The 113433-nt window shown below is 58.8% G+C and carries 108 protein-coding genes, 11 tRNA genes, 2 other RNA genes and 1 pseudogene (1 of these 122 only partly in view); 63 read left to right on the top strand and 59 right to left on the bottom strand.

Annotation, left to right across the window (positions count from 1 at the left end; translation table 11 throughout):
• On the bottom strand, window positions 1-98 hold the 5' portion of the coding sequence (gene ygbI / locus ASF13_RS19010; RefSeq protein WP_056240086.1) for a DNA-binding transcriptional repressor YgbI. 664 nt of this gene lie to the left of the window's left edge; the window shows 98 of its 762 coding nt (coding positions 1-98); its start codon is at window positions 96-98; its stop codon lies beyond the left edge, outside the window.
• Between the two features lie 265 nt (window positions 99-363).
• On the opposite strand from ygbI, the gene ltnD reads away from it, so the two are divergent.
• The 8 genes from ltnD to ASF13_RS18970 all read left to right on the top strand — a co-directional run bounded on the left by ltnD (window position 364) and on the right by ASF13_RS18970 (window position 9206).
• Window positions 364-1278: an L-threonate dehydrogenase gene (ltnD, locus tag ASF13_RS19005; RefSeq protein WP_056240083.1), complete on the top strand. Its 915-nt coding sequence runs from the start codon at window positions 364-366 to the stop codon at window positions 1276-1278.
• On the top strand, window positions 1278-2540 hold the full coding sequence (gene otnK / locus ASF13_RS19000) for a 3-oxo-tetronate kinase (RefSeq protein WP_056240078.1): 1263 nt from the start codon (window positions 1278-1280) through the stop codon (window positions 2538-2540). Before ltnD ends, otnK begins: the two co-directional genes overlap by 1 nt.
• Complete coding sequence (locus ASF13_RS18995; protein WP_056240074.1) at window positions 2537-3160, top strand: aldolase; 624 nt, start codon at window positions 2537-2539, stop codon at window positions 3158-3160. The genes otnK and ASF13_RS18995 overlap by 4 nt, the downstream gene beginning before the upstream one ends.
• A 7-nt stretch (window positions 3161-3167) precedes the next feature.
• Window positions 3168-3950 (top strand): HPr family phosphocarrier protein, encoded by a 783-nt coding sequence (locus ASF13_RS18990; protein WP_056240072.1) that lies wholly within the window; start codon window positions 3168-3170, stop codon window positions 3948-3950.
• A 149-nt stretch (window positions 3951-4099) separates the two neighbouring features.
• Window positions 4100-5455 carry a GntP family transporter gene (locus tag ASF13_RS18985; protein ID WP_056240069.1) on the top strand — a complete coding sequence of 452 codons (1356 nt, stop codon included), beginning with the start codon at window positions 4100-4102 and terminating at the stop codon, window positions 5453-5455.
• Window positions 5456-5817: 362 nt separating this feature from the next.
• Window positions 5818-7197, top strand: coding sequence for an aspartate aminotransferase family protein (locus ASF13_RS18980; protein WP_056240065.1), 1380 nt, complete (start codon window positions 5818-5820; stop codon window positions 7195-7197).
• A gap of 60 nt (window positions 7198-7257) precedes the next feature.
• Window positions 7258-8325 carry a GNAT family N-acetyltransferase gene (locus tag ASF13_RS18975; RefSeq protein WP_235515073.1) on the top strand — a complete coding sequence of 356 codons (1068 nt, stop codon included), beginning with the start codon at window positions 7258-7260 and terminating at the stop codon, window positions 8323-8325.
• Entirely contained in the window at window positions 8322-9206 is an 885-nt protein-coding gene (locus ASF13_RS18970) for a hypothetical protein (RefSeq protein WP_156365622.1), read from the top strand. Before ASF13_RS18975 ends, ASF13_RS18970 begins: the two co-directional genes overlap by 4 nt.
• On the opposite strand, the gene ASF13_RS18965 is transcribed toward ASF13_RS18970, so the two are convergent.
• Genes ASF13_RS18965 through ASF13_RS18945 form a run of 5 tightly spaced genes read right to left on the bottom strand, consistent with a single transcriptional unit; the run spans window position 9169 to window position 12739 of the window.
• Window positions 9169-10392 carry a DegT/DnrJ/EryC1/StrS family aminotransferase gene (locus ASF13_RS18965; RefSeq protein ID WP_056240057.1) on the bottom strand — a complete coding sequence of 408 codons (1224 nt, stop codon included), beginning with the start codon at window positions 10390-10392 and terminating at the stop codon, window positions 9169-9171. The two genes, ASF13_RS18970 and ASF13_RS18965, sit on opposite strands and share 38 nt — an antisense overlap.
• A complete protein-coding gene (locus ASF13_RS18960; protein WP_056240053.1) occupies window positions 10392-10808 on the bottom strand; it encodes a multidrug efflux SMR transporter in 417 nt (138 codons plus the stop codon). Before ASF13_RS18960 ends, ASF13_RS18965 begins: the two co-directional genes overlap by 1 nt.
• A complete protein-coding gene (locus ASF13_RS18955) occupies window positions 10805-11164 on the bottom strand; it encodes an EamA family transporter (protein WP_056240050.1) in 360 nt (119 codons plus the stop codon). Before ASF13_RS18955 ends, ASF13_RS18960 begins: the two co-directional genes overlap by 4 nt.
• Window positions 11161-12027: a carboxylesterase gene (locus ASF13_RS18950; RefSeq protein WP_056240047.1), complete on the bottom strand. Its 867-nt coding sequence runs from the start codon at window positions 12025-12027 to the stop codon at window positions 11161-11163. The genes ASF13_RS18955 and ASF13_RS18950 overlap by 4 nt, the downstream gene beginning before the upstream one ends.
• Window positions 12011-12739: an MtnX-like HAD-IB family phosphatase gene (locus tag ASF13_RS18945; RefSeq protein ID WP_056240044.1), complete on the bottom strand. Its 729-nt coding sequence runs from the start codon at window positions 12737-12739 to the stop codon at window positions 12011-12013. Before ASF13_RS18945 ends, ASF13_RS18950 begins: the two co-directional genes overlap by 17 nt.
• A 944-nt stretch (window positions 12740-13683) precedes the next feature.
• On the opposite strand from ASF13_RS18945, the gene pagP reads away from it, so the two are divergent.
• The 5 genes from pagP to tatE all read left to right on the top strand — a co-directional run bounded on the left by pagP (window position 13684) and on the right by tatE (window position 16635).
• Window positions 13684-14253 (top strand): lipid IV(A) palmitoyltransferase PagP, encoded by a 570-nt coding sequence (gene pagP, locus ASF13_RS18940; RefSeq protein WP_056240042.1) that lies wholly within the window; start codon window positions 13684-13686, stop codon window positions 14251-14253.
• A gap of 151 nt (window positions 14254-14404) precedes the next feature.
• Window positions 14405-14614 carry a transcription antiterminator/RNA stability regulator CspE gene (cspE, locus tag ASF13_RS18935; RefSeq protein ID WP_004156612.1) on the top strand — a complete coding sequence of 70 codons (210 nt, stop codon included), beginning with the start codon at window positions 14405-14407 and terminating at the stop codon, window positions 14612-14614.
• A gap of 388 nt (window positions 14615-15002) precedes the next feature.
• Window positions 15003-15434, top strand: coding sequence for a GNAT family N-acetyltransferase (locus ASF13_RS18930; protein WP_056240039.1), 432 nt, complete (start codon window positions 15003-15005; stop codon window positions 15432-15434).
• Complete coding sequence (locus tag ASF13_RS18925) at window positions 15431-16231, top strand: deaminated glutathione amidase (protein ID WP_056240036.1); 801 nt, start codon at window positions 15431-15433, stop codon at window positions 16229-16231. The genes ASF13_RS18930 and ASF13_RS18925 overlap by 4 nt, the downstream gene beginning before the upstream one ends.
• A 200-nt stretch (window positions 16232-16431) precedes the next feature.
• Entirely contained in the window at window positions 16432-16635 is a 204-nt protein-coding gene (gene tatE, locus ASF13_RS18920) for a twin-arginine translocase subunit TatE (protein WP_056240032.1), read from the top strand.
• A gap of 118 nt (window positions 16636-16753) precedes the next feature.
• On the opposite strand, the gene lipA is transcribed toward tatE, so the two are convergent.
• From lipA to leuS, 13 genes are all read right to left on the bottom strand, one after another.
• Window positions 16754-17719, bottom strand: coding sequence for a lipoyl synthase (gene lipA / locus ASF13_RS18915; protein ID WP_056240027.1), 966 nt, complete (start codon window positions 17717-17719; stop codon window positions 16754-16756).
• A 177-nt stretch (window positions 17720-17896) separates the two neighbouring features.
• Window positions 17897-18565, bottom strand: coding sequence for a lipoyl(octanoyl) transferase LipB (gene lipB / locus ASF13_RS18910; RefSeq protein ID WP_056240025.1), 669 nt, complete (start codon window positions 18563-18565; stop codon window positions 17897-17899).
• 84 nt (window positions 18566-18649) lie between these two features.
• Window positions 18650-18913, bottom strand: coding sequence for a DUF493 family protein YbeD (ybeD, locus tag ASF13_RS18905; protein ID WP_048916777.1), 264 nt, complete (start codon window positions 18911-18913; stop codon window positions 18650-18652).
• A gap of 105 nt (window positions 18914-19018) precedes the next feature.
• Complete coding sequence (dacA, locus tag ASF13_RS18900) at window positions 19019-20230, bottom strand: D-alanyl-D-alanine carboxypeptidase DacA (RefSeq protein ID WP_056240021.1); 1212 nt, start codon at window positions 20228-20230, stop codon at window positions 19019-19021.
• A gap of 101 nt (window positions 20231-20331) precedes the next feature.
• Window positions 20332-21507 carry an endolytic peptidoglycan transglycosylase RlpA gene (gene rlpA, locus ASF13_RS18895; protein WP_056240019.1) on the bottom strand — a complete coding sequence of 392 codons (1176 nt, stop codon included), beginning with the start codon at window positions 21505-21507 and terminating at the stop codon, window positions 20332-20334.
• A gap of 12 nt (window positions 21508-21519) precedes the next feature.
• Complete coding sequence (gene mrdB, locus ASF13_RS18890; protein WP_056240017.1) at window positions 21520-22632, bottom strand: peptidoglycan glycosyltransferase MrdB; 1113 nt, start codon at window positions 22630-22632, stop codon at window positions 21520-21522.
• Window positions 22633-22638: 6 nt separating this feature from the next.
• The gene (gene mrdA, locus ASF13_RS18885; protein ID WP_056240015.1) at window positions 22639-24543 is read right to left on the bottom strand and encodes a peptidoglycan DD-transpeptidase MrdA; all 1905 of its coding nucleotides are present in this window, start codon (window positions 24541-24543) and stop codon (window positions 22639-22641) included.
• Between the two features lie 33 nt (window positions 24544-24576).
• Window positions 24577-25047 carry a 23S rRNA (pseudouridine(1915)-N(3))-methyltransferase RlmH gene (rlmH, locus tag ASF13_RS18880; RefSeq protein ID WP_056240011.1) on the bottom strand — a complete coding sequence of 157 codons (471 nt, stop codon included), beginning with the start codon at window positions 25045-25047 and terminating at the stop codon, window positions 24577-24579.
• Between the two features lie 3 nt (window positions 25048-25050).
• Window positions 25051-25368 carry a ribosome silencing factor gene (rsfS, locus tag ASF13_RS18875; protein WP_056240008.1) on the bottom strand — a complete coding sequence of 106 codons (318 nt, stop codon included), beginning with the start codon at window positions 25366-25368 and terminating at the stop codon, window positions 25051-25053.
• 164 nt (window positions 25369-25532) lie between these two features.
• Window positions 25533-26207 carry a nicotinate-nucleotide adenylyltransferase gene (nadD, locus tag ASF13_RS18870; protein ID WP_056240005.1) on the bottom strand — a complete coding sequence of 225 codons (675 nt, stop codon included), beginning with the start codon at window positions 26205-26207 and terminating at the stop codon, window positions 25533-25535.
• Window positions 26200-27231 carry a DNA polymerase III subunit delta gene (gene holA / locus ASF13_RS18865; RefSeq protein ID WP_056240002.1) on the bottom strand — a complete coding sequence of 344 codons (1032 nt, stop codon included), beginning with the start codon at window positions 27229-27231 and terminating at the stop codon, window positions 26200-26202. Before holA ends, nadD begins: the two co-directional genes overlap by 8 nt.
• Window positions 27228-27824: an LPS assembly lipoprotein LptE gene (gene lptE / locus ASF13_RS18860; RefSeq protein ID WP_056240000.1), complete on the bottom strand. Its 597-nt coding sequence runs from the start codon at window positions 27822-27824 to the stop codon at window positions 27228-27230. The genes holA and lptE overlap by 4 nt, the downstream gene beginning before the upstream one ends.
• Before the next feature lie 14 nt (window positions 27825-27838).
• The gene (leuS, locus tag ASF13_RS18855; RefSeq protein ID WP_056239998.1) at window positions 27839-30421 is read right to left on the bottom strand and encodes a leucine--tRNA ligase; all 2583 of its coding nucleotides are present in this window, start codon (window positions 30419-30421) and stop codon (window positions 27839-27841) included.
• Window positions 30422-30638: 217 nt separating this feature from the next.
• Between leuS and ASF13_RS18850 the strand changes: the two genes are divergently transcribed.
• Window positions 30639-31118, top strand: coding sequence for a zinc ribbon-containing protein (locus ASF13_RS18850; RefSeq protein WP_056239993.1), 480 nt, complete (start codon window positions 30639-30641; stop codon window positions 31116-31118).
• Between the two features lie 179 nt (window positions 31119-31297).
• Here the strand turns inward: ASF13_RS18850 and ASF13_RS25405 are convergent, their stop codons facing one another.
• The 10 genes from ASF13_RS25405 to miaB form a co-directional block, all read right to left on the bottom strand.
• On the bottom strand, window positions 31298-31864 hold the full coding sequence (locus ASF13_RS25405) for a pentapeptide repeat-containing protein (RefSeq protein WP_056239992.1): 567 nt from the start codon (window positions 31862-31864) through the stop codon (window positions 31298-31300).
• Window positions 31865-32392: 528 nt separating this feature from the next.
• On the bottom strand, window positions 32393-33118 hold the full coding sequence (locus ASF13_RS18840) for an amino acid ABC transporter ATP-binding protein (protein WP_056239989.1): 726 nt from the start codon (window positions 33116-33118) through the stop codon (window positions 32393-32395).
• Window positions 33119-33796 carry a glutamate/aspartate ABC transporter permease GltK gene (gltK, locus tag ASF13_RS18835; RefSeq protein WP_056239984.1) on the bottom strand — a complete coding sequence of 226 codons (678 nt, stop codon included), beginning with the start codon at window positions 33794-33796 and terminating at the stop codon, window positions 33119-33121. It lies immediately after the preceding gene.
• A complete protein-coding gene (locus ASF13_RS18830) occupies window positions 33796-34527 on the bottom strand; it encodes an amino acid ABC transporter permease (protein ID WP_056239980.1) in 732 nt (243 codons plus the stop codon). Before ASF13_RS18830 ends, gltK begins: the two co-directional genes overlap by 1 nt.
• Before the next feature lie 245 nt (window positions 34528-34772).
• On the bottom strand, window positions 34773-35684 hold the full coding sequence (locus tag ASF13_RS18825; RefSeq protein ID WP_056239978.1) for a glutamate/aspartate ABC transporter substrate-binding protein: 912 nt from the start codon (window positions 35682-35684) through the stop codon (window positions 34773-34775).
• A gap of 736 nt (window positions 35685-36420) precedes the next feature.
• Window positions 36421-37959 (bottom strand): apolipoprotein N-acyltransferase, encoded by a 1539-nt coding sequence (gene lnt, locus ASF13_RS18815; RefSeq protein WP_056239971.1) that lies wholly within the window; start codon window positions 37957-37959, stop codon window positions 36421-36423.
• A 7-nt stretch (window positions 37960-37966) separates the two neighbouring features.
• Window positions 37967-38845: a CNNM family magnesium/cobalt transport protein CorC gene (gene corC, locus ASF13_RS18810; RefSeq protein ID WP_056239969.1), complete on the bottom strand. Its 879-nt coding sequence runs from the start codon at window positions 38843-38845 to the stop codon at window positions 37967-37969.
• 113 nt (window positions 38846-38958) lie between these two features.
• Window positions 38959-39426 carry an rRNA maturation RNase YbeY gene (ybeY, locus tag ASF13_RS18805; RefSeq protein WP_056239967.1) on the bottom strand — a complete coding sequence of 156 codons (468 nt, stop codon included), beginning with the start codon at window positions 39424-39426 and terminating at the stop codon, window positions 38959-38961.
• Window positions 39423-40484 carry a PhoH family protein gene (locus tag ASF13_RS18800; protein WP_056239962.1) on the bottom strand — a complete coding sequence of 354 codons (1062 nt, stop codon included), beginning with the start codon at window positions 40482-40484 and terminating at the stop codon, window positions 39423-39425. Before ASF13_RS18800 ends, ybeY begins: the two co-directional genes overlap by 4 nt.
• 202 nt (window positions 40485-40686) lie before the next feature.
• Window positions 40687-42111, bottom strand: coding sequence for a tRNA (N6-isopentenyl adenosine(37)-C2)-methylthiotransferase MiaB (gene miaB, locus ASF13_RS18795; RefSeq protein WP_056239960.1), 1425 nt, complete (start codon window positions 42109-42111; stop codon window positions 40687-40689).
• A 205-nt stretch (window positions 42112-42316) separates the two neighbouring features.
• Here miaB and ubiF point away from each other — a divergent pair, with 205 nt between their 5' ends.
• Entirely contained in the window at window positions 42317-43495 is a 1179-nt protein-coding gene (ubiF, locus tag ASF13_RS18790) for a 3-demethoxyubiquinol 3-hydroxylase (RefSeq protein ID WP_056239957.1), read from the top strand.
• Window positions 43496-43737: 242 nt separating this feature from the next.
• Here the strand turns inward: ubiF and ASF13_RS18785 are convergent.
• From ASF13_RS18785 to nagB, 11 genes are all read right to left on the bottom strand, one after another.
• A tRNA-Gln gene (locus tag ASF13_RS18785) sits at window positions 43738-43812 on the bottom strand.
• A gap of 68 nt (window positions 43813-43880) precedes the next feature.
• Window positions 43881-43955 (bottom strand) — tRNA-Gln (locus tag ASF13_RS18780).
• 7 nt (window positions 43956-43962) lie between these two features.
• A tRNA-Met gene (locus ASF13_RS18775) sits at window positions 43963-44039 on the bottom strand.
• Window positions 44040-44076: 37 nt separating this feature from the next.
• Window positions 44077-44151: transfer RNA gene (locus ASF13_RS18770), tRNA-Gln, on the bottom strand.
• 51 nt (window positions 44152-44202) lie between these two features.
• Window positions 44203-44277: transfer RNA gene (locus ASF13_RS18765), tRNA-Gln, on the bottom strand.
• A gap of 23 nt (window positions 44278-44300) precedes the next feature.
• A tRNA-Leu gene (locus tag ASF13_RS18760) sits at window positions 44301-44385 on the bottom strand.
• A gap of 11 nt (window positions 44386-44396) precedes the next feature.
• A tRNA-Met gene (locus ASF13_RS18755) sits at window positions 44397-44473 on the bottom strand.
• Window positions 44474-44691: 218 nt separating this feature from the next.
• Entirely contained in the window at window positions 44692-46356 is a 1665-nt protein-coding gene (asnB, locus tag ASF13_RS18750; protein ID WP_056239954.1) for an asparagine synthase B, read from the bottom strand.
• Window positions 46357-46659: 303 nt separating this feature from the next.
• On the bottom strand, window positions 46660-47889 hold the full coding sequence (locus ASF13_RS18745) for an N-acetylglucosamine repressor (RefSeq protein WP_056239951.1): 1230 nt from the start codon (window positions 47887-47889) through the stop codon (window positions 46660-46662).
• 7 nt (window positions 47890-47896) lie between these two features.
• A complete protein-coding gene (nagA, locus tag ASF13_RS18740; protein ID WP_056239947.1) occupies window positions 47897-49045 on the bottom strand; it encodes an N-acetylglucosamine-6-phosphate deacetylase in 1149 nt (382 codons plus the stop codon).
• A 90-nt stretch (window positions 49046-49135) separates the two neighbouring features.
• A complete protein-coding gene (nagB, locus tag ASF13_RS18735; RefSeq protein WP_056239944.1) occupies window positions 49136-49936 on the bottom strand; it encodes a glucosamine-6-phosphate deaminase in 801 nt (266 codons plus the stop codon).
• 336 nt (window positions 49937-50272) lie between these two features.
• Here nagB and nagE point away from each other — a divergent pair, with 336 nt between their 5' ends.
• The 4 genes from nagE (at window position 50273) to ASF13_RS24505 (ending at window position 55942) form a co-directional block, all read left to right on the top strand.
• The gene (gene nagE, locus ASF13_RS18725) at window positions 50273-52225 is read left to right on the top strand and encodes a PTS N-acetyl glucosamine transporter subunit IIABC (RefSeq protein ID WP_056239939.1); all 1953 of its coding nucleotides are present in this window, start codon (window positions 50273-50275) and stop codon (window positions 52223-52225) included.
• Between the two features lie 246 nt (window positions 52226-52471).
• Window positions 52472-54139 carry a glutamine--tRNA ligase gene (gene glnS / locus ASF13_RS18720; protein ID WP_056239936.1) on the top strand — a complete coding sequence of 556 codons (1668 nt, stop codon included), beginning with the start codon at window positions 52472-52474 and terminating at the stop codon, window positions 54137-54139.
• Between the two features lie 338 nt (window positions 54140-54477).
• Window positions 54478-55725, top strand: a complete 1248-nt coding sequence (gene mtr, locus ASF13_RS18715; protein WP_056239934.1) for a tryptophan permease — start codon at window positions 54478-54480, stop codon at window positions 55723-55725.
• A 79-nt stretch (window positions 55726-55804) separates the two neighbouring features.
• Window positions 55805-55942, top strand: a complete 138-nt coding sequence (locus ASF13_RS24505) for a hypothetical protein (protein WP_156365621.1) — start codon at window positions 55805-55807, stop codon at window positions 55940-55942.
• 62 nt (window positions 55943-56004) lie between these two features.
• Here the strand turns inward: ASF13_RS24505 and fur are convergent, their stop codons facing one another.
• The 4 genes from fur to ybfF form a co-directional block, all read right to left on the bottom strand.
• Entirely contained in the window at window positions 56005-56448 is a 444-nt protein-coding gene (fur, locus tag ASF13_RS18710; protein WP_056239931.1) for a ferric iron uptake transcriptional regulator, read from the bottom strand.
• A gap of 391 nt (window positions 56449-56839) precedes the next feature.
• Complete coding sequence (fldA, locus tag ASF13_RS18705) at window positions 56840-57370, bottom strand: flavodoxin FldA (RefSeq protein ID WP_056239928.1); 531 nt, start codon at window positions 57368-57370, stop codon at window positions 56840-56842.
• Between the two features lie 145 nt (window positions 57371-57515).
• Window positions 57516-57797 (bottom strand): LexA regulated protein, encoded by a 282-nt coding sequence (gene ybfE / locus ASF13_RS18700; protein ID WP_056239927.1) that lies wholly within the window; start codon window positions 57795-57797, stop codon window positions 57516-57518.
• A 150-nt stretch (window positions 57798-57947) separates the two neighbouring features.
• Window positions 57948-58712: an esterase gene (gene ybfF / locus ASF13_RS18695; RefSeq protein WP_056239923.1), complete on the bottom strand. Its 765-nt coding sequence runs from the start codon at window positions 58710-58712 to the stop codon at window positions 57948-57950.
• 264 nt (window positions 58713-58976) lie between these two features.
• On the opposite strand from ybfF, the gene seqA reads away from it, so the two are divergent.
• Together seqA and pgm are read left to right on the top strand one after the other, a co-directional pair.
• The gene (gene seqA / locus ASF13_RS18690; RefSeq protein ID WP_056239919.1) at window positions 58977-59525 is read left to right on the top strand and encodes a replication initiation negative regulator SeqA; all 549 of its coding nucleotides are present in this window, start codon (window positions 58977-58979) and stop codon (window positions 59523-59525) included.
• Between the two features lie 24 nt (window positions 59526-59549).
• A complete protein-coding gene (pgm, locus tag ASF13_RS18685; RefSeq protein WP_056239916.1) occupies window positions 59550-61190 on the top strand; it encodes a phosphoglucomutase (alpha-D-glucose-1,6-bisphosphate-dependent) in 1641 nt (546 codons plus the stop codon).
• 55 nt (window positions 61191-61245) lie between these two features.
• On the opposite strand, the gene kdpE is transcribed toward pgm, so the two are convergent.
• Window positions 61246-61926 carry a two-component system response regulator KdpE gene (gene kdpE, locus ASF13_RS18680; RefSeq protein WP_056239913.1) on the bottom strand — a complete coding sequence of 227 codons (681 nt, stop codon included), beginning with the start codon at window positions 61924-61926 and terminating at the stop codon, window positions 61246-61248.
• Between the two features lie 398 nt (window positions 61927-62324).
• On the opposite strand from kdpE, the gene ASF13_RS18675 reads away from it, so the two are divergent.
• The 8 genes from ASF13_RS18675 (at window position 62325) to nei (ending at window position 69054) form a co-directional block, all read left to right on the top strand.
• Window positions 62325-62531: a YbfA family protein gene (locus ASF13_RS18675; RefSeq protein ID WP_056239910.1), complete on the top strand. Its 207-nt coding sequence runs from the start codon at window positions 62325-62327 to the stop codon at window positions 62529-62531.
• A gap of 143 nt (window positions 62532-62674) precedes the next feature.
• Window positions 62675-63631 carry a 2-thiouracil desulfurase family protein gene (locus ASF13_RS18670; RefSeq protein WP_056239908.1) on the top strand — a complete coding sequence of 319 codons (957 nt, stop codon included), beginning with the start codon at window positions 62675-62677 and terminating at the stop codon, window positions 63629-63631.
• A 14-nt stretch (window positions 63632-63645) separates the two neighbouring features.
• Window positions 63646-65076 (top strand): deoxyribodipyrimidine photo-lyase, encoded by a 1431-nt coding sequence (gene phrB, locus ASF13_RS18665; RefSeq protein ID WP_056239904.1) that lies wholly within the window; start codon window positions 63646-63648, stop codon window positions 65074-65076.
• Window positions 65077-65078: 2 nt separating this feature from the next.
• Complete coding sequence (locus tag ASF13_RS18660; RefSeq protein WP_056239901.1) at window positions 65079-65822, top strand: type 2 GTP cyclohydrolase I; 744 nt, start codon at window positions 65079-65081, stop codon at window positions 65820-65822.
• Between the two features lie 113 nt (window positions 65823-65935).
• On the top strand, window positions 65936-66592 hold the full coding sequence (pxpB, locus tag ASF13_RS18655; RefSeq protein ID WP_056239897.1) for a 5-oxoprolinase subunit PxpB: 657 nt from the start codon (window positions 65936-65938) through the stop codon (window positions 66590-66592).
• A complete protein-coding gene (gene pxpC / locus ASF13_RS18650) occupies window positions 66586-67515 on the top strand; it encodes a 5-oxoprolinase subunit PxpC (RefSeq protein WP_056239894.1) in 930 nt (309 codons plus the stop codon). The genes pxpB and pxpC overlap by 7 nt, the downstream gene beginning before the upstream one ends.
• On the top strand, window positions 67505-68245 hold the full coding sequence (gene pxpA / locus ASF13_RS18645) for a 5-oxoprolinase subunit PxpA (protein WP_056239892.1): 741 nt from the start codon (window positions 67505-67507) through the stop codon (window positions 68243-68245). The genes pxpC and pxpA overlap by 11 nt, the downstream gene beginning before the upstream one ends.
• 17 nt (window positions 68246-68262) lie before the next feature.
• A complete protein-coding gene (gene nei, locus ASF13_RS18640; RefSeq protein WP_056239888.1) occupies window positions 68263-69054 on the top strand; it encodes an endonuclease VIII in 792 nt (263 codons plus the stop codon).
• A gap of 73 nt (window positions 69055-69127) precedes the next feature.
• Here the strand turns inward: nei and ASF13_RS18635 are convergent, their stop codons facing one another.
• A complete protein-coding gene (locus ASF13_RS18635; RefSeq protein ID WP_056239885.1) occupies window positions 69128-70411 on the bottom strand; it encodes a citrate synthase in 1284 nt (427 codons plus the stop codon).
• 628 nt (window positions 70412-71039) lie between these two features.
• Here ASF13_RS18635 and sdhC point away from each other — a divergent pair.
• The 25 genes from sdhC (at window position 71040) to ASF13_RS18520 (ending at window position 91424) form a co-directional block, all read left to right on the top strand.
• On the top strand, window positions 71040-71429 hold the full coding sequence (gene sdhC / locus ASF13_RS18630) for a succinate dehydrogenase cytochrome b556 subunit (protein WP_056239882.1): 390 nt from the start codon (window positions 71040-71042) through the stop codon (window positions 71427-71429).
• On the top strand, window positions 71423-71770 hold the full coding sequence (gene sdhD / locus ASF13_RS18625; protein ID WP_056239877.1) for a succinate dehydrogenase membrane anchor subunit: 348 nt from the start codon (window positions 71423-71425) through the stop codon (window positions 71768-71770). Before sdhC ends, sdhD begins: the two co-directional genes overlap by 7 nt.
• Window positions 71770-73536 (top strand): succinate dehydrogenase flavoprotein subunit, encoded by a 1767-nt coding sequence (sdhA, locus tag ASF13_RS18620; RefSeq protein ID WP_056239875.1) that lies wholly within the window; start codon window positions 71770-71772, stop codon window positions 73534-73536. The genes sdhD and sdhA overlap by 1 nt, the downstream gene beginning before the upstream one ends.
• A 15-nt stretch (window positions 73537-73551) precedes the next feature.
• Window positions 73552-74268, top strand: coding sequence for a succinate dehydrogenase iron-sulfur subunit (locus ASF13_RS18615; RefSeq protein ID WP_056239872.1), 717 nt, complete (start codon window positions 73552-73554; stop codon window positions 74266-74268).
• A 348-nt stretch (window positions 74269-74616) separates the two neighbouring features.
• Complete coding sequence (gene sucA, locus ASF13_RS18610; protein ID WP_056239868.1) at window positions 74617-77424, top strand: 2-oxoglutarate dehydrogenase E1 component; 2808 nt, start codon at window positions 74617-74619, stop codon at window positions 77422-77424.
• 14 nt (window positions 77425-77438) lie between these two features.
• Window positions 77439-78653, top strand: coding sequence for a 2-oxoglutarate dehydrogenase complex dihydrolipoyllysine-residue succinyltransferase (gene odhB, locus ASF13_RS18605; protein WP_056239865.1), 1215 nt, complete (start codon window positions 77439-77441; stop codon window positions 78651-78653).
• 90 nt (window positions 78654-78743) lie between these two features.
• Entirely contained in the window at window positions 78744-79910 is a 1167-nt protein-coding gene (gene sucC, locus ASF13_RS18600) for an ADP-forming succinate--CoA ligase subunit beta (RefSeq protein WP_056239861.1), read from the top strand.
• On the top strand, window positions 79910-80782 hold the full coding sequence (gene sucD, locus ASF13_RS18595) for a succinate--CoA ligase subunit alpha (RefSeq protein ID WP_056239857.1): 873 nt from the start codon (window positions 79910-79912) through the stop codon (window positions 80780-80782). The genes sucC and sucD overlap by 1 nt, the downstream gene beginning before the upstream one ends.
• A gap of 614 nt (window positions 80783-81396) precedes the next feature.
• Window positions 81397-82965 carry a cytochrome ubiquinol oxidase subunit I gene (cydA, locus tag ASF13_RS18590; RefSeq protein WP_056239855.1) on the top strand — a complete coding sequence of 523 codons (1569 nt, stop codon included), beginning with the start codon at window positions 81397-81399 and terminating at the stop codon, window positions 82963-82965.
• 15 nt (window positions 82966-82980) lie between these two features.
• Window positions 82981-84120 (top strand): cytochrome d ubiquinol oxidase subunit II, encoded by a 1140-nt coding sequence (gene cydB, locus ASF13_RS18585; protein ID WP_056239850.1) that lies wholly within the window; start codon window positions 82981-82983, stop codon window positions 84118-84120.
• A 14-nt stretch (window positions 84121-84134) separates the two neighbouring features.
• The gene (cydX, locus tag ASF13_RS18580; RefSeq protein ID WP_056239847.1) at window positions 84135-84245 is read left to right on the top strand and encodes a cytochrome bd-I oxidase subunit CydX; all 111 of its coding nucleotides are present in this window, start codon (window positions 84135-84137) and stop codon (window positions 84243-84245) included.
• Window positions 84245-84538, top strand: a complete 294-nt coding sequence (ybgE, locus tag ASF13_RS18575; protein WP_056239844.1) for a cyd operon protein YbgE — start codon at window positions 84245-84247, stop codon at window positions 84536-84538. The genes cydX and ybgE overlap by 1 nt, the downstream gene beginning before the upstream one ends.
• Window positions 84539-84791: 253 nt before the next feature.
• Complete coding sequence (ybgC, locus tag ASF13_RS18570) at window positions 84792-85205, top strand: tol-pal system-associated acyl-CoA thioesterase (RefSeq protein ID WP_056239842.1); 414 nt, start codon at window positions 84792-84794, stop codon at window positions 85203-85205.
• Window positions 85202-85879 (top strand): Tol-Pal system protein TolQ, encoded by a 678-nt coding sequence (gene tolQ, locus ASF13_RS18565; RefSeq protein WP_199177668.1) that lies wholly within the window; start codon window positions 85202-85204, stop codon window positions 85877-85879. The genes ybgC and tolQ overlap by 4 nt, the downstream gene beginning before the upstream one ends.
• Window positions 85880-85893: 14 nt before the next feature.
• Window positions 85894-86322 carry a colicin uptake protein TolR gene (gene tolR, locus ASF13_RS18560; RefSeq protein ID WP_056239837.1) on the top strand — a complete coding sequence of 143 codons (429 nt, stop codon included), beginning with the start codon at window positions 85894-85896 and terminating at the stop codon, window positions 86320-86322.
• Between the two features lie 29 nt (window positions 86323-86351).
• Window positions 86352-87725, top strand: a complete 1374-nt coding sequence (gene tolA, locus ASF13_RS18555) for a cell envelope integrity protein TolA (RefSeq protein ID WP_056239834.1) — start codon at window positions 86352-86354, stop codon at window positions 87723-87725.
• Window positions 87726-87834: 109 nt separating this feature from the next.
• The gene (tolB, locus tag ASF13_RS18550) at window positions 87835-89127 is read left to right on the top strand and encodes a Tol-Pal system beta propeller repeat protein TolB (protein ID WP_056239830.1); all 1293 of its coding nucleotides are present in this window, start codon (window positions 87835-87837) and stop codon (window positions 89125-89127) included.
• 44 nt (window positions 89128-89171) lie between these two features.
• Window positions 89172-89684 (top strand): peptidoglycan-associated lipoprotein Pal, encoded by a 513-nt coding sequence (pal, locus tag ASF13_RS18545; RefSeq protein WP_056239827.1) that lies wholly within the window; start codon window positions 89172-89174, stop codon window positions 89682-89684.
• Window positions 89685-89693: 9 nt separating this feature from the next.
• The gene (cpoB, locus tag ASF13_RS18540) at window positions 89694-90503 is read left to right on the top strand and encodes a cell division protein CpoB (RefSeq protein WP_056239824.1); all 810 of its coding nucleotides are present in this window, start codon (window positions 89694-89696) and stop codon (window positions 90501-90503) included.
• A 164-nt stretch (window positions 90504-90667) separates the two neighbouring features.
• Window positions 90668-90743: transfer RNA gene (locus tag ASF13_RS18535), tRNA-Lys, on the top strand.
• 13 nt (window positions 90744-90756) lie between these two features.
• Window positions 90757-90881, top strand: a non-coding RNA gene (locus tag ASF13_RS23775) — RtT sRNA.
• Window positions 90882-90940: 59 nt separating this feature from the next.
• A tRNA-Lys gene (locus ASF13_RS18530) sits at window positions 90941-91016 on the top strand.
• Between the two features lie 15 nt (window positions 91017-91031).
• A non-coding RNA gene (locus ASF13_RS23770) (RtT sRNA) lies at window positions 91032-91156 on the top strand.
• Window positions 91157-91191: 35 nt separating this feature from the next.
• A tRNA-Lys gene (locus tag ASF13_RS18525) sits at window positions 91192-91267 on the top strand.
• A gap of 81 nt (window positions 91268-91348) precedes the next feature.
• Window positions 91349-91424 (top strand) — tRNA-Lys (locus ASF13_RS18520).
• Window positions 91425-91499: 75 nt separating this feature from the next.
• Here ASF13_RS18520 and ASF13_RS18515 read toward each other — a convergent pair.
• Window positions 91500-92957: an AlkA N-terminal domain-containing protein gene (locus ASF13_RS18515; protein ID WP_056239822.1), complete on the bottom strand. Its 1458-nt coding sequence runs from the start codon at window positions 92955-92957 to the stop codon at window positions 91500-91502.
• A gap of 168 nt (window positions 92958-93125) precedes the next feature.
• Between ASF13_RS18515 and ASF13_RS18510 the strand changes: the two genes are divergently transcribed.
• The 3 genes from ASF13_RS18510 to pnuC all read left to right on the top strand — a co-directional run bounded on the left by ASF13_RS18510 (window position 93126) and on the right by pnuC (window position 95581).
• Complete coding sequence (locus ASF13_RS18510) at window positions 93126-93650, top strand: methylated-DNA--[protein]-cysteine S-methyltransferase (RefSeq protein WP_056239819.1); 525 nt, start codon at window positions 93126-93128, stop codon at window positions 93648-93650.
• 138 nt (window positions 93651-93788) lie between these two features.
• Window positions 93789-94850 (top strand): quinolinate synthase NadA, encoded by a 1062-nt coding sequence (gene nadA / locus ASF13_RS18505; RefSeq protein ID WP_056239816.1) that lies wholly within the window; start codon window positions 93789-93791, stop codon window positions 94848-94850.
• Between the two features lie 29 nt (window positions 94851-94879).
• Entirely contained in the window at window positions 94880-95581 is a 702-nt protein-coding gene (pnuC, locus tag ASF13_RS18500; protein WP_056239813.1) for a nicotinamide riboside transporter PnuC, read from the top strand.
• Window positions 95582-95732: 151 nt separating this feature from the next.
• On the opposite strand, the gene zitB is transcribed toward pnuC, so the two are convergent.
• Both zitB and ASF13_RS18490 read right to left on the bottom strand, forming a co-directional pair.
• Complete coding sequence (zitB, locus tag ASF13_RS18495; RefSeq protein ID WP_056239809.1) at window positions 95733-96689, bottom strand: CDF family zinc transporter ZitB; 957 nt, start codon at window positions 96687-96689, stop codon at window positions 95733-95735.
• Between the two features lie 327 nt (window positions 96690-97016).
• On the bottom strand, window positions 97017-97358 hold the full coding sequence (locus tag ASF13_RS18490; protein WP_056239806.1) for a protein YbgS: 342 nt from the start codon (window positions 97356-97358) through the stop codon (window positions 97017-97019).
• Window positions 97359-97652: 294 nt separating this feature from the next.
• On the opposite strand from ASF13_RS18490, the gene aroG reads away from it, so the two are divergent.
• The gene (gene aroG, locus ASF13_RS18485; RefSeq protein ID WP_056240534.1) at window positions 97653-98705 is read left to right on the top strand and encodes a 3-deoxy-7-phosphoheptulonate synthase AroG; all 1053 of its coding nucleotides are present in this window, start codon (window positions 97653-97655) and stop codon (window positions 98703-98705) included.
• A gap of 228 nt (window positions 98706-98933) precedes the next feature.
• Here aroG and gpmA read toward each other — a convergent pair whose 3' ends face one another.
• The 6 genes from gpmA to modE form a co-directional block, all read right to left on the bottom strand.
• Entirely contained in the window at window positions 98934-99686 is a 753-nt protein-coding gene (gene gpmA / locus ASF13_RS18480; RefSeq protein ID WP_056239804.1) for a 2,3-diphosphoglycerate-dependent phosphoglycerate mutase, read from the bottom strand.
• A 158-nt stretch (window positions 99687-99844) separates the two neighbouring features.
• Complete coding sequence (gene galM / locus ASF13_RS18475) at window positions 99845-100876, bottom strand: galactose-1-epimerase (protein WP_056239801.1); 1032 nt, start codon at window positions 100874-100876, stop codon at window positions 99845-99847.
• Window positions 100870-102015, bottom strand: a complete 1146-nt coding sequence (gene galK / locus ASF13_RS18470) for a galactokinase (protein WP_056239797.1) — start codon at window positions 102013-102015, stop codon at window positions 100870-100872. Before galK ends, galM begins: the two co-directional genes overlap by 7 nt.
• Window positions 102012-103070, bottom strand: coding sequence for a galactose-1-phosphate uridylyltransferase (gene galT, locus ASF13_RS18465; RefSeq protein ID WP_056239794.1), 1059 nt, complete (start codon window positions 103068-103070; stop codon window positions 102012-102014). The genes galK and galT overlap by 4 nt, the downstream gene beginning before the upstream one ends.
• A gap of 600 nt (window positions 103071-103670) precedes the next feature.
• Window positions 103671-105137, bottom strand: coding sequence for a molybdate ABC transporter ATP-binding protein ModF (gene modF / locus ASF13_RS18460; protein ID WP_056239791.1), 1467 nt, complete (start codon window positions 105135-105137; stop codon window positions 103671-103673).
• A gap of 74 nt (window positions 105138-105211) precedes the next feature.
• Window positions 105212-106000: a molybdenum-dependent transcriptional regulator gene (modE, locus tag ASF13_RS18455; RefSeq protein WP_056239789.1), complete on the bottom strand. Its 789-nt coding sequence runs from the start codon at window positions 105998-106000 to the stop codon at window positions 105212-105214.
• Window positions 106001-106154: 154 nt separating this feature from the next.
• On the opposite strand from modE, the gene ASF13_RS23765 reads away from it, so the two are divergent.
• From ASF13_RS23765 to modC, 4 genes are all read left to right on the top strand, one after another.
• Window positions 106155-106310, top strand: coding sequence for an AcrZ family multidrug efflux pump-associated protein (locus tag ASF13_RS23765; protein WP_072166437.1), 156 nt, complete (start codon window positions 106155-106157; stop codon window positions 106308-106310).
• A gap of 312 nt (window positions 106311-106622) precedes the next feature.
• A complete protein-coding gene (gene modA, locus ASF13_RS18450) occupies window positions 106623-107396 on the top strand; it encodes a molybdate ABC transporter substrate-binding protein (RefSeq protein WP_056239786.1) in 774 nt (257 codons plus the stop codon).
• A complete protein-coding gene (gene modB, locus ASF13_RS18445; RefSeq protein WP_056240531.1) occupies window positions 107396-108091 on the top strand; it encodes a molybdate ABC transporter permease subunit in 696 nt (231 codons plus the stop codon). The genes modA and modB overlap by 1 nt, the downstream gene beginning before the upstream one ends.
• Complete coding sequence (gene modC, locus ASF13_RS18440) at window positions 108085-109143, top strand: molybdenum ABC transporter ATP-binding protein ModC (RefSeq protein ID WP_056239781.1); 1059 nt, start codon at window positions 108085-108087, stop codon at window positions 109141-109143. Before modB ends, modC begins: the two co-directional genes overlap by 7 nt.
• 73 nt (window positions 109144-109216) lie before the next feature.
• Here modC and ASF13_RS18435 read toward each other — a convergent pair whose 3' ends face one another.
• Entirely contained in the window at window positions 109217-110035 is an 819-nt protein-coding gene (locus ASF13_RS18435) for a pyridoxal phosphatase (RefSeq protein ID WP_056239778.1), read from the bottom strand.
• A gap of 192 nt (window positions 110036-110227) precedes the next feature.
• On the opposite strand from ASF13_RS18435, the gene pgl reads away from it, so the two are divergent.
• Window positions 110228-111214 carry a 6-phosphogluconolactonase gene (pgl, locus tag ASF13_RS18430; protein ID WP_056239777.1) on the top strand — a complete coding sequence of 329 codons (987 nt, stop codon included), beginning with the start codon at window positions 110228-110230 and terminating at the stop codon, window positions 111212-111214.
• Window positions 111215-111412: 198 nt separating this feature from the next.
• On the opposite strand, the gene ASF13_RS18425 is transcribed toward pgl, so the two are convergent.
• The 3 genes and pseudogenes from ASF13_RS18425 to ASF13_RS24700 form a co-directional block, all read right to left on the bottom strand.
• Complete coding sequence (locus ASF13_RS18425; RefSeq protein ID WP_162237204.1) at window positions 111413-112366, bottom strand: T6SS immunity protein Tli4 family protein; 954 nt, start codon at window positions 112364-112366, stop codon at window positions 111413-111415.
• Window positions 112367-112395: 29 nt separating this feature from the next.
• A complete protein-coding gene (locus tag ASF13_RS25400) occupies window positions 112396-112569 on the bottom strand; it encodes a hypothetical protein (RefSeq protein ID WP_369814405.1) in 174 nt (57 codons plus the stop codon).
• 221 nt (window positions 112570-112790) lie between these two features.
• Window positions 112791-113433, bottom strand: a pseudogene (locus ASF13_RS24700) (hypothetical protein); the annotation flags it as partial.

The following is a 113433-nucleotide window of genomic DNA, read 5'->3' as shown; positions in this document are numbered from 1 at the left end:
TGCGACACGCCCAGTCGCTCGGTCAGTTCGGCAATGCTCACCACGCCGCGTTGTTCAACCAGCGTTAAGATTTGTTGATGGCGCTCTACCGGGATCATCTCGGTTTCATCTCCTGAGCCTGATGTTTTTATCAATTTATCACATTATACCGCGCGCAGGCTGTGAAATTGCGAGCGGCTTTTGATTATCTTATTGTAAGTATTGGATTTTATATTTTTCTCGTCATCCCTGCATTGTTAATTACTGTGAATTAAACGCCACTGCATGTTAATTATTGTGAGTTGCATCACCAAATCTGCCGTTCCCGCCGGTTATACTTCACACAACAAAACAAATCATCACCAAAATTAACATGGAGAACCTATGTCTGACGCAACATCATTATCGGTCTGTGTGGTTGGCCTCGGTTCGATGGGCATGGGGGCGGCGCAGTCCTGCCTGCGCGCCGGGCTGAAAACCTGGGGTGTGGATCTCAATCCGCAGGCGTTGCAGACCCTGCGCGACAGCGGTGCTCAGGCGGCGGAGAGCCGTGCTGACGGTTTTGCCGCTGAGCTGGACGCGGTGCTGCTGCTGGTAGTCAACGCCGCGCAGGTGAATCAGATCCTGTTTGCCGGGGGCGGGCTGGCCGCTCAGCTGAAGCCGGGCTGCGCGGTAATGGTGTCGTCGACCATTTCTGCCGGGGATGCGCAGGCGATCGCGCAGCGGCTGGCAGAGCATCAGCTGATCATGCTGGATGCGCCAGTTTCCGGCGGTGCGGTTAAAGCCGCCAGCGGCGAGATGACGGTAATGGCCTCCGGCAGCGATGACGCCTTTGCTCGCCTGCAGCCGGTGCTGGACGCGGTGGCCGGCAAGGTGTACCGCATCGGCAGCGAGATCGGCCTGGGTTCCACGGTAAAGGTTATTCATCAGTTGCTGGCCGGGGTGCACATTGCCGCCGGTGCCGAAGCGATGGCGCTGGCCGCCCGCGCCGGAATTCCACTCGACACCATGTACGATGTGGTGACCAACGCGGCGGGCAACTCATGGATGTTTGAAAACCGCATGCGCCACGTGGTGGACGGTGACTACTCGCCTAAATCCGCCGTGGACATTTTCGTGAAGGATCTCGGCCTGGTGGCCGAGACGGCCAAAGCGCTGCGCTTCCCACTGCCGCTGGCCTCGACCGCCTTTAACATGTTCACCTCCGCCAGCAATGCCGGCTATGGTCGTGAGGATGACAGCGCGGTGATTAAGATCTTCAGCGGCATTACGCTGCCGGAAAAGCAGGAGGGCCAGTGATGCGTCTGGGGGTGATTGCCGATGATTTTACCGGCGCGACCGATATCGCCAGTTTTCTGGTGCAGAACGGCATGGCGACCGTGCAGGTGAATGGCATACCGGAGAGGGGTGTCGGCAGCGCAGCGCAGGCGATTGTGGTCAGCCTGAAGTCGCGCTCCTGCGCGGTGGAGACTGCCGTTGCCGACGCGTTGCAGGCGCTGCGCTGGCTGCAGCAGCAGGGCTGCGAGCGTTTCTATTTTAAATACTGCTCCACCTTCGACAGCACCGCACGGGGCAATATCGGCCCGGTGACCGATGCGCTGCTGGCCGAACTGGGCGAGGCGCTGACGGTGATCTCGCCGGCGCTGCCGGTTAACGGCCGCACGGTGTATCAGGGGCACCTGTTTGTGATGGACCAGCTGCTGTCGGACTCCGGCATGCGTCACCACCCGGTGACCCCGATGACTGACAGCAGCCTGCTGCGGCTGATCGAGGCCCAGGCCAGCGGTAAGGCCGGGCTGGTCGCCGCGCAGACCCTCGATCGCGGCGCGGAGGCGGTGCGCGAGGCGCTGACGGCGCTGGCCGGGCAGGGGGTGCGCTATGTGGTGCTGGACGCCCTTAGCGAGCAGCATCTGCTGACCCAGGGGGAGGCGCTGCGCGAGATGACGCTGGTCACCGGCGGTTCCGGCCTGGCGATTGGCCTTGCCCGTCAGTGGGCCAGCCACGAGCATAACAGCGCGGCGGCGCAGGCCGCCGGCGCGCCGGTGGCGGGAAAAACGGTGGCGATCTCCGGCTCCTGCTCGGCGATGACCAACCGTCAGGTGGCGTGCTACCGCCAGCAGGCCGCCGCGCAGGCGATCGACGTGGCCCGCGCCATTGCCGGGGGCGACGCTTACGCCATTGAGCTGTGCGACTGGGTGGCCGCGCATCAGCAGGACCCGCTGGCGCCGCTGCTGTATGCCACCGCCGAGCCGGCGCTGTTACAGCGCATTCAGCAGCAGTATGGCGCTGAAGCCAGCAGCGAGGCGGTGGAGCAGCTGTTTGCCCGCGTGGTGCGTGAGCTGCAGCAGCGTGGCTGGCAGCGCTTTATCGTTGCCGGCGGTGAAACGTCCGGCGTGGTGGCGCAGACGCTGGGGGTGGAGGCGTTCCATATTGGGCCGACCATCTCCCCCGGGGTGCCGTGGGTGCGTGCCACCGAACGCCCGCTGTCGCTGGCGTTGAAATCCGGTAACTTTGGCGATGAGAACTTCTTTGCCCGCGCACAGACGGAGTTTGTCTCATGACCGAACAGCAGGCACGTGAAGAGATGGTGCGCCTGGGGGCGTCGTTTTTCCAGCGCGGCTACGCCACCGGCTCGGCCGGCAACCTGTCGATGCGCCTGGAAGACGGCACCCTGCTGGCGACGCCGACCGGCTCCTGTCTCGGTGAGCTGGTGGCGGATCGGCTGTCACAAGTGACCGCCGACGGCGAGTGGATCGGCGGCGATAAGCCGTCGAAAGAGATTAGCTTCCACCGCGCCATCTATCTGAATAATCCGGCCTGCGGTGCTATTGTACACCTGCACTGCCTGTACCTGACCGCGCTCTCCTGCCTGGAAGGGCTGGATACGCAGAACTGTATTCGCCCCTTTACCCCCTACGTGGTGATGCGGGTGGGTGACGTGCCGGTGGTGCCTTACTACCGTCCGGGAGATCCCCGCCTGGGCGAAGACCTTGCCCGGCTGGCGCCGCACTACAGGGCGTTTTTGCTGGCCAATCATGGCCCGGTGGTGGTCGGTAAAACGCTGCGTGAGGCGGCGGATAACACCGAAGAGCTGGAAGAGACCGCCCGGCTGATCTTTACCCTGGGCGATCGCCCGATTCGCTATCTGTCCGATAGCGAAGTGGCTGAATTACGGAGCTGAACCAACCATGCCAAAGTTTGCCGCCAACCTGTCGACCCTGTTCACCGAACTGCCGTTCCTGGAACGCTTTGACGCCGCCGCCGCCGCCGGATTTCGCGGGGTGGAGTTTCTGTTTCCCTACGACTATCAGCCTGAGCAACTGAAGCAGGCGCTCACCCGCAACCGGCTGGAGCTGGTGCTGTTTAATACCGCGCCTGGCGACAGCGCGGCGGGGGAGTGGGGGCTGGCGGCGATCCCGGGCCGCGAAGCCGATGCCCGACGCGATATCGACCGCGCGCTGGAGTATGCGCTGGCGCTGGAGTGCCGCCAGGTGCATCTGATGGCATCGGTGGTGCCGCATGCTGCCGATCGCGAGCAGTGGTCTGAGACCTTTATCAGCAACGCGCGCTACGCGGCGGAGCGTTTTGCCCCGCACGGTATCCGCGTGCTGCTGGAGGCGCTGAACCCGCTAACCAAACCTGATTACCTTTATGCCAGCCAGTATCAGACGCTGGAGATGGTTAAACGCATCGATCGTCCAGGGGTGTTTACCCAGCTGGATCTGTTCCACGCGCAGCGGGTGGACGGCAACCTCAGCCACCTGATCCGCGAGTATGCCGGCCAGTATCAGCATATTCAGATCGCCTCAGCGCCGGACCGGCACGAGCCGGACGAGGGCGAGCTGAACTATCCGTGGCTGTTCGATCTGCTGGATAGCAGCGGCTATCAGGGCTGGATTGGCTGCGAATACTTCCCGCGCACCACGACCCTGGCCGGGCTCGGCTGGCTGGACCCTTACCGCCCGCTGTAATCTGACCTGATTGCCCGTTTTATTGTTCAGTGGCCTGCTCCGGCAGGCCGCTCAGGAATTCTGTTGCCCGTATCCGGCCACCCGCCGGGGAAAATAAAGAGGGTGCCAACGGCACCGCATAAATAATAAGCCCTCAGAAGGTAAAGAAAATGTCTACCGCCCTGTTGTTAACCATCGCTGTGGCCAGCGTGCTGCTGCTGCTGGTGATGGTGATTAAAGCCAAGGTTCATCCGTTTGTTGCTCTGCTGGTGGTCAGCCTGCTGGTCGCCCTCGCTACCGGCATGCCGGTGGATAATATTATGAAGGTGATCGTAGACGGCATGGGGCACCTGCTGGGAGCCATCACCATTATCATCGTGCTCGGGGCGATGCTCGGCGCGATTATCGAGTCGTCCGGCGGGGCGGAGTCGCTGGCCCAGCGCTTTACCCGTTCGCTGGGAGTGAAGCGTACCGTGGCTGCGTTGACCATTGCCGCCTTTATTCTCGGCATTCCGGTATTTTTTGAGGTCGGCTTTATTATCGTCATCCCGCTGATCTACGGCTTCACCAAGGTGGCGCGCGTGTCGCCGCTGAAGTATGGCCTGCCGATGGCCGGCGTGATGCTGACGGTGCACGTGGCGCTGCCAACCCATCCGGGGGCCGCCGCCGCCACCGGCCTGCTGCACAGCGATATCGGCTGGGTGATGCTGCTGGGCATTCTGGTGTCGATTCCGGTCGGCGTGGTCGGCTATTTTGTGGCGAAGGCGATGAACCGCCGTCAGTATCACCTGTCGCTGGACGTGCTGGAGCAGATGCAGCTGGCGAAGCCGGAAAGCGCGACGCCGACCGACGGTCAGCGGCCACCGGGGGCCTGGCTGATCTCCGGGCTGATCGTGGTGCCGATCGTATTGATCGTGCTGGGTACCCTGGCGCATACGGTGCTGCCGGCGGGCAGTGCCCTGCGCCAGCTGCTGTCTCTGGTCGGCACGCCGGCAATTGCCCTGCTGATTGCGCTGGCGCTCTCCGCCTGGCTGCTGGGCCTGCGCCGCGGCTGGAGTAAAGACCGCCTGAGCGAGCTGCTGGAGCGGGCAATCCCGGGATCGGCCGGGGTGATTTTGGTGGCCGGGGCCGGCGGTGCCTTTGGTAAGGTACTGGTGGAGTCCGGCGTCGGTAAGGCGCTGGCGCTGTCGCTGGAGACCATCAACCTGCCGCTGATCCCCGCCGCCTTTATTCTGTCGCTGGCGCTGCGCGCGTCGCAGGGCTCTGCCACGGTGGCGATCCTGACCACCAGCGGGCTGCTGGCGCAGGCGGTCAGCGGGCAGAGTGAGATCCAGCTGGTGCTGGTGACGCTGTCGGCCTGTTTCGGCGGGCTGGGGTTGTCCCACGTTAACGATGCCGGTTTCTGGGTGGTGACCCGCTACCTCGGGCTGTCGGTGGCGGACGGGCTGAAAACCTGGACGGTGCTGACGACCGCGATGGGCGTAACCGGGTTTGTACTGGTCTGGCTGATCTCCCTGCTGGTGTAGGAGGACGCGCGAAATGAGGATCTTCTTCTATACTTAACTCACTGACCCCAATACCGAAGTAATAAAGGTAACGGGTATTTGACTGACTGAGAGGGCATGGAATGAAAATTATTCTCTGGATTATCGCGATTATCTTTATTGTTGGCTTACTGACCCTGACCGGCGTCTTTAAACTGCTGTTCTGACCCGTTCGCGGGCGGCCCTGGCACTTTGCCCGCCCGCCCGCGGCACCCCCTCTGTAGCAAAACACGATACGTGCGCTGACGTTAAACCGCCGTTCAACGCGGCGCTGGCGGCGGATGTCATCTCCCTGCGGCTGGATATACTCCCGATACTTCAATGGTGAAGTGTAAGGAGTGACCATGGACTGTCGTAATGAACGTCTGCTACTGGATGAAGCCCGCTACTGTTCGCATGGTGACACGGTTCACTATGTTAACCCGCCTAAGGTGTTTGACCGCTGCGAAGGCAGCTACCTTTACGATGCCGAGGGTACGCCCTATCTCGATTTACAGATGTGGTACTCGGCGGTAAATTTTGGTTATGCCAACCCCCGTCTTAATAACGCGCTGAAGCGGCAAATCGATCGCCTGCCGCAGCTGGCCAGCCAGTATCTGCACCCGAGTAAAGTCGAACTCTCGAAAGTAATTGCCCAGGATATGCAGCAAAAGTTTGGCCTGCCCGGTCGCGTGCATTTTAACGTTGGCGGCGCGCAGTCAATTGACGACTCGCTGAAGCTGGTGCGCAATTTTTGTCAGGGGAAAAGCCGCATGTTTGCGTTTGAAGGCGGCTACCACGGCCGCACCCTGGGCGCCTCCGCTATCACCTCCAGCTATCGCTATCGCCGTCGTTTTGGCCACTTTGGCGAACGGGCGCAGTTCATCCCTTTTCCCTATCCCTTCCGTCGCCAGAAAGGCATGACCGCAGAAGAGTACGCCGACAAGCTGGTGGCCGATTTTGCCCGTCTGTTTGAAAACGAATATCACGGCGTCTGGGACCCGAAAGCCGGGCAGTCTGAATTTGCCGCGTTTTATATTGAACCGGTGCAGGGGACCGGCGGCTATGTTATACCACCGCGTAATTTTTATCCGGCGCTGAAGAGGGTGCTGGACCGCTATGGCATTTTACTGGTGGTGGATGAGATCCAGATGGGATTCTACCGCACCGGCAAACTGTGGTCGGTTGAGCATTTTGGCATCACGCCTGACGTGCTGGTGTTTGGCAAGGCGCTGACTAACGGGCTTAACCCGCTGGCCGGCATCTGGGCGCGGGAAGAGATGATCAATCCGCAGACCTTCCCGCCGGGCTCCACCCACTCCACCTTTGCCTCTAATCCTCTCGGCACCGCCGTCGGGCTGGAGGTGATGCAGATGCTGGCGGAGAAAGATTACGGGCGGCAGGTGGCAGAAAGCGGCGCTTACTTCCTTGAGGGGCTGCGGTCATTGCAGCTGCAGCACCGGGAGATCGGCGACGTGGATGGACTCGGACTGGCGCTGCGTGCGGAGCTCTGTACCGCTGACGGCATCACCCCTGACCGGGGCCTGCTGGATAAAATGGTCGACATCGGCCTGTCGGGCACGCTGGATGACGCCGGTGAAAAATGCGGCCTGGTGCTGGACGTAGGGGGCTACTACAAAAATGTGATTACCTTTGCGCCATCGCTGGAGATTAGCCGCAGCGACATCGATCGGGCAATCAGGCTGCTTGACCAGCTGCTGGTACGTGCGAAGCGGGAACGCTGAGCCTGTTGATTACCCCGGGTGCCGTCAGGCACCCCGTTAGCGGACACTTCCCCTTTGAACGTGCTGCCTCCCCGTTACCGTAATCAGCTGGAGCCGTCGGAGCTATTGAACGGCTTTGTTCAGCACCCGCCGCCGGGCTTCGACGCGCAGCGTGCTGACAATGGACTGATAGGTTTTACCACCCGGCTCGATCTGTTGACCACGGCGGCCCCCTCGCTGCTCGCCCGGCTGCGCCGCTGGCCGGGTTATCACCGCTGGAAACAGCTGTTATGGCTGGAAGCCTGCTTTATCGGCGCCACTACCAGTGAGTATGCGTGCCTGCCGCAGCAGCCTGAACCCGTCGAGCTGCTTGACTGGATCGCGGACCACTGCAGCCAGCAGCCGTTAACCATTATTAAAGATCTGCCCTGCGCCTCGCCGCTGCTCACGCAGGAGGAGAATGACTACAGCGACCGCCTGAGCGCGTTAGCGCAGCAGCGCGGATTTATCAGCGTGGCGGGCCAGGCGCTGGCGTGGGTGGCGATTGATTTTACCAGCATCGATCACTATCTGATGCGGCTGTCGCACAGTCGCCGCCGCCATATCCGCCGTAAGCTGCGTAGCCGCCACCACCTGCGCATTGAACGGCTGCCCTGTGGTGACGCGCGATTCAACGACGCCTGCTGGCAGGCCCAACTCTATCAGTGTTATCTGGCCGTCTGGCAACAGAGTGATATCCACTTTGACCGGCTCAGCCCGGCTTTCTTTAACCATCTGCTGCAGGATGCGCAGAGTGACGGAATGGTGTTTTGCTACTGGCATCAGCAGCAACTGGTGGGATTTAACCTCTGCTACCGCTATCAGGGCCGGCTGGTCGATAAGTACATCGGCTTTGACTACGCGCTGGCGCTGAAATTTAACCTGTACGTGGTGAGCTGGATGGTTAATCTGGAGTATGCGCTGGCGGAGGGGCTGCAGGCCTATATCGCCGGCTGGACCGACCCGCAGGTGAAGGCCAGCCTCGGGGCACAATTCACCTGGACCCGGCACCTCGTCAGGGCGCGTCATCCGCTGCTGCGCGGGGCGCTGCGCTGTTTTCGTCACCACCTGGCGCACGACAGCCGGGTGCAGCAGGGGGGGGGCCTGTGATGAACTCCCGGCCACCGGCAATCCTCGATTTTGATGGTTCGGTCAGCGGCATTGAGCGGGCAACCGTTCTACCCCTGCAGCCGTGGCAGGAGACGATCCGCTTCGGCTGCCGCTGGCGGGACTTTCAGCGGCTGGCGTCGCTGCTGGCGGTTCGGCTTCCCGCGGATCCCGGCTGCGTGTTTACCGGTAGCGGCGATTACCACCACCTCAGCTACCTGCTGCTGCAGCGGGTGACCCAGCCGCTGCAGCTGATCGTCTGCGATAACCACCCGGATACCATGCGCTATCCGCTGGGGATTCACTGCGGCTCCTGGGTGTACTGGGCCAGCCGCCTGCCGCAGGTCAGAGCGATCCACGTGCTGGGGATCTGCTCGCACGACATCAGCTGGCGTCACCGCTGGGAGATCCATGCCGGTCCGCAGCTGCGCCGCAAGCTGACCTACTGGAGCCTCGACGTCAGTACCCGCTGGCTGAACTGGCCGGGACGGCGGCCCGATCCGCACTGTTTTCACGATGCGGATACGCTGATGGCGAGGTTTCTGTCACAGCTGGCACCGTTGCCGGTTTATCTGTCGCTGGATAAAGACGTGCTCAGCCCGCAGGTGGTGACCACCAACTGGGATCAGGGGCGTTTCCTGCCGCAACATCTGCTGCGACTGATCCGCGCCTGCCGCGGACGGCTGCTCGGTGCGGATATCACCGGCGAGGCCTCCGTTTATCGCTTTCAGCGCCGTTTTAAACGCTGGCTCAGCGCGCTGGACGGCCAGCCGCTGGCCGACCCGGCGCAGCTGGAAGCGTGGCAGCATCAGCACCGGCAGATCAACCGGCTGCTGCTGGCCGAGATTACCCCGACGCTGGCAGCACCTGGCCCAGCGCGCTAAGGATACGGGCAAAGTCGGCGTCGCTGAGCCACGGGCTGTTGCTGAGGGTCAGCGAGCAGGCGGCAAAGCGATCCGCGTTGGGGGTCTGACTGCGCAGGGAGAGCAGCGGCAGGACGTCAGGGTAGTGGCGCAGCGTGCTGATAAACAGCCGGCTCACCCCCAGCCCGGCACACCACAGCCGTTCCAGCGCCGCGTCGCGGCTGGCGCGGTCGGGCATCAACAGCAGCATAAACGGCCAGACGCCGTCATGGCGATCCTGAATCACGGTCACGCCCGGCAGCCGTGCCAGTAGGGCAACCCTGGCCTGCGCCCGCTCACGGCCCTGCAGCAGCCACGCGGGCAGGCGCCGCAGCGCCGCCGCCGCCGCCCGCTGGCGGTAGCGCCCCAGCCGGTACAGCGGGATCGCCGCTGCGGTGAAGTTCTCGCCCACCGCGCTCAGCCAGTCGCCGCGCGCCAGCGCCCGCCGCAGCGGGCGGCCATACACCCACTCAAGACGGTCCGGGTGATAGAACAGCCGGTAGCCCCACAGCGTGGCAATGCGGCCCAGCTCTGCCAGCGGGCGGTGCGGCAGGTCGCTGGCGATCTGCCGGGCCAGCGCGGCGTGCAGCGTCGGCAGGCGGCTGAACAGGATGCCCCCTTCGGCGGTGGTCAGCCCTTTCCCCATCGCCAGGCTGAAAAACGCGATCTCGCCGATCAGCCCGACGCTCTGCCCCCCGCGGCGCGCGCCCAGCGCCTGGGCGCAGTCTTCAATCAGCACCGCGCCGCAGCGGGCGGAGAGCCGTGCGGCGGTCGCGGCGTCGGCCACGCGACCTGCCAGGTGGGTGACCACCACCGCCAGGGTACGCGTGGTGCAGAGCTGGCTCAGCTGGCGTGGGTCAAAATCAATGCGCCCCGGCAGCAGATCGCAGGGGACGATCTTCAGCGGCGGGCAGTGCCAGGCGGCCAGCGCCACCAGCGGGCAGGTAAACGCCGGCACGATCACCTCATCCCGCTGCGGTTGCTGCTGCTGCAGGGTGCGCAGCGCCACGATCAGCGCGGCGGTGCCGGAGCAGGTCAACAGCGGTGCGGGAATACCAAACTCGGCCGCCAGGGCGGCGGCAAAGTCCGGCCGGCCAGCCAGCAGATCGCGCCAGCGCAGCGGCAACCCGGCGGTCGGCGGCAGTTCGCGGCGCGCGGCGCAGCGCATCAGTGTGACGACTTCACGTAGGGGGATTGCGGCTGCCCCGCGCCGGCCAGCGCCGCTTCGCCTTTCGCCAGGCAGGCGACGCCGGCGAGGATCAGCCCCGCGCCGGCCAGGTTAACCTGCGTCAGCGGTTCACCGAACAGCCAGGCGGAGGCCAGCATGACGCTGAGTATCTCAAGGTGCGAAGCGGCAAACGCCGGGCCGACCGGGGCGGATTTCAGCAGCGACAGCCAGGTGAAAAATGCGCCAAGGTAGCCCGCGATTGCGCCATAGATCCAACCGTGGCCGAACACCCGCCACAGCCAGGCAGCATCTGCGCCGAGCGGCTGGGCATGCAGGGCAGCAAACTTAAAGCTGACCTGAGCCAGGGTGTCAAACAGCAGCAGGATCAGAAAGCCACTCCAGGCGAGGCGCTTCATCCCTGCACGCCCACCAGCGCCACGCCCAGCGAGATCAGCAGCATTCCCGCCAGCCGCCAGCCGGTCAGGCGCTCGTGGAACAGCAGACGCCCCGCCAGCATGATCAGCACGATGCTCAGCGAACCCAGCATCACACCTTTCGCGAGAGGCACCCGGGTCAGGAAGGCCAGCCACAGCACAAACTCCAGCAGGTAACAGGCGATGCCCAGCCACAGCCAGCCCCTGGAGGGCAGCTGTCGCCAGTACTGCCAGCCGGTGTGCTCTGAGCCGGTTTGCGCCGCCGCTTTAAACGCCAGCTGCCCGCCGCAGTCCACGGTTACGTTCAACAGCCACAGGGCCAGCGTCAGCGTGTTCATCCTGCTCCCCCGGCCTGAGAAATCCACCTGCAGTCGGGCTGTAAAGGCGGCGCTGACTGCTGGCGAACGAAATCTGTTGAGCGGCGGAACACTTCGCTGCGGTCATTATCGATGGTAATCATATGATAGCTGTTTGCCAGCAGCACCAGTTCTGCCGGGCCGCTGACCCGGTCGCGCACCCACTCGGCGTTGCGTCGGTGAGAGATATCATCTTCCGCCGCATGCAGGATCAGGCAGGGGGAGGTCACCCGGTACAGGTGACGACGCAGGTGGCGCGACAGGCGGCTCATCTCATTCAGGGCCGGCCAGGGGTTGCCGGGCAGGCCAGCCGCCACGCTGTCACCGCTGAACATCTTCGCGGCAATCTTCCTGCGCAGCACCTCATTTCGGATGCCGTAAGGTGGGGTTTCATAGAAAATCCGTTTACGGCCAAGCCTGAGCCAGCCGGTGAACGGCAGCAGCCAGCGCGACGCCAGACGCGACAGCACGGGAATGCTCCAGCCGTCGTAGCGCAGCGTAATGCTGTACACCAGCACGCCGCTGACCCGCTGTGGGTAGTCGGCGGCATAATTCAGCGCCAGCACCGCGCCCATCGACAGCCCGCCGATAAACAGCCTGTCGACCCGGGCTGAGAGCGCCTCAGCACCCGTAATGACGCTTTGATACCAGTCCCGCCAGCCGCTGTTGACCAGGTCTTCCGGCGTGCCACAGTGGCCGGCCAGCTGAGGGACATAGACGGTATAACCCGCCTGGTTAAACGCGCGCGCCACGCCACGCATCTCCTGCGGGGTACCGGTTAGGCCGTGAACCAGCAGCACGCCCACCGGTCCGCCGGGCAGCCAGTAATCATGCTTTGCGGTCATGTTGCCTCCGCGGGCCCTGGGCTGCATGCTGCGCCTGTAACCGGGCCAGCGCGGCCGGTAGCTGAGGGAAGCGGTCAAAAGGGGTGAACGGCAGCGATGCGCGCCGGCACTCGGCGATAAGGCGGGCGCGGGCAAAGACGTGATCGGCCCGCGAGGCGACGCAGAAGTCGGAAAGGCCATCACCGATCACCAGCAGCCTTTGCGGTGCCAGCCGTTGCGTGAACTGACATTTGCAGTTACCGCTGGCCTGCAGGCATTGGGGATGGCGATGCGGAAAGTCAATGCGCCAGCGGCGCTCTGCGGTCTGCACCAGCCGGTTGGCAAATACCGGCAGCGCGGGTAGCCGCTGATGCTGCAGAATATGGTGAATGGCGATGTCCAGCCCGTCGCTGACGATGGCGATAGGGATCGCACTGGCCTGCGCCTGACGGACAAAACCGGCAAATCCTGCATCGACGGTGATGCGTTCGAGGCAGGCCTCCAGCTGCGAACGCGACATGTCCAGCAGCGCGATTTGTTCGCTCAGACACTGTGCAGAACCTATCTCACCGCGCATCCAGCGCTGTTCTGCATCCTGCCAGCCTGGCTGGCCGAAATTTTCCAGTAAGGTATCGGTGACGTCTTCAACGCCGATGGTGCCGTCAAAGTCACATAATATAGTCCACTCTGCCGGGCGGTCGGGGGAAGTACTGCCTGGTCCACACGCATGCATATAACAGGTTCCGTTGATTCACCGGAAAAGATCCGCGTGAATCTTTATCCGAGAGGTTATTTACCTCTCTCACGTTATAAGCTCGGGTCTCAATGGTGAATCAACAACGGCAGAGGAGTGTCCGCCGGAGTGGCGGTTGACATTTATTGCACGTTTTACGACATGTGTTAAAAACAAGCGTGTGAATCAATAACAGGCTGTGCTGGCGATCGCTCAGGAAGATTCAGGAAAGGGCGGCGGCGGGGATGGATTTTCACGGCTGGATGAAGCGCCCACGGTGGGCGTAGCCGGGCTGGCGGCAGTATCGTGGACATTAAGGCGCTTATGACAAAATGCACAGAGGGCACCATGATGGGGGCCCCATTCGTCCCCGGATGTTGTGTAGAAAAATTTAGCGCTGCCGCATCTGCCACACCTGAACATCACCACTCTCCTCTGTCCTTGCATCCTCTTGGATAAGAAATATCTTAACAAAAAACGTGCGGAGATCTATCAGAAATATTTATTATACAAAATAGAGGATTTTATTTTAAATTGTTGTTTTGTATTGTGTTTTTTGTTTTCTTTGCGCATTTCTTCTTTTTAATGATAAATAATTTGTTTTAAAACGCTGTTTTAATGATCTGTGTCAATTTTTCTGGAGTCATTTGGTTGGTTTTTTCTGGTAACTTCTATTATCTGAAGTGATGCTGTCTTTTCCTCTCCTTATCGCCCATATCGCTCATGTTTTTACTAAGATTGAGAGAAATCCTAATATTCAAAAATACTAATATATATCAATAGCTTATGTTTAAATTCTCCCGGATATTTGTATCAGCCATCGGTTGTTTATTCATGGAGTATTTAAATTAAAACGTTATAATTGTGCAGCTATTACAACGCATAGTAAAAGATTTTAGCTGGATAATCTGGCGTTATCTGGCAATTTGAAGCCGGGAATTGAGATGAGAATACACAGCACACTTATTTTTACCTGCCTGCTGGCGAATATGAGCGCAGCCAGCGTTCAGGCTTCCACCCTGAGCGAGGGTATTTCCTCCTCGTGGAATACCTTTACCGGCAATATCAGTAAGACCTGGAATGAGCCGCAGGGCGTCGATCTCTATATACCTGCCATTACCTGGCACAACCGCTGGACGTACGATAAAGAAAAAACCGATCGCTACAACGAACGTCCCTGGGGCGCGGGGGGCGGTATCTCCCGTTATGATGAGCAGGGGAACTGGAACGGTCTTTATCTGATGGCCTTTAAGGACTCCTACAACAAGTGGGAGCCGATTGGCGGTTACGGCTGGGAGAAAACCTGGCGTCCGCTTAACGATCCTGACTTCCATCTGGGCCTCGGTTATACCGCCGGGTTTACCGCACGCGATAACTGGAAATATATTCCGGTTCCGTTAGTCTTACCGCTGGCATCGGTGGGTTACGGCAGGGCAACCTTTCAGATGACCTATATTCCAGGTACTTACAATAATGGGAATGTCTATTTTGCCTGGTTACGCTGGCAGTTTTAACCTCACCGGGATGAGACAAAACTGACTCAGAGTAAAAAAAAAGCGATTTTTATCACTTTTTCGTAGCTGGCTACTGGACAAACGCCTCGGCAATTGCTGTACTAACCCTGACACAGATTAGTGTCCATTTTTCATGTAAAGGTAATATTAGATGTCTAAGATCAAAGGTAGCGTTAAGTGGTTTAATGAGTCCAAAGGATTCGGTTTCATTACTCCTGAAGATGGTAGCAAAGATGTGTTCGTACACTTCTCTGCCATCCAGAGCAATGGTTTCAAAACTCTGGCTGAAGGTCAGCGCGTAGAGTTCGAAATCACCAACGGTGCCAAAGGCCCATCTGCTGCTAACGTTGCCGCTATTTAAGTTATCAGACAGAATTCTAAAAACCCGCCGAATGGCGGGTTTTTTTTGCGCTAAAAACATCAGACGGCGTTCAGCGGCCAAAAAACTGCACCAGCCAGGCTGCTGCCGCTGCGCCGGCAATCAGTACGGTCAGGCCTTCGTTAAAGCTTCGGGGAACAGCGTTCATCATCGTTATCCTGGAAAGTGTCGTGGCTGCCAGTGTGGCGAAAGAAGATTAAGAAAAGATTAAACCCTGCGCAGTACGGGCCACAGCACGCCACCTTTACATTACTCAGTTTTTGTAACATCACTCTGTGATCGCTGCGCTTGCGCGCCACCCGAAACGAAGGCTATAAACAGAGGGTCATTTTTTAACGTGCCCGACCCGCGCACCTCTGTGGAGATTTGGATGAAAATTCGTCTGGCTGAATCGAAAGATGCTTTTGCCCTGAGTGCGCTGTTGGCGGAACTGGGCTATGAAGGGACCGCCCCGTTTATTGAACGCCGGCTGGCGCAGCTGATAGCGGATGATACTGAACGCCTGCTGATGGCCGAGCATGACAACACCGTACTTGGCTTTCTCTCCCTGCACTTTATACCGCAGCTGGCGCTGGCGGGTGATTTCGCCCGCATCAGCTACTTCTGTATCGCCGAAGGTGAGCGCAGTAAAGGGGCCGGGCAGGAGCTGTTGCAGTATGCGGAGCAGCTGGCGCAGGAGCGTGGCTGTGACCGCATGGAGGTGCACTGCCATCAGCGGCGTGAAAAGGCCAATGCCTTTTATGAACGCGAGGGCTACACTGAATCTCCGCGATACCATATTAAGGAGTTGACCCCACCATGAAAGTTGCCCTGGGACAGTTCGCGGTCAGCCGCGAGTGGCAGGAGAATGCCGCCACCTGTGGCGAGCTGATGGCGCAGGCGCAGAGGCAGGGTGCCCGCCTGCTGGTGCTGCCGGAGGCGGTGCTGGCCCGTGATATCACCGATCCGCAGCTGGTGATCCGCGCCGCGCAGCCGCTGGATGGCCCGTTCCTCAGCCAGCTGCTGGCGGCCAGCCGCGGCGACGACCTGACCACCGTTATGACCCTGCACGTGCCGGCCGGCGAGGGGCGGGCGCTTAACGTGCTGGTGGCTATCCGGCGCGGTGAGATCGTTGCCCGCTATGACAAACTGCATCTGTACGATGCCTTTGCCGTGCAGGAGTCGCTTAACGTGGATGCGGGCAATGTGGTGCCGCCGCTGCTTGAGGTTGATGGCATGAAGATCGGGCTGATGACCTGCTACGACCTGCGCTTCCCCGAGCTGGCACGACGGCTGGCGCTGGACGGTGCCGAGGTGCTGGTGTTGCCCGCCGCCTGGGTTAAGGGGCCACACAAAGAGCGGCACTGGGAGGTGCTGGCGGTGGCGCGGGCGCTTGAGAATACCTGTTATCTGCTGGCGGTGGGCGAATGCGGCCCGAAGAATATCGGCAGCAGCCTGGTGGTCGACCCGCTGGGGGTAATTACCGCACGCGCCGGCGAAGCGCCGATCCTGTTGCTGGCTGAGGTCGATCCTGAACGGATCCGCAGCGTACGTCGCGAGCTGCCGGTGCTGACCAATCGCCGTTTTGTCCGACCAGAACTACGGCAAAAGGCTGTCTGACGGCGCTGTGGTTCAGTGTCCCCGTTCCCTGTATGAACCGCGCCATCCCGGCAATCCGCAGCGGTTCTCACCTCTGATCCCGCCCTGCGGCTGATATTCTGTTACAGTTTGACGTTAGTAATCGCCTGCTAACTGCGCGTTAATAAGCCGGTTAACGGGCAGGTCGCGTTCGCGGCCAGATTCACTGAAAGAAGGTCTATATGGAAGGTATCAGTCTTGCCAAGCTGCTGATCGTGGGTGCGCTTATCGTGCTGCTGTTCGGCACCAAAAAACTGCGCACGCTGGGCGGCGATTTAGGTTCAGCAATTAAAGGATTCAAAAATGCGATGAGCGATGACGATGCGGCCGCGAAGAAAACCGCCGCTGAAGAGCAGCCCGCATCCCGGTTGAACCACAAAGAGTAACCCCGCCGCCAGCTAATAAAAAACGGATGACCCACGTCAACCTGAGGTGCCAGCCACCAGGGCGGCACCGGGTTAATCAATGGGGCATCCGTTTCTTTTCCGCAACCGTACCCTGTGGTTACTTAACTTCCAGACCTTTTGCCTGCATGTCAGCATGGTAAGACGAGCGCACGAACGGGCCACAGGCCGCATGGGTGAAGCCCATATCCATCGCCGCGGCTTTCATCTCATCGAACTCAGCCGGGCTGACGTAACGCTGTACCGGCAGGTGGTGGCGGCTCGGTGACAGATACTGGCCGAGGGTCAGCATGGTGACGCCGTGGCGACGCAGGTCGCGCATCACTTCGACGATTTCCGCATTGGTTTCACCTAAGCCCACCATCAGGCCCGATTTGGTCGGCACCTCTGGGTGCGCCTCTTTAAAGCGTTCCAGCAGCTTCAGCGACCAGTCATAGTTAGCGCCCGGGCGAACCTGACGGTAGACGCGCGGCACGTTTTCGAGGTTGTGGTTGAAGACGTCCGGCGGGGTGGCGTTGAGGATTTCCAGCGCGCGATCCATACGTCCGCGGAAGTCAGGCACCAGCGTTTCGATTTTGATGGCCGGGCTTTTCTCACGGATGGCGGTAATGCAGTCGGCAAAGTGCTGGGCACCGCCGTCACGCAGGTCGTCGCGGTCAACCGAGGTGATTACCACGTAGCGCAACGCCATATCAGCAATGGTCTGCGCCAGTTTACCCGGCTCACTGGCATCAGGCATGTTCGGCCGGCCGTGGGCCACGTCACAGAACGGGCAGCGACGGGTGCAGATGGCACCGAGGATCATAAAGGTGGCCGTACCGTGGTTAAAACACTCAGCAAGGTTAGGGCAGGAGGCCTCTTCGCAAACGGAATGCAGACCATTTTTGCGCATGGCGGCTTTGATGCCCTGAATACGGCTGGAGTCGGCGGGGAGTTTGATTCTCATCCATTCCGGCTTACGTAAGATCTCAGTCCGTTCGGTGACCACGGTTTTCACCGGGATCAGGGCCATTTTGTCTGCGTCGCGGTATTTAACGCCGCGTTCCATCACAATCGGTTTACTCATAATCTTGCTGATTCCAGGTTGGATGACGGCGAGCCACTCGGTAAAGAGGTTTAAACGCCCGCATAACACTCAATGAGTTTATTGATTTAAACTTTTTTTGAAAAGCGCAAAAAATTATATCATTTCCCTCTGCCAGAAACAGCCAGTTAGCGGCAGAAAGCGTTACAGAATTGTAAATCAGAGCGCACAGTTTAGCGATAAACTGGCATCATTTCGCCACTGCACGTCACCGGCTGACAGCAGGCGGGCAAAATTCTCTACCAGCAGGGGTTGCAGATCGGCAGTCGTGATTCCGTGATGCCAGGCACTTACCTGAGTCATTTCCATCCCGGCATAACCGCAGGGGTTAATGCGCAGGAACGGCGCCAGATCCATCGCCACGTTGAGCGCCAGACCGTGGAATGAACAGCCCTGCCGAATGCGCAGGCCCAGCGAGCAGATCTTTTTGCCGTCAGCGTAGACCCCGGGCGCGTCGGCGCGGGCTGCGGCGCTAATGCCGAGGCCGGCAAGGGTATCGACCACCGTCTGTTCAATACAGCTGACCAGCTGGCGCACGCCCAGCTTACGGCGCTTCAGATTGACCAGCACGTACATCACCTGTTGTCCGGGACCATGATAGGTCACCTGGCCGCCGCGATCGCTCTGCATTACCGGGATATCACCGGGAACCAGCAGGTGTTCGGTTTTCCCCGCCTGGCCCTGGGTGAATACGGGGTGATGCTCGACCAGCCAGATTTCATCCGGCGTATCGTCAGACCGGCGTTCGGTAAACTGATGCATAGCAAGGGAGACGGGTGCCCAGGGCTGCAGGCCCAGCTGGCGGACAATCAGAGTATCGTAAGGCAAAACGGACAATCCGGTAGGGAGTGAGGCGTGCAGTATAGCGCTGGTGGTGGGCAAGAACCAGCTTGCCCACACCACTGTCGGGGGTTACAGCACCATGCGGACAATTTCAATCTTGCCCAGCTCTTCATACAGCGTTTCCACCTGCTCGATGTGCGTGGCGGTAATGGTGATCGACACCGAGTGGTAGTTGCCTTTACTGCTTGGCTTAACGTCCGGAGAGTAATCGCCCGGTGCATGACGCTGCACCACTTCAACCACCTGGTCGACCAGCTCCGGCTGTGCCAGGCCCATCACTTTATAGGTAAAAGAGGTGGGGAATTCGAGCAGTTCTTTAAGATTGGTTTTCATAGGGGCTCCGGTATCACAAACAAGGACTCCCGCCGTAGCGGGAGTTTTACAGATACTAACAATATGGGGTGACCCGCGCCCAATTTCAAGCGCGAGAGGCGGGCATCAGGCGAACCAGTGGTGGAACGTCAGCTTGATGTAATCGATGATGCGGCCAAAGAAGCCGCCTTCCGGCATATCGTTGAGTACCACCAGCGGATGCTGTTCGATGGTTTTACCATCGAGCTGGAAGTTGATGCTGCCCACTACCTGGTTTTTCTGCAGCGGTGCGTGCAGTTCGGTGTTGGTCAGGGTATAGCTGGCCTTCAGGTCTTTCATCCTGCCGCGCGGGATGGTCAGGAAGGCATCTTTTTCCACGCCAAGCTGCACGCGGTCACTGTTGCCGAACCACACCGGTTCAGAGGCGAACTCTTTGCCGGCCTTCAGCGGTGCCACGGTTTCAAAGAAGCGGAAGCCCCAGGTCAGCAGTTTTTTGCTTTCGGTTTCACGGCCTTTGTAGGTGTGGCCGCCCATCACGGCGGAGATCAGACGCATCTGGCCTTCGGTGGCGGAGGCCACCAGGTTGTAACCGGCGGCGTCGGTGTGGCCGGTTTTGATGCCGTCAACGTTCAGGCTGGTATCCCACAGCAGGCCGTTACGGTTCATCTGGCGGATATTGTTAAAGGTGAACTCTTTTTCATGATAGACGGCGTACTCATCCGGCACGTCGCGGATCAGTGCACGGCCAATCAGCGCCATATCACGCGCCGAGCTGTACTGGCCCTCGGCGTCGAGGCCGTGTACCGTCTGGAAATGCGTGTTCTGCAGGCCCAGCGCCTTGACGTAGTTGTTCATCAGGCCGACGAAGGCGTCCTGGCTGCCGGCGACGTAGTCGGCCATCGCCACACAGGCGTCGTTGCCCGACTGCAGCACGATGCCGCGCGTCAGCTGGGAAACCGGCACGCGATCGCCGGGCTTAAGAAACATCAGCGATGAACCGCGGAACACCGGATTGCCGGTCGCCCAGGCATCTTTACCGACGGTGACGATGTCATCGTTGTGAATTTTACCCGCTTTAATCGCCTGGCCGATGACGTAGCTGGTCATCATCTTGGTCAGGCTGGCCGGATCGCGGCGTGCGTCAGCGTTCTTCTCAGCCAGCACCTTGCCTGAGTTGTAATCGATAAGCACATAGGCTTCAGCATCGATTTCCGGTACGCCGGGGATCATGGTTTTAATGTTAACGTCGTCCGCGTAGGCCACCACGTTAAGGCTGAGTGCGATCAGCGAGGCCACGGTCAGGCGTTTGATCAGTCGGGAAGGGGTCAGAGTGCTCATGTTAAGAACGACTACATCCTGGGCTAAGTTAAAAAAAGTGACTCACTATAGCAAAATCATGCCGCGACAACCCGCCCTAAATCGGGCGGATCGTGACAGCATTACATTGCGTTCGGTGCGACGGTGATAAAGGATTGCTGCTGCGCTTCGGAGGCCAGACGCTGCTGCAGCGCGGCCGCCTGCTGGCGGGTGCTGAAGCGGCCCAGCTGAACACGATAAACGTTACCGCGGGCGTCGACCGAGCCGGGAACGCCAAACTGTTTGCCGAGGCTGCTGGCCAGCTGACGTGCGCGGTTGGCGTCATTGAGCGCACCGACCTGAACCACGAAGTTACCGCCGGTGGCTGCCGGGGCAGAGGTGGAGGCCGCAGCAGAAGCCCCTGCCGTCGCCGCTACTGCCGGGGCGGCGACAACCGGCTCACTGCCCTCCAGCACGCCGTTGCGCAGCGGCTGCGGCGCACCGAGGAAGCCACCGCTGTTAACCGGCGCACCCAGCGATTCGCTGCTGTTCAGGGTGCTGTTGTCCACCGGACGCACGTTGTCGTTGCTGAGCGCAGGCTGCGCGCTGGCCGCTGGCGCAGGCTGGTAAGCCGGCGTGGCAGCGGGCTGGCCGGTCAGTGAGGGTGCTTCGCTGTAACCGCCACTGGCGGCTGCGCCAGCGCCCAGCGGGGTCAGGCCGCCGCTGATGTCAGGGCGAGCAGGCAGGGCATAACTCTGTTTGGCGACCGTGGTGCCGACGGTGCCGGGGCCGAAGAGGGTCCCGTCCGGCGCAACGCTGATGTAGTCCAGCTTCACCCGCGAGTTATTGGAGATATTCAGACGGTCACCGGCGGCACGGGTCAAATCGATAATCCGCCCCGGCGTGTAGGGGCCGCGGTCGTTAACGCGAACCACGATCATCCGGCCATTCGCCAGGTTGGTGACGCGCACGTAGCTCGGCAGCGGCAGGGTAGGGTGCGCGGCGGCCATTGCGTTGGCGTCAAACGCTTCGCCGCTGGCGGTGCGGCTGCCGTTGGCCTCTTCACCGTACCAGGCGGCAAGGCCGGTTTCGCTGAAGTTTGCCGGATCTTTGATCACCTTGTACTTTTTGCCGTTGACCTGGTAGTCCTGCAGCGTGCCCGGATTGAAGGGTTCGTAGTGCGGTTCTGCGCCGCCAATCTCCACCACCGGGCCGTTATAGGCCTGCTGCTGGGTAACCGGTGCCTGTTGCTGGGTGTCGTTAGTACAGGCTGCCAGCATTGCTGACGCCAGGGCAATCCAAAGCCAGTCCTTACGCATCTCTCTGCCTCTTTAAACGCTTTTCGACAATAGTTTACGATGGGTGTGAATCGACATGATGATGCCAAATCCTGCCATCAGTACAATCAGAGCAGAGCCGCCGTAGCTGACCAGCGGCAACGGAACCCCTACCACCGGCAGAATGCCGCTGACCATGCCAATATTAACAAAAACATAGACAAAGAAGATCAACATTAATCCACCGGCCATCACCCGGCCAAAAGTCGTCTGCGCGCGTGCGGCCATCATCAGCCCGCGCATGATCAGCAGCAGGTAGAGTGCCAGCAGAATGATAAAGCCGACCAGACCCAGCTCTTCCGCCAGTACGGCGAAAATAAAGTCGGTATGGCGTTCAGGCAGAAACTCCAGCTGGGACTGGGTGCCGTGCAGCCAGCCTTTGCCGCGCAGGCCGCCGGAGCCAATGGCGATCTTCGACTGAATAATATGATAGCCGGCCCCGAGCGGATCGCTTTCCGGATCCAGCAGCATCATCACGCGGTCGCGCTGGTAGTCGTGCATCAGGAAGAACCACAGGATCGGAATAAAGGCGGCGACCAGCACCACGGCGACAGCGATCAGCTTCCAGCTCATTCCGGAGAGGAACAGCACAAACAGGCCGGACGCGGCGATCAGGATCGAGGTGCCCAGGTCTGGCTGCGCCGCCACCAGCAGCGTAGGCAGGAAGATCAGCACCAGCGCGATGGCGGTATTCTTCAGCGTCGGCGGGCAGACGTCACGGTTGATAAAGCGTGCCACCATCAGCGGCACGGCAATTTTGGCAATTTCGGAGGGCTGGAAACGCACAAAGCCGAGATCCAGCCAGCGCTGCGCCCCTTTACTGATCTGGCCGAAGGCGTCGACGGCGATCAGCAAAATGACGCAGACGATGTAGAGATAGGGCGCCCAGCCTTCATAGACTCGCGGCGGGATCTGCGCCATCACCAGCATCACGATGGTGCCCATGGCGATCTGGCCGATTTTACGCTCCATCATGCCGGGATCCTGGCCGCTGGCGCTCCACATCACCAGCGCGCTGTAGACCAGCAGCGCCACGATAATCAGGCAAAATAGCGGATCGATATGGATACGGGTCCAGATCGAGCGTTTCTGGTGGCTGTCGTTCATATCCGGTTATTCACCTTCGTAGCCCGGCGGCACAGGCGCGGCGTCGGGCAGGTTAGTATTGTTATCGCCAAGAATGATGTGGTCGAGGACCTGGCGCATAATGGTGCCGACCGCCGGCCCCGCGCCGCCGTTTTCGAGGATCATCGCCACGGCAACCCGCGGGTTCTCGTAGGGCGCATAGGCGGTCATCAGCTTATGGTCTCGCAGACGCTCAGAGATTTTGTGTGCGTTATAGGTCTCATTGGCTTTCAGGCCAAAGACCTGGGCCGTACCGGATTTGGCGGCGATTTTATAGGGCGCATTTTCAAAACTCTTGCGTCCGGTGCCGTTTGGCCGGTTAGCCACGCCGTACATGCCGTCTTTGGCGATCTCCCAGTAACCGTTATGAATATCGGCAATCGGTGCGCTGACCGGCTGACGCCACGGCACCTTAACGCTGCCCTGCATGGTGTCCATCATCAGGTGCGGCGTTTTCACCATACCGTCATTAATCAGCGTCATCAGCGCTTTGTTCATCTGCACCGGGGTGGCGGTCCAGTAGCCCTGGCCGATGCCGACCGGGATGGTGTCGCCCTGATACCACGGCTTTTTAAAGCGCTTCATTTTCCATTCGCGGGTCGGCATATTGCCCGGCGTCTCCTCGATCAGGTCAATGCCCGACAGGTGGCCGTAACCAAACTTGCTCATCCACTCGCTCAGGCGGTCGATACCCATATCATAGGCCACCTGGTAGAAGAAGGTATCCGCCGACTCTTCCAGCGATTTGGTGATGTTCAGGCGGCCGTGCCCCCAGTGTTTCCAGTCGCGGAAGCGCTTCTCCGAACCCGGTAGCTGCCACCAGCCCGGGTCAAACAGGCTGGTATTGCGGGTGATCACCCCCGCGGTCAGCGCCGAGACGGCAATATAGGGTTTGACGGTGGAGGCCGGCGGATAGGCCCCCTGGGTGGCGCGGTTGATCAGCGGCCGGTTCTCGTCATTCAGCAGACGGTTGTAATCCTTTGATGAAATGCCGTCGACAAACAGATTCGGGTCGTAGCTCGGCATGGAGACCATCGCCAGCACTTCGCCGTTGCGCGGATCGGTGACCACCACCGCCGCGCGGCTGCCGGCCAGCAGCGTTTCAATGTACTGTTGCAGCTTAAGGTCAATGGTCAGATGGATATCACGCCCGGCCTGCGGCGACTGCTCATGCAGCTGGCGGATCACCCGGCCACGGTTGTTGACTTCGACCTCTTCATAGCCGGTCTTACCGTGCAGCACGTCTTCGTAATAGCGTTCGATGCCCAGCTTGCCGATATCATGGGTGGCCGCGTAGTTAGGCCATTTACCCTCTTTATCCAGCCGTTCAACGTCACGGTCGTTGATTTTCGACACGTAACCCAGCACGTGGGTCAGGGCGGAGCCATAAGGGTAGTAACGGCGCTGATAGCCTTTGACCTCAACGCCGGGGAAGCGGTACTGGTTGACGGCAAAGCGGGCCACCTGCACATCGTTAAGGCCGGTTTTTACCGCGATCGAGGTGAAACGGCGCGAACGCTTGCGTTCTTTCTCAAAGGCGTCGATATCTTCGTCGGTCAGATCGACGATCGGCTTGAGGTCCTGCAGCGTCTGTTTGAGGTTATCGACCTTCTCCGGCACCAGTTCAATCTGGTAAATGGTGCGGTTAAGCGCCAGCGGAATGCCGTTACGATCATAAATAATGCCGCGGCTGGGGGCGACCGGCACCAGCTTGATGCGGTTTTCGTTAGAACGCGTACTGTAATCATCAAAACGGACAATTTGCAGGTGGTACAGGTTAGCCACCAGCACGCCGGACAGGGCCAGGATGCCGAGAAAGGCGACGATGGCCCGGCGAACAAACAGCGTTTGCTCGGCGGTGTAGTCACGAAAAGAGTTGCGTTGTAATTTCATCCGCTGCTTTGTCTGTCCGGTTAGTCCTGGCCGTTATTCACGGTGATAAGGATGATTCGCAGTAATGCTCCATGCACGATACAAACTCTCTGCAACCAGCACGCGTACCAGCGGATGGGGCAGGGTCAGCGCTGAGAGTGACCAGCTTTGCTCCGCCGCGGCCTTGCAGGCGGGTGACAGGCCTTCCGGGCCGCCGATAAACAGGCTGACGTCGCGGCCATCCTGCTTCCAGCGCTCCAGCTGGCTGGCGAGCTGTGGGGTTTCCCACGGCTGGCCGGGAATATCGAGGGTCACGATGCGGTTACCTTTACCAGCGGCAGCCAGCATCAGTTCGCCCTCTTTTTCCAGAATACGTTTAATATCCGCATTCTTACCGCGCTTGCCGGCGGGAACTTCAACCAGCTCGAACGGCATATCTTTCGGAAACCGGCGCAGGTATTCCATAAAACCGGTCTGGACCCAGTCGGGCATTTTGGTGCCAACGGCAACCAGCTGCAGCTTCACGGCTTAACTCCAGAGCTTTTCCAGTTCGTAGAGCTGACGGCTCTCTTCCTGCATAACGTGCAGGATCACTTCACCGAGATCGACGACCACCCAGTCAGCGGCGGCACGGCTGTCGACGCCGAACGGCTTCAGGCCGGCCTGGCGTGCTTCCTGCACCACATTTTCGGCAATCGCCACCACGTGACGGGTAGACGTACCGGTACAGATCACCATGCAGTCGGTGATGCTTGATTTACCCTGAACGTCGATGATCACGATGTCCTGAGCTTTGAGATCGTCAGCTTTATCAACGACGAAGTCTTGGAGTGCTTTACCTTGCAAAAGGTTCCCCCTTGGGATTTTGAGTACGCAGGGTTATCGCACAGTTGTCACCGAAGTGAAAAACGATAACCGTAACATGATGTATCGGCTCTTTACCTGCGCGCGACCTGATGACGCTGGCACGGCGGCGGAAAAAGCGGTGAACCGGGCAGCAGCCCGAAAAATTAGCGGCGCAGTGTATCACGCGTAGCGGGATTCCGATACAGACCCTCGCGATCGATATAGTCGCTGACCGCCTGAGGGAGCAGATCCTGGTCTGAACGGCCCTGATGGCGGCGCTGGCGGATCTCCGTGGCGGAAATGGCAATCTGTGGCGTGTCGGCGAGAAAGACCCGGCCGGCCGGGCGGTTGTGCAGTTCTGCCGCATCAGCGGCGAGGTGTTGATCCAGCCAGCGCTGCATTTCCGCATCCGGCATGCGGGTAGCGTAGCCGGGGCGCTGGCACACCAGCAGGTGGCACACCGACAGCAGTGCCTCCCAGCGGTACCACTTATGTAAGCTTAGCAGTGAATCCTGGCCAACGATAAACGCCAGCGGCTGCCGCGCGCCGCGCTCGGCGCGCAGCTCGGTCAGGGTATCAAGGGTATACGACGGGGTGCTGCGCTGCATTTCGCGCAGGTCGAGATCGAACAGCGGGTTGCCGGCAATCGCCAGACTGACCATCGCCACGCGCTGTGCCGGGCTGGCCTCGGGCTGTGGACGGTGCGGCGGCACGTTGTTTGGCAGCAGTGTGACTTTACTCAGCCCGACCTGGGCGGCCAGCGCCTCGACCGGCCGCAGGTGGCCGTAGTGGATCGGGTCAAAGGTGCCGCCGAACAGCGCGTGCAGGGCTTCAGACATCGTCAAATCCTGCCGGAAACGCCGGATTGCACAGCAGCAGCGACAGCGTTTCCAGCTCGCTCCACACCGAACGGCCGTAATCCTGCTTGAGGGTCAGTTCGATACGTGCCAGCAGCCGCACCGCCTCGCGCAGCCGTGCGCCAGACAGCCGTTCCAGCGCGCTGCTGAACAGCGTCCGGCGGTTTTGCCAGACGCGCTGCTGATCGAACAGCGTGCGCAGCGGCGTCTGCGCCTGCTGGCGCTGCAGGTTGACCAGCAGCAGCAGATCGCGCTGCAGGGTGCGCAGCAGGATCACCGGTTCGCTCTCTTCCGAGCGCATCTGATGCAGGATGTGCAGCGAACGTTTGCCCTTGCCGGCCAGCAGCGCATCAACCCAGTGAAACGGAGTGAAATGGGCTGCGTCGTTTACCGCCTGTTCAACCCGCGGCAGGGTCAGCTTGCCGTCGGGCCACAGCAACGACAGCCGCTCCAGCGCCTGCGCCAGCGCCAGCAGATTGCCTTCATAGCAGTAACAGAGCAGCTGGTTGGCCGCGTCGTCCAGCTGCAGCTGCAGTTTTTTTGCACGGGTGCTGACCCAGCGCGGCAACTGCGCCTGTTCCGGCGTCTGGCAGGGCACCAGCACGCCGTTCTGGCTTAGCGCCTTGTACCAGGCGCTGTTCTCCTGGGCTTTGGTGAGTTTACCGGTGCGCAGCACCAGCAAAATATCCGGGTGCAGCAGGGTTCCGAGGGTCAGTAACTGCTCGCTCATCGCGGCAGTGGGGCCGTTATCCGGCAGAATAAGCAGCAGCGTCTGGCGGCTGGCAAACAGGCTTAACGACTGGCAGAGTGAAAAAATATCATCCCAGTCGGTGCCCGCTTCCAGCGTCACGCTGAAGTGTTCGGTAAAGCCCTGCTGCTGCGCGGCGGCCCGGATCGCATCCTGGGCTTCCTGCAGCAGCAGCGGCTCGCTACCGTGCAATAAGTAGCAGGCGCGCAGCCCCTCACGGAGCTGCGCGCCTAGCTGTTCAGGGTAAATCCTGATCATCGGCTGTAAGAACTGTCCGTTACGGCGTTGGCCGCCGGCAGTTTGTCCATCGCCGAAGGGACGTGATCCTGCGTATTGATCGCCGCGTCATTTTCCGCCGCATGCACCGTCAGCAACTTGCGCACCAGCTGCTGGGCAGCCAGAGTACGCATCTCACCGACGATAATCTGCTGCTCGGAATCTTTTGCCAGCGCGGCCAGCGGGTTATCGAAGAATGAGCGATAGACCGTGGTGCTGATCGGGTAGATGCCTTTATTCGGCACCAGTACCTGAGCGTTTACCACCATCATCATCGAGTACTCTGCGGTTTTCCCGTCCTGGAAAACCGAGGCAGAATCACGGCTGATGCTTTCGGCCTGCAGACGCAGTGATGGCACATCGGTCCGCGCGTCTGAGTCGTCAACCACCTTCACGTTATTCAGGCGCAGTTGTTCACGTACCGAACGCGCCAGCGGCCCGTAAGGGTCAGACGTGTCCAGCCGCAGCGTTTTCATTTCCGGCGGCACCGAGGTGGTGCCACGCAGGTGATAACCACAGCCGGCGGTGACCAGCACCGCCAGCGTGAACAGCAGAGAGACTATCGGATGTCGCACAATTCCTCCTGACATCAACCCACAACCAGGTTCAGCAGCTTGCCCTGGACGTAAATGACTTTGCGAACGGTCACGCCGTCGAGATACTTGGCGACCAGATGCTCCTGTGCCGCCCGCGCCTGTACGGCTTCCTGCGTGGCATCGGCCGCGACGGTAATTTTGCCGCGCACCTTGCCATTCACCTGTACCACCACCAGCACCGACTCTTCGACCATCGCCGCTTCATCAGCCTGTGGCCATGCAGCGTTATCGATCTCACCAGCACCGCCCAGCGCCTGCCACAGGGCAAAGCTGGCGTGCGGGGTAAACGGATACAGCATCCGCACCACCGCCAGCAGCGCTTCCTGCATCAGCGCGCGATCCTGTTCGCTCTCCTGCGGCGCGCGCAGGAGCTTGTTCATCAGTTCCATAATCGCCGCGATCGCGGTGTTAAAGGTCTGACGGCGGCCGATATCATCGGACACTTTGCTGATGGTTTTATGCAGATCGCGACGCAGCGCCTGCTGGTCTTCAGTAAGCGTAGCAACATCCAGCGGTTGGGTAGCCCCTTTCTCAGTATGTTCGAACACCAGACGCCAGACGCGCTTCATAAAGCGGTTCGCGCCTTCCACACCGGACTCCTGCCACTCGAGGGTCATATCGGCCGGTGAAGCAAACATCATAAACAGACGCACGGTATCCGCGCCGTAACGTTCAACCATCACCTGCGGGTCGATGCCGTTGTTTTTCGACTTCGACATTTTGCTCATGCCGGCGTAGACCAGCTCGTGGCCTTCTGCGTCGCTGGCTTTGGTAATGCGGCCTTTCTCGTCGCGCTCAACGGTGACGTCAACCGGAGAGACCCAGTTACGTTCGCCGCTGGTGCCGGTGTAGTAGAAGGCGTCAGCCAGGACCATGCCCTGGCACAGCAGGCGTTTGGCCGGCTCGTCAGAGGTCACCAGGCCGGCGTCGCGCAGCAACTTATGGAAGAAGCGGAAGTAGAGCAGGTGCATAATCGCATGCTCAATGCCGCCGACGTACTGATCGACCGGCAGCCAGTAGTTCGCCGCCGCAGGATCCAGCATGCCTTTATCAAAGTCCGGACAGGTGTAGCGGGCGTAGTACCAGGAGGACTCCATAAAGGTGTCGAAGGTATCGGTCTCACGCAGCGCCGGCTGGCCGTTAACGGTGGTCTTCGCCCACTCCGGGTCAGCTTTGATCGGGCTGCTGATGCCGTCCATCACCACGTCTTCCGGCAGGATCACCGGCAGCTGGTCTTCCGGCGTTGGCATCACGGTGCCGTCTTCCAGGGTTACCATCGGAATCGGTGCGCCCCAGTAGCGCTGACGGGAAACGCCCCAGTCGCGCAGGCGGTAGTTCACCTTGCGCTCGCCAACGCCTTTCTCTGCCAGTTTACTGGCGATGGCGTTGAAGCCCTCTTCGAACGAGAGGCCGTCGAATTCGCCTGAGTTAAACAGTACGCCTTTCTCGGTCATCGCGGCTTCGCTCAGATCCGGGGCAGTGCCGTCGGCGGCCAGGATCACCGGCTTGATCAGCAGATCGTATTTGGTGGCGAACTCCCAGTCGCGCTGGTCGTGGCCAGGCACGGCCATTACCGCACCGGTGCCGTACTCCATCAGCACGAAGTTAGCTACCCAGACAGGCACGGCTTCGCCGGTCAGCGGATGCACCGCCGACAGGCCGGTGGCCATGCCTTTTTTCTCCATAGTAGCCATTTCTGCTTCGGCAACTTTGGTGTTACGGCACTCGGCGATAAAATCGGCCAGCGCCGGGTTAGACGCAGCAGCCTGCGCCGCCAGCGGGTGACCCGCCGCTACCGCCAGGTAGGTGACGCCCATAAAGGTGTCCGGGCGGGTGGTGTAGACGCGCAGCGTCTCTTCGCTGTCGGTGACGTTAAACTCGATTTCCACCCCTTCAGAGCGGCCAATCCAGTTGCGCTGCATGGTCTTAACCTGCTCAGGCCAGCTCTCCAGCGTATCCAGGTCGTTCAGCAGTTCGTCGGCGTAGTCGGTGATTTTGATAAACCACTGCGGGATCTCTTTACGCTCAACCTTGGTGTCGCAGCGCCAGCAGCAGCCGTCGATCACCTGCTCGTTGGCCAGCACGGTCAGATCGTGCGGGCACCAGTTCACCGCAGAGGTCTTTTTGTAGACCAGGCCTTTCTCATACAGCTTAGTGAAGAACCACTGTTCCCAGCGGTAGTACTCCGGCTGACAGGTGGCCAGCTCGCGGCTCCAGTCATAGCCAAAGCCCAGCAGCTTCAGCTGGTTCTTCATGTAGTCGATGTTGGCGTAGGTCCACGGGGCCGGCGCGGTGTTGTTCTTCACCGCCGCGCCTTCTGCCGGCAGGCCGAAGGCATCCCAGCCGATTGGCTGCAGTACGTTTTTACCCAGCATGCGCTGGTAACGGGAAATCACGTCGCCGATGGTGTAGTTACGCACGTGGCCCATATGCAGGCGGCCGGAAGGGTAGGGCAGCATCGAGAGGCAGTAGTACTTCTCTTTACCTTCGTCTTCGGTCACTTTAAACGTTTGCTGCTCATCCCAGTGCTGCTGTACATGGGATTCTATCTCTTCCGGGCGATATTGCTCTTGCATGGTGGCCAGTAGTCCTTTGTAGAAACTTTTTTCGTGTTCATTCAGATCCGCATAGCATAGCTGATCCCGCCCCGCCCCAACAACACTAAGCGGACCAACGGGCGGCATTTCTCTACAGGCTGGAAGCCGGGCTGCAAAATCGGTGGTGAAAATAAGGCAAAAGGCAGGTAGCGACTAAACTGAGAGGAAACGCCATCGTTATCAATAAGGAGAGTCTATGAACAAGGTTGCTCAGTACTACCGTGAGCTGGTGTCGTCGCTGACCACGCGCCTTGAGCGTGGTGAACGCGATATTGATGCGCTGGTGGAGAGCGCCCGCCAGCGCATGCAGAACCGCGGCGAACTGACTCGCCACGAAATTGATGATGTGACGCGCGCGGTGCGCCGCGACCTGGAGGAGTTCGCCCGCAGCTACGAGGAAGAACAACCGCTTAGCGACAGCGTATTTATGCGGGTGATCAGCCAGAGCCTGTGGAAAGAACTTGCGGACATTACCGATAAGAGCCAGCTGGAGTGGCGCGAGGTGTTTCAGGATCTCAACCACCACGGCGTTTACCAGAGCGGAGAAGTGGTCGGCCTCGGCAATCTGGTGTGTGAGCAGTGTCAGTTTACCCGCGCGATCTACACGCCGGAAACCCTGACCCGCTGCCCGGAGTGCGGCCACGATCAGTTTGTGCGTCAGCCGTTTTCACCGTAATGACGGATCAAGGGTAACGCGGAGCCAGGCTGGCCTGGTTCCGGTGCGGACAGTACAGCATTTTCGGCAGAAACGCTGTTGCCCTGTCAGAATTTGATGGATACGTTCACTGAATCTGAGTTGCGATGTTTAGCGTGCGCACAACCCTACGCAAATGGAGCAAAAATTCTTACTAAAAATCATCCGGCAATGAAGATTTTCATCCTTTTCAGAATCTTATTCGCTGCGTCCTGAGGCAACGTAATACCCACTACGGTGTTTATTTCGTGATTGATGTCAAGCCCTTCTGTTTCAGAGAAGTCACAGTAGCTCAGGTTTACGCGACGAAACTCAGAATACGAAAAATGAGAGTTCGTAAAATTGCTTTTCTTTAGATTACAATCTGCGAAAGAGCACTCTCTGAAAGAGCAGTTACTGAAGGTGCTTTTCTGTAAATCCATATTGAAAAAATCAACGAGGTTAAGCCTGCAGTTGTAAAAAGAAACCGAGTGAGGAAATGATATGTTATCAAATGAAGTTCCCTGAATGAAACAGTTGCGAAAGATAACATCATTTATTCTAAGAAATGAGTGGCTTATCTGTTTAAATGAGCAATCATTAAAACTGCAGTTCTCAAACTCATTGTTACGTAAGAGGAGGTTTTCAAATGTACAATCTGTAAAGTTACATCTCACAAACGTCCGGTTTTGACTCAACACCTCCCTGGCTCGCAGGCCTGTGTAAGTTTTTTGCAAATGCTCAGTCATTATTTCCTCCTGGTTATCACCTCGTTGATGAAAGCATCTTCCTGACTCAGGCTGTTTTCCTCTTTCTAAGGCCCGGCCAATCAAAAATGTAGATGAGATTAAATATTAGTCACGCGGCATTGGGCTTGATTATGGTTTTAGTTTTACATGAAAGTATATTATCGATGTTTTACCCGCCTGTTAGTACACCTAAGGGTGCTTTTTTCGCTGTTAGTGCTTATTACGTATCGACGTTTGATGTTGATTGAAAATTACATTTTTCAGGAGTTTGAATTGTTATTTCTGATGCGGTTACCTGTATCAGGCATTATCAGCCTGTTATGAAGAAACCTCACGCTGTAAAAACATAAAAATGAGTGAGGAAATAGTGTGATGGGTGATTAACCAGCAGCGGCATCGTTCAACGATGCTGCTGCTGGAATGTTGATGCGATAAGTCATGATGATAATTTCAGGCTTATCAAACGGCTGCATAATCGCTGCTAACAAGATGATTTATGATTTCATCATGTTAAGCTCATCCTTCGGCTTAATGCAGGATTTTCGCCAGGAAATCTTTCGCCCGTTCGGACTGCGGGTTGTTAAAGAACTCATCTTTCGGTGAGTCCTCAACGATTTTACCCTCGTCCATAAAGATCACCCGGTTGGCCACCTTGCGGGCAAAGCCCATTTCGTGGGTTACCACCATCATGGTCATGCCTTCGTTGGCCAGTTCGACCATTACGTCGAGCACCTCGTTGATCATCTCCGGATCGAGCGCCGAGGTCGGCTCATCAAACAGGATAGCGATCGGATCCATGCACAGCGCGCGGGCAATCGCCACGCGCTGCTGCTGGCCGCCAGAGAGCTGGCCGGGGAATTTGTTGGCGTGCGCGGCAAGGCCAACGCGCTCCAGCAGCTTCAGCCCCTTCTGCTTTGCCTCTTCTTTATTACGCTTTAATACCTTGACCTGCGCCAGCGTCAGGTTGTCGACGATGGATATATGCGGGAACAGCTCAAAGTGCTGAAACACCATGCCGACCCGCGAGCGCAGCTTCGCCAGATTGGTGCGCTTGTCGTTGACGGCGGTGCCGTCGACTTCAATGGTGCCCTGCTGCACCGGCTCCAGGCCGTTAACGGTTTTGATCAGGGTGGATTTGCCGGAGCCGGACGGGCCGCACACCACCACCACTTCGCCTTTTTTCACTTCGGTCGAGCAGTCGGTCAGCACCTGAAATTGACCATACCACTTAGAAACATTTTTCAGGGAAATCATTTATGCCGTCCTTTTTTTCTTTAAATGGCTGACCAGCAGCGAAGCGCTAAGGCTGATAACAAAGTAGATTGCGCCGGCAAACAGCACCATTTCGATCTCTGTACCGTTATTGATGCCGATGGTGTCGGCGGTACGGAAGAAGTCCGCCAGGCTGAGCACGTAGACCAGCGAGGTATCCTGGAACAGCACGATGCCCTGGGTGAGCAGCAGCGGCACCATGGCGCGGAACGCCTGCGGCAGGATCACCAGCTGCATCGACTGCCACTGGGTCATGCCCAGCGCCAGCGCGGCGTTACCCTGACCGCGGGCGATGCTGAGGATGCCGGCACGAATAATTTCGGAGTAGTAGGCGGCTTCAAACAGCGAGAAGGCCACCATCGCCGAGATCAGACGAATATCGGTCTTCGGCGACAGCCCCAGCACCTGCTGCAGGAAGCTTGGCACCACCAGATAGAACCACAGCAGCACCATCACCAGCGGCACCGAGCGGAACAGGTTGACGTACAGGCGGGCGAACCAGCTGATCGGTTTAAAGCTGGAAAGGCGCATCACCGCCAGCAGGGTGCCCCAGACGATACCGAAAATCACCGCGGTGACGGTAATCTTCAGGGTAACGAGCATCCCGTCCCACAGGTAAGGCAGGTTGGGTACGATAGTACTCCAGTCAAATTGATACATTATTTGCCCCCCGGCAGACGAACTTTGCGTTCGACCAGACTCATCAACAGCATGATCACCGCGTTAATCGCGATATAGGCGAGCGTGATGGCGGTAAATGACTCATAGGCGTGGGCCGAATAGTCCAGCAGCTTGTTGGCCTGGGCCGCCATATCCACCAGACCGATGGTCGAGGCGATGGCGGAGTTTTTCACCAGGTTCAGCATCTCGGAGGTCATCGGCGGCACGATCACCCGGTAGGCGTTAGGCAGCAGCACGTAGCGGTAGGTTTGCGGCAGCGTCAGCCCCATCGCCAGCCCGGCATTTTTCTGGCCGTAGGGCAGCGACTGGATCGCGGCACGTACCTGCTCGCAGACGCGGGCGGCGGTAAACAGACCAAGACAGAGCACCGAACAGGTAAAGAACTGAATATTCGGGTCGAGTTCGGATTTAAACCACATGCCCAGCCCTTGCGGCAGCAGCTCCGGCACCACCAGGTACCAGATAAAGAACTGCACGATCAGCGGGACGTTTCGGAACAGCTCAACGTAGCAGGTGCCGATAGCGGCCAGCAGGCGGTTAGGCACGGTGCGCAGGATGCCGAACAGTGAACCGACCAGCAGCGCGATAATCCAGGCACATACGGAGACGGCAATGGTGACCTGAAAACCAGACCACAGCCAGCCGAGATAGGTGGTGTTGCCGAAGGGGGCCTGTTGCAGGAAGATCCCCCAGTTCCAATCGATAGACATAAAAGACTCCGGTAAAAAAAGGGTAGCGACCGCTACCCTGAAGATTGATGAAAGGCCCTTGCGTAACCACCGGGGAACGACCGGTGACTACCTTCGCCCGACCGTATGGCGTCCGCCATATCAGCCGGGCTGGGTCTGTCCGGGCCTGTGTTCAGCAATCGTAGGGCAGCAGTGCCGCCCTTTTAGCCTGGCTGATGACCCTCTGCGTAACGCAACAGGAACACCGTGCAGGCGTGTTGTCATTATTAATTCATTGCCTTGTCGTTAGGGGCTTTAAACAGTGCCTTCATGTCGTCGGACAGTTCGAAGTCCATCGTCATGTTTTTCGGTGGGATAGGCTGCTTGAACCAGCGATCGAACCACTTAGCGGCTTCACCGGAGGTCTGCTCCTGGGCGATGGTGGTATCCAGCAGTTTTTTGAAGTCCGCATCGTCTTTACGCAGCATACAGCCGTAGGCTTCATGCGACTGTGGCGTACCGAGGATCTCCCAGTCTGACGGCTTTTTGGCTTTCGCACGTTCACCCGCCAGCAGGGCGTCATCCATCATAAATGCCACGGCGCGGCCGCTCTCCAGGGTACGGAACGAGTCACCGTGGTCTTTGGCGCTGATGATGCGCATATTCAGCTTCTGCTCATCGTTCATCTTGTTCAGCAGAATCTCAGAGGTGGTACCTGAAGTGACCACCACCGTTTTGCCTTTCAGGTCGGCGAAATCTTTAACCGGGCCGCCTTTCTTCACCAGCAGACGGGTGCCGACCACAAAGATGCTGTTAGAGAAGGACGCCTGCTTCTGGCGCTCCAGGTTGTTAGTGGTGGAGCCACATTCGAAATCGTAGGTGCCGTTCTGCAGCAGTGGAATACGGTTCTGCGAGGTGATCGGCAGGAATTTAACCTGCAGGTCCGGTTTGTTCAGCTGCTTCTTGATCGCGGCAACGATAGCGTCAGAGTAAGCCTGTGAATAGCCGACGACGTTACGCTGGTTATCGTAGTAAGAGAACGGGACGGAGGATTCACGGTGGCCGACAACGACAACGCCGTTTTTGGCAATTTTGTCCAGCGTGGCACCCTGGGCAGCCGGTGCAGCATCCTCTGCGTAAGCAACGCCTGAGGTGACGCCAGCCAGTGCAAGGCAAAGTGCCAGTTTCCGTAATGTCATGTTCCTGCTCCTGTGTGGTTTTTGGCGCCTGTAGCGCCGACGTGATGTGTGTGTTTCTGCTGTTTATCTGTTTTTATTCCAGCGTTAACGCGCGCTGTTCCTCCATAACATAGCCGAATGTTAACGGCTTGATATGAATTCTTTGTGTATTTGCGAGGCATGCCGCACCACTCGGGGGCGAAAAAAGATCGACTGCTCAAAAATGGTGCATCACCTGCACTCTGATGAGGCAAAAAGTCTTTCACCGCAGGCGGATGCCAGGCCAGCGTGCGTTTCTACAGAAATATTTTGCAATCATCGTGCCAACGGCGGTTTTTTAACAGAAATGCAGCATAAGCTGCCCGGCAGGCAGGCAGGCAGGCAGGCAGGCAGGCAGGCAGGCAGGCAGGCAGGCAGGCAGGAGGCAGGCAGGCAGGCAGGCAGGCAGGCAGGCAGGCAGGCAGGCAGGCAGGCAGGCAGGCAGGCAGGCAGGCAGGCAGGCAGGCAAGACAGGCAAGACAGGCAAGGCAAGGCAAGGCAGATTCGGCGGTAGCGTGGGGGAGGGCGATATCCTTGAGAGTGCCGCTCCGGTGTTATTTACGGAATCCGGTGTTATTTACGGAATAATGACGTCTGTCGTGAGAAGAGAGGTGGCCGTCGTGCGGCGTTTATGAGCAGGAGATCGCGCGCGTATTTCGGCAATCAGCAAAACAGCCGGCGGACAATCCCTTGCCCCCGGCGATGCAGCGGATACAGATTACATCCGGCGGCGCGAGCGCCACGCCATCAGCGAGCCGGCGGCGGCCAGCAGCAGCGACAGCAACCAGACTCCCCCGTTGCCGATACGGGCATACGGCGTCAGCCCGCTGGTGGGGGTGACCTTAGCCGCCAGCACGCCGGCTTCAAACTGCGGGATGGTCTGCGCAATGTTGCCGCTGGCGTCGACCACCGCCGTTACGCCGTTATTGGTGCTGCGCAGCAGCGGGCGGCCCAGCTCCAGTGCACGCATCTGCGCCATCTGCAGATGCTGCCACGGGCCGATCGAGTGGCCGAACCAGGCATCGTTCGAGATGGTCAGCAGGAAGTTGGTGTCCGGGCGGAAGTTATCGCGCACCTGCTGACCGAGCACGATCTCATAACAGATCGCGGCGGTCAGGTTGTAACCGGCCACCTGCAGCTGTGGCTGCACGTAGCTGCCGCGGCTGAACGAGGACATCGGCAGGTCGAAGAACGGTGCCAGCGGGCGCAGCAGCGACTCCAGCGGCACGAACTCGCCAAACGGCACCAGATGGTTCTTCTGGTAACGGTTGCCGCTGAAGTAGTTATACGGCTGCGGGCCACCGAGCACGATAATCGAGTTGTAGTCGTGGTAGCGGTTCGCTTCCAGCCGCGAATCGACGATGCCGGTGATCAGGCTGCTGCCGGCGGCGCGCAGCTGCGCATCCACCGTCTTCAGGAACGGCTGCTGATTGGTCTCCAGATCCGGGATGGCGGATTCCGGCCAGATAATGATTGGTGCTTTGCCCAGGTACGGGCGGCTGAGCGTGGCGTAAGTGTTCAGGGTGGTGACCAGATGGTTCGGGTCCCACTTCAGCGACTGGGCGATATTGCCCTGCACCAGCGCAACCTCCACCGCCCGTTCCGGCAGCGGCGTAAACCAGTTTACCAGCCGCAGCGGCCAGGGCAGCGCCAGCAGCGCCAGCGCGGCGACGGCAGCCGCCGCACGGCGGTGGATCGCGGCGTAAACCGCCAGCCCGGCAATCACCATCAGCAGCAGGGTGATCCCCTCTACGCCGACCAGCGGAGCCAGCCCTTTTAGCGGGCCGTTAATCTGGCTGTAACCAAACTGCAGCCACGGGAAACCGGTCAGGATCCAGCCGCGCAGGAACTCGGTGATTTGCCACAGCACCGGTGCCGCCACCGCCAGGCGCAGCAGCGAGGCGCGCGGCAGCAGGCGGTTGAGCAGTGCGGTAAACAGCATTGGGTAGAGCGACAGGTAAGCGGCCAGCAGCACCACCAGGAAGATATTCACCGGTCCCGGCATGCCGCCAAAAGTGGCGATGCTGACGTAGACCCAGTTAATGCCGCTGCCGAACAGGCCAAAGCCCCAGGCAAAACCGATGGCGCAGGCCTGACGGGTGGTGCGGTGCAGCGTCAGCGCCTGCAGCCCGAGCAGCGAAACCAGCGCCGCGGGCCAGAAATCATAAGGTGAAAAAGAGAGGGTGCCAGCGGCACCCGTTAAAAGCGCCAGCAGCAGGCGAACCCGCTGGCGCTGAAGTAAGGAGGCAATTGCCATACGGTGATTACTCTTCCAGAGTGGGTTGCGGCGAGTTGTCCGGGATCCTGACGTGAATCTGAATGATGCGGCGGCTGTCGGCCATCGCAATCTTAAACTGGTAGCCGTCAATGGTAATGCTTTCACCGCGCGCCGGCAGATGGCCGAAGCCCTGCATCACCAGGCCGCCAATGGTGTCGACCTCTTCATCGCTGAAGTGGGTGCCGAACGCCTCGTTGAAATCTTCGATCGGCGTCAGGGCACGCAGGGTGTAGGCGTGACGGCTAAGCTGACGGATATCACTCTCTTCCTGGTCGTCGTATTCATCTTCAATTTCGCCAACGATCAGTTCAAGAATATCTTCAATGGTCACCACGCCGGAGACGCCGCCAAACTCGTCAATGACGATCGCCATGTGGTAACGCTGTGAGCGGAACTCTTTCAGCATGCGGTCAACGCGCTTGCTTTCAGGCACCACTACGGCCGGGCGGAGCACTTTCTCAATACTGAACGGTTCAGAACTGCTGCTCATAAACGGCAGCAGGTCTTTGGCCATCAGGATGCCTTCAACGTGGTCTTTGTCCTCGCTGATCACCGGGAAGCGGGAGTGGGCGGAGTCGATAATCACCGCCAGGCACTCTTCCAGCGTCTGGTTACGCCGCAGCGTGATCATCTGCGAACGCGGGATCATGATATCGCGTACGCGCTGGCCGGCGATATCCATCACCCCCTCCAGCATGTCGCGGGTATCGGGGTCGATCAGCTCGTTCTGCTCGGAATCGCGAATCAGCTCCAGCAGGTCATCACGGTTTTTCGGTTCGCCGTGGAACAGCTGGTTGAGGATCAGTGAAAAGAAGCCCTTTTTACTGGCGGGACTGTCGTTGTTCTGTGAATGGTCATCGCTCATGGCGTTTTTGAGTTTTTCTCTCTCTTAAGAAATCGGCTGCCCCGGCGGGGCAGGCGGATGGCACAGGCCCGGGTGCGGCAGAGGCCTCGCCCGGGGGGGTAGCGTGCCGCTACTTATTCTTTCTCCGAAATGTACGGATCGGCATAGCCAAGAGCAAGCATTATCTCGGTCTCCAGCGATTCCATCTCTTCGGCTTCGTCATCTTCAATATGATCATAACCCAGCAGGTGCAGGCTGCCGTGGATCACCATGTGCGCCCAGTGGGCCTCCAGCGCTTTTTCCTGATCGGCGGCTTCCTGCTCCACCACCTGACGGCAGATGATCAGGTCGCCCAGCAGCGGCAGCTCAATACCCGGCGGCGCCTCGAACGGGAACGACAGCACGTTGGTCGGCTTATCTTTAGCGCGGTAGGTGTGATTGAGCTCGCGGCTCTCTGCTTCATCGACCAGACGTACGGTGACTTCGCTCTCCGGTTGAAACTGCGGCAGCACCGCCTCCAGCCAGCGTTGAAAATCGGCTTCCGCCGGCAGGCCCTGCTCGCTGGCGCAGGCAATTTGCAGATCAAGAATAACAGAACTCATTTGCTCTCCTGTGAAGCCTGTTGCAGTGCCAGCGCTTCACGTTTACGTTCTTCGGCCTGAGCATCGCGCCGTTTCTGATCGGCGGCTTCCCAGGCTTCATAGGCGACCACAATGCGTGCCACCACCGGGTGGCGCACCACATCTTCACTGTGGAAGAAATTAAAACTCAGTTCAGGCACCCCGGAGAGCACCTCAATCGCGTGGCGCAGACCGGACTTCAGGTTGCGCGGCAGGTCAATCTGGGTGACGTCACCGGTGATCACCGCTTTGGAGTTAAAGCCGATGCGGGTCAGGAACATCTTCATCTGTTCGATGGTGGTGTTCTGGCTCTCATCGAGGATGATAAAGGCGTCGTTCAGCGTGCGGCCGCGCATATAGGCCAGCGGGGCGACTTCGATCACGTTACGTTCGATCAGCTTCTCAACGCGTTCAAAGCCGAGCATCTCAAACAGCGCGTCATACAGCGGGCGCAGGTAAGGATCGACCTTCTGACTGAGGTCGCCGGGCAGAAAGCCGAGCTTTTCACCTGCCTCAACGGCCGGGCGGGTCAGCAGGATGCGGCGGATCTCCTGGCGCTCCAGCGCGTCGACCGCCGCCGCCACCGCCAGGTAGGTTTTACCGGTACCGGCCGGGCCGATGCCGAAGGTGATGTCGTGGTCGAGAATATTGGCCACGTACTGCGCCTGGTTAGGCGTGCGCGGTTTAATCACTCCGCGTTTGGTCTTGATATGGATCGCCTTGCCGAACTCCGGCACGCTGTCGGCGGTCTGTTCCAGCACGCCGCTCTCTTTGATCGCCAGGTGGATTTGCTCCGGGTCGATATCCGGGATATGGCCGCGCACCGGGGCGGTATCCACGTAGAGATCGCGCAGAATATCGACGGCTGCATGCACGCAGAGGGCACGGCCGGTCAGTTTGAAGGCGTTATCACGACGGACAATTTCAATCCCCAGCCGGCGCTCCAGCTGCTTGATATTGTCATCAAAGGGGCCACACAGGCTGAGCAGCCGGGTGTTATCAAACGGTTCTACGCTAATTTCACGTGTTTCAATATTCAAACTAATCCTTTGGGTCACTCAGGGCCGGGTTGAGAAATTGAGGGCAGCTTACCCGCTGCACGCCACTGTCATAGTGAATTATTTATGGCACGGCGCGAAGGTGCAAGCCTCAACCGGGATATTTGGGCAGAGTGTTCAGAAAGCAAGCGCAACCCGATGAAAACTCGCGGCAAACTGCGAGGCTTGCCGCAAAAGGCGGGGCTCAGGGCTGGTGAAGGCCCACGCCGAGCTCGTTTTCCTTACGTGTACGGGCAATCACCGCGGCCGGCGTTTCGCTAAGCCGCAGCCCCATCTGTTCCTCACCGCGCAGGAAGATGCCGCGCAGCGAGTTGGCGTATACGTCGACAATCTCCACGTCGACAAACTTACCGATGTGCTCCGGGCTGCCTTCAAAGTTGACCACGCGGTTATTCTCGGTGCGACCGGAAAGCTCCATCACGTTTTTACGCGAGATGCCCTCGACCAGAATTCGCTGCACGCTGCCGAGCATCCGTCGGTTCCAGGCCAGCACCTGCTGATTGAGGCGGTCCTGCAGGATATACAGGCGCTGCTTCTTCTCGTCGTCAGAGACGTCGTCCGGCAGGTCGGCCGCTGGGGTGCCGGGGCGGGATGAGTAGATAAAGCTGTAGCTGGTATCGAAGTTGATCTCGCCGACCAGCTTCATGGTCTGCTCGAAATCGGCCTGGGTCTCGCCCGGGAAGCCGATAATAAAGTCCGAACTGATCTGAATATCCGGGCGGACCGCCCGCAGTTTGCGGATGATGGCCTTATACTCCAGCGCGGTGTGGGCGCGTTTCATCAGCGTCAGAATGCGGTCCGCGCCGCTCTGCAGCGGCAGGTGCAGGAAGCTGACCAGCTCCGGCGTATCGCCATAGACCGCGATGATATCGTCGCTGAACTCGATCGGGTGGCTGGTGGTGAAGCGAATGCGGTCGATGCCGTCGATCGCCGCCACCAGCCGCAGCAGTTCGGCAAACGAGCAGATGCCGCCGTCGAAGGTGGCACCGCGGTACGCATTTACGTTCTGCCCGAGCAGATTGACTTCACGCACGCCCTGCGCCGCCAGCTGCGCAATTTCAAATAAAACGTCGTCCGACGGGCGGCTGACCTCTTCGCCACGGGTGTAGGGCACCACGCAGAAGGTGCAGTATTTGTTACAGCCTTCCATGATCGACACGAAGGCGCTCGGGCCATCGGCGCGCGGCTCCGGCAGGCGATCAAACTTCTCGATCTCCGGAAAACTGACGTCGACTACCGGGCTGTTGCTGCCGCGTACGCGGTTGATCATCTCCGGCAGGCGGTGCAGCGTTTGCGGGCCAAAGACGATATCCACGCAGCTGGCGCGCTGGCGCAGCTTGTCACCCTCCTGCGAGGCCACGCAGCCGCCGACGCCGATAATCAGGTCGGGGCGCGCTTCTTTCAGCTTGCGCCAGCGGCCAAGCAGCGCAAAAACTTTTTCCTGGGCCTTTTCGCGAATAGAACAGGTGTTAAGCAGCAGCACGTCGGCGTCTTCCGCCTCGTCGGTCAGGGTGTAACCGTGGGTGCTGTTTAACAGGTCAGCCATTTTGGATGAGTCATACTCATTCATCTGACAGCCCCAGGTTTTGATATGCAGTTTTTTTGTCATCGACTTGCCATATGTCATGCAGAAAGAGAGGCCGGGCGCGTAGGATACGTTCACAGCCAGGCAAAACCGCCGTACGGTATGCCGTATGTGAAGGAATTTCCGGTACAATTAAGGGATATCCCCTAAGGTTGGTCAGGATAACAGAATTACCCCTGCAAAGTGTAGAGGTACCGCACGGCGGATGCTCCCGGTTGAAGGAAAAACAATGACAGAGAATAAGCATAAGGTGGACGTTGCCATCGTCGGTGGTGGCATGGTCGGCGCGGCGCTGGCCAGCGGGCTGGCGCAACAGGGCTTTAGCGTGGCGGTGCTGGAACAGCGTGAACCCACCGCGTTTGACGCCGCCAGCAACCCGGACGTGCGCATTTCCGCCATTGGCGCGGCGTCGGTGGCGCTGCTCAGGCAGCTCGGCGTCTGGCCGGACGTGCTGGCCATGCGCACGGTTCCCTACCGTCAGCTGGAGACCTGGGAGTGGCAGAGCGCAAAAGTGGCGTTTGATGCTGCCTCGCTGGGGCTGCCTGAGCTGGGCTATATGGTCGAGAACAGCGTGCTGCAGCGCGCCCTGTGGCAGCGCCTGCAGCAGCAGCCGGTGCAACTGCTGTGCCCGGCGCAGCTGCAGGATCTGCAGCCGGTTAACGGCGGCTGGCGCTTAACGCTGGCGGATGGTGAGGCGCTGGACGCGCGGCTGGTGGTGGGGGCCGACGGGGCCAATTCACAGGTGCGGCAGCTGGCGGGGATTGGCGTGCACGGCTGGAACTATGCTCAGTCCTGCATGCTGATCAGCGTACGCGGCGAGCAGGACGCCGGTGATACCACCTGGCAGCAGTTTACCCCGCAGGGGCCGCGTGCCTTCCTGCCGCTGTTTGACCGCTGGGCGTCGCTGGTGTGGTACGACAGCCCGGCGCGTATCCGCCAGCTGCAGGCGATGCCGCTGGCACAGCTGCAAAAAGAGATTCAGGCGCACTTCCCGCCGCGCCTCGGGCCGGTGGAGGTGGCAGGCCGCGGGGCCTTCCCGCTGGTGCGTCGCCACGCCTCACGCTATGTGCTGCCGGGGCTGGCGCTGGTTGGCGATGCGGCGCATACCATCAACCCGCTGGCCGGGCAGGGGGTTAACCTCGGTTACCGCGACGTGGATGCGCTGACTGGGGTGTTATGTGACTCACGCTCGCGGGCGGAGGACTGGGCGTCCGAAGCGGTGCTGCAGCGTTACCAGCGCAAACGGCGGCTGGACAACCAGCTGATGCAGAGCGGCATGGATCTGTTCTACTTTGCCTTCAGCACCCCGGCCGGGCCGTTAAAGGTGCTGCGCAACCTTGGGCTGCTGGCCGCCGAGAACTCTGGCGTGCTGAAACGTCAGGCGCTGCGTTACGCGCTGGGCCTGTAGCGCCCGGCAGAGGCTTGTGGCGTTCCGCTGCAGGTCGCTACAGGCTCCTGATCGTGCATAAGCCGGCGCAAGCCGGTTTTTTTGTGCTGCAGCGGCAGAGGATCCCCGGCAGGAAGGATTCAGTGGGCAGTGCAGAATGTCGGAACGGTAGCTGGCAGATCTGGGCAGGAGGTGCGGGTGAGCCAGAGGCTATACAAACGCCAGACGCAAAAAAGCCCGCGTAAGCGGGCTTTTTTACTGATTGGCTGGGGTGCAGGGATTCGAACCCCGGAATGCTGGTATCAGAAACCAGTGCCTTACCGCTTGGCGACACCCCAATTATCATTGCGACCGGTTAACCCGAGCGACTTGTACTTTGCGACCAAACTAACCAGCCGTCTTGATATGGCTGGGGTGCAGGGATTCGAACCCCGGAATGCTGGTATCAGAAACCAGTGCCTTACCGCTTGGCGACACCCCAATAAATTTGGTGGCTACTACGGGAATCGAACCTGTGACCCCAGCATTATGAGTGCTGTGCTCTAACCAGCTGAGCTAAGTAGCCTAAATTTACTGCGTTACTGCTTTTACTCCCTGCTGACTGGCTGGGATACCTGGATTCGAACCAGGGAATGCCGGTATCAAAAACCGGTGCCTTACCGCTTGGCGATATCCCAATGTCCGCATCACAGTCTCGTGATCAGTCAAACAGATACTTCTAAAAAAACTGGCTGGGGTACCTGGATTCGAACCAGGGAATGCCGGTATCAAAAACCGGTGCCTTACCGCTTGGCGATACCCCATCCGTGCAAGCCAACTATGGAAATGGTGCGGGAGGCGAGACTTGAACTCGCACACCTTGCGGCGCCAGAACCTAAATCTGGTGCGTCTACCAATTTCGCCACTCCCGCAAAAAAAAAGATGGTGGCTACTACGGGAATCGAACCTGTGACCCCAGCATTATGAGTGCTGTGCTCTAACCAGCTGAGCTAAGTAGCCTTCTTTTTTTGCGTAACCTTCATCGGCGTTGCGGGGCGCATTATGCGGAGTTGGCCCAAAAGCGTCAACACCTTTTTTGCCGTTTTTTGTCATAAACGTGTTGTTTGGCTGGCCTGTAACCAGTCTGGCGATTTAATCGGCGAAAACAGCGGGTATCATAAGCAAACGCAAAAAAAAACGGGCCGTCAGGCCCGTTGGTTAGTACAACATCATCTTGATTAATAAGCTGACTGGTGTACGCCGACGGCGCGGCCAGACGGGTCGTCCATGTTCCTGAACGCTTCATCCCACTCTATCGCTTTCGCCGAAGAACAGGCAACTGACGGGCCGCCAGGCACGCACTCGGCCGCGCTTGGCACCGGGAACAGTTCTTCGAAGATTTCACGGTACAGGTAGCCCTCTTTTGAGGTTGGCGTGTTGTACGCGAAACGGAAGTGGGCGGTCTGCAACTGCTGGTCGCTGACCTGCGCCGCGGCCACTTCTTTCAGGGTATCGATCCAGCTGTAGCCTACGCCGTCAGAGAACTGCTCTTTCTGACGCCAGGCGACGCTGGCCGGCAGGTAGGATTCGAAGCACTCGCGCAGGATGTGTTTTTCCATCTTGCCGTTGCTGCCGCACAGTTTGTCAGCCGGGTTGATGCGCATCGCCACGTCGAGGAACTTCTTGTCCAGGAAGGGTACGCGGGCTTCCACGCCCCAGGCAGACATCGCCTTGTTGGCACGGGCGCAGTCGAACATATGCAGCGCCTGCAGCTTACGCACGTTCTCCTCGTGGAATTCACGGGCGTTCGGCGCTTTATGGAAGTACAGGTAGCCACCGAACACTTCATCGGCACCCTCACCGGACAGCACCATCTTGATGCCCATCGCCTTAATCTTGCGGGACATCAGGTACATCGGCGTTGACGCACGGATGGTGGTCACATCATAGGTTTCGATGTGGTAGATCACATCGCGGATCGCATCGAGGCCTTCCTGCACGGTGAAGTGAATTTCATGGTGCACGGTGCCCAGGTGCTCTGCCACGGCTTTTGCCGCTTTAAGGTCCGGGGAACCTTCCAGGCCCACCGCGAAGGAGTGCAGCTGTGGCCACCAGGCCTCGCTCTTGTCATGGTCTTCCACGCGCTTCGCCGCATACTTTTTAGTGATGGCGGAGATGATCGAAGAGTCGAGACCGCCGGACAGCAGCACGCCGTAAGGCACGTCTGACATCAGGTGGCTTTTTACCGACTCTTCCAGCGCGGCTTTCAGGCCTGCTGCATCGGTGGTGTTGTTCTCTACCGCCGCATAGTCAAACCAGTCACGCTGCCAGTACTGGCGGATTTCGCCGTCGGTGCTGGAAAGGTAGCTGCCCGCCGGGAACTCTTTAATGGTACGGCAAACCGGCACCAGCGCTTTCATTTCAGAGGCGACAAACAGGTTGCCGTGCTCGTCGTTACCGGTGTACAGCGGGATAATACCGATATGGTCGCGGCCAATCAGGTACGTCTGCTTTTCGGTGTCATACAGGATAAAGGCGAACATGCCCTGCAGCTCGTCCAGGAAGTCGACGCCTTTTTCCTGGTACAGCGCCAGGATCACTTCACAGTCAGAGTCGGTCTGGAACTCATAACGATCGCTCAGCTCTGCACGCAGCGCCTGATGGTTGTAGATCTCACCGTTTACCGCCAGGACATGGGTACGGGCTGCGTTGTACAGCGGCTGTGCACCGTTGTTGACGTCGACGATCGACAGACGCTCGTGGGCGAGGATCGCGTGGTCATCGGCGTAGACGCCGGACCAGTCCGGGCCACGGTGGCGCATCAGACGGGAAAGCTCCAGCGCTTTCTTACGCAGTTCAGTGGGGTCAGTTTTCAGATCCAGTACACCAAAAATAGAACACATATACAGCTCCCTAACGACATACCTTGCGGTGGTGATGTTGTAAACATTATTGGTTTGCAGCGACGTGTATCGCCTGATGTATAAGAAAATGCGCTAACAGAGCAGGGGATGCAAGTGATTTAAGGTTTAGCTGGGAAATTGCAGGCTGGTGCGGTGGATTTATTGATGAATTGATATTTTTATAGGTTTTTTATTGTTGATTCACTAATAAATCAATAAAACGGGACAAAAACCGACCACCCGGCGATAAAAAATGCCCGCAAGGGGCGGGCATTCTAAAGGCCATGAGGGGCTAACGCGGGATTAACGCGGTTCCGCCTCCAGCAGGCGCTGCAGCAGAATGCCGTTGAGCATCGCTCGCTTGACCAGCGCAAATGCGCCAATGGCCGAACGGTGGTCGATCTCGGATCGGACGATCGGCAGATTTTTGCGGAAGTCTTTCAGCGCCTGGGTATTGATGCAGCCTTCGATCGCCGGCAGCAGCACCTTCTGCGCTTCGGTTATTTCACCGGCTACCACCACCTTCTGCGGGTTAAACAGGTTAATGGCGATGGCGATAGCTTTGCCGAGGTGACGGCCGACGTGCTCGATCACTTCGGTGGCCAGCGCGTCACCCTGGCTGGCTGCCCGACAGATCGGCTGGATCTGGCAGTCATCCAGCGTCAGGCTGCTGGGATAGCCCTGGGTCAGGAGGTGGCGCACGCGATTTTCAATCGCGCCGTTAGCGGCGATGGTCTCCAGACAGCCGAAGTTACCGCAGTGACAGCGTTCGCCCAGCGGGTCAACCTGGATATGTCCCAGTTCGCCAACGTTACCGTTGCTGCCGAGAAAAATATGGCCGTTGGCAATAATGCCGGCACCCGTTCCGCGATGCACGCGCACCAGGATGGAGTCGGCGCAATCGCGGGATGCGCCAAAATAGTGCTCTGCCAGCGCCAGGCTGCGAATATCGTGGCCGACAAAGCTGGTGACGTTAAAGCGTTTTTCCAGGCTGGCCACCAGCGGCCACGGGCCGACGTTGATGTGCGGCATATAGCGAATGATGCCGTTGTTCGGGTCGACGAGGCCGGGCAGGGTGACGGAGATGGCGATCAGCTCGCGCAGCTTGCGCTGATGCTGCTCGCAGAAGTCGGCGATGGCGGTAAACAGGGCGTTTTCCAGCGTCTCCTGGGTGCGCTGCGGCAGCGGGTGGTGCGCCTCTGCCAGGCTCTTACCGCTGAGGTCAAACAGGGTCAGGGTGGCGTCGTTACGGCCGAGGCGCACGCCGATGGTGTTAAAGCCGCGCGGTTCGGTGACGATGGAGATGGCGCGGCGACCGCCGGTGGAGGCCTGCTGATCCACCTCTTTAATCAGCCCGCGCTCGATCAGCTGACGGGTGATTTTGGTGACGCTGGCGGGCGCGAGCTGGCTGATTTCGGCAATCTGAATCCGTGAGATTGGCCCCTGCTGATCGATAAGCCGATAGACGGCCGCACTGTTTAATTGTTTAACAAGGTCAACATTTCCTATCTGTGCCAGGCCGCCAGTGCTCATTAACGCTCTACTCGCTATAGACCTCGTGACCATTCACGATGGTACGGGTGATTTTATAATCGCGGGTGAACACGGTCAGGTTGGCCACTTTTCCGGCCTCAATTGAACCCAACTGTGCATCCACCCCCATTGCCCGGGCCGGGTAGAGTGACGCCATACGCAGCGACTCATCCAGTGAGATGCCGACGTGTTCAACGCTGTTCGCCACGGCTTCAATCATAGTTAAGGCCGACCCGCTCAGCGTGCCATTTTCATCCACGCACAACCCGTCGCGATAGTATATTGTTTTACCGGCAAAAATGAACCGATCAATACAGGCACCCGCCGGCGCGGTGGCATCGGTCACCAGCACCAGCTTGTCGCCTTTGATGCGTTTGGCGTTGCGGATGTTGGCATAATTGACGTGCAGGCCGTCGGCAATAATGCCGCACCAGACATCAGGTGAGTCGAACAGCGCGCCGATCAGCCCCGGCTCCCGGCCGGTGGTGGCGGGCATGGCGTTATACAGATGGGTAGCAAAGCTCACCCCGGCGCGAATACCTTCTCGCGCCTCGTCACAGGTGGCGTGCGAGTGCCCGGCGGAGATTACGATGCCGGCGTCACGCAGGCGGCGGATCACTGCCGGTGCCACCTTCTCCGGTGCCAGGGTAATTTTGCTAATCACATCCGCGTTATCGCAGAGGAAATCCACCAGCTGCGGGGAGGGGGCGCGGATCAGCGCCGGATCGTGGGTGCCCTTTTTCAGCGGGTTTAACCACGGCCCCTCAAGATGCAGGCCCAGCGCCTGGCCGTGATTCTGCGCCAGATACGCCCGCATCACTTCAACGGCGCGGATCATCAGCTCATCGCTGCTGGTAATCAGGGTCGGCAGAAAGCTGGTGCAGCCGGATTTTTCATTGGCCCGCTGCATAATGTTCAGTGTTTCAACGCTGATAGCCGCCAGGTCATCATTAAACTGTACGCCACCGCAGCCGTTCAGCTGCAGATCGATGAAACCCGGCGCAATCAGCGCGCCGCCAACGTCACGGGTTTCGACTCCCTCGGGCAGGGCATCCACGGCGCAGACGCGTTCAATCAGGCCGTCAGCGATCACTACCGCGTGGTTGTCGAGAATTTCGTGGCCGGTATAAATGCGGCCGTGGGTTAAAGCGTACATGATGTTCTCCTGGCTTAGCATAATCGACTGCGCCGGGCCGGTAGTGGCCCGGCGCAGTCCGCGCTGTGAGCGGGCGTTACGCCCAGATTCTCACAGGTCGGTAATATTGGCCGCTTCCATTTCGCGGAAATATTTAACCGTTTTGACTTTTAATTCCATGGTGGCGGGTTCATCACACACCACCACGGCCTTAGGATGCAGCTGCAGGCAGCTGATGGTCCACATATGGTTGACGTTACCCTCAACGGCGGCCTGCAGCGCCTGCGCCTTCACATGGCCGGTCACCAGAATCATCACCTCTTCCGCATCCAGTAACGTACCGACGCCAACGGTCAGCGCATATTTCGGCACCTGCTCGACATCGCCGCCGAAGAAGCGTGAGTTGGCGATACGCGTATCCTGGGTCAGCGTTTTGATGCGCGTGCGTGAAGCCAGTGAAGAGGCCGGTTCGTTGAAGGCGATATGTCCGTCGTTGCCGACGCCGCCCATAAACAGGTTGATTTTACCGTAAGCGCGGATTTTCTCCTCATACTGGCGGCATTCTGCGTCAATATCCGCGGCATTGCCATTGAGGAGGTTGATGTTTTCAGTTGAAATATCAACATGATCGAAAAAGTTCCGGTACATAAAGCTGTGGTAGCTCTCCGGGTGTTCCTTTGGCAGGCCGACGTATTCGTCCATGTTGAAGGTTACCACATGTTTAAAACTAACCTGGCCCGCTTTGTGCATCTCAATCAGGTGCTTGTAGGCTTCCAGCGGAGTACCGCCGGTCGGCAGGCCCAGGACAAACGGGCGGTCGGCGGTCGGGTTGAAGGCGTTGATCCGGCTAACGATATGGCGCGCCGCCCACTTACCGGTCTGTGATGACGTTGCCAGGGGAATCAGTCTCATGAGGAACCTCGTAATAAGCGTAATTGAAAACAGGGTAAACGAAGCTTTGTCCAGCTTAGCCTAAGCCCGCGCTGCCTGGGAGGGCGGCCGGTAAAAGAGGCATTTTCACGTTTAGATTTTTTTAATCATAAAATAAGTTGGCTTCACTGACCAGATAAAAGCGCTGTTTATGATTATTTTTGGTGATTTTAGTCACAATATAGTGCATATAATTTGCGGAGCGAATTAATTTTTTTTTACACTTCGTCATACGGTGTTTGATGTCATAATGACGACGAATAGCCAATAAAAAACGGTACATCTGACGCCTGAACGGCTCATCAAGGGGGTAGCAGGGTGAATATTTTAGGGTTCTTTCAACGCTTAGGGCGCTCATTGCAGCTGCCAATAGCCGTACTGCCGGTCGCGGCGCTGATGCTGCGCTTCGGTCAGCCCGACTTGCTTAACATGGCGTTTATTGCCCAGGCGGGCGGGGCGATTTTTGATAACCTCGCGCTGATCTTCGCAATCGGGGTGGCGTCGACCTGGTCGAAAGACAACGCCGGTGCCGCGGCACTCGCCGGTGCGGTGGGCTACTTTATTCTGACCAAGGCGATGGTAACCATTAACCCGGCAATCAACATGGGCGTGCTGGCGGGGATCATCACCGGTCTGATCGCCGGTATGACCTACAACCGCTGGTCGGATATCAAGCTGCCTGACTTCCTGAGCTTCTTCGGCGGCAAGCGCTTTGTACCGATTGCCACCGGCTTCTTCTGTCTGGTGCTCTCTGCGGTGTTTGGTTACGTCTGGCCTCCGGTGCAGAACGCCATTCACGCCGGTGGTGAGTGGATTGTGGCGGAAGGCGCGCTGGGCGCCGGTATCTTCGGTTTCGTTAACCGTCTGCTGATCCCAACCGGCCTGCATCAGGTGCTGAACACCATTGCCTGGTTCCAGATCGGTGAGTTCACCAACGCCGCCGGCACCGTGTTCCACGGCGACATCAACCGCTTCTACGCCGGTGATGGCACGGCGGGGATGTTTATGGCGGGCTTCTTCCCGATCATGATGTTTGGTCTGCCGGGTGCGGCGCTGGCCATGTACCTGGCCGCGCCGAAAGCGCGCCGTCCGATGGTCGGCGGCATGCTGATCTCCGTGGCGGTGACCGCGTTCCTGACCGGTGTTACTGAACCGCTGGAATTCCTGTTTATGTTCCTGGCTCCGGTGCTCTATCTGATCCACGCGCTGTTAACCGGGATCAGCCTGTTTGTGGCGACGCTGCTGGGCGTGCATGCCGGCTTCTCTTTCTCCGCAGGCGCCATTGACTATGTGCTGATGTACAAACTGCCTGCGGCCAGCCACAACGTCTGGGTGCTGCTGGTGATGGGCGCGATCGCTTTTGTGGTTTACTTCGTGCTGTTCAGCGCGGTCATTCGCCTGTTTAACCTGAAAACGCCGGGCCGTGAAGATCAGACAGATACTGTCGCTCCTGAAGCCAACAGCAATACCGAAGAGGGGCTGGATCAGCTTTCCCGTCAGTACATTGTGGCGGTCGGCGGTTCCGATAACCTGAACGTGATTGATGCCTGTATTACCCGCCTGCGCCTGTCGGTGAAAGATTCAGCCCGCGTGGATGATGCGGCCTGTAAGCGTCTGGGCGCCTCAGGGATTGTGAAACTGAACAAACAGACCATTCAGGTGATCGTCGGCGCGAAAGCCGAATCGCTTGCCGAAGGGATGAAAAAACTGATCGCTAAGGGCCCGATCGCGGCGGCCAGCGCAGCGTCAGCGACAACAGCCCCTGTCGCCCCGGCGGCTCCGCTGCAGGCGGTGCCGAACCCGGCCAAAGGCGTTATCGCCACGCTGGTGGCCCCGGTCAGCGGTAGCGTGGTGGCTATCGAGCAGGTGCCGGACGAAGCCTTTGCCAGCAAAGCGGTGGGCGAAGGTCTGGCGATCAAACCGACCAGCAGCACCGTAGTCGCACCAGCTAACGGCACGCTGGTCAAAATCTTCAACACCAACCACGCTTTCTGCCTGGAAACCGAAAACGGAGCCGAAATCGTCGTGCACATGGGGCTGGATACCGTGGCGCTGGAAGGCAAAGGCTTCACCCGCCTGGCGGAAGAGGGCAGCGTGGTGACGGCCGGTCAGCCGGTACTGGAGATGGACCTGGCCTGGCTCGAGGCCAACGCCCGCTCGATGGTAAGCCCGGTGGTGGTCAGCAATAGTGAAGAGTACAGTGCGGTAACGCTGCTGGCCGGTGACAGCGTGGTGGCAGGCGAGACCCGCATCCTCGAGATCCGCGGCTAACCATAACGATTATCAGTGCGCAGGGCGGGAGCGATCCCGCCCTTTTTTATCTGCGTTTTTAGCCCGGCAATCCGCCCGTCTGCAGGCCTTTTCCACCGCTACGCCTCATTTTTACCCGCTTTACGCTGCTGCGCCCCTTTTTTATCCGTTTCCCGCAACTAACGGTTGTTTCAGCCGCTCGCTTTGTGGATCATACTCCGTTAATTCATAGTGGATTTATGCTAAGCATTAACTGAGGAAATTGAGATGAGTGAGGCTGAAGCCCGCCCAACTAACTTTATTCGTCAGATCATCGACGAAGATCTGGCGACCGGCAAGCACCACAGCGTGCAGACCCGCTTTCCGCCTGAGCCAAACGGCTACCTGCACATCGGTCACGCCAAGTCGATCTGCCTGAATTTTGGTATCGCGCAAGATTACCAGGGGCAGTGCAACCTGCGTTTCGACGATACCAACCCGGTGAAAGAAGATCTGGAGTTTGTTGAGTCGATCAAACGTGACGTGCAATGGCTGGGCTTTGCGTGGAGCGGTGAGGTGCGTTACTCATCTGACTATTTTGAACAGCTGCATAACTACGCCGTTGAACTGATCAATAAAGGCCTCGCCTACGTGGATGAGCTCACGCCTGAGCAGATCCGTGAATACCGTGGCAGCCTGACCGCACCGGGTAAAAACAGCCCGTACCGCGATCGCAGCGTGGAGGAGAACCTGGCGCTGTTTGCGAAGATGCGCAGCGGTGGTTTCGCCGAAGGGACCGCCTGCCTGCGAGCCAAAATCGATATGGCCTCCAGCTTTATCGTGCTGCGCGACCCGGTGCTGTACCGCATCAAGTTTGCCGAACATCACCAGACGGGCAACACCTGGTGCATCTACCCGATGTACGACTTCACCCACTGCATCTCCGATGCGCTGGAGGGCATTACCCACTCGCTCTGTACGCTGGAGTTCCAGGACAACCGCCGCCTGTATGACTGGGTGCTGGACAACATCACCATTCCGGTGCATCCGCGTCAGTACGAATTCTCACGCCTGAACCTCGAATACGCCATCATGTCCAAGCGCAAGCTGAGCCTGCTGGTGAGCGAGAAGGTGGTGGAAGGCTGGGATGACCCGCGTATGCTGACCGTTTCCGGCCTGCGCCGCCGCGGCTACAGCGCCGAGTCGATCCGCGAGTTCTGCCGCCGCATCGGCGTGACCAAACAGGACAATATCGTCGAGATGGCCGCGCTGGAGTCCTGCATCCGCGACGACCTGAACGAAAACGCTCCGCGCGCGATGGCGGTGCTGGATCCGGTTAAGGTGGTCATTGAGAACCTGCCTGCGCATCACGATGAAACTATCGTCATGCCAAACCATCCTAACAAGCCGGAGATGGGCACGCGTGACGTGCCGTTCAGCCGCGAGATCTGGATCGACCGTGCCGACTTCCGCGAAGAGGCGAATAAGCAGTACAAGCGTCTGGTGCTGGGGAAAGAGGTGCGTCTGCGCAACGCCTACGTGATCCGTGCGGAGCGCGTGGCGAAAGACGAAGACGGCAATATCACCTGCCTGTTCTGTACCTGTGATGTGGATACTCTGAGCAAAGATCCTGCCGATGGCCGTAAGGTTAAAGGCGTGATCCACTGGGTGTCTGCGGTGCATGCGCTGCCGGCAGAATTCCGTCTGTACGATCGCCTGTTCAGCGTGCCTAACCCGGCCGCCGCCGACGACTTCCTGACCACTATCAATCCGGACTCGCTGATTATCCGTAACGGCTTTGTCGAACCGGGGCTGCAGCAGGCAGAGGCATCCGCGCCATATCAGTTCGAGCGTGAAGGCTACTTCTGCGCCGACAGCGTTTACTCCAGCGCCAGCCAGCTGGTGTTTAACCGCACCGTTGGCCTGCGTGATACCTGGGCGAAAAGCGGCGAATAACGTCGCTTTTACGCGGTAATGATAAAAGGAGCGAGCAATCGCTCCTTTTTTTTGCTTAGCGATCGCAGCCGTCAGAATAGCCTGACTGTCTGACTGTCTGCCACCTGTCACCTGCCACCTCGATTTTCCACCTGCTCTCCGCCGCAGTGGTACGTCCGTCTGTCTCTTTACGTTTCTGTAAATAAGAGTTTCCGATCGGAAGCTCTGCCATTTGCAGCTTAGTGGGTTAGTGTACTAGTTCGTGAGTATTTAACTCTGTAGACTGTGCCGCTTTAGCGTCGTTGCGCCAGATGTTGTCAGGCCTTTCAACGGCGCGGATTGTTTATCAGGGAGTTATTATGGTTTCACCCGTTTCTGCCACGCCGCTGCCCGCCACGCTGTGGGGCACGCTGATCATTAGCGGCACCATTATCGGTGCCGGGATGTTCTCACTGCCGGTGGTGATGGCCGGTGCCTGGTTTAGCTGGTCGACCGCGCTGCTGCTGGTGAGCTGGCTGTGTATGCTGCTCTCCGGGCTGCTGTTTCTGGAGGCCAGCCAGCACTATCCGGCCGGGGCCAGCTTTGACACCATCACCCGCGATTTACTCGGCAGGGGCTGGAACCAGATTAACGGCCTGTCGGTGGCCTTCGTGCTGGGCATTCTTACCTACGCCTATATCTCTGCCAGCGGAGCGATTATCCAGCGTACGCTGGGGCTGCTGGATATCCCGCTCTCCGCGCGCAGCGCCGGGCTGCTGTTTACCCTGCTGGTGGCGCTGTTTATCTGGCTCGGCACCGGCGTGGTCAGCCGCATGACGCTGATTGTTCTCGGGGCTAAGCTTGTCACTTTCCTGACCATTTTTGGCGGCCTGCTGTGGCACGTACAGCCCGCCACGCTGCTGGACAGCGCGGCTGAAGGCGGCCACTATCTGCCTTACCTGTGGATGGTGGTGCCGTTTTGCCTCGCCTCGTTTGGCTATCATGGCAACATTGCCGGGCTGAACCGCTACTACGGCCACCATGCTCAGCGCGTCGGCCGCTGCCTGATTTACGGCACGCTGCTGGCGCTGGCGATCTACTTTATCTGGATCCTCGGCACCATGGGGAACATTCCCCGCCAGGATTTCCGTGCGATAGCCGCGCAGGGCGGCAATATTGATGTGCTGGTCGCGGCGCTGTCCGGCGTGCTGCACAGGCCTTACCTCAACCTGCTGCTGAATATCTTCTCCAACTTCGCGGTCGCCAGTTCGTTTCTCGGCGTCAGCCTCGGCTTTTTTGACTACCTGGCCGATCGGTTTAACATCGATGGCACGCACGGCGGGCGGCTGAAAACCGCACTGCTGACCTTCAGCCTGCCGCTGGCGGCGGCGATGCTGTGGCCGGACGGTTTCCTGGTGGCGATCGGCTACGCCGGTCTGGCCGCCACCATCTGGGCGGTCATCACTCCGGCCCTGCTGGCCTGGAAGGCGCGGCAGCGCTTTGCCCCGCCTGCCTGGCGGGTAAGGGGCGGAGCCATTCCGCTGGCGCTGGTGCTGGCTTTCGGCGCGCTTAACGTGGTGGTCTCGCTGCTCTCTTACGGCAACTGGCTGCCGGTGTGGAGCGGCTAACACCCCGTTCATCTGCGGGGATGATGCATCTGGCGGCATTGAGCAGCGCCAATCGGCGCTGCTCCACGGTACGTAACCGGTGGTGGTGTTTCATCAGGGTGTCGGCAACGGGAATAGCTGGCAGCTGTGGCAGCCGCAGCATCCGCCGGCGGTGAGCGGCAGCGTGCAGATCCGTAGCGTCAGCGGAAAGCGGTTCAGCCAGGTTGAGAGTCTGTAATCGGAGATGTGCAGTAGGGGAAGAGAACCGGTGGCAGGCCACCGGTTTTACAACAGGGGGGATTACTTGTCGTGCAGAGTTTCGTCTTCGCGGCAGTCGCCGAGAGCGCAATGGCCGTACAGGTACAGGCTATGGTTGCTCAGTTTGATACCGTGACGCGTGGCGATATCACGCTGACGGGTTTCAATCGATTCATCACTAAACTCAATCACTTTGCCGCAGTCCAGGCAGATCAGGTGGTCATGATGCTGCTGCTGGGTCAGTTCGAAGACAGATTTACCGCCCTCGAAATTATGACGGGTCACGATGCCCGCATCGTCGAACTGGTTAAGTACGCGATATACGGTCGCCAGACCAATCTCTTCGCCCATATCAATCAGGCGCTTATACAAGTCTTCCGCACTGACGTGATGGCCCTCAGGTTCCTGAAGCACTTCCAGAATTTTCAGTCGTGGAAGCGTGACTTTCAGGCCGGCCTTCTTTAATGCGGTGTTGTTGTCAGTCATGCGGATATTGTCCTGTTACTTAGCTGGTCACTTAGAGGCTGAAAGCCCTGAACATCGGTTGACGCTAAAGTTAGATGCGTCCCAGTATAGAACTGATACTTTAAAATGAAAACCGTCAGGGGGAAGTAAGCCACTACCGGATGTAAGGGATTGTACCATGACATCCGGTGTAGCCCGAACCCAAAATTAATTCGTTAACATTTCGGCCTTCCTCTGCCTGAGGCGCTGATTGCGACAATCGTCACAGCAAGGCGGCAGGGGGAGGAGAAAGCAGGTAACCGATGGGGTTATTGTACAGTTTTGGTGGTTAAAATTTCAAATATCTATCGATTACTTCTATAGGAAAAACCACTGGCCGGGTGTGAGGCAGCCCTCACTCCGGCCGACTGGCTTAAGCTTCGATGATCTCTTTTAACTGAAGTTCATCAAAAATTTGTTTTACCCACTTCTCAACGCGATCGTTGGTCAGCTCAGGCTGGCGATCTTCATCAATGGCGAGGCCGAGGAAGTGGTTATCATCGGCGAGACCTTTAGAGGCTTCAAAATGGTAGCCTTCGGTTGGCCAGAAGCCAACCAGCACCGCGCCGTTTGGCTCGATAATGTCGCGCAGGGTACCCATCGCGTCGCAGAAGTACTCTGAGTAGTCTTCCTGATCGCCACAGCCAAACAGGGCAACAAGTTTACCATTGAAATCAACCTCTTCCAGCGTCGGGAAGAAGTCGTCCCAGTCACACTGGGCTTCACCATAATACCAGGTTGGAATGCCCAGCAGCAGAATATCGAAGGCTTCCAGGTCTTCTTTGCTGCTTTTGGCAATATCACGAACCTCTGCAACGTCTTTACCCAGTTGCTTCTGGATCATCTTTGCAATGTTTTCCGTATTGCCCGTATCGCTGCCAAAGAAAATGCCTACGATTGCCATGAGTTTGATAACCTCTTGAATCTTAATGGTATGGTGACTGCAAAATGGTTTGCATATAGCGCTAATAATAGCAGACTGCACTCAACGGATAAATGCGAAATGCCGCTGGTTTTGTCGCTTTGTGCGTAGCACTGCGGCCAGCGGCTCAGGATGGCAGGTGCTGTAACTGAGCCAGCAGCATCTCTTCAATCAGCTCGCTGCGGCTCATATTGCGCGCTTCCGCCAGCTGATTCAGCGCGTCAACCGCCTCGCTGTTCATTTTCAACTCAACGCGCTTAAGTCCGCGAACCTTGTCGCGCTTGAGCTGGTTGCGTTTGTTGATCCGCAGTTGCTCATCACGCGTAAGCGGATTGGTTTTCGGTCGTCCCGGGCGACGTTCGTCTGCAAACAGATCGATCGTGGTGCGGTCCGTGTTTTCTTTTGCCATAGGTCGGTGATTACTGAAAAGGCTGGGTTCTGATGAATTGGGCCGTCATGCCGCCTGAAAAACCATCAGCGGCAAAATTTTTGCGCGCCATCATACCCCACGCAAACTCATGACGACAATGATTTAACAACCCGGCTGAAGCATTTGTTTTTACAGCGCAAAAAAACGACGAATTGTGCGTAAAACCGCATCAGGCTTCTCGGCATGCACCCAGTGACCGGCCCCGGCCACCACGTGTGCCCGCGCCTGCGGGAACTGCGCCAGGATGGCTCCCCGGTAGTCATCACGGATATACGGCGACAGCTCACCGCGAATAAACAGTGCCGGATGGGGCCACGCTGGCTGCGGCTGCCAGCCGATAATTTGCCCGTAGCAGGCTTCGATCGCCGGCACGTTAAAACGCCACTCACCGTTGTGAAACGATTTTAGCAGGAACTGAATCACGCCCTCTTCCGCCAGCCGTTCCCGCATCAGGGTAGCCGCTTCCATGCGCGAGGTGATGCCAGCGGCAGTCACCGCCTTTAGCGCGGCAATGATCTCGTCGTGGTGGCGGGTCGGGTAAGCCACCGGCGCGATATCGATCACCACAATTTCTGCGACCCGCTCAGGTGCCAGTGCGGTCAGCGCCATGGTGATTTTTCCGCCCATCGAGTGGCCAATGGCGCTGAAACGGTCGATGCCCAGATCGTCCAGTGAATCGAGAACATCCTGCGCCATCTGCCGATAGTCCATCTCGCTGGCGCGCGGCGACAGGCCGTGGTTGCGTACGTCAAACTGAACGATCTGGCGGTGGCTCTTCAGCTCACGTGCCAGGATCCCGAGATTATCCAGACTGCCAAACAGGCCGTGGATCAGCACCAGCGGGCAGTCACCGCTGGCGGATTGTTCAGATTGCAGGCGGACATTCAAATTCATGGCAAAGTTCTTACAGGTGGACGGAAGGCTTAGGGTATCATGGATCCCACAATTTCTGTCGCGTGCGGCACAGACTGCAAAGAGCATTTTTTGCGGTAAAGTCTGAGTTTTACCGCGAAGTGGCGTTGTGGCTACACCCTGGCAGAATTTAACTTTATAATCCTGATGTTAGAACGGCAAAAAATGGGCATTCCCGCCACCGCGCTGGCAATAGCCGCTACATTGATTGTGTTCTGATACAAGCCATTACCGTACTGGATAAAGATGAAAACGATCGAAGTCGACGAAGAGCTGTACCGCTATATCGCCAGCCACACTCAGCATATTGGTGAAAGCGCATCGGACATTTTACGCCGCATGCTGAAGTTTACCGCCGGTCAGAGCGCCCCTGCGGCGGCTGCCCCGGCACAGATTTCAGCCGTCGCTACTCAGCCTGCTATCGCTGTCGCTGAGGCACGGCCACAGGATCGCGTGCGCGCGGTGCGTGAACTGCTGCTGTCCGATGAGTACGCCGAGCAGAAGAAAGCGGTAAACCGTTTTATGCTGATTCTGTCGACGTTATACGGTCTGGATGCTCAGGCATTCGGCGCAGCAACGGAGTCGCTGCACGGCCGCACGCGCGTCTATTTCGCCGGCAATCAGCAAACCCTGGTTCAGAACGGCACCCATACCAAGCCGCAGCACATTCCCGGCACGCCGTACTGGGTGATCACCAATACCAATACCGAGCGCAAACGCAGCATGGTGGAACACATCATGCAGTCCATGCAGTTCCCTGCGGAACTGACCGACAAAGTTTGCGGAACCCTCTAACTGAAGCGTCAGGGAGAAGCGCCAATGGCCAGACACCCCCGTGCCGGACAACCCGCCCGGCAGAGCGATTTGATAAACGTTGCACAATTAACCTCACAGTATTATGTGCTGCAGCCTGAAGTGGGCAACGCAGAGCACGCGGTGAAGTTTGGTACTTCCGGCCACCGCGGCAGCGCGGGGCGTCACAGCTTTAACGAGACTCATATCCTGGCGATTGCCCAGGCGATTGCCGAAGAGCGTAAGAAAAATGGCATCACGGGTCCGTGCTACGTGGGGAAAGATACCCATGCGCTGTCTGAACCGGCGCTGATCTCGGTACTGGAAGTGCTGACGGCCAACGGCGTGGATGTAATAGTGCAGCTGGATAACGGCTATACGCCTACGCCCGCCATCTCCAACGCGATTCTCGAACACAATAAAACGGCGACCGCGCAGGCCGACGGCATTGTAATTACCCCGTCGCACAACCCACCGGAAGATGGCGGCATCAAGTACAACCCGCCAAACGGCGGTCCGGCCGATACCAACGTCACCAAAGTGGTTGAAGACAGGGCTAACGCGCTGATCAAAGCCGGACTGAAAGAGGTGCGCCGCATCAGCCTCGATCAGGCGTGGGCCAGCGGCCATCTGCAGGAGAAAGACCTGATCCAACCGTACGTTGAAGGTCTGGCACAGATCGTCGATATTGCGGCGATTCAGAAGGCCGGCCTGAAGATCGGCGTCGACCCGCTTGGCGGTTCCGGTATCGCTTACTGGCAGCGCATTGCGGAGCATTACAATCTGGATCTGACCATCGTTAACGATGCCGTCGACCAGACTTTCCGCTTTATGCACCTCGATCATGACGGCATTATCCGCATGGACTGCTCGTCCGAGTCGGCGATGGCCGGCCTGCTGGCGCTGCGTGATAAGTTCGATCTGGCCTTCGCCAACGATCCGGATTACGACCGTCACGGCATTGTGACCCCGGCCGGCCTGATGAACCCGAACCACTACCTGGCGGTAGCGATTCAGTACCTGTTCCAGCATCGCCCGCAGTGGGGCAAAGAGGTAGCGATTGGCAAAACGCTGGTCTCCAGCGCGATGATTGATCGGGTGGTGGCGGACATTGGCCGCAGGCTGGTGGAAGTGCCGGTCGGCTTTAAATGGTTTGTTGATGGCCTGTTCGACGGCAGCTTCGGTTTCGGCGGTGAAGAGAGCGCGGGGGCTTCATTCCTGCGCTTCGACGGCACACCGTGGTCCACCGATAAAGACGGCATCATCATGTGCCTGCTGGCTGCAGAGATCACTGCGGTAACCGGTAAGAATCCACAGCAGCACTACGATGAGCTGGCGGCCCGCTTCGGCGCGCCAAGCTATAACCGTATCCAGGCACCGGCAACGTCAGCACAGAAAGCCGCGCTGTCTAAGCTCTCGCCGGAAATGGTCAGCGCCTCGACGCTGGCCGGTGATCCGATCACCGCCCGCCTGACCGCCGCGCCGGGCAACGGTGCCTCGATCGGTGGTCTGAAGGTGATGACGGAAAACGGCTGGTTTGCCGCGCGTCCGTCCGGTACCGAAGACGCCTATAAGATCTACTGCGAAAGTTTCCTCGGCGCTGAGCATCGTGAGCAGATCGAGAAAGAAGCGGTTGAGATCGTCAGTGCGGTGCTGAAAAACGCCTGATCGTCGGCACTCTGAAAAGGCAGCTCAGCGATGAGCTGCCTTTTTTTTGCCAGAATCAGGGCAGGAACCGGTAGCCAACGCCGGTTTCGGTCAGCAGATGCGCGGGGCGCGCCGGATCCTGCTCCAGCTTTTGCCGCAGGTGGCCCATATAGATGCGCAGGTAGTGGCTGTGCTCAACGGCGTTTGGCCCCCAGACCTGCACCAGCAGCTGGCGCTGGGTCATCACCTTGCCGGGATGGTTCAGCAGGCTGACCAGCAGACGAAACTCAATCGGGGTCAGGTGCAGTTCGCTGCCGGCGCGGGTGACGCGGCGGGCGGCAATATCCACCGCGATATCGGCGAAGGTCACCACCGGCGTTACGCTGTTTTCTCCGGCCGGACGATGGCGTAGCGCCACCCGCACCCGGGCCAGAAGCTCACCGACGCTGAAGGGCTTGGTCAGGAAATCATCGGCACCGGCATCCAGCGCGGCGATCTTATCCTGCTCGTCGCTGCGGGCGGAGAGCACGATTACCGGCAGGCTGCTCCACTGGCGGACCTCACGAATAAATTCCCCGCCGTCGCCGTCCGGCAGCCCCAGGTCGAGGATCGCCAGCGCCGGTTTACGGGTGGCGGCCTCAATCAGCCCGCGGCTCAGCGTGTCGGCATCCACCACGTGGAAGCCTTCTCCCTCCAGCGCTTTGCGTAAAAAGCGGCGGATCTCTTTTTCATCTTCGACGATCAGGATAGTGGTCACAGCACCTCACGACAGGCTGAAAGGCGGTATATACCGCCCGTATTGCGCTTAATCTAGCAAAAAGAGCGGATGGCGTCTGTGTTGCCAGGCAGTAGTCGCCAGCAGATGAGGTCTGCACGCCTGAAAATCCATCGGCGCGATCTAACGCCCGCTTTCACCAAAAGGCACCGCGGCACAGCTGCGTCACCACTGAACCTGACCGTTGGTGCAGCGGGGGGCAGTCTTGAGTCGAAAATGCGAAACTTAAATTTAACCTTCGTGTAACAAAATTACAGCCACAACGGTTAAATTCCGTTCTTTACACGTTAAAGTGGTCGGATCAGTAGTAAAATTACATCAGACGCGATACACTTTTGCTCAGATAACCATCAATCTTAAATTCCCTTAACGGAGGACGTATGAGTCACTATCATCACTATTCATCAACGCGGGTCTGTGTACGTCGCTGCGCCGCACTGCTTATTGGCGTGCTGGCGCTGCCGGTGATGCTGTTCCGCTCCGACCGCGCGCGTTTCTACAGCTACCTGCACCGTTTCTGGCTGAAGACCAGCGATCAGCCGGTCTGGCTGAGCCAGGCAGAAGCGGCAGGCATCGATTTCTATTAAGCCTGCCGTTTCCTGTCATACCGATCCCGCCGCCGGCGGGATTTTTTTTGCCCGTAGTCCGGTGAGGCGGTAAGAAACAGGTGAGCGCACGACAATTCTGCGCTACACTTAAATCTGTACAAGAATTTTGAGGTTGTATAACTATGAGCGAAAAAATTCCTGTTGGCATCAGCGCCTGCCTGCTGGGTGAAAAAGTCCGCTTTGATGGCGGCCACAAGCGCAACGAATTTGCCACCGAGCAGCTGGCACCCTTTCTGCGCTTTGAACCAGTGTGCCCGGAGATGGCTATCGGCCTGCCCACCCCTCGCCCGGCGTTGCGCCTGACCGGGGAGCCGGGCGGCGAAACGGCGCTAAGCTTCAGCAACGGCCAGGCCGCGCCGGTAACACAACAGATGCAGCATTTTTCAGCTGAGAAAGTCAGCCAGCTGCAGCACCTCTGCGGCTATATCGTCTGCGCAAAATCCCCCAGCTGCGGCATGGAGCGGGTGCGCGTCTATCAGCCTGATAACAACAACAACCGTAAAGCCGGTACCGGCATCTTCACCCGCGAACTGATGGCGCAGATGCCGTGGCTGCCGGTGGAGGAGGACGGCCGCCTGCACGATCCGTTGCTGCGCGAGAATTTCGTGACGCGCGTCTATGCGTTACATGAATTTAATCAGCTGTGGCAGAGCGGTCTGACCCGCGCCGGGCTGATGGCGTTCCATACCCGCTACAAACTGCTGTTGCTGGCGCATTCGCAGCCGCTGTACCGGGAAATTGGGCCGTTTGTGGCGGCGATGGGCCAGTGGGACTCGCTGGACGCCTTTGCCGTGGCCTATCGTCAGCGGCTGATGGATCTGCTGAAAACCGAAGCCACGCGCAGCAACCATACCAACGTGCTGATGCACGTTCAGGGCTACTTCCGCCGCCAGCTGAAGTCATCCCAGCGTCAGGAGCTGGCCGGGCTGATCGACTGTTACCGCCGCGGGGTGCAGCCGCTGCTGGCGCCGATTACCCTGCTTAAACACTACATGAATGAGTATCCGCACCCGTGGCTGACCGAACAGCGCTACTTCGCGCCTTACCCTGACCAGCTGTGCCTGCGCTACGGACACTAAATTAAGGATGTTTTATGCTGACCCATCTGGTCTGGCTGCGTAACGACCTGCGCATTCACGACAACTCTGCCCTTTATGCTGCCTGCCGCTCAGAGGGCGCGCGGGTGCTGGCGCTGTTTATCGCCACGCCTGGCCAGTGGCAGTCCCATGATATGGCCCCGAAACAGGCGGAATACATCTGGCAGAACCTGCAGTCCTTGCAGCAATCGCTGGCGGAGAAGGGCATCCCGCTGTTTCTGCAGCAGTGCGACGATTTCGACGCTTCCGTGACGCTACTGCAGGATTTCTGCCGCGAACACCGTGTGGACCGCCTGTTCTATAACTATCAGTACGAGGTAAATGAGCGTCAGCGCGATGCCGCCGTCGAACGCACGCTGTTTGACGACGAAGTGATGGTGCAGGGCTTTGACGACAGCCTGCTGCTGCCGCCGGGCAGCGTGCTGACCGGCAGCCGCGAGATGTATAAGGTGTTTACCCCGTTCAGCAAAGCCTTCGTTAAACGCCTGAAAGAGGGCCTGCCGGAGTGCGTGCCCGCGCCCGCCGTGCGCCCGGATGGACCGCTGTCCACGCCTGATGCGCTGCAGCCGTTTGATTACCCGCGTGAGGCGTTCGACGATCGATTGTTCCCGGTGGGGGAGAAAGCGGCGATTGCCCGGCTGCGGGAGTTCTGCCAGCAGCCGGTCACCGAGTACCCGGATAAACGCGATCTGCCGGCGCTGGACGGCACCAGCCGCCTGTCCGCGTGCCTGGCGACGGGGGTGCTGTCGCCGCGTCAGTGTCTGCATCGTCTGCTGAAGCAGCATCCGCACGGGCTGGACGATACCCGGGTGTTTGTCTGGCTGAATGAGCTGATCTGGCGCGAGTTTTACCGCCACCTGATGGTGGCCTTCCCGGCGCTATGCCGTCATCAGCCGTTCATTAAATGGACGCGCAACGTGCGCTGGCGCGAGGATGCCGCACTGCTGCAGGCCTGGCAGCAGGGAAAAACAGGCTACCCGATCGTTGACGCCGCCATGCGTCAGCTTAATGCGCTGGGCTGGATGCACAACCGGCTGCGGATGATCACCGCCAGTTTCCTGGTCAAAGACCTGCTGATCGACTGGCGCCAGGGCGAGCGCTACTTTATCTCGCAGCTGATCGACGGCGACCTCGCGGCCAACAACGGCGGCTGGCAGTGGGCGGCGTCCACCGGGACCGACTCGGCCCCCTATTTCCGCATCTTTAACCCGACCACCCAGGGCGAACGCTTTGACCTGAACGGTGAGTTTATCCGCCGCTGGGTGCCGGAGCTGAGCCGGGTGCCGGAAAAATATATCCATCAGCCTCACGAGTGGGCAAAGAAAAATCAGCAAAAACTCGATTATCCTGCGCCGATCGTGGAACATAAACAGGCACGCCAGCAGACGCTGGACGCCTTTGAGGCCGCACGCAAACAGATGGATTGATTATGCTGAATACTGAACTCGAAACGCTGGTAAACCAGTTCCTGAACGCTTCCGCTTTTGACGACTACGGCCCGAACGGTCTGCAGGTGGAAGGGCGCGCTGAGATTAAAAAGGTGGTGACCGGCGTGACCGCCTGCCAGGCGCTGCTCGATGAAGCGGTGCGGCTGCAGGCCGATGCGGTGCTGGTGCACCACGGTTATTTCTGGAAAAACGAGCCGTCGGTGATCAAGGGCATGAAGCGCCGCCGGCTGAAAACCCTGCTGGCTAACGACATCAATATGTTTGGCTGGCACCTGCCGCTGGATGCGCATCCGCAGCTTGGCAATAACGCGCTGCTGGCAAAGATGTTTGGCATTGAGGTTAAGGGAGAAGTGAAGCTGCTGTTACCCTGGGGCGAGCTGACCACGCCGCTGAGCGGCGAACAGTTTGGGCAGCGCATCGCTGAGGTGCTGGGCAGAACGCCGCTGCACTGCGGCGATAATGCACCGGCGCTGATCAAACGCGTGGCCTGGTGCAGCGGCGGCGGTCAGGGCTTTATCGATGCGGCGGCGGCCTTCGGCGTGGATGCCTTTATCAGCGGTGAAGCCTCTGAGCAGACCATCCACAGCGCCCGTGAACAGGGTATCCACTTCTTCGCCGCCGGGCACCACGCCACCGAACGCTGCGGCATTCAGGCACTCGGTGAGTGGCTGGCCGGGCAATACGGGCTGGACGTGACCTTTATTGATATCAACAATCCGGTCTGATCGGTTCCATCCTCGCGGTCTGCCGGGTGCCTTGCAAGGGCGCCCGGCAGATTGACACTGGCGCGGAGTCTTCGCCACCTCGCTCTGAATGACCCCTTTTGCGGAGGTTACCTGTGCAACACGCGCGATATTATCTGTTAGGAGAACGTACGGCGGTGCTGGAGCTGGAGCCGCCGTTTTCACTCACCGCGCAGCAGCGGGTCTGGAGCCTGGCGCAGCAGCTGCAGCCGCTCCCGCAGGTGCTGGACGTGGTGCCGGGCATGAATAACCTTAGCGTGATCCTGCGCGAAGCGCCGCATAACGCCGCGGAGGTGCTGGCGTGGCTGCAGCAGGCGTGGCAGCAGAGCGGGTCGCAGGAGGCGGAATTCCGCCGCGTCGACATCCCGGTGATTTACGGCGGCAGCGGCGGAGCCGATCTGCAGCACGTGGCGCGCCATCACGGCCTGAACGCTCGCCAGGTGGTGGAGATGCATGCCGCCGCTGAGTACGTAGTGTGCTTTATCGGCTTCCAGCCGGGGTTTCCCTACCTGGCCGGGCTGGACCCGCGCCTGCACACCCCACGCCGCGACACTCCAAGGGTGCGGGTGCCCGCCGGGTCGGTCGCCATCGGCGGCAGCCAGACCGGCATCTATCCCCTTGAATCCCCCGGCGGCTGGCAGCTGATTGGCCATACCGCTACCGCGCTGTTTCTGCCCGATCGCCAGCCGCCGGTGCTGCTGCGCCCGGGCGATCGGCTGCGTTTTGTACCGCAAAAGGAGGGCGTATGTTAACCCTGATCCGCGCCGGTCTGAGCAGCTCGCTGCAGGATGCCGGCCGTCCCGGCTGGCGGCAGTACGGCATCAGCCTCGGTGGGGCGCTGGATCGGCCAGCGATGCACACCGCCAATCTGCTGGTGGGCAACGCGCCCGACAGCGCGGTGGTGGAAATCACCCTGGGCCAGTTCTGCGTTGAGTTTGGTCGCGACGGCTGGTTTGCCTTAACCGGGACAGGGTGCCATGCGCGGCTTGACGGGCGTGAGGTGTGGACCGGCTGGCGCACCGCGGTCAGAAAGGGCCAGCGGCTGACGCTGGGCCTGCCCAGCCGCGGCATGCGCAGCTATCTGGCCGTTGACGGCGGCTTTGCGCTGGAGCCGATGCTGGGCTCTTCCGGCACCGATCTGCAGGCCGGTTTCGGCGGTTTTTCCGGGCGCAGGCTGGCCGACGGTGACCGTCTGCCGCTGCAGCCTGCGCGGCGCTTCAAACGCCCGGTCGGCGTGCGTCAGCTGCTGTGGGGCAACCGGGTGCGGGCGCTGCCCGGACCGGAGTATCAGGAGTTCAGCGAGGAGAGTCAGCATGCGTTCTGGCGCTCCGCCTGGCGGCTCGATCCGCAAAGCAACCGCATGGGTTACCGGCTGCAGGGGAACCGCCTGGAGCGGGAGAATAGCCGCGATCTGCTCTCCCACGGGCTGGTTCCCGGCGTGGTGCAGGTGCCGCCGGCCGGGCAACCGATCGTGCTGCTGGGCGATGCGCAAACCACCGGTGGTTACCCGCGTATCGCCTGTGTGATTGAAGCCGACCTTTACCATTTAGCCCAGCTGCGGCTGGGTGAGCCGCTGCATTTTGTTGCCTGTACGCTGGAAGAGGCACGACAGGCCAGAGATGCACAGCAGCGCGCGCTGGAGCAAATGGCCTGGGGTCTGAACCATGAAGATTGATCTGAACGCCGATCTTGGCGAAGGAGCGGGCAGCGACGCGCAACTGCTGCAGCTGGTCTCATCGGCCAATATCGCCTGCGGCTTTCACGCCGGTGATGCCGACACCATGCTGCAGTCGGTGCGGCTGGCGCTGGCGGCGGGAGTCGCGATTGGCGCACATCCTTCGTTCCCCGATCGTGAGAACTTTGGCCGCAGTGCTATGCAGCTGCCGCCGGAGACGGTGTATGCCCAGATGCTGTATCAGGTCGGTGCGCTGCAGGCGATGGTGCGCAGCGAGGGCGGCCGACTGGTTCACGTGAAGCCGCACGGCATGCTTTACAACCAGGCGGCGGGCGATGCCGCGCTGGCAGACGCCATTGCCCTGGCTGTGCGGGCAGCCGATCCGGCGCTAATGCTGGTCGGGCTGGCCAACAGCGAACTGATCCGCGCCGGCCAGCGCCACGGCCTGAAAACGCGTCAGGAGGTGTTTGCCGATCGTGGCTACCGGGCAGACGGCACGCTGGTGCCGCGCGGCCAGCCGGGGGCGCTGGTGGAGAGCAATGCCCAGGCGATTACGCAGACGCTGAGCATGGTGCAGCAGGGGCGGGTACGGTGCCTCAGCGGCGAGTGGGTTAACGTACGGGCAGAGACGGTTTGCCTGCACGGCGACGGGGCGCATGCGCTTGAGTTTGCCCACCGGCTGCGTGAGGCATTCCGTCAGCAGCAGATCCGCGTCAGCGCAGCAGATTAACTTACGGAGGCAGGACGATGCCTGAAGGACCGGAGATCCGCCGCGCGGCGGACCAGCTGGAAAAAGCGGTGCGCGGCAAAGAGCTGACCGACGTCTGGTTCGCCTTTCCCGCGCTGCAGACCTATCAACAGGCGCTGATCGGCGAGCGGGTGACCGCGCTGGAAACCCGCGGCAAAGCGCTGCTCACCCACTTCTCTAACGGCCTGACGCTCTACAGCCATAACCAGTTGTACGGCGTCTGGCGGGTAGTCGCTACCGGTAGTGAACCGCAGACTCAACGCCAGCTGCGGGTGCGGCTGGCGACGGCGGACAAAACGCTGCTGCTCTACAGCGCCTCGGATATCCAGCTGCTGAACGCCGACGGGCTGGCCAGCCATCCGTTTCTGCAGCGGGTGGGGCCGGACGTGCTGGATATGACGCTGACCGAGACGCAGGTGCGCGAGCGGCTGCTGTCCAAACGCTTTCGCGGGCGGCAGTTCAGCGGACTGTTGTTGGATCAGGCGTTTCTTGCCGGACTGGGAAACTATCTGCGCGCCGAGATCCTCTGGCAGGCGAGGCTGGCACCGCAGCATAAGGCACAAACGCTGAACGATGCGCAGCTGACGGACCTGTGCCACGCGCTGCTGGCGATACCCAGGCTCTCTTACCACACGCGCGGGCAGGCCGACGAGCGGCACCATCACGGCGCGCTGTTCCGCTTTAACGTATTTCACCGGGCCGGGAAGCCCTGCCCGCGCTGTGGCACCATGATCGAGAAAAGCACGCTGGCATCGCGGCCGTTCTACCGTTGCCCTGTTTGTCAGCCATAAAAAAATGGCCGGAGGATCTCCGGCCATTTCGTTGACGTTGCTCAGCCAGAGCGGGGGAGGCCCCGCTCTGCGATTACTTCTTCAGCTGTGAGGTAAAATCACGCTGTTCGTAACCGGTGTAGAGCTGACGCGGACGGGCGATCTTAACGCCTTCGTCATGCATCTCTTTCCAGTGGGCGATCCAGCCAACGGTACGCGCCATGGCGAAGATCACCGTAAACATGGATGACGGGATGCCCATCGCCTTAAGGATGATGCCGGAGTAGAAGTCGACGTTTGGATACAGCTTACGCTCGATGAAGTACGGGTCATTAAGCGCAATGTGTTCCAGCTCCATCGCCACTTCCAGCAGGTCATCTTTCATGCCCAGCTCGTTGAGCACTTCATGGCAGGTCTCACGCATTACGGTGGCACGCGGGTCGTAGTTTTTGTAAACGCGGTGACCGAAGCCCATCAGACGGAACGAATCGTTTTTGTCTTTGGCGCGGCGCAGGAACTCAGGAATGTGCTCTACGGTGCTGATCTCTTCCAGCATGCGCAGGCAGGCTTCGTTGGCACCGCCGTGTGCAGGCCCCCACAGTGACGCGATACCGGCCGCGATGCAGGCAAACGGGTTAGCACCGGATGAACCGGCGGTACGTACGGTTGAGGTCGACGCGTTCTGCTCGTGATCGGCGTGCAGGATTAAGATCCGGTCCATCGCACGTTCCAGCACCGGGTTCACCACGTAGTCTTCGCACGGTGTGGAGAACATCATATGCAGGAAGTTGCCGGCATAGGAGAGATCGTTACGCGGATAAGCAAACGGCTGGCCGATTGAATATTTGTAACACATCGCTGCCATGGTCGGCATTTTCGACAGCAGGCGGAACGCGGCGATTTCGCGGTGACGCTCAATGTTTACGTCCATCGCATCGTGATAGAACGCCGCCAGTGCACCGGTCACGCCGCACATCACCGCCATCGGGTGCGAGTCACGTCGGAAGCCGCGGAACAGATGGTGGATCTGCTCATGCAACATGGTGTGGCGGGTCACGGTGACTTTGAATTCGTTGAACTGTTCCGGGGTAGGGGCTTCACCGTTCAGCAGGATGTAGCATACTTCCAGATAGTTGGAGTGCAGGGCCAGCTGGTCGATCGGGAAACCACGGTGCAGCAGAATGCCTTCATCACCGTCGATAAAGGTGATTTTGGATTCGCACGACGCGGTAGAGGTGAAGCCAGGGTCAAAAGTGAAATACCCTTTAGAGCCCAGAGCTCGTACGTCGATCTCTTCCGGGCCCAGCGTACCTTTCAGTACGTTCAGCTCAATAGGGGCTTCGCCGTCGAGGGTTAGCGTCGCTTTTTTATCAGCCATTTATAGTCTCCTTAGCGCCTTATACAGGGATCATTTACCACCGGGAAAACCACAACCTCCCAGCCTTATTGCCAGGCGCTATAAGGATATCAACTCTGTGGCATCTTATAATGTGCAGGGTACAGAGTGACGGGCGCGTTGGCCTGGGTGGCACATTCCTGATGCGTATCATGGTTTAAGACCCGGTTTGGCCATATCCTACATCATAACCAAAACCCGATACTTTATAGATAATCATCATCAATGTTACATAACTTGTGCTTAGGGGAAAGTGTATCCCCATAACTTTTGTGCATCATAGTCCTTTTGAGGCATCGTTTGTAACAAAGTTGTTGAAGTATTGTCAAATCAGATAATTAAATTTGTGTAGAATGTAAAATCCGTGAGGGTGATCACTGTTCCACTTTAAATTCCCCAAAGTGTTTGTAGGGGAATTGTAATAAGAATGTGATCCCCCTATACTGCGGCCAGGTCTCCGGAAAACCCTGCTGTAGGAGCCACCCAGCGTTTCATGCGCGCTATTATCTGACACTGGACGTTTGTAGTTTTAGTGCCTGCGCAAAGTTTCACGTGTGACGCTGTCTGAGCCCCCCTTCAGGACCGGAGGAAGCAAAATAAGAAAGGCTGTGTGGGCAAAACCGTGAAAAAACAAAGACCTGTCAACTTGGATCTCTCTACGATCCGGTTTCCCGTAACTGCAATAGCGTCCATTCTCCACCGCGTATCCGGGGTGATCACCTTTGTGTCGATCGGGATATTGCTCTGGTTACTGGGTCTCTCGCTCTCTTCTCCCGAAGGTTTCGATCAGGCATCCGCCGTGATGACCAGCTTCTTCGCCAAATTCATTATGTGGGGCATTCTCACTGCGCTCGCTTATCACATTGTGGTCGGTATTCGCCACATGCTGATGGATTTCGGCTACCTGGAAGAAACCTTAGAGGCGGGTAAACGTTCCGCGCATATTGCTTTCGCTATCACTGTCGTGCTGTCTGTTCTTGCAGGAGTCCTCGTATGGTAAGTAACGCTTCTGCACTGGGTCGCAACGGAATCCATGACTGGCTGCTGCTGCGCGCTGCCGCCATGGTAATGACCCTTTATGTGCTTTATATCCTCGGCTTCCTGATCATGTCAGGGCCACTGACTTATGACATCTGGCATGGCTTCTTTGCCTCCCCGGTAACCAAAGTTTTCACGTTGCTGACGCTGTTGTGCATTCTGGTTCATGGCTGGATTGGCATGTGGCAGGTACTGACCGACTACATTAAACCGCTGGCGCTGCGTATGGTGCTGCAGCTGGTGATTGTGGTCGCGCTGTTCGTCTATGCAATTTACGGAACTGTTGTCGTGTGGGGTGCGTAATGAAGTTGCCAGTAAGAGAATTTGATGCCGTGGTGATCGGCGCGGGTGGTGCAGGTATGCGCGCCGCCTTACAGATCTCCCAGTCGGGCCAGAGCTGTGCCCTGCTGTCTAAAGTATTTCCAACCCGTTCCCATACCGTGTCTGCGCAGGGCGGTATCACCGTTGCGCTGGGTAACACCCATGAAGATGACTGGGAATGGCACATGTACGACACCGTTAAAGGCTCCGACTATATCGGTGACCAGGACGCGATTGAATATATGTGTAAAACCGGTCCGGAAGCGATTCTGGAACTGGAACATATGGGTCTGCCGTTCTCCCGCCTGGACGATGGCCGTATCTATCAGCGCCCGTTTGGTGGCCAGTCGAAAAACTTCGGCGGCGAGCAGGCGGCACGCACCGCGGCGGCGGCAGACCGTACCGGTCACGCCCTGCTGCACACCCTCTACCAGCAGAACCTGAAAAACCACACCACTATCTTCTCTGAATGGTATGCGCTGGATCTGGTGAAGAATGCTGACGGTGCGGTGGTCGGTTGCACCGCGATGAATATCGAAGACGGTGAAGTGGTTTACTTCAAGGCCAAGGCAACGGTGCTGGCCACCGGCGGTGCCGGACGCATCTACCAGTCCACCACCAACGCCCATATCTGTACCGGTGACGGCGTCGGTATGGCGCTGCGCGCCGGCGTGCCGTTGCAGGATATGGAAATGTGGCAGTTCCACCCGACCGGCATCGCCGGCGCGGGCGTGCTGGTGACCGAAGGCTGCCGTGGGGAAGGCGGTTACCTGCTGAACAAACACGGCGAGCGCTTTATGGAGCGTTACGCACCGAATGCCAAAGATCTCGCCGGTCGTGACGTGGTCGCGCGTTCCATCATGATCGAAATCCGCGAAGGCCGCGGCTGCGATGGCCCGTGGGGCCCGCACGCCAAGCTGAAACTGGACCACCTCGGTAAGGATGTGCTGGAAGCTCGCCTGCCGGGCATCCTTGAACTGTCGCGCACCTTTGCCCACGTCGACCCGGTCAAAGAGCCGATTCCGGTGATCCCAACCTGCCACTATATGATGGGCGGTATTCCTACCCGCGTCAGCGGCCAGGCACTGACGGTCAACGAGCAGGGTGAAGACGTGCTGATCCCGGGCCTGTTTGCGGTCGGTGAGATCGCCTGCGTTTCGGTGCACGGTGCTAACCGTCTTGGCGGCAACTCGCTGCTGGACCTGGTGGTATTTGGCCGCGCGGCAGGCCTGCATCTGGCGGAATCGATCGCCGAGCAGGGAACCCTGCGTGACGCCACCGAAGATGAAGTTAACGCTGCGATGGCGCGCTACAACCGCTGGGACAACAACACCACCGGTGAAGACCCGGCCGAGCTGCGTAAAGCGCTGCAGTCTTGCATGCAGAACAACTTCTCGGTGTTCCGTGAAGGTGATGCGATGGCGAAAGGGCTGGAGGAGCTGAAAGTGCTGCGTGAACGTCTGCACAACGCCCGCCTGGACGATCGTTCCAGTGACTTCAACACCCAGCGTGTGGAGTGCCTGGAGCTGGATAACCTGATGGAAACGGCTTATGCCACCGCGCTGTCGGCCAACTTCCGCACCGAAAGCCGTGGCGCGCACAGCCGCTTCGATTACCCTGAGCGTGACGATGCGAACTGGTTATGCCATACCCTGTATCTGCCGCAAAACGACAGCATGACGCGCCGTGAAGTGAACATGCAACCGAAACTGCGTGCGGCCTTCCCGCCGAAAGCGCGTACCTACTAGTTTGCGGAGAGAGACATGAAACTCGAATTTTCCATCTATCGCTACAACCCGGATGTCGATGATGCGCCGCGCATGCAGGATTATACGCTGGAGTCGGAAGACGGCCGTGACATGATGCTGCTGGACGCGCTGATGCGTCTGAAAGAGCAGGATCCGACGCTGGCCTTCCGTCGCTCCTGCCGTGAAGGCGTCTGTGGCTCAGACGGCATCAACATGAATGGTAAAAATGGCCTCGCCTGCATTACCCCGGTGTCCGCGCTGGGGAACGGCAAGCAGAAAATTGTTATCCGCCCGCTGCCCGGCCTGCCGGTGATCCGCGATTTGGTGGTGGACATGGGGCAATTCTATGCTCAGTATGAGAAGATTAAGCCTTACCTGTTGAATAATGGGAAAAATCCACCGTCCAGGGAGCATTTACAGGCCCCTGAGCAGCGTGAAAAACTGGATGGCCTGTACGAGTGTATACTTTGTGCCTGTTGTTCAACCTCGTGCCCGTCGTTCTGGTGGAACCCCGACAAGTTCGTCGGTCCGGCTGGCCTGCTGGCGGCGTACCGTTTCCTGATTGACAGCCGTGATACCGAAACGGATGCCCGTCTGGATAATCTGAACGATGCTTTCAGCGTATTCCGCTGTCACAGCATTATGAACTGTGTGAGCGTGTGTCCGAAAGGGCTCAACCCGACCAAAGCCATCGGCCATATCAAGTCGATGCTGCTGCAACGGGGCGCATAACGGCAAAAATATGCACAAAATCATTCAGGGTGCATCAAGGCGGCAAACGAGTGAATCCCCGGGAGCATAGGCCGCTATGTGACTGGGGTGAATGAGAGCAGCCAACGCAGAGGCAGCGTGAAGGATGACGTGCATATCCGGGAACCTCAGGTTCCCGGTGTTTTAACAGGCGATCTTTGGAAGGTGTTTTGGGCTGATTTGCCGCCTGAGACGTCTCGCAAAGGTTCCCTTACGGGCCGCTGCTCGTATCGAAGAACCGTATATGGTAAGCCGTTAACGCGGCACGGGACTTGCAAAGGTTCCTTCAATAACCACGGCGAAAAAAAGCATAATGCTTAAGGGATCACAATGCAGAACAGCGCGATGAAACCCTGGCTGGACTCATCCTGGCTGGCCGGCGCGAACCAGTCCTACATAGAGCAGCTCTATGAGGACTTCCTGACCGATCCTGACTCTGTTGACGATGCCTGGAAATCGCTTTTCCAGCAGCTTCCGGGGACGGGAGTTAAACCAGAGCAGTTTCATTCCACCACGCGTGAATACTTCCGCCGTCTGGCGAAAGATGCTACGCGCTACACGGCCTCCGTCAGCGATCCGGAAACCAATGCCAAACAGGTAAAGGTCCTGCAGCTGATCAACGCCTTCCGTTTCCGCGGCCATCAGCAGGCCAATCTCGATCCGTTAGGCCTGTGGAAGCAGGATACGGTGCCGGATCTCGATCCGGCCTGGCACGGCCTGACCGATGCCGACCTGCAGGAAAGCTTCAACGTAGGCTCGTTTGCGATCGGCAAAGAGACGCTGAAGCTGGCCGATCTGTACGCCGCGCTGAAACAGACCTACTGCGGCTCGATCGGGGCCGAGTACATGCATATGACCAACACGGAAGAGAAACGCTGGATCCAGCAGCGTATCGAATCGGTGGTGGGGCAGGCTTCCTTCTCCTCTGAAGAGAAGAAGGGCTTCCTGCAACAGCTGACGGCAGCTGAAGGCCTGGAGCGCTATCTGGGCGCGAAATTCCCCGGGGCGAAGCGTTTCTCCCTGGAAGGCGGCGATGCGCTGGTGCCGATGCTCAACGACATGATCCATCATGCCGGCAAGAGCGGTACGCGTGAAGTGGTGCTGGGTATGGCGCACCGCGGCCGTCTGAACGTGCTGATCAACGTGCTGGGCAAAAGGCCCCAGGATCTGTTCGACGAGTTCTCCGGCAAGCATAAAGAACACCTCGGCACCGGTGACGTGAAGTACCATATGGGCTTCTCGTCCGACGTGGAAACCCCCGGCGGCATGGTACACCTGGCGCTGGCGTTTAACCCGTCTCACCTTGAGATCGTCAGCCCGGTAGTGATGGGCTCGGTGCGTGCGCGTCTTGACCGCATGGATGAACCGGGTTCCAACAAAGTGCTGCCGATTACCATCCACGGTGATGCGGCGGTGATCGGCCAGGGCGTGGTGCAGGAAACGCTGAACATGTCGGCGGCCCGCGGTTATGAAGTTGGCGGTACCGTGCGTATCGTGATCAACAACCAGGTTGGTTTCACCACCTCTAACCCGAAAGACGCCCGTTCAAGTCAGTACTGTACCGACATCGGTAAAATGGTGCTGGCTCCGATCTTCCACGTTAACGCGGACGATCCGGAAGCGGTGGCCTTTGTCACCCGCCTGGCGTTGGATTTCCGTAACACCTTTAAACGCGACGTGTTTATCGATCTGGTGTGTTACCGCCGTCATGGTCACAACGAAGCGGATGAGCCTAGCGCCACCCAGCCGGTGATGTACCAGAAGATCAAGAAACACCCGACTCCGCGTAAGATCTACGCGGACAAGCTGGAATCTGAACAGGTTGCCAGCCTGGAAGATGCCACGGAAATGGTCAACCTGTACCGTGACGCGCTGGATGCCGGCGAATGTGTGGTGCCGGCATGGCGTCCGATGAGCCTGCACTCCTTTACCTGGTCACCGTATCTGAATCACGACTGGGATGAAGGCTATCCGGAGAAACTGGACCCGCAGCGTCTGCAGTCGCTGGCGAAACGCATCAGTACGGTGCCGGACGCGGTTGAGATGCAGTCCCGCGTGGCGAAGATCTACAACGATCGCGCTGAAATGGCCGCCGGCAACAAGCCGTTCGACTGGGGCGCAGCAGAAAACCTGGCCTACGCCACGCTGGTTGATGAAGGTATTCCGTGCCGCCTCTCAGGTGAAGACATGGGCCGTGGCACCTTCTTCCACCGTCATGCGGTGATCCATAACCAGTCCAACGGCTCGACTTACACCCCGCTGCAGCACGTGCACAACGGCCAGGGCGTGTTTAAGGTCTGGGACTCCGTGCTGTCGGAAGAAGCGGTACTGGCGTTCGAGTACGGCTATGCAACGGCAGAGCCGCGTACCCTGACCATCTGGGAAGCGCAGTTCGGTGACTTCGCCAACGGTGCGCAGGTGGTGATCGACCAGTTCATCAGCTCCGGCGAGCAGAAGTGGGGCCGTATGTGTGGCCTGGTGATGCTGCTGCCGCACGGCTACGAAGGCCAGGGCCCTGAGCACTCCTCCGCGCGTCTGGAACGCTATCTGCAACTCTGCGCCGAGCAGAATATGCAGGTGTGCGTGCCGTCCACGCCGGCGCAGGTTTACCATATGCTGCGTCGCCAGGCGTTGCGTGGTATGCGCCGTCCGCTGGTGGTGATGTCGCCGAAGTCGCTGCTGCGCCATCCGCTGGCGGTCTCGTCGCTGGAAGAGCTGGCCGACGGAGCCTTCCGTCCGGCGATTGGCGAGATCGACGATCTCGACCCGCAGGGCGTGAAGCGCGTAGTGCTCTGTTCCGGTAAAGTCTATTACGACCTGCTGGAAAAACGCCGTAAAAATGAGCAAAGCAATGTGGCGATTGTGCGTATCGAACAGCTCTATCCGTTCCCGCACAAAGCCGTACAGGAAGCGTTGCAGCCGTATGCCCATGTTCATGATTTTGTCTGGTGTCAGGAAGAGCCGCTGAATCAGGGCGCATGGTACTGCAGCCAGCACCATTTCCGCGAAATCGTGCCATTTGGGGCTTCATTACGTTATGCCGGTCGTCCTGCATCCGCATCGCCGGCCGTGGGTTACATGTCCGTTCACCAGCAGCAGCAGCAAGATCTGGTTAATGACGCGCTGAACGTAGATTAATTAAAGGAAAGAAAATGAGTAGCGTAGATATTCTTGTTCCCGACCTGCCTGAATCCGTTGCTGATGCAACCGTCGCCACCTGGCATAAAAAGCCGGGTGATGCGGTGACCCGTGATGAAGTGCTGGTGGAAATTGAAACTGACAAAGTGATCCTGGAAGTGCCTGCTGCTGCGGACGGCGTGCTGGAAGCCATCCTTGAAGACGAAGGTGCTACCGTCACCTCTCGCCAGTTGCTGGGGCGCCTGAAAGAAGGCAACAGCGGCGGCAAAGAGACCTCGGTTAAAACCGAAAGCAAGGACTCTACGCCAGCCCAGCGTCAGACTGCCTCGCTGGATGAAGAAAGCAACGACGCGCTCAGCCCGGCCATTCGTCGCCTGATCGCCGAGCACAACCTCGATGCGTCTGCCATTAAAGGCACCGGCGTCGGTGGCCGTCTGACCCGTGAAGATGTGGAAAAACATCTGGCACAGGCTCAGGCGAAAGCCCCTGCTGCCAAAGCACCTGAGGCTGCACCGGTGGTGCAGGCAGGCCGCAGCGAGAAGCGTGTACCGATGACCCGCCTGCGTAAGCGCGTGGCCGAACGTCTGCTGCAGGCGAAAAACAGCACCGCGATGCTGACCACCTTCAACGAAGTCAACATGCAGCCGATCATGGCACTGCGTAAGCAGTACGGTGATGCCTTCGAGAAGCGCCACGGCGTGCGCCTGGGCTTTATGTCCTTCTACATCAAAGCGGTGGTAGAAGCGCTGAAGCGTTATCCGGAAGTGAACGCCTCGATCGACGGTGAAGATGTGGTCTACCACAACTACTTCGACGTCAGCATCGCCGTCTCCACGCCGCGCGGCCTGGTGACGCCGGTACTGAAAGACGTTGATGCGCTGAGCATGTCGGACATTGAGAAGAAAATCAAAGAGCTGGCGATCAAAGGCCGTGACGGCAAGCTGACCGTTGACGAGCTGACCGGCGGTAACTTCACCATCACCAACGGTGGCGTATTCGGTTCACTGATGTCGACGCCGATCATCAACCCACCGCAGAGTGCGATCCTTGGTATGCACGCGATCAAAGATCGTCCGATGGCGGTGAATGGTCAGGTGGTGATCCAGCCGATGATGTATCTGGCGCTCTCTTACGACCACCGCCTGATCGACGGACGTGAGTCCGTGGGTTACCTGGTGGCGATTAAAGAGCTGCTGGAAGATCCGGCACGTCTGCTGCTGGACGTTTAAACCTTGCAGAGCACGGCCAGCGCCGTGCTCTGTTCTATGTGTAGCCACAACGGTGGCTAAGTCTTTTCAGACCTGAATGGATAGAACATCATGAACTTACACGAATATCAGGCAAAACAGTTGTTTGCACGGTATGGCTTACCGGCACCAACCGGTTATGCCTGCACCACGCCACGTGAAGCTGAAGAAGCCGCCTCTAAAATTGGCGCCGGCCCGTGGGTTGTGAAATGTCAGGTTCATGCCGGTGGCCGCGGTAAAGCGGGCGGCGTGAAGGTTGTTAACAGCAAAGAAGACATTCGTGCGTTCGCCGAAAACTGGCTGGGCAAAAACCTGGTGACCTATCAGACTGACGCAGGCGGTCAGCCGGTTAATCAGATCCTGGTTGAAGCAGCGACCGATATCGACAAAGAGCTGTACCTGGGTGCCGTAGTGGACCGTGCTACCCGTCGCGTGGTGTTTATGGCCTCTACCGAAGGCGGCGTGGAAATCGAGAAAGTGGCGGAAGAGACTCCGCATCTGATCCACAAAATGGCGCTGGACCCGCTGACCGGTCCACAGCCTTACCAGGGCCGTGAGCTGGCGTTCAAGCTGGGCCTGACCGGTAAGCAGGTTGGCCAGTTCACCAAGATCTTTATGGGTCTGGCGACGCTGTTCCTGGAGCGCGACCTGGCGCTGGTTGAGATCAACCCGCTGGTGATCACTAAGCAGGGCGACCTGGTGTGCCTGGACGGTAAACTGACCGCCGACAGCAACGCCATGTTCCGTCAGCCTGAGCTGCGCGAAATGCGTGACCCAAGCCAGGAAGATGCCCGTGAAGCCCACGCAACGCAGTGGGAACTGAACTACGTGGCGCTGGAAGGCAACATCGGCTGCATGGTTAACGGAGCCGGTCTGGCGATGGGCACCATGGACATCGTGAAGCTGAGCGGTGGCCAGCCGGCCAACTTCCTGGACGTTGGCGGCGGCGCGACCAAAGAGCGCGTAACCGAAGCGTTCAAAATCATCCTGTCTGACGATGCGGTGAAAGCGGTCTTCGTTAACATCTTCGGCGGCATCGTCCGCTGTGACCTGATTGCTGACGGTATCATCGGTGCCGTGGAAGAAGTCGGCGTTAACGTACCGGTTGTGGTGCGTCTGGAAGGTAACAACGCTGAGCTGGGCGCGAAAAAACTGGCAGACAGCGGATTGAATATTATTGCAGCAACCAGCCTGAGTGACGCGGCACAGCGCGTTGTTGCCGCAGCGGAGGGTAAATAATGTCCATTTTGATCGATAAAAACACCAAAGTGATCTGCCAGGGTTTCACCGGCGGTCAGGGTACCTTCCACTCTGAGCAGGCGCTGGCCTACGGTACGCAGCTGGTTGGCGGCGTCACTCCGGGTAAAGGCGGCACCGAGCACCTCGGCCTGCCGGTGTTTAACACCGTGCGCGAAGCGGTAGAAGCCACCGGCGCAACCGCCTCGGTGATCTACGTTCCGGCTCCGTTCTGCAAAGACGGGATCCTGGAAGCGATTGAAGCGGGCATCAAACTGATCATCACCATCACCGAAGGCATCCCGACGCTGGATATGCTGACCGTGAAGGTGAAACTGGATGAAGCCGGCGTGCGCATGATTGGCCCGAACTGTCCGGGTGTGATCACCCCTGGCGAATGTAAGATCGGCATCATGCCTGGCCACATTCACCAGCCGGGCCGTATCGGTATCGTTTCCCGTTCCGGTACCCTGACCTATGAAGCAGTTAAGCAGACCACCGACATCGGCTACGGCCAGTCGACCTGCGTCGGTATCGGCGGTGACCCGATCCCAGGCTCAAACTTCATCGACATCCTGAAACTGTTCCAGGATGACCCGCAGACCGAAGCGATCGTGATGATCGGTGAGATCGGCGGCAGTGCGGAAGAAGAAGCCGCAGCGTTTATCAAAGAGTACGTGACCAAGCCGGTCGTCGGCTATATCGCCGGTGTTACCGCGCCGAAAGGCAAGCGTATGGGCCACGCCGGTGCGATTATCGCCGGTGGTAAAGGCACCGCGGACGAGAAGTTTGCTGCGCTGGAAGCGGCCGGTGTGAAAACCGTGCGCAGCCTGGCGGACATCGGCGACGCGGTGAAAGCCGTACTGCCACAGTAAGCGACACTCTCGCGATATCAGGGCCGCCTTCGGGCGGCCCTTTTTTGTTTCTTCCGGCGGCAGGTAGCGCAAAGCAACGGGCTGACTGGCCTGGTTATTAAAATTTTTAAATTATGGGAATTATCATTTACCGTAATAAGTGGCATGAACGGATGGTGCATTTACCTTTTACTTTATAAACTGACACAATAATTTCACAATTCTCCTCTCTTGCACAGTTACCTCACCAGATTATTATTCTGGATCAAGAAATGCGGATTTATACCTGGGTATTTATCTGGAATTACCGTCTCCGATCGGGTTAAATTGCGCCACATCAATGCCAGGTAGATCTTTGATTCATCGAAATTTGATGTAAGACAAGAAAAGAATATTGTCATCGAAAACCACTTTAATTCTGTGGGAAGATGGGCGTATCATCACTGCGCAACCTCATCACCAGAAATTTTAAATCCGTCTTTGCCCTGGGGCTCAGCTGCGCTGAGGCGTGCTGCATTACGCCTGTCACCAGGGTTCAGGAACGCGGTTTTCGTTATTACCGGGGGCACGAATAAATAATGAGTTGCTGACTCACTTATTTAAGGCTTCTCCCTTTAGCGGAGCAAGGAGTTATCATGTTTGATATTGTCGAACTGTCACGTTTACAGTTTGCATTGACGGCGATGTATCATTTCCTGTTTGTGCCACTGACGCTGGGTATGGCGTTTTTACTGGCCATCATGGAGACGATCTACGTCCTGTCAGGTAAACAAATCTATAAAGATATGACCAAATTCTGGGGCAAGTTATTTGGCATTAACTTTGCGCTGGGCGTGGCCACCGGGCTGACTATGGAGTTCCAGTTCGGCACCAACTGGTCCTATTACTCGCACTACGTTGGCGATATCTTCGGTGCGCCGCTGGCGATCGAAGGCCTGATGGCGTTCTTCCTTGAATCCACCTTTGTTGGCCTGTTCTTCTTTGGCTGGGATCGGCTGGGTAAAGTGCAGCATATGGCGGTCACCTGGCTGGTGGCGCTGGGCTCAAACCTGTCGGCGCTGTGGATTCTGGTGGCCAACGGCTGGATGCAGAACCCGGTGGCCTCTGAGTTCAACTGGGAAACCATGCGCATGGAGATGGTCAGCTTCTCCGAGCTGGTGCTCAACCCGGTCGCACAGGTGAAATTCGTCCACACCGTGGCGGCAGGCTACACCTGCGGCGCGATGTTTATTCTCGGGGTCAGCGCTTACTACCTGCTGCGCGGCCGCGACGTCGCCTTTGCCAAACGCTCGTTTGCGGTGGCCGCCAGCTTCGGTATGGCGGCGATTCTGTCAGTCATCGTGCTGGGGGATGAGTCCGGCTACGAAATCGGTGACGTGCAGAAAACCAAACTGGCCGCCATTGAAGCTGAGTGGGAAACCCAGCCGGCACCCGCGGCCTTTACCCTGTTCGGCATTCCCGACCAGGACAAACAGGAAAATCACTTCGCCATTCAGATCCCGTGGGCGCTGGGGCTGATTGCCACCCGTTCCGTCGATAAACAGGTCACCGGCCTGAAAGAGCTGATGAGCCAGCACGAAGTGCGTATCCGCAACGGGATGAAAGCTTACACCCTGCTGCAGGAACTGCGTGGGGGTAGCCAGGATCCGGCGGTGCGTACGGCCTTTAATGCGGCGAAACAGGATCTCGGTTACGGGCTGCTGCTGAAGCGCTATACGCCAGCAGTTGCGGATGCCAGCGAAGCGCAAATAAAACAGGCGGTACAGGACTCAATACCACGTGTTGCACCGCTTTATTTCTCATTCCGTATTATGGTTGCCAGCGGCATGCTGATGCTGCTGATCATCGGACTCTCCTTCTGGACGGTGATCCGTAACCGCATCGGTCAGTGGCCACTGTTGCTGAAATGCGCGCTGTACGGTATTCCACTGCCGTGGATTGCTATCGAATCTGGCTGGTTTGTTGCCGAATATGGCCGTCAGCCGTGGGCAATTGGTGAAGTATTACCAACGGCTGTCGCTAACTCATCGCTTACCGCCGGGGATTTGCTGTTTTCAATGGGACTAATCTGCGGGCTCTACACGCTGTTCATCGTAGCGGAGATGTACCTGATGTTCAGGTTTGCCCGTCTTGGGCCGAGCAGCCTGAAGACCGGACGCTATCACTATGAACAGCCCGAGCCACGTTTGCAGACCGTACGTTAAGGGAGAAACAAAGCGATGTTAACTTATGAACTGATGCGTTTTATCTGGTGGCTGCTTATCGGCATCCTGTTTATCGGCTTCGCGGTCGCCGACGGCTTCGACATGGGGGTCGGCATGCTGACCCGCATTCTCGGCCGCACCGATACCGAGCGACGAGTGATGATTAACAGCATTGCGCCACACTGGGATGGCAACCAGGTGTGGTTAATCACCGCCGGCGGCGCGCTGTTTGCCGCCTGGCCGATGGTGTACGCCGCAGCGTTCTCCGGATTCTACGTGGCGATGATCCTGGTACTGGCTTCGCTGTTCTTCCGTCCGGTCGGTTTCGATTACCGGTCGAAGATTGAGGATATGCGCTGGCGCGGCATGTGGGACTGGGGCATTTTCATCGGCAGCTTCGTGCCGCCGCTGGTGATCGGCGTGGCGTTCGGCAACCTGCTGCAGGGCGTGCCGTTCCATATCGACAGTGACCTGCGTCTGTTCTATACCGGCAACTTCTTCCAGCTGCTGAATCCGTTTGGCCTGCTGGCCGGCATCGTCAGCCTGACCATGATTCTGGCACAGGGAGCGACCTACCTGCAGATGCGCACCGTTGGCGTACTGCATCAGCGTGCCCGCTGCGCGGCGCAAATTTCCGCGCTGGTGATGATGGTCTGTTTCGCGCTGGCCGGCGTCTGGGTAGTTTATGGTATCGATGGCTACGTGGTGACCTCGGCGCTGGATCACAACGGCGTCTCCAATCCGCTGCTGAAAACGGTGGGCCGCGAGGCCGGTGCCTGGCTGGTTAACTTCCAACGTCATCCGGTGCTGTGGCTGATCCCGTTGCTGGGTGTACTGCTGCCGCTGCTGACTATGCTGTTCTCGCGTCTGGAAAAGGGGGCCTGGGCGTTTCTCTTCTCCTCACTGACGCTGGCCTGCGTGATTCTGACGGCCGGGGTGGCGATGTTCCCGTTTGTGATGCCTTCCAGCACCGTGCCGGGTGCCAGCCTGACGATGTGGGATGCGACCTCGACGCTGCTGACGCTGAAGGTGATGACCGTGGCCGCGATGATCTTCGTGCCGCTGATCCTCATCTATACCAGCTGGTGTTACTGGAAGATGTTCGGCCGGGTGACCAATGAACAGATTGAAAACAACACCCACTCACTCTACTGAATAGGAGCGATATCATGTGGTACTTTGCCTGGATCCTTGGCACGCTGCTGGCCTGTGCCTTCGGAATTATCACCGCGCTGGCGCTGGAACATGTTGAGGCCAGCAACGCAGAAGGCGACCAGTAATGGGGCAGGGGGTAAGCCGTCTGTATCAAATGATGGACAGATGCCCCCTGCGGGCGCTGTCGCTGGCCGCCGCGCTGCTGCTGGCGGGCTGTATCTTCTGGGACCCGGCGCGCTTTGCCGCCAACAGCGGCCATCTGGCTATCTGGCAGGGGCCGTTGCTGATCTGGGCGGTATGCAGTGGAGTGATCCACGGCGTCGGCTTCCGCCCGCGACGCCTGCGCTGGCAGGGGGTATTTTCGCCGCTGCCGGCGTTAATCCTGCTGGTCTGCGGCATCGTTTTCTTCTACCGCTAACACGGTTACCGTCCGCCAATGCCTGGCTGCCCGATCGGCCAGGTATACTGTCGACAATCTAACGGATTTTCGTCTGTTTTTATCTCTGTAATTGTCAATCTTTGTTTGCCAAACGTACTGACTTCCCATAAGTTGTTACCGTTCAATAATTATTTTCGTTCCCCTCTGGCAACCCATTCCCAAGCCCTGTGCTCTTGCGTATAGTAGCAACGTTTTCGGGGTACCAACGTTTAATGCATTACCGGGATGTAGAGTGAGTACAACGCTGTTTCGATGGCCGGTGCGCGTCTATTATGAAGACACAGATGCCGGCGGCGTGGTTTACCACGCCAGCTACGTTGCTTTTTATGAACGGGCACGTACTGAGATGCTGCGTCAGCGCCATTTCAATCAACAGGCACTGCTGGAACAGCAGGTGTCCTTTGTCGTGCGTCGAATGACGGTTGATTACCTTGCTGCCGCACGTCTGGACGATCTGCTCAGCGTGGAGTGCCGGGTGGTTGCCATGAGCCGCACGACCATGACGTTCGCTCAGCGCATTCTGAATGCCGATGGGCGTGTACTCAATGAAGCAGAAGTCCTTATTGCCTGCATCAATCCACATCTAATGAAGCCGATAGCGCTTCCCAAGTCTATTGTCGCGGAGTTCAAGCAGTGGCTGACATGAATGTTCTTGATTTGTTCCTGAAGGCGAGCCTTCTGGTAAAACTGATCATGTTAATTTTAATCGGATTCTCCATCGCCTCCTGGGCGGTGATCATTCAGCGCACCCGTATTCTGAATGCGGCGACCCGGGATGCAGACGCTTTCGAAGATAAGTTCTGGTCGGGTATCGAACTGTCGCGCCTGTACCAGGAGAGCCAGGCGCGCCGCGATGAGCTCGGGGGCTCGGAGCAGATTTTCTATGCCGGCTTCAAAGAGTTTGCCCGGCTGCACCGCGCGAATAACCACGCGCCGGAAGCGGTAGTGGAAGGGGCGACCCGTGCCATGCGCATCTCGATGAACCGTGAGCTGGAAGCGCTGGAAAACCATATTCCGTTCCTCGGCACCGTCGGTTCAATCAGCCCTTATATCGGCCTGTTTGGTACGGTATGGGGGATCATGCACGCTTTTATCGCTCTCGGTGCGGTAAAACAGGCCACCCTGCAGATGGTGGCACCGGGTATTGCCGAAGCGCTGATCGCCACCGCGATTGGTCTGTTTGCGGCGATCCCGGCGGTTATGGCTTATAACCGTCTGACCCTGCGCGTGAACAAGCTGGAGCAGAACTACGACAACTTTATGGAAGAGTTCACGGCTATCCTGCACCGTCAGGCTTTCACCAGCGACGCCAGCAAGTAAGTCGGAGGTTTCACATGGCCAGAACGCGTGGTCGCGGTCGACGCGACATGAAGTCCGAGATCAACATCGTTCCGCTGCTGGACGTACTGCTGGTGCTGCTGCTGATCTTCATGGCAACCGCACCGATCATTACCCAGAGCGTTGAGGTCGATCTCCCGGACGCAACAGATTCTAAAACCGTCTCCACTAATGATAATCCGCCGGTGATTGTTGAAGTTTCCGGCGTCGGGCAGTACAGCCTGGTGGTCGATCACGACCGCATGGAGCAGTTACCGTCTGAGCAGGTCGTCGCCGAAGCACAGCGTCGTATCACTGCCGATCCGAAGACCGTGTTCCTGATCGGCGGTGCGAAAGAGGTGCCCTACGAAGAGATCATCAAGGCGCTTAACTTGCTGCATCAGGCAGGCGTGAAGTCTGTCGGATTAATGACGCAGCCGATTTAATTCATTCGAACCGTTTTTGGGAATCGAGAGTGTCGAAGGCAACCGAGCAAAACGATAAGTTAAAACGTGCGATAACCCTCTCAGTGATCCTGCATGTTGTGCTGATCGCTCTGCTGGTGTGGAGCTCGTTTGACGAAAATCTCGACGCCAGCGGCGGCGGTGGCGGCGGTAGTGATATCAGTGCCGTCATGGTCGATCCTGGTGCGGTGGTAGAACAGTATAATCGCCAGCAGAATCAACAGAGTGACAGCAAACGCGCCGAGCAGCAGCGCCAGAAGCAGGCGAAACAGCAGGCGGAAGAGCTGCAGCAGAAACAGGCGGCAGAACAGCAGCGGCTGAAACAGCTGGAGAAAGAGCGTCTGCAGGCGGCTGAACAGGCCAAAGCGGAAGCGGCCGAGCAGGCAGCCGAGCAGAAACAGGCGCAGGAAGCCGCGAAGCAGGCCCAGCAGGAGCAGAAGCAGGCCGAAGCCGCCGCCGCGAAAGCGAAGGCTGAAGCCAAAGCCGAAGCCGATGCCCAGGCGAAAGCTTCAGCAGACGCCGCTGCAAAAGCCAAAGCCGATGCGAAAGCGCAGGCGGATGCCCAGGCGAAAGCCGCCGCTGATGCACAGAAAAAAGCGCAGGAAGACGCCAAAGCGGCGGCTGCCGATGCGAAGAAAAAAGCGGAAGAACAGGCTAAGCAGGCTGCCGCAGAAGCAGCTAAAGTAAAAGCTGCTGCCGATGCTAAAGCCAAAGCGGCTGCGGATGCGAAAGCGGCGCAGGAAGCGAAAGTCCAGGCGGCGGCGGAAGCCAAGGCACAGGCCGCTGCGGAAGCGAAAGCCGCAGCAGCAGAAGCCAAAGCACAGGCTGCCGCAGAAGCGAAAGAACAAGCTGCGGCAGAGGCTAAAGAGAAGGCTGCCGCCGAGGCGAAAGCGAAAGCCGATGCTGCTGCGAAAGCCAAGGCCGATGCGGCAGCCAAAGCCAAAGCCGATGCCGCCGCGAAGAAGAAAGCGGCAGCTGAGGCGGCGAAAGAGGCCGGTGACGTGGGCGATCTGCTCGGCGACCTGACTTCAGGTAAGAATGCGCCGAAATCAGGTAAAGCGGGCGGGGGTGCCGGTGCCGCACCGGGTGAAGGTAACCAGAAGAAAGCGGGCGCTTCAGGTGCCGCGATCGACAGCTACCTGGGCCAGGTGAAAGGCGCGATTCAGAGCAAGTTTTACGATGCTGATACCTTTGCGGGCAAAACCTGCGATGTGCGTATCAGCCTGGGATCGGATGGTCTGCTGATTTCTGCCAAGTCCGCAGGTGGTGACCCGGCACTCTGTCAGGCAGCCATCAACGCGGCTAATTCGGCAAGAATTCCGAAGCCACCGAGTCCGGAAGTGTGGCAGGCGGTTAAAAACGCGACGCTGGAATTCAAACCGTAAACGTGCGTTTACCAGCGGTGTGTTGAACTCTGAGCAACATGCCGTACTCTTAGGTTTGTTGATACAAGGCTAATTATCGTGGGTGTGATACCCGGATAAGGGAGAAATAATGAAGCAGGCATTTCGTGTAGCGCTGAGTTTTTTACTGCTGTTTGTCGCGGTTGCGCAGGCAGAAGTACGTATTGAGATTACTCAGGGTGTGAATACCGCACGTCCGATCGGCGTGGTGCCGTTCAAATGGGATGGTCCGGGTGCAGCCCCTGAAGATATTGGTGGCATCGTAGCCGCTGACCTGCGCAACAGCGGCAAATTCAACCCGCTGGACCGCTCGCGTCTGCCTCAGCAGCCGACCTCGGCGGCTGAGGTGCAGCCAGCGGCCTGGACCGCACTGGGTATCGACGCGGTCGTAGTCGGTCAGGTGCAGCCTGGCGCGGACGGCAGCTACCTCGTCTCTTACCAGCTGGTTGATACCGCCGGTAATCCGGGCACGGTACTGGCACAGAACCAGTTTAAGGTGACCAAACAGTGGTTACGTTATGCTGCGCACACCGCCAGTGACGAAAGCTTTGAGAAGCTGACCGGTATCAAAGGCGCGTTCCGTACCCGTATCGCTTACGTGGTGCAGACCAACGGCGGCCAGTTCCCGTATGAGCTGCGCGTGTCCGACTACGACGGCTACAACACCTTCGTGGTGCACCGTTCACCTGAGCCGCTGATGTCACCGGCCTGGTCTCCGGATGGCAGTAAAGTGGCCTACGTGACGTTTGAGAGCGGTAAATCAGCGCTGGTGATCCAGACGCTGGCCAACGGTGCTATCCGTCAGGTAGCTTCGTTCCCACGCCACAATGGCGCACCGGCCTTCTCACCGGACGGCAGCAAGCTGGCGTTTGCCCTGTCCAAGACCGGCAGCCTGAACATCTATGTGATGGATATCGGCTCCGGCCAGATCCGTCAGGTTACCGACGGCCGCTACAACAGCACCGAACCGACCTGGTACCCGGACAGCCAGAACCTGGCCTATACCTCTGACCAGGCCGGCCGTCCACAAATCTATAAAGTCAGCGCAGGCGGCGGCACGCCTCAGCGTATTACCTGGGAAGGTTCACAGAACCAGGACGCAGACGTCAGCTCTGATGGTAAATCTTTGGTGATGATTAGCACCAACGGCGGCGCTCAACACGTCGCACGACAGGATCTGGTAACGGGAGCCGTTCAACAATTAACGGACACGTTCCTGGATGAAACGCCAAGTCTGGCACCGAACGGCACCATGGTAATCTACAGCTCCACTCAGGGCATGGGTTCAATTCTGCAGTTAGTGTCAACCGACGGGCGTTTCAAAGCGCGTCTTCCGGCAACCGATGGACAGGTCAAATTTCCTGCCTGGTCGCCGTATCTGTGATGCATAAATAATTATGTATGGCAAACTATAATAGGAATTATGAAATGCAACTGAATAAAGTGCTGAAAGGCTTAATGCTGGCACTGCCAGTGATCGCAGTAGCTGCATGTAGCTCACACAAGAACAACAACAACGACCAGACTAACGGTCTTGGTGACGGTTCTAACAGCGGCCTGAACAGCGGCAACATGTCTTCTGACGAGCAGGCTCGCCTGCAGATGCAGGAACTGCAGAAAAACAACATCGTGTACTTCGGCCTGGACAAATATGAAATCCAGTCTGAATTCGCACAGATGCTGGACGCGCACGCAAACTTCCTGCGTAGCAACCCGTCTTACAAAGTCACTGTAGAAGGCCACGCGGATGAGCGCGGTACCCCTGAGTACAACATCGCCCTGGGCGAACGTCGTGCCAGCGCAGTGAAAATGTACCTGCAGGGTAAAGGCGTTTCTGCTGACCAGATCTCTATCGTTTCTTACGGTAAAGAGAAACCAGCCGTACTGGGCCACGACGAATCAGCGTATGCTAAAAACCGTCGTGCAGTACTGGTTTACTAAGAGAATCACATGATTAGTAGCTGCAGAACTCATCTCCTGAGTCTGTCGTTACTGATTGGCGTAGCGGCCCCCTGGGCCGCTAATGCCCAGGCAACAATCAGTAGCGTTGGCTCCGGCTCGGTCGAAGACCGCGTCACCACCCTTGAGCGTATCTCTAATGCTCAGGCTCAACTCCTCCAGCAGCTTCAGCAGCAGCTTTCCGAAACTCAGACCGATATCGACTCACTGCGCGGTCAGATCCAGGAAAACAACTACCAGCTGAACCAGGTGGTGGAGCGTCAGAAAAGTATTCTTCAGCAGATCGACGGTCTGAGCAGCGGCGGTGCCGCGGCCGGTGGACAGTCGGGAAACGCTGATGCCGCAGCAGCCGGTGCCGGTGCCGCCGCAGGGGATAACAGCACGTCCGGTAGCCAGCCTGCCGCCGCCGCTGCGCCAACCCAGAGCGGTGATGCCAATACCGACTACAACGCAGCGGTTGCGCTGGTGCTGGAGAAAAAACAGTACGATCAGGCAATCTCGGCTTTTCAGGCCTTTGTGAAGAAGTACCCGGATTCAACCTACCAGGCCAATGCTAACTACTGGCTGGGGCAGCTGAATTACAACAAAGGTAAAAAAGACGATGCGGCATTTTATTTTGCCACCGTAGTCAAAAATTACCCTAAATCACCGAAGAGCCCGGAAGCGCTGCTCAAGGTCGGGGTGATCATGCAGGAAAAGGGCGACAAGGCAAAAGCCAAAGCGGTCTACCAGCAGGTGGTAAAACTGTACCCAACCAGTGAAGCCGCAAAACAGGCGCAGAAACGCGCTGCCGGTCTGTAATTGCCGTTGTGTGACCAGTTTTCGTCTGAATTCTGGTCTTAACGCCTGAAAGTCAGGCAGTTGAACGATTTAACCTGAAATAGTGGTTGCGCTGAAAATTCAAATCAGTAATATATGCCGCCGTTGCAGGGGGATAAGTTCAACGCCAAAAGCAACAAAAAAGTGGGTCGTTAGCTCAGTTGGTAGAGCAGTTGACTTTTAATCAATTGGTCGCAGGTTCGAATCCTGCACGACCCACCAATTACAAGCAGTACACGGTGTTTAATCGTGAAGGATGAGAACCGTAAAGGTTCGGGTCGAGCGAAAGCGAGACAACGTTGCCAGTGGCAACGGCCCGAAAGGCGAGGCGTCAGCCGAGTCATCCTGCACGACCCACCACTAAAGCAGTTGAAGTTGTTTGAAGTACGATATGGGTGCCCGTCATCACCCACCATATCGGGTCGTTAGCTCAGTTGGTAGAGCAGTTGACTTTTAATCAATTGGTCGCAGGTTCGAATCCTGCACGACCCACCAATTATGGAAATAGTACACGGTGTTTAACCGTGAAGGATGAGAACCGTAAAGGTTCGGGTCAAGCGAAAGCGAGACAACGTTGCCAGCGGCAACGGCCCGAAGGGCGAGGCGTCAGCCGAGTCATCCTGCACGACCCACCACTTCAGACAGCGTAGTAAAGGCAGTACCGCATTGCGGGTCGTTAGCTCAGTTGGTAGAGCAGTTGACTTTTAATCAATTGGTCGCAGGTTCGAATCCTGCACGACCCACCACTTCCGCTAAGGAAGTCCGCAATACGCAGCAGTAACGATATGGGTGATTAGCTCAGTTGGCCCGTCATCACCCACCATATCGGGTCGTTAGCTCAGTTGGTAGAGCAGTTGACTTTTAATCAATTGGTCGCAGGTTCGAATCCTGCACGACCCACCAAATTCAGAAAAAAGCGCCTGTAAGGCGCTTTTTTCGTTTCCGGATACAACCACTAAAATCGGCCAGGGTGTTGTGTCACCCTTTCCCCAGACTCTTCCAGATATGCATTACCGCATAGCTGCGCCACGGTCGCCACGCCTGAGAGCGCGCCTCCGCCTCTTTGGCCGTCAGCCCACCCAGATTGTTGCGTACCACGATGTCCCCCGCAGGAAAGGCGTCAGGCCAGCGTAGCGCGCGCATAGCAAGATACTGTGCCGTCCAGTCACCTATGCCCGGCAACTGCAGCAGCAGGGCTGTGGTGACGTCTGGCTGGCTGCCGGCATCCAGCTGCAGCTCTCCGCCGGCACAAGCCGCTGCCAGCGCCAGCAGGGTACGGCTGCGTGCGCTGATAATCCCGAGGCTGGCAATTTGATCAACCGTGCAGGTGGCGACGGTAGCGGCCTGTGGCGACAGCCGGGTCAGCTGCGGCAGCGGCGTGTCGATCGCTTCGCCAAACGCGCCGACAAAACGCCCACCGAGCGTGGTCGCCGCCTTCACGGTGATCTGCTGGCCGAGGATCGCCCGTACCGCCATCTCAAAGCCGTCAAATGCCCCCGGCACCCGTAAGCCCGGGTGCGCCTGCACGGCCGCCGCCAGCAGCGGATCCTGGCTCAGATGAGCGGCTATCAGGTCCGGGCGGGCGCTGAGGTCGAACAGATTGCGTAACCGCCGCAGCAGCGCCGGCAGCACCGGCGTCAGGGTATGGCTGAACGCCACGCTTAGCGCGGAGCTCTTCGGCGAGGCGGTCACGCGGATCCAGCCGCGACAGGCCCCCAGACGCACCGTACGGGCGTAACTGTCCGCATCCACGTACTCGACGCCCGCCAGCGCACGCAGCCGCAGGAAGTCGAGCATGGCCGTCCAGTCGTAAGGCGGGCGGTAACTCAACAGCAGCGTGGAGCTGTCGCCTGGCTGACCGCTCTGCGGCTTCGCGATCAGCGCCCGGCGCAGACGGCTGGGGGGCATGCGATACTGGCTGCTAAACGCGGCGTTAAAGCGGCGCAGGCTGCTGAACCCGCTGGCGAAGGCGATTTCGGTGATCGGCAGCGATGTCTCGCTTAACAGCTGCTTGGCTAGCAGCAGGCGGCGGGTCTGGCGCAGCTCCTGCGGGGAGACCCCGAGCTGTTGCTGGACGATACGCCGCAGCTGGCGCAGGCTGAGCTCGAACTGGGCGGCAATCGCCTCCAGCGAATCCACTTGCTCGGCCAGCCCTTCATCGATGCGCTGCATCAGCCGCTCCGCAATCATTGAACCGCGGTCGACCGGGGCATTACCCGGCGCCAGCTCGGGGCGGCAGCGCAGGCAGGGTCGGAAATGGGCTTTCTCGGCGGCTTCCGCGCTGGCAAAAAAGCGGCAGTTCTGCGCCTGTGGTGGCTTTACCGGGCAGACCGGGCGACAGTAGATGCCGGTGGAGGTCACGCCGACGTAGAACACGCCATCAAAACGTGCGTCGCGCGAGGTAAGCGCCAGATACGCGCTGGCCGGATCGATCATAGAAGGTGCCCCGTTAAGCTAAGGTAATCCACGTTAATCCGTTTGCGGTGCTGACACTGGCCGTTTGCGGACATCAAACTTATTTTATTATGCTGTCCGCAAACGGCCAGTGATGGCCGGGTAAAAGCGCATAATCACCGCGACGGCAGGTAAACCAGGAGAACCACGATGACCTACTCTTTCAACCTGATCGACTCCCCGGTCGGCGAACTCAAACTGGTGGCGACAGAGCGCGCGCTGGTGGCGGTGCTGTGGGAAAATGATGACCCGAAACGTACCCGCTTTCTGCCGCAGACTGAAGACCGGCAGCATGCCATTCTGCTGGAGACCGAACGCCAGCTGCGGGAATACTTTGCCGGTGAACGGCGGCACTTTAGTCTGGCGCTGGACTTTGTCGGCACCGACTTTCAGAAACAGGTGTGGGCCGCGCTGCTCACCATCCCCTACGGCGAAACCCGCAGCTATGCGCAGATCGCACAGCAGATCGGCAACCCGAGCGCCGTGCGGGCGGTTGGGGCGGCGAATGGCCGCAATCCGATCTCGATCATCACTCCCTGCCACCGGGTGATCGGTGCTAACGGTAAACTGACCGGTTTCGCCGGTGGCCTTGACACCAAAGCCTTCCTGCTGCGCAGAGAAAGCGGCCAGCTGTGGGCGGAAGAGCCGCTTCAGCTGGCGCTCACAAAATCATAACATTCTGACGAGAAATCCAGCGACACTGGTCTCTTTTTCAGCTATCTTGTTTAGCATATAAAACAAACCAGCCGAATGAGTCACGCAACACGGCTTTTACGGCGAATTCGGTTAAGTTGAAGAAACGAGAGTTGTGATATGAGCCTGATGTTTAACCCTGATGATGCCATTTACCCTTTCCCGCCGAAACCCGCCCGACTCACCGCCGATGAAAAGGTGTTTTACCGTGAGAAAATCAAACGCCTGCTGAAAGAACGCAATGCGGTGCTGGTGGCACATTACTACACAGATCCGGAGATTCAGGCGCTGGCAGAAGAGACCGGTGGCTGCGTTTCGGACTCGCTGGAGATGGCACGCTTTGGCAGCCAGCATTCGGCGTCAACGTTGCTGGTGGCCGGGGTGCGTTTTATGGGGGAAACTGCCAAAATCCTCAGCCCGGAAAAAACCATCCTGATGCCGACGCTACAGGCGGAGTGTTCGCTGGATCTCGGCTGCCCGATTGAAGAATTCAGCGCCTTCTGCGATGCCCATCCGGACCGCACGGTGGTGGTCTACGCCAACACCTCGGCGGCGGTAAAAGCGCGCGCTGACTGGGTGGTCACCTCCAGTATCGCGGTGGAGCTGATCGAGCACCTCGACGGCCTCGGCGAGAAGATCATCTGGGCACCGGACCGCCACCTTGGCCAGTACGTCACCCGCAAAAGCGGCGCGGACGTGCTGTGCTGGCAGGGGGCCTGTATCGTCCACGACGAGTTTAAAACCCAGGCGCTGCGGCAGATGAAGCAGCTTTATCCCGAGGCGGCGGTGCTGGTCCACCCGGAGTCGCCGCAGGCGATTGTCGACCTGGCCGACGCGGTGGGATCGACCAGCCAGCTGATCCAGGCCGCACAGCGGCTGCCGCAGCGGCAGATGATCGTCGCCACCGATCGCGGCATCTTCTATAAAATGCAGCAGGCCTGCCCGGATAAAGAGCTGCTTGAGGCCCCCACCGCGGGGGAAGGGGCGGCCTGCCGCAGCTGTGCCCACTGCCCGTGGATGGCGATGAACGGCCTGAAGGCGATTGCCGATGGGCTGGAACGGGGGGGCGCAGAGCATGAGATCCACGTCGAGGAGGCGCTGCGCCAGGCGGCATTGATCCCGCTGGATCGTATGCTAACCTTTGCAGCACAACTAAAACTTCGGGTAAAAGGCAACGCCTGACTGCCAACGCCCGCTACACAGGTGCCCAAATGGACTTTTTCAGCACGTCAAATATTCTGGTTCACATCCCTCTTGGTGCCGGTGGTTACGATCTGTCGTGGATCGAAGCCATAGGTACGGTTGCCGGCCTGCTCTGCATCTGGCTGGCCAGCCGGGAGAAGATTGCCAACTACGCCTTCGGGCTGCTTAACGTCACCCTGTTTGCGGTGATCTTCTTTCAGATCCAGCTCTATGCCAGCCTGCTGCTGCAGCTGTTCTTCTTCGTGGCCAACATTTACGGCTGGTACGCGTGGAGCCGTCAGACCAGCGATAATCAGCTGGCGCTGAAAATCCGCTGGCTGCCGCTGCCAAAAGCGCTGGGCTGGGGCGCTGCCTGTATCGTGGCCATCGCGCTGATGACGCGCTTTATCGATCCGGTATTTAGTTTCCTGACTCACACGGCGGTGACGCTGATGCAAGGGGTGGGTCTGAATGTCGTGATGCCGCAGCTCCAGCCTGATGCGTCCCCGTTCTGGGATTCGTGCATGATGGTGCTGTCGATTGTGGCGATGATCCTGATGACGCGTAAATACGTTGAAAACTGGCTGCTGTGGCTGGTGGTAAATCTGATTAGCGTGGTGATTTTCGCCCGTCAGGGCGTCTACGCGATGGCGGTCGAATACGTGATCCTGACCCTGATCGCGCTGAACGGTGCCTGGCTCTGGATTAAGAGCGCACGCACCGCGCGTTAAACCGACAGCGCCCTCACCACCCTCACGGTGAACCGGTGCCTCAGCCCGGCCAATGCCGCGAGGGGGGTGAAAGCGGCCCTGCCCCTGCAGTGACCCCCGTTATCTGCGGCAGAGCTGGCCGGCTGTGAAGGGCAGAGGGCGATGCGGTGAATCAGTGATGATGCCCGTGTCCGCCACCACCGCCGGCAATCCACTGCATATCACAGCGTTCGCCCTCGCAGCGCTGATACTCCATCTGCACCGTGGCGTGCTCAATCTGGTAGTGCTGCTGCAGATGGCGGTGAATACGCGCCAGCAGCGCATCGTGGTCGTGCGGCGGGATCACCTGCACGTGCAGGGTAATCACCGGTTTCTCGCCTACCTGCCACAGGTGCACGTGGTGTACGTTACGCACCTCCTGGATCTGAAGCGTCAGCGTGCGCTGCAGTTTCTCCACGTCGATCGTCTGCGGCGCGCCTTCCAGCAGCTCGTGACTGCTCTCACGGATTAAGCGCCAGCCGCTGCGCAGCACCAGCAGAGAGACCAGCACCGACAGAATCGGGTCGGCGGGGGTCCAGCCGGTAAACAGAATAATCAGCGCAGCGGCAATCGCCCCGACCGATCCCAGCAGATCGCCCATTACGTGCAGCGCCGCCGCCCGCACGTTGAGGTTTTTCTCCGCGCTGCCGCGGTGCAGCAGCCAGAACGACAGCAGGTTAGCCAGCAGGCCGCCTGCGGCAATCACCAGCATCGCGCCGCCTGCCACCGGCTGTGGATGAGCAAATCGCTGCACGGCTTCCCAGACGATCAGTACGGTAATCACCAGCAGCGCCAGCGCATTCACAAAGGCGGCCAGCGTAGTCAGACGCAGCAGGCCGAAGGTATGGCGGCTGTTGGGCTTTCGTCGCGCCAGCTGCAGGGCCAGCAGCGCCATCAGCAGGGCCGCTGCGTCGGTAAGCATATGGCCGGCGTCGGCCAGCAGCGCCAGCGAGCCGGAGAGCACGCCGCCGATGATTTCGGCCAGCATATACACGGCGGTAACGATAAAGGCGGCCAGCAGGCGCGAGCGGTTGCCGTCCTCTGCCTGATGTTGATGAGGCGCGCTGTGGTCAGAATGCGAGTGTGCCATGGGGGTCCGGTGGGGTTATCGGGCGATAGCCTAATGATATCAATAAATCTGCACTACCGAGGGTAGAAATGATCGCGTAATGGCTGGCCGTAATATCTGCGAGGAGCCCGGTCAGCACTTGCCAGGTGATGCTCTGCTCACAGGTATGCTGAAGAACGGAAGAACGGAAGAACGGAAGAACGGAAGAACGGAAGAACGGAAGAACGGAAGAACGGAAGAACGGAAGAACGGAAGAACAGGAAGAATATAGAAAATAGCGGGGGTTTAAAGATGAAAAGCGTTGTCTGCCCGGGGAAGCGGCTGCTTCCCCGAACGTTCACTGACGGCTTAGTGAGTCGTACCGTCGGTTTTGTGGTTGGCGTCGTCACCCACTTTATTATTGATGTCCGGACACTTACCGTCTTTACACTCGGTATTTTTGTGAACTTCAGTGGCGCTCATGTCGCTGCCGCTGGTAGTGCCGGTCGCCGGCGTGCCGCTTTCACCGGTGTTAATCTTACTGTTATCCACGCCGTTAGGCTGCAGATGGCTTTTAGCACCCGGAGCAACCGCACCGGCATCGGCCGCTGCGTTGGCAGAGCCATTATTACTGCCGGAATCGGCGGCCATTGCCGCGCCACTGCCCAGGGTCATTGCTGCGGTAAGAAATACGATTGCGAACTTATTCATCGTTATACTCCATTAGTATTGAAGGTGGCCCGATTAAATCTGATAAAAAGATTCGAAAAGGATTTCTGCTGCTGACAAATAAAAACTCTAAAAAATAGACGATTGCCAATCATAAATGATGCAAATGCGTTCATTTAAAGAGCTAACGATTAAAAGTGTAGTAGAGGGGCACAGAAAATCAACGTCACCCAGGCAATGTCGGGGGAAAGACGATTTACAGCCCCCGGCACTCACGATAAATTGGCGGTGATATGCCCGACGTGCAGGAGGGCGATAAAATGAACTGGAATGATTATGACTTATCAGAACGATGACTTAAGAATCAAAGAGATAAAAGAGCTTTTACCCCCGGTTGCGCTGCTGGAAAAATTTCCCGCAACGGACAACGCGGCGCAGACGGTCTCCCTCGCCCGCCAGGCAATTTCCAATATTCTTAAAAAACAGGATGACCGCCTGCTGGTGGTGATTGGCCCGTGTTCGATTCACGACACCGTGGCGGCAAAAGAGTATGCACAGCGTCTGCTGACCCTGCGTCAGGAATTACAGGGTGACCTGGAAGTAGTAATGCGCGTCTACTTTGAAAAACCGCGTACCACCGTCGGCTGGAAAGGCCTGATTAACGACCCGCATATGGATGGCAGCTTCCGGATTAATGATGGGCTGCGCATCGCGCGTAAACTGCTGCTGGATATCAACGACAGCGGCCTGCCGGCGGCAGGCGAGTTCCTCGATATGATCACCCCGCAGTACGTGGCCGATCTGATGAGCTGGGGCGCAATTGGCGCGCGTACCACTGAGTCTCAGGTACACCGCGAACTCTCTTCCGGCCTCTCCTGCCCGGTGGGCTTTAAGAACGGCACCGACGGGACTATCAAGGTGGCGATCGACGCTATCGGTGCCGCCAGCGCGCCGCACTGCTTCCTGTCGGTCACCAAGTGGGGCCACTCGGCGATTGTCGAAACCAGCGGCAACGACGACTGCCACATCATTCTGCGCGGCGGCAAAGAGCCGAACTACAGCGCCCATCACGTCAGTGCGGTGAAGACCGGGCTGGAGAAGGCCGGTTTGCCGACTCAGGTTATGATCGACTTCAGCCACGCTAACAGCAGCAAGCAGTTTAAAAAGCAGCTGGACGTCTCAACCGACGTGGCACAGCAGATTGCGACCGGTGATGACGCCATTATCGGGGTGATGATCGAAAGCCATCTGGTGGAAGGCAACCAGAACCTCGAGAGCGGCGAACCGCTGGTCTACGGCAAAAGCGTCACCGACGGCTGTATCGGCTGGGAAGATACCGGAAGCGTTCTGCGCCAGCTGGCGGCAGCGGTGCGGGCGCGCCGCGGCTGAACCCAGACGGCCGCGAAATGATATCGCGGCTAAGGCTAGCTGGTGCAGAAGGCTATATGCGACCCGGCTTGCGCCAACGGCACGGCTGAAAACGCCGCATTTCCGCCTGGAAAGTGGGTGACAGCGTCTGTCACCGGTGTTGAAGGCAATAAAAACCCGCCATACGGCGGGTTTGCATTTGGAAACGCTTTCAGCCTGTAACCCGCCGTAAGGCGGGCGTTTTTCAGCTTACTTCGCTTTACCCTGGTTAGCCACGGCAGCTGCTTTCGCAGCGATCGCCTCAGCATCACCCAGATAGTAACGTTTAATCGGCTTGAAGTTCTCGTCGAACTCATACACCAGCGGTGATGCGGTCGGGATATTCAGCTCGAGGATCTCGTCTTCGCTCAGGTTATCCAGGTATTTCACCAGCGCACGCAGGGAGTTACCGTGGGCAGCGATCAGCACTTTCTCACCGTTCTTCATGCGTGGCAGGATCGACTCGTTCCAGTACGGCAGCACGCGGTCAATGGTCAGCGCCAGGCTTTCGGTGGTTGGCAGCTGCTCAGCGCTCAGCGCCGCGTAGCGCGGATCGTGGCCAGGGAAACGCTCATCGGCGCGGTCCAGCTCTGGCGGGGTTACCGCAAAGCCGCGACGCCACAGTTTTACCTGCTCGTCACCGTACTTCGCCGCGGTTTCCGCTTTATCCAGACCCTGCAGCGCACCGTAGTGACGCTCGTTCAGGCGCCAGGACTTCTCAACCGGCAGCCACGCCTGGTCAACTTCGTCGAGGATATTCCACAGCGTATGGATGGCACGCTTCAGCACCGAGGTGTAAGCGAAATCGAAGGTGAAACCTTCGTCTTTCAGCAACTGACCCGCGGCTTTCGCTTCCTGACGGCCTGCGTCTGACAGCTCCACGTCATACCAACCGGTGAAACGGTTTTCGTTGTTCCACTGGCTTTCGCCGTGACGCACCAGAACCAGCTTAGTTACTGCCATAGCTTAACTCCTTAATAACACTTACGTTTCAATGATAATGGTAATCGGTAAACTGCCTGGCCGGGCCAGAGGCAATTAACAATGTGCATTACCATAGCGGAAATCGGCGCAGCGCGTAAGCCCGTCACGCGCGCGTTGCACGATTTTCCTGCGTTTTATCAAACTGGCGTCAACCGGTAGCGCGTCTCGGACTGATACGTTTCAGCCGGCTGTAGCCAGCAGTCGGGCTGCGGCCACTCCGGGTGGTTCGGCGAATCCGGCAAGAACTCGCTCTCCAGCGCGATGCCCTGGTGTGCGGCATAGACGTCGTGCTCGCGCGCCGGCGTACCGGCCAGGTAGTTGCCGCTGTACAGCTGCAGCGCCGGGGCGGTGGTAAACACCTCCAGCTGCAGCCTGCCGTCGGCAGACCACAGGGTGGCGGCGGGGCGGGCATCGTCCTGGTTGAGCAGGAAGGCGTGATCGTAGCCTTTTACCGCCTGCTGATCGGCATCCTGCAGGAAATCTTCTGCCAGGGTTTTGGCGGCGCGGAAATCAAAAGAGGTTCCCGCGACCGCTTTCAGCGCCGCGTTGGGGATGCCCTGACTGTCCACCGGCAGATAGCGATCGGCGTTGAGCTGCAGCCGGTGCTGGCGGGCATCGCCGTGATCGGCATCGAGGTTAAAGTAGGCGTGGTTGGTCAGACTGACCGGGCAGGCGCGATCGACGGTAGCCTGATAAGCGATCGACAGCGTATTGTCCTCCTCCAGCCGGTAGCGCAGCGACACCAGCAGCGTGCCGGGGAAGCCCTGGTCGCCGTCCGGCGAGTCCAGCCGGTACTCCACCTCGCTGTCGCTCTGGCAGACGATCTGCCAGCGGCGGTTGTGGAAGCCGTCCGGGCCACCGTGCAGCTGGTGCGGCCCCTGATTGGCGCTCAGCGCAATCGCCTCACCGTTCAGCTCCAGGCGTGCGTTAGCGATGCGGTTGGCGTAACGGCCCACCGTGGCACCCAGGTAGGCCGACTGCTGCAGATAGTCAGACGGCGTAGCGCAGCCAAGCAGCGCCTCGCGCACCGTGCCGTCGCCCATCGGCACGCGGGCCGAGAGCCAGGTGGCACCCCAGTCCATAAAGGTCGCCACCATACCGTTGCCGTTGCGCAGCACGGTGATGCGCCAGGCGGCCCCGTCCGGGGCGTGTGAATCAGGTTTTAGCATAGTCCGGCTCCTGGAGAGGCTTTGCAGACGTAGAAGGTCTCTTTGATGCCGGTCTGCGCTTCATACTGCGCGGCGACGGCGGCTTTCACGTCGTCCACCAGCGCCAGCGGCATCAGCGCCACGATGCAGCCGCCGAAGCCGCCGCCGGTCATCCGCACGCCGCCACGCTCGCCCACCGTCGCTTTCACGATCTCCACCAGCTGGTCGATGGCCGGGACGGTGATTTCAAAATCATCGCGCATCGACGCATGGGATTCCGCCATCAGCACCGCCATCCGTGCCAGGTCGCCACGCGCCAGCACGTCGGCTGCTTCCAGGGTGCGGGCGTTTTCGGTCAGCACGTGGCGCACGCGTTTGGCGACCAGCGGATCCAGCTGCTGCCCGCGTTCGGTGAACTCGCTCAGCGTTACGTCGCGCAGCGAGGTTTTACCAAAGAACGCCGCACCGGCTTCGCATTGTTCGCGGCGGGTGTTGTACTCGCTGCCTACCAGGCTGCGGCGGAAGTTGGAGTTAATAATCACCACCGCGATATCTTCCGGCACCGGCACCGCACGCGTGCCGAGGGTGCGGCAGTCGAGCAGCATGGCGTGGTCTTTCTCGCCCAGCGCTGAAATCAGCTGATCCATAATGCCGCAGTTACAGCCGACGAACTGGTTCTCCGCTTCCTGACCGTTAACCGCGATCGCCGCGCCGTCTACCGGCAGCTGATAGAGTTCGCGGAACACGGTGCCCACCGCCACCTCCAGCGAGGCGGACGAGCTCAGGCCCGCGCCCTGCGGCACGTTGCCGCTAATCACCAGATCGGCACCGCCAAAGTCCGCGCGGGTCAGCAGGTGTTTCACCACGCCGCGCACATAGTTGGCCCACATATATTCAGGGTGGTTGGTGATGGCGGCGTCCAGCGAGAAGCTGTCCTGCTGATTGTCGTAGTCGGCGGCAATGACCCGCACCTGACGGTCATCGCGCGGGCTGCAGGCGATCACCGTCTGATAATCAATCGCGCACGGCAGCACGAAGCCGTCGTTGTAGTCGGTGTGTTCGCCGATCAGGTTAACGCGGCCCGGAGCCTGGATGCTGTAGCCGGCGGCGTAGCCGAACTGGTCGTTAAAAATCTGTTGGGTGGTGCTCTTTAAGCTCATGCCTGGTCTCCGGTCTCGGTCTCGCGGAAGTGAATATCGCTGACGGCGCGCAGGCGTTCAGCCGCCTGCTCCGCCGTTAAGTCACGTTGGGTTTCGGCCATCATTTCATAGCCGACCATAAATTTACGCACCGTGGCGGAACGCAGCAGCGGCGGATAGAAGTGGGCGTGCAGCTGCCAGTGATCGCCGGCGTCTTCGGTAAACGGCGCGCCGTGCCAGCCCATCGAATAGGGGAACGAGCACTGGAACAGGTTATCATAGCGGCTGGTGAGCTTTTTAAGCGCCAGCGCCAGATCGTCACGCTGCGCGTCGTTCAGGTCGGTCAGGCGCTTAACGTGCGCTTTCGGCAGCAGCAGCGTTTCAAACGGCCAGGCCGCCCACCAGGGGACCACCGCCAGCCAGTGTTCGGTTTCCACCACCGTGCGGCTGCCGTCCTGCCGTTCGCGGGCGCTGTAGTCAACCAGCATCGGCGAGCCGTGCTTTGCATAGTACGCGCGCTGCAAATCGTCTTCGCGCCTGACTTCGTTCGGCAGGAAGCTGTTGGCCCACACCTGGCCGTGCGGGTGCGGGTTGGAGCAGCCCATCGCCGCGCCCTTGTTCTCAAACACCTGTACCCACGGGTAGGTCTGCCCCAGCTCGGCGGTCTGCTGCTGCCAGGTTTTCACTACCGCCACCAGCCCGTCCAGCGTCAGCTCCGGCAGCGTTTTGCTGTGGTCCGGCGAGAAGCAAATCACCCGGCTGGTGCCGCGCGCGCTCTCACAGCGCATCAGCATATCCTCGCTCTGCGGCGCGTCCGGCGTGTCGGTCATCAGCGCGGCAAAATCGTTGGTAAACACGTAGGTGGTTTTATAGTCCGGGTTTTTATCACCGGTCACCCGCGTATTGCCCGGGCACAGGAAGCAGTCGGGATCGTGCGCCGGCAGTTTTTCCTGCGAAGGGGTTTCCTGCGCGCCCTGCCACGGCCGTTTGGCGCGGTGAGGGGAGACCAGCACCCACTGATCGGTCAGCGGGTTGTAGCGGCGATGGGGATGATCGACCGGGTTAAATTTTTCCATGGGGTTGAGTCACCTTCTGATGCAATAAGCCTGAAAGAAAAATAGCACACTGACCGGACAGAAAGCGTGATCGGGTTGGAAAAAATGGAATCGTTTACACTGATTTTTTCTGCATGTCAGGCAGTAAATATAACCTTTAGGCGCGAAGGGATCAGCCTGTGTTGTGTAAATTGTGGTAACGATTACACCAGAGTTTGTCAATGCTGTTCGGGAGGCGGTAGGCGGGAGGCGGGTGCGTTGCGTAATGGGGGGACAGGAGCGACTGCGCAGGGCTGAGGAAGGATAATCCTGGGAAGAGTATGAAAAAATGGCCTGACAGGTTTGAGGAGAAGTCTGGCGACCCCGACGTCAGGGCACTGCGGGTTCCGCTCTCTGACGGCATGGATGTCGATACCACCACTGAGTATATCGATAGCTATGTAAAGTTGCAGAACACCCGATAGGGGGCTAAAGAGATACGCTGTTGGAAGATCACTCCCTTAACTCCCCTCTTTCCACAGGCGAATTGCACAGGCGGCACAAATTTATCCCGGCCGCTGAGAGAGTTCAGCGCCCGGGATTGTTTCATCTGCCGTCTTCCCGCAAGCCGAATTGTTCAGGTTACAGCGCGTCCTGCAGATACCCGTAACCGTCACCCTCTGCCACAAAGCTCAGCCGGTGGGTGATGCACTGCGGCGCGTCTTCGGCATGATGCGAGACAAACAGCAGCTGGGTGCGGCCTTCGCCGATCAGCACGTCGATAAAACGCCTGACCAGCAGGCGGTTGATCGGGTCCAGCCCCTGCAGCGGTTCATCGAGGATCAGCAGCGCCGGGTGTTTCACCAACGCACGGGCGATCAGCACCAGCCGCTGCTGGCCCCACGACAGATCGTGGAACGGTGCGTTCGCCTGGGCCTGCATCCCCAGCAGATCCAGCCACTGGTTAGCCAGCATGATCTGCCGGTCGGACACCGCCTGATAAATGCCGATCGAATCGAAATAGCCGGAGATCACCACGTTGCGCACGCTGCTGCTGACCCGGTACTCCAGGTGCAGGCTGCTGCTGACGTAGCCGATATGCTGCTTAATATCCCAGATGGTTTCGCCGCTGCCGCGACGGCGGCCGAACAGCGTCAGGTCATTGCTGTAGCCCTGCGGGTGGTCGCCGGTCACCAGGCTCAGCAGGGTCGATTTACCGGCACCGTTCGGGCCGACGATCTGCCAGTGCTGGCCGCGATCCACCTGCCAGCTGAGGTGGTTGAGGATCGGCCGGTCGTTGTAGGCCACCACGCCATCCTTCAGCACCACCAGTGGCTCTGCGTCTGCCAGCGGTGGAATGGCGCTGGCGTCATCGGGCTCCGGCAGGGTCATCCCGGCCAGCTGCTCGCTGTGCGCCAGCTGGGCGACCAGCGCCTGCTGCAGAATCGCCTCGCGCGGCCCGCTGTGGGTCAGGGTACATTCGGCCAGCACGCCGACCTGGCTGATAAACTCGGGGATATCGTCAAAACGGTTCAGCACCAGCACCAGGCTGAAGCCCGGCTGCTGCAGCTCACCCAGCACGCTGGCGAGGTTGGCGCGCGAATCAACGTCCAGCCCGTCAAAGGGCTCATCGAGGATCAGCAGGTCGGGCTGCGCCATCAGCGCCTGGCACAGCAGGGTCTTACGCGTTTCGCCGGTGGAGAGGTACTTAAAGCGTCGATCCAGCAGTGCTTCAATGCCAAAGCGTGCCGCCAGCGCGCGGCAGCGCTCTGCATCGCGCACCTCCTGCTGGATGATTTCGGCAGCGGTCAGCCCGGTATCGTCCTCATCGACGCTGAGCATATCGGTGTTATTACGCTGCCACTCATCGGCGACCAGCTTTTGCAGCTGTTCGAGCGACAGGCGGGCCGGGCGCTGGAACTGGCTGCTGACCCGGCCTTTTTCCACCGGCAGCTCGCCGGAGAGGGCTTTTGCCAGCGACGACTTACCGCTGCCGTTGGCTCCGACCACCGCCCAGCTTTCGCCGGCGCGCAGGGTGAGATCGTTAAGGTTCAGGGTTCGGGTAGCGCTCAGGCGAAAGATGCCTTGCGTAATCTGCAATATTGACATTGTTCATTCCATTTTATGCATCACAAGGGTATTAACGTCCTGCGCTGCCGTGATGTCAATTTCCGCCGGAGGATTCAGAGCAGCGTCGCGACGATCGCCTTATCGGCATTAAAATATGCTGTCACTGGCGCATCCGTCTGCAGTTTTAGCTGCTCAAGGCGCTGATTAGTGACAGTGGCACACAGCGTCTCTCCGCCGGCCAGGGCGATCAGCACCTCGCTGTGGCTCTCACCCCGGAGGATCTGGGTCACCTGGCCGGCCAGCCGGTTATCCGCCCGTACCTGTTCCGGCGCATCGCGTGTCAGCTCAATCCACGGCGCTTTGATCAGCACCAGTACCTCTTTGCCCGCCGCCAGCTGCAGGCGGTTGGCGCTGTGTTCGGTCAGCGCCACCTGAATGCGGGTCTGCCCGTTGGCCAGCTCAACCTCGACCTGCTGCTGCACCGGCTGAGCGTCGCGGGCCAGCACCGTGCCAAAAAACTGATTGCGGGCGCTGGTCTGCAGCGAAAAACGGGCGATCGCCCCGAGCAGGCTGCCCGGCGGCACATCGTCCTGCAGCACGTCAAACGCCTTCTGCTGGATCTGTTCCAGCAGCGCGTAGAGCTGCAGCAGGCGTTCGCCGTAGTCGGTGACCACCGCGCCGCCGCCGCCTTTGCCGCCGGTGGCCCGCTCCACCAGCGTGCGGTCCGCCAGCTGGTTCATCTCGTTAATCGCATCCCACGCGCTTTTGTAGCTGATCCCGGCCAGTTTCGCCCCCTGGCTGATCGAGCCGCTGGCCTGCACCTGCTTTAACAGTTCGATGCGGCGCGGATCGGCAAACAGCCGCTGTTGTAACTTCAGGATCAGGGAAATATCGGCCTGCATGGCATTCTCCGGGCTTAACCTAGCGTGGGAAAGAGTGTACCAGTTGCAGGCGGGCGTGGGCGGGGAATAAAAACAGCACGAAGGCACAAAAGGTCAGTGTAATCTTACTGACAGCCGCTACAATGGCTTCTTTGTTCAGCAAAATGAGGCTGCCATGCTGGAGTTACTGAAAGGCCTGGCCATAGCGATCCTGATGGTTCCTGTGGTGATGGCGATTATCCTTGGCCTGATTTACGGCCTGGGCGAAGTCTTTAACGTGATCTCGAAAGTGGGTCACCGCAACGACCAGCCGGCGAAAAACCGCCATTAAACCCTGTTTTCCGCGCCCGGCTCTGCCGGGCGTTTGCTTTTGAGCAGGCCTTGTGGCCCGCGATTCCTTCTCCCTCCGCTACGTTAATCTCTTCGTTTTTCCTGCCGGAACGGGTTCCTGCCTGATGGTACTCTTTCATCTGCCAGCAGGGTGACGTCTGCACGCGGGTGGGTGCTCAGTTTCTTTCCCTTTTCGACGTTTTTCCACCGCCCCTAAACTTCAGACCTGCTCTGCCGATATTTCCTGTGACGTCGCAGGCATGCATCGTTATATTATCAAGTAAATAACGCTCACCCCTCTCTGGAGAAAAGCATGTCTGTAAAATGGAATCATCTGCTGGCCGCGGCGGCCCTGACCTTCGGCAGCACCGGCCACGCGCTGGCTGCGGATAACATCACCGTGTTTGCGGCGGCTTCGCTGACCAACGCGCTGCAGGATATCTCCACGCAGTATGAACAGGGCAAAACGGTGAAGATCGTCTCCTCGTTTGCCTCCTCCTCAACGCTGGCGCGGCAGATTGAGCAGGGGGCACCTGCCGACCTGTTTATCTCGGCCGACCAGCAGTGGATGGACTACGCCGTGGATAAAAAGAGCGTCGAGGTGGCCACCCGCTTCACCCTGCTGGGTAACGAGCTGGTGCTGGTGGCCCCGACCGCGGCGAAACCGCAGCCGGTCAGCATCAGCAAAACCACCGACTGGAAGAGCCTGCTGAAAGGCCAGCGGCTGGCGGTGGGCGACCCGGACCACGTGCCGGCGGGCATCTATGCCAAAGAAGCGTTGCAAAAGCTGGGCGCCTGGGATGAACTCTCTCCGCTGATGGCGCGCAGCAACAGCGTTCGCGCGGCGCTGGCGCTGGTGGAACGCGAAGAAACCCCGTACGGCATCGTTTACGGATCGGATGCGGTAGCCAGCCAGAAGGTGACGGTGGTCGGCATCTTCCCGGCCGACAGCCACAAGCCGGTGGAGTACCCGATGGCGGTGGTCAGAGACCATAACAACGCCAGCGTCACCGATTTTTACAACTACCTGAAAGGGCCGCAGGCCGCGGTGATTTTCAAAAAATATGGATTTACGCCTAAGTCATGATGTTACTCAGTGAACCCGAATGGCAGGCGGTCGCGCTCAGCCTGAAAGTGTCGGTGGTTGCCGTCGCCTGTAGTCTGCCGTTTGGGATCCTGATGGCGTGGATCCTGGTACGTCGCCAGTTTCCCGGTAAAACCCTGCTCGACAGCCTGATCCACCTGCCGCTGGTGCTGCCGCCGGTGGTGGTGGGGTACCTGCTGCTGCTGGGGTTTGGCCGCCGGGGCGTGATTGGCGAGTACCTGTATGACTGGTTTGGCTTCAGCTTTGCCTTCAGCTGGCGCGGTGCCGCGCTGGCGTCGGCGGTGATCGCCTTCCCGCTGATGGTGCGGGCGATCCGCCTGGCCCTGGAAGCGGTAGACAGCAGGCTGGAGCAGGCGGCCCGTACCCTCGGTGCCGGTCGCTGGCGGGTGTTCTTCACCATCACCCTGCCGCTGACCCTGCCGGGGATTATCGTCGGCACGGTGCTGGCCTTCGCCCGTTCGCTGGGCGAGTTCGGTGCCACCATCACCTTTGTTTCCAACATCCCCGGCGAGACGCGCACGCTCCCCTCGGCGATGTATACCCTGATTGAAACGCCGGGCGCGGAAGGCGCCGCGGCGCGGCTGTGCGTCATCGCCATCGTGCTGGCGCTGGTCTCCCTGTTACTTTCTGAATGGCTGACCCGCTGGGGTCGCAAACGCTTAGGTCTCGGATGTTAGAACTCGATTTCAGCCAGCGGCAGGGCGATCATCTGCTCAGCGTGCAGGCCAGCCTACCGGGGCAGGGGATTACCGCCGTGTTCGGCGTCTCCGGTGCCGGTAAAACCTCACTGATCAACGCCATCGGTGGCCTGACCGTTCCGCAGCAGGGCAGCATTACGCTGAACGGCCGGGTGCTGAGCGACGCTGGAACCGGCGTCTGGCTGCCGCCGGAGAAGCGGCGCGTGGGCTACGTCTTCCAGGACGCGCGGCTGTTCCCACACTACCGGGTGCGCGGCAACCTGCAGTACGGCATGGCAAAAGCGATGCGGCCGCAGTTTGACGCGCTGGTGCAGCTGCTGGGCATTGAGCCGTTGCTGAACCGCTTTCCGTGGACGCTCTCCGGCGGTGAGAAGCAGCGGGTGGCGATCGGCCGCGCGCTGCTTACCGCGCCGGAAATTCTGCTGATGGACGAACCGCTGGCTTCGCTCGATCTGCCGCGCAAGCGCGAGCTGCTGCCCTATCTGCAGGCGCTGGCGAAGCAGGTCTCAATTCCGATCCTCTACGTCAGCCACAGCCTCGACGAGCTGCTGCAGCTGGCGGACAACGTGCTGGTGCTGGATAAAGGTGGGGTAAAGGCGTTTGGTCCGCTGGAAAAGGTGTGGGCCAGCAGCGTGATGCGGCCGTGGCTGCCCCGCGCCGAGCAGAGCAGCCTGCTGCGGGTGCAGGTGCTGGAGCAGCACCCGCACTATGAAATGACCGCGCTGTCGCTGGGCGACCAGCATATCTGGGTCAGCCGGGTCAACGCGCCGCTGCGGTCGCCGCTGCGCATCCGCATTCAGGCGGCGGACGTATCGCTGATCCTGCAGCCGCCGGTGAACAGCAGCATCCGTAACGCGATCCCGGGGCAGGTGGTGGAGATGCTGGACATCGACCATCAGGTGGAGGTTAAGCTGCAGATCGGCCAGAGCGAGTTGTGGGCGCGTATCACTCCGTGGGCGCGCGATGAGCTGATGATCAAGCCGAAGATGTGGCTCTACGCGCAGATTAAGAGCGTGGCGATCGCGCCCTGAAGGTAACGACCACCGCTGTCGCCTGCCTGAACCGGCGCGCTGTCTGAGCGTTTCGATCGCCTGCTATACGGAATCAGAGCACTTCACGGTACAGCGTCTCGGCGATGCCCGGCTCGAGGTTGGTGCCGATCACCCGTCCGGCACGCGCCTTGATGGCATCGTCTGCGTTGCCCATCGCCACGCCCAGCCCGACGGTTTCCAGCATGCTGAGATCGTTATAATTATCGCCAAAGGCGATCACATCGCTCATCCGGTAGCCGTTGGCTTCCACCCAGCGCTGCAGGCGTTTGCCCTTGCTGTTACCGGCGCGGGCGATATCCACCTGATCGTGCCACGACCATTCGCAGGCCAGCCCCATCTCCGCTTCCACCCGTTCGGCAAACTGCTGCAGCTCGCGGGTGTCGCCGTGGGACAGCGCAAACTTCCAGATCGCGGTGGCCGATTCGGCCGCCTCTGCCAGGCTGTTAACCTTAAGGAATGTCGGGCGCTGATGCTCAGGCAGCGACAGTCCCCAGTTAATGGTGCGGGTAACGTGGCCGGTCTCGGCCTGATAGAGCATCGCGTCATCAACGTACAGCAGGCCATGCATGCCCGATTCGTCGAGCATTTCGATCACCCGGCGGGCCTGATCTTTCGGCAGCGGATCGGATTCAATAACTCTTTTCGCATGATAATCATACAAATAGGTACCGTTACAGCAGATAGCAGGTGTGTCGAGCGCCAGCGCCTGATAAAAAGGGTGGATAGCCACGTGATGGCGACCGGTCACGATCAGCACTTTTACGCCGGCCTGGCGGGCCTTAGCCAGCGCGTCGAGGGATTCGGGGAGAATCGTTTTATTCGGCGTTAACAGCGTGCCGTCCAGATCAAGGGCGATGATGCGATAGCTCATAGTAGATTCCGTGATTGACAGGATAAGAAGACGTTGCCCGTGCCGTACTGGCGGCACTAACTGTGAAGTGAGGGGCAGCGCCTCAGTGTACACCTTGTGACGCCGGCCACAAACCGGCGACCGCATTCCATCCGCCGACGGTGGCCTGACGCTGCCACCGGCCTGATTATCCGTTCTTAACAAGGAGCATTCATGAAACAAGTTGTTTATACCGCCAGCCCGGAAAGCCAGCAGATCCACGCGTGGGATCTGAATGATGACGGCGCGCTGACGCTGCTGCAGGTGGTTGATGCCCCGGGCCAGGTTCAGCCGATGGTGGTCAGCCCGGATAAACAGTTCCTGTACGTTGGCGTGCGTCCGGATTTTCGCGTGGTGGCGTTTAAGATTGCCGCCGACGGCAAACTGACCGAAGCAGGCCACGCGCCGCTGCCGGGCAGCCCGACCCATATCTCCACCGATCGCGAAGGGCGCTTTATCTTCGTTGGCTCCTATAATGACGCCTGCGTCAGCGTCAGCCCAATCGGTGCCGACGGCCTGCCGGGCGCGCCGCTGCAGGTAGTCAAAGGTCTGGAAGGCTGCCACTCGGCGAATATCGATCTGAGCAACCAGACGCTGTTTGTTCCCGCGCTGAAGCAGGACCGCATTGCGCTGTTTGCGCTGGCGGAAAACGGTGAACTGACCCCGCGCGAGCAGGGTGACGTGAGTACCACCACCGGTGCCGGCCCGCGTCATATGGTGTTCCACCCGAACCAGCAGTTCGCCTACTGCGTCAACGAACTGGACAGCAGCGTTGACGTCTGGCGTCTCGGCGACAGCGTCGAAAAAGTGCAAAGCCTGGATATGATGCCGGAAGGCTTCAGCGACACGCGCTGGGCGGCGGACATCCATATCACCCCGGACGGCCGCTTCCTCTACGCCTGTGACCGTACTGCCAGCATCATCACCGCGTTCAGCATCAGTGCCGACGGTGCCTCGCTGACCATTGAAGGTTTCCAGCCGACCGAAACGCAGCCGCGCGGCTTCAACATCGACCACAGCGGTCAGTACCTTGTGGCGGCGGGGCAGAAGACCCACCATATCGAAGTTTACCAAATCACCGCTGACAAGGGGCTGCTGCAGCCGCTGGCCCGTTATGCGGTCGGCCAGGGCCCGATGTGGGTAGTGATCCACGCGCTGTAAGTCAGCCAGGCTCGACCAAACGTAGCAGCTAAAGGCGGGACGATCCCTAAGGCTGACAGGTTAAGGATCAGAAAATTTCCCGCTCAACAAATCCAAACCAACCCGCCCTGAGGCGGGTTGGTTTGTTTCTGGAGAAATGATGACGCTCAGCTAAAGAGGATCTCAAGAGGATTATGTTCATCTGTCAGAATATTTCGGTCAGAATGCATTATTCCTGATACGGAAAGAACGGGTGATGCGATCCCATATTTCCACCAGTTCGGCATCGCTGTAAGCGGGTGGGGGCAGCGCATGGTTACTTAATGTCAGGTCAATAATCGGGTGTCGAAAATCCACTATTTTTTCATTGGCGATAGCGTTAAAAAGTAGCTGTGCGGACGGATTGTTGGCTGATTTTTCTGACGGCGCGACGTTAAGCCATTCATCAGCCTCAAAGTCGGCTATCTGTATTTTACCCTTCCGCAGCGTCCGTGCCTTAACTTCGGTAAGGTAAGGCTGAATTTCATGGCTCCGCTCCAGCATACTCGTTGGATCGCCAAGATAAGTATTGGTTGACACCGACAGGGAAAAGACCGGGGTGTGCGGATAGACCAAGGTAATATTTTCTTTCGGCTGCCCGTTCCCGTCGCGGATAAACCCTTCTGAAATACAGGTCCCCGGCTGCGTTGGGATTTCATCGTTTTTTCGCCCGCTCAGACGGGACATAATATCCTTCAGCTCCGCCAGTTTTGCGGGCCTGGTGTCAAGCTGATTTTCTTTCATTCCTCCGTTCAAATATTCAATGCGATCCTGCTGATATTTGGGGTCTGATACATCCCTTATCTCCGACGAAATGATGAACGCCACCCCATCAATATACAGGTGCCCTTCAAGGATACGACCAAACCCCGCCGCGCTCTCATTTTTATTACGATCAAATATCACCGCATTTTCACTCAGCCGGTACACCTGCTTGAGAAAAGGCCGATCAACAGGATCAACCGTATGGCTGTCTTTCAGTTTCTGCTCCCGCAGCTCGATACGCTGCTCAAACGCCGGACGGTAGAGCCGCTGGCTGCTGATGTTCACCTCATTAATCTGAGCACGGTCTTTCAGGGTATTTTCGAATGAGGCCGGAACCTTAAACAGCCCTGGTCCCCTACTCTTTACCACGTTGCCATGCGCGTCTGTTCAATTATGGATCATCGCAGCTCGATACGCTGCTCAAACGCCGGACGGTAGAGCCGCTGGCTGCTGATGTTCACCTCATTAATCTGAGCACGGTCTTTCAGGGTATTTTCGAATGAGGCCGGAACCTYAAACACRTAGCGCCCYACRCACTGGGCTTTGGTGGTGGCAAACAGGGTATCGACCATACGTTTTTCCTTGTCCGTTAACGCCGGTGGCGGATGCACAAACGTCACAAAATTATGAATATAGAATCCTGCCGCCAGCAGCACTATCGCCAGCGNCATACGTTTTTCCTTGTCCGTTAACGCCGGTGGCGGATGCACAAACGTCACAAAATTATGAATATAGAATCCTGCCGCCAGCAGCACTATCGCCAGCGAGGTAAGCAGCTGAAGCGGGATTTTTTTCATGGAGGCGGCACCTGCTGCACGATTTTCACCACCGAGCGGACCGTGAACACCAGGGCATMTGACAGGTCACTGTAAACCGAACGCGAACGATCCACGGGGTCAGCGGCATAGGCCCCTTCATGATCGACATCGGTCGCCAGCACGCCCCGAACATGGGAAGATGAGGTGCGTATCGCCTTGACCGGCACGGTGCCGTCACCGGGTGTCCCCGCCGAAATCAGCTCATGGGTTCTTAACGGGGAGAGCTCAAGCGGCTCAGCGGAATCCTTACGGACCCTCTGCGCCTCCTTCACGTACAGCGGGATCCGCTCTTTCCACGTCAGGAATGCATCAGACGGATTGTCCGCACTGGCACCGTAAAACAGCCAGGTCTGCGGATGGTATTTAGCGTTCAGTTCTTCGATAAATTTTTTCACATCTACTTTTATTCTGTCCTGGAAAGCTCCCCACTCACTGTCAGTATCACCCAGCAGCAAATTCTGCTCACACAGCCGCCACCAGTCCGTCTTGTTCAGATAAATTTCCTCATACGGATCATCCTCCGGCAGGGACAGCCGGGCACCGCTGCTCTCGATTTTCAGCCAGCCGGGACCATAAGCACCGCCCGGCAGCAGCTGTAAAGGACCGGGGGACTGGGCC

This window comes from Erwinia sp. Leaf53 (genome assembly GCF_001422605.1).
Taxonomy (GTDB): domain Bacteria; phylum Pseudomonadota; class Gammaproteobacteria; order Enterobacterales; family Enterobacteriaceae; genus Erwinia.
This window is presented reverse-complemented; position numbering and strand designations above follow the sequence as displayed.

Bases quoted from the DNA above. Each gene is read 5' to 3' on its own strand.
- ltnD (WP_056240083.1), top strand. From the start codon at position 364: ATGTCTGACGCAACATCATTATCGGTCTGTGTGGTTGGCCTCGGTTCG.
- otnK (WP_056240078.1), top strand. From the start codon at position 1,278: ATGCGTCTGGGGGTGATTGCCGATGATTTTACCGGCGCGACCGATATC.
- ASF13_RS18995 (WP_056240074.1), top strand. From the start codon at position 2,537: ATGACCGAACAGCAGGCACGTGAAGAGATGGTGCGCCTGGGGGCGTCG.
- ASF13_RS18990 (WP_056240072.1), top strand. From the start codon at position 3,168: ATGCCAAAGTTTGCCGCCAACCTGTCGACCCTGTTCACCGAACTGCCG.
- ASF13_RS18985 (WP_056240069.1), top strand. From the start codon at position 4,100: ATGTCTACCGCCCTGTTGTTAACCATCGCTGTGGCCAGCGTGCTGCTG.
- ASF13_RS18980 (WP_056240065.1), top strand. From the start codon at position 5,818: ATGGACTGTCGTAATGAACGTCTGCTACTGGATGAAGCCCGCTACTGT.
- ASF13_RS18965 (WP_056240057.1), bottom strand. From the start codon at position 10,392: ATGCGCTGCGCCGCGCGCCGCGAACTGCCGCCGACCGCCGGGTTGCCG.
- ASF13_RS18960 (WP_056240053.1), bottom strand. From the start codon at position 10,808: ATGAAGCGCCTCGCCTGGAGTGGCTTTCTGATCCTGCTGCTGTTTGAC.
- ASF13_RS18955 (WP_056240050.1), bottom strand. From the start codon at position 11,164: ATGAACACGCTGACGCTGGCCCTGTGGCTGTTGAACGTAACCGTGGAC.
- ASF13_RS18950 (WP_056240047.1), bottom strand. From the start codon at position 12,027: ATGACCGCAAAGCATGATTACTGGCTGCCCGGCGGACCGGTGGGCGTG.
- ASF13_RS18945 (WP_056240044.1), bottom strand. From the start codon at position 12,739: ATGCATGCGTGTGGACCAGGCAGTACTTCCCCCGACCGCCCGGCAGAG.
- pagP (WP_056240042.1), top strand. From the start codon at position 13,684: ATGAGAATACACAGCACACTTATTTTTACCTGCCTGCTGGCGAATATG.
- cspE (WP_004156612.1), top strand. From the start codon at position 14,405: ATGTCTAAGATCAAAGGTAGCGTTAAGTGGTTTAATGAGTCCAAAGGA.
- ASF13_RS18930 (WP_056240039.1), top strand. From the start codon at position 15,003: ATGAAAATTCGTCTGGCTGAATCGAAAGATGCTTTTGCCCTGAGTGCG.
- ASF13_RS18925 (WP_056240036.1), top strand. From the start codon at position 15,431: ATGAAAGTTGCCCTGGGACAGTTCGCGGTCAGCCGCGAGTGGCAGGAG.
- tatE (WP_056240032.1), top strand. From the start codon at position 16,432: ATGGAAGGTATCAGTCTTGCCAAGCTGCTGATCGTGGGTGCGCTTATC.
- lipA (WP_056240027.1), bottom strand. From the start codon at position 17,719: ATGAGTAAACCGATTGTGATGGAACGCGGCGTTAAATACCGCGACGCA.
- ybeD (WP_048916777.1), bottom strand. From the start codon at position 18,913: ATGAAAACCAATCTTAAAGAACTGCTCGAATTCCCCACCTCTTTTACC.
- dacA (WP_056240021.1), bottom strand. From the start codon at position 20,230: ATGAGCACTCTGACCCCTTCCCGACTGATCAAACGCCTGACCGTGGCC.
- rlpA (WP_056240019.1), bottom strand. From the start codon at position 21,507: ATGCGTAAGGACTGGCTTTGGATTGCCCTGGCGTCAGCAATGCTGGCA.
- mrdB (WP_056240017.1), bottom strand. From the start codon at position 22,632: ATGAACGACAGCCACCAGAAACGCTCGATCTGGACCCGTATCCATATC.
- mrdA (WP_056240015.1), bottom strand. From the start codon at position 24,543: ATGAAATTACAACGCAACTCTTTTCGTGACTACACCGCCGAGCAAACG.
- nadD (WP_056240005.1), bottom strand. From the start codon at position 26,207: ATGTCTGAAGCCCTGCACGCGCTGTTCGGCGGCACCTTTGACCCGATC.
- holA (WP_056240002.1), bottom strand. From the start codon at position 27,231: ATGATCAGGATTTACCCTGAACAGCTAGGCGCGCAGCTCCGTGAGGGG.
- leuS (WP_056239998.1), bottom strand. From the start codon at position 30,421: ATGCAAGAGCAATATCGCCCGGAAGAGATAGAATCCCATGTACAGCAG.
- ASF13_RS18850 (WP_056239993.1), top strand. From the start codon at position 30,639: ATGAACAAGGTTGCTCAGTACTACCGTGAGCTGGTGTCGTCGCTGACC.
- ASF13_RS25405 (WP_056239992.1), bottom strand. From the start codon at position 31,864: ATGACTGAGCATTTGCAAAAAACTTACACAGGCCTGCGAGCCAGGGAG.
- ASF13_RS18840 (WP_056239989.1), bottom strand. From the start codon at position 33,118: ATGATTTCCCTGAAAAATGTTTCTAAGTGGTATGGTCAATTTCAGGTG.
- gltK (WP_056239984.1), bottom strand. From the start codon at position 33,796: ATGTATCAATTTGACTGGAGTACTATCGTACCCAACCTGCCTTACCTG.
- ASF13_RS18830 (WP_056239980.1), bottom strand. From the start codon at position 34,527: ATGTCTATCGATTGGAACTGGGGGATCTTCCTGCAACAGGCCCCCTTC.
- ASF13_RS18825 (WP_056239978.1), bottom strand. From the start codon at position 35,684: ATGACATTACGGAAACTGGCACTTTGCCTTGCACTGGCTGGCGTCACC.
- lnt (WP_056239971.1), bottom strand. From the start codon at position 37,959: ATGGCAATTGCCTCCTTACTTCAGCGCCAGCGGGTTCGCCTGCTGCTG.
- corC (WP_056239969.1), bottom strand. From the start codon at position 38,845: ATGAGCGATGACCATTCACAGAACAACGACAGTCCCGCCAGTAAAAAG.
- ybeY (WP_056239967.1), bottom strand. From the start codon at position 39,426: ATGAGTTCTGTTATTCTTGATCTGCAAATTGCCTGCGCCAGCGAGCAG.
- miaB (WP_056239960.1), bottom strand. From the start codon at position 42,111: ATGACAAAAAAACTGCATATCAAAACCTGGGGCTGTCAGATGAATGAG.
- ubiF (WP_056239957.1), top strand. From the start codon at position 42,317: ATGACAGAGAATAAGCATAAGGTGGACGTTGCCATCGTCGGTGGTGGC.
- asnB (WP_056239954.1), bottom strand. From the start codon at position 46,356: ATGTGTTCTATTTTTGGTGTACTGGATCTGAAAACTGACCCCACTGAA.
- ASF13_RS18745 (WP_056239951.1), bottom strand. From the start codon at position 47,889: ATGAGCACTGGCGGCCTGGCACAGATAGGAAATGTTGACCTTGTTAAA.
- nagA (WP_056239947.1), bottom strand. From the start codon at position 49,045: ATGTACGCTTTAACCCACGGCCGCATTTATACCGGCCACGAAATTCTC.
- nagB (WP_056239944.1), bottom strand. From the start codon at position 49,936: ATGAGACTGATTCCCCTGGCAACGTCATCACAGACCGGTAAGTGGGCG.
- glnS (WP_056239936.1), top strand. From the start codon at position 52,472: ATGAGTGAGGCTGAAGCCCGCCCAACTAACTTTATTCGTCAGATCATC.
- mtr (WP_056239934.1), top strand. From the start codon at position 54,478: ATGGTTTCACCCGTTTCTGCCACGCCGCTGCCCGCCACGCTGTGGGGC.
- fur (WP_056239931.1), bottom strand. From the start codon at position 56,448: ATGACTGACAACAACACCGCATTAAAGAAGGCCGGCCTGAAAGTCACG.
- fldA (WP_056239928.1), bottom strand. From the start codon at position 57,370: ATGGCAATCGTAGGCATTTTCTTTGGCAGCGATACGGGCAATACGGAA.
- ybfE (WP_056239927.1), bottom strand. From the start codon at position 57,797: ATGGCAAAAGAAAACACGGACCGCACCACGATCGATCTGTTTGCAGAC.
- ybfF (WP_056239923.1), bottom strand. From the start codon at position 58,712: ATGAATTTGAATGTCCGCCTGCAATCTGAACAATCCGCCAGCGGTGAC.
- seqA (WP_056239919.1), top strand. From the start codon at position 58,977: ATGAAAACGATCGAAGTCGACGAAGAGCTGTACCGCTATATCGCCAGC.
- pgm (WP_056239916.1), top strand. From the start codon at position 59,550: ATGGCCAGACACCCCCGTGCCGGACAACCCGCCCGGCAGAGCGATTTG.
- ASF13_RS18675 (WP_056239910.1), top strand. From the start codon at position 62,325: ATGAGTCACTATCATCACTATTCATCAACGCGGGTCTGTGTACGTCGC.
- ASF13_RS18670 (WP_056239908.1), top strand. From the start codon at position 62,675: ATGAGCGAAAAAATTCCTGTTGGCATCAGCGCCTGCCTGCTGGGTGAA.
- phrB (WP_056239904.1), top strand. From the start codon at position 63,646: ATGCTGACCCATCTGGTCTGGCTGCGTAACGACCTGCGCATTCACGAC.
- ASF13_RS18660 (WP_056239901.1), top strand. From the start codon at position 65,079: ATGCTGAATACTGAACTCGAAACGCTGGTAAACCAGTTCCTGAACGCT.
- pxpC (WP_056239894.1), top strand. From the start codon at position 66,586: ATGTTAACCCTGATCCGCGCCGGTCTGAGCAGCTCGCTGCAGGATGCC.
- pxpA (WP_056239892.1), top strand. From the start codon at position 67,505: ATGAAGATTGATCTGAACGCCGATCTTGGCGAAGGAGCGGGCAGCGAC.
- nei (WP_056239888.1), top strand. From the start codon at position 68,263: ATGCCTGAAGGACCGGAGATCCGCCGCGCGGCGGACCAGCTGGAAAAA.
- ASF13_RS18635 (WP_056239885.1), bottom strand. From the start codon at position 70,411: ATGGCTGATAAAAAAGCGACGCTAACCCTCGACGGCGAAGCCCCTATT.
- sdhD (WP_056239877.1), top strand. From the start codon at position 71,423: ATGGTAAGTAACGCTTCTGCACTGGGTCGCAACGGAATCCATGACTGG.
- sdhA (WP_056239875.1), top strand. From the start codon at position 71,770: ATGAAGTTGCCAGTAAGAGAATTTGATGCCGTGGTGATCGGCGCGGGT.
- ASF13_RS18615 (WP_056239872.1), top strand. From the start codon at position 73,552: ATGAAACTCGAATTTTCCATCTATCGCTACAACCCGGATGTCGATGAT.
- sucA (WP_056239868.1), top strand. From the start codon at position 74,617: ATGCAGAACAGCGCGATGAAACCCTGGCTGGACTCATCCTGGCTGGCC.
- odhB (WP_056239865.1), top strand. From the start codon at position 77,439: ATGAGTAGCGTAGATATTCTTGTTCCCGACCTGCCTGAATCCGTTGCT.
- sucC (WP_056239861.1), top strand. From the start codon at position 78,744: ATGAACTTACACGAATATCAGGCAAAACAGTTGTTTGCACGGTATGGC.
- sucD (WP_056239857.1), top strand. From the start codon at position 79,910: ATGTCCATTTTGATCGATAAAAACACCAAAGTGATCTGCCAGGGTTTC.
- cydA (WP_056239855.1), top strand. From the start codon at position 81,397: ATGTTTGATATTGTCGAACTGTCACGTTTACAGTTTGCATTGACGGCG.
- cydB (WP_056239850.1), top strand. From the start codon at position 82,981: ATGTTAACTTATGAACTGATGCGTTTTATCTGGTGGCTGCTTATCGGC.
- cydX (WP_056239847.1), top strand. From the start codon at position 84,135: ATGTGGTACTTTGCCTGGATCCTTGGCACGCTGCTGGCCTGTGCCTTC.
- ybgE (WP_056239844.1), top strand. From the start codon at position 84,245: ATGGGGCAGGGGGTAAGCCGTCTGTATCAAATGATGGACAGATGCCCC.
- tolQ (WP_199177668.1), top strand. From the start codon at position 85,202: ATGAATGTTCTTGATTTGTTCCTGAAGGCGAGCCTTCTGGTAAAACTG.
- tolR (WP_056239837.1), top strand. From the start codon at position 85,894: ATGGCCAGAACGCGTGGTCGCGGTCGACGCGACATGAAGTCCGAGATC.
- tolB (WP_056239830.1), top strand. From the start codon at position 87,835: ATGAAGCAGGCATTTCGTGTAGCGCTGAGTTTTTTACTGCTGTTTGTC.
- pal (WP_056239827.1), top strand. From the start codon at position 89,172: ATGCAACTGAATAAAGTGCTGAAAGGCTTAATGCTGGCACTGCCAGTG.
- cpoB (WP_056239824.1), top strand. From the start codon at position 89,694: ATGATTAGTAGCTGCAGAACTCATCTCCTGAGTCTGTCGTTACTGATT.
- ASF13_RS18515 (WP_056239822.1), bottom strand. From the start codon at position 92,957: ATGATCGATCCGGCCAGCGCGTATCTGGCGCTTACCTCGCGCGACGCA.
- ASF13_RS18510 (WP_056239819.1), top strand. From the start codon at position 93,126: ATGACCTACTCTTTCAACCTGATCGACTCCCCGGTCGGCGAACTCAAA.
- nadA (WP_056239816.1), top strand. From the start codon at position 93,789: ATGAGCCTGATGTTTAACCCTGATGATGCCATTTACCCTTTCCCGCCG.
- pnuC (WP_056239813.1), top strand. From the start codon at position 94,880: ATGGACTTTTTCAGCACGTCAAATATTCTGGTTCACATCCCTCTTGGT.
- zitB (WP_056239809.1), bottom strand. From the start codon at position 96,689: ATGGCACACTCGCATTCTGACCACAGCGCGCCTCATCAACATCAGGCA.
- ASF13_RS18490 (WP_056239806.1), bottom strand. From the start codon at position 97,358: ATGAATAAGTTCGCAATCGTATTTCTTACCGCAGCAATGACCCTGGGC.
- aroG (WP_056240534.1), top strand. From the start codon at position 97,653: ATGACTTATCAGAACGATGACTTAAGAATCAAAGAGATAAAAGAGCTT.
- gpmA (WP_056239804.1), bottom strand. From the start codon at position 99,686: ATGGCAGTAACTAAGCTGGTTCTGGTGCGTCACGGCGAAAGCCAGTGG.
- galM (WP_056239801.1), bottom strand. From the start codon at position 100,876: ATGCTAAAACCTGATTCACACGCCCCGGACGGGGCCGCCTGGCGCATC.
- galK (WP_056239797.1), bottom strand. From the start codon at position 102,015: ATGAGCTTAAAGAGCACCACCCAACAGATTTTTAACGACCAGTTCGGC.
- galT (WP_056239794.1), bottom strand. From the start codon at position 103,070: ATGGAAAAATTTAACCCGGTCGATCATCCCCATCGCCGCTACAACCCG.
- modF (WP_056239791.1), bottom strand. From the start codon at position 105,137: ATGTCAATATTGCAGATTACGCAAGGCATCTTTCGCCTGAGCGCTACC.
- modE (WP_056239789.1), bottom strand. From the start codon at position 106,000: ATGCAGGCCGATATTTCCCTGATCCTGAAGTTACAACAGCGGCTGTTT.
- ASF13_RS23765 (WP_072166437.1), top strand. From the start codon at position 106,155: ATGCTGGAGTTACTGAAAGGCCTGGCCATAGCGATCCTGATGGTTCCT.
- modA (WP_056239786.1), top strand. From the start codon at position 106,623: ATGTCTGTAAAATGGAATCATCTGCTGGCCGCGGCGGCCCTGACCTTC.
- modB (WP_056240531.1), top strand. From the start codon at position 107,396: ATGTTACTCAGTGAACCCGAATGGCAGGCGGTCGCGCTCAGCCTGAAA.
- modC (WP_056239781.1), top strand. From the start codon at position 108,085: ATGTTAGAACTCGATTTCAGCCAGCGGCAGGGCGATCATCTGCTCAGC.
- ASF13_RS18435 (WP_056239778.1), bottom strand. From the start codon at position 110,035: ATGAGCTATCGCATCATCGCCCTTGATCTGGACGGCACGCTGTTAACG.
- pgl (WP_056239777.1), top strand. From the start codon at position 110,228: ATGAAACAAGTTGTTTATACCGCCAGCCCGGAAAGCCAGCAGATCCAC.